The following is a 115,343-nucleotide window of genomic DNA, read 5'->3' on the forward strand; positions in this document are numbered from 1 at the left end:
AGAGCTTCTTTTTTATTTTAGGCTTTTATATTGGCCTTTTAAATTTTTACGAATGTATTGAATGATTTTGCGCAGTTCGTTGGCATGTGGTCTGCCAAATGGACTTGTTTGTCTTTGCTGATAGAGGACTTGGCCTTTTTCATTTAATAAGAAATAGGCAGGTTCTCCGTGCACCCCGTGGTCTTCGTATGGGGCATCTTCCCCGTGATAGAAGACTTCATAGGCTTTCAATGATGTGAGGTTTTGGTCAGACATGATGGGGAAAGAAAGTCCCTCTTTGTCTGCAAATTCTTTCAAGTCTTCAGGGTTATCCGTTGAAATCGTCATTAAGTGAATATCCTTTTCTTGAAAATAGGATTGCTGTTTTTCCAGCTCTTTTAATTCCTCGACACATACTGGGCACCATGATCCTCTAAAGAAAACGAGGAGGTGCCAGCTTTGATGCTCCTCTAAATGTTTGTAAAACTCAATGTGATCGCCCTGCACTGTTGGCAGTGAAAAATCGGGCATTTTATCTCCTAATTTAAATGAACTCATCCTATGCTTCCTCCTTTTTCAATCACCATGCTGTTTGTTTCTTGTATAACCAATATTGGTCGGAATCAAACGTTTCTGTGTGCTGGATTGGGCAGTAGCCATTGATTGAATGAAGGCGCTTGCAGGATTAGGCGGTTTAACAGAAGATATCAAATCCGACACTTTTTTTAAAAAAATGTCGAAAAACGTATTGCCATATGTAATTACTCTATGATATTATAAATCTCGTTGTTGCAAAGGTCTCTGAAACTTGTTAAGATGCGATTTTCCAGCTTTTAAAGCGATTGGTTTGACGCAATACAGCTTCTTCAGATTCACTTTTCACAAACCGAGAGCCATTAGCTCAGTTGGTAGAGCATCTGACTTTTAATCAGAGGGTCGAAGGTTCGAGTCCTTCATGGCTCACCATGTTTTGGCCCGTTGGTCAAGCGGTTAAGACACCGCCCTTTCACGGCGGTAACACGGGTTCGAATCCCGTACGGGTCATTGATTTACTTTAGCGTTAAGCTAATTTTTCCTCACTTGCTTGAAGGAGCACCACGATTGCTTTTTCGGGCAAGTTACTGAGGTCCGGTAGTTCAGTTGGTTAGAATGCCTGCCTGTCACGCAGGAGGTCGCGGGTTCGAGTCCCGTCCGGACCGCCATTTATACATATTCATCTTTTGATGATGGCTCGGTAGCTCAGTTGGTAGAGCAACGGACTGAAAATCCGTGTGTCGGCGGTTCGATTCCGTCCCGAGCCACTTCCAAACGCATCTGCAATCGCAGGTGCGTTTTTATTATGAAAAGAAGGCATAAAAAGGGAGAAGCCGGACCTAGGTAGGGCCCGGCTCCATAAGAAGAAGACGTTACATGTATATAGACGTTTGGTGACTGGAAAAGTTTCAATAAAAAAGGAAAAAGTCATCAAATCTTTTGGGTGAAGTTCTTCTATCCAACGTTTACTAGCAAAGAAAGCCGTTATTATTTTTATCTTTGCCTCGTAAAACGTTATAATAGACAGTGAGCCTTTTTTTCGTAAATGAAAAAGGCGTAATGAGACATGCAAAATGGAATGACATAGATGCTAAAAATGCAGGAGGAAATCACAATGGAAAAAAAGATCCTTGTCGTAGATGATGAAAAGCCGATTGCGGATATATTGGAATTTAACTTAAGAAAAGAGGGCTACGAGGTTCATTGTGCGTATGATGGAAATGAAGCCCTTGAAATGGTAGAAGAAATTAAGCCAGACATTATTTTGCTCGACATTATGCTGCCGAACAAAGATGGCGTTGAAGTATGCCGTGAAGTGAGAAAGAAATATGACATGCCGATTATCATGCTGACAGCAAAAGACTCTGAAATCGATAAAGTCATTGGTCTTGAGCTTGGCGCAGACGATTATGTCACAAAGCCATTCAGTACACGCGAGCTGCTTGCACGTGTAAAAGCAAATTTAAGAAGACAGACGACTGCTCCGCAATCAGAGGAAGAATCTGAATCAAATGATATCGAGATTGGTTCACTTGTGATCTACCCAGATGCGTATGTCGTGTCTAAGCGTGACGAGACGATTGAGTTAACGCATCGTGAGTTCGAATTGCTTCATTACTTAGCGAAACATATTGGACAAGTCATGACACGTGAGCACTTACTACAAACGGTTTGGGGCTACGATTACTTCGGAGATGTCCGTACAGTAGACGTGACAGTCCGCCGTCTTCGTGAAAAAATTGAAGACAACCCTAGCCACCCGAGCTGGATCGTAACAAGACGAGGCGTCGGCTACTATTTAAGAAACCCAGAGCAGGACTAAGATTCTTATGAGTAAAGTAGGTTTTTTTCGCTCGATTCACTTTAAATTGACCTTGATTTATGTGCTGCTGATCATTGTCGCCATGCAGATCATTGGCGTGTACTTTGTGAAGCAGCTAGAGCAGTCCTTAATTAATTCCTATGATAATTCCTTGAATCAGCGAATCTACTCGTTATCGTATTACCTAGAACAAGATTCATCGAAAAGCAAGGCAGAATTAAAAGAGGATGCTCAAAAGATACTAAACGATTTTAACAACAAAGATGAGTCTAATGAAATTTCTGAAGTCAGCTATATTGACGAAAGCAGAGAGGTCATTGCCTCTGTGAATAATGGCAGTCAAGAGATTGCCGGGAAGAAAATCACAGATCAAATCATTAGCCGTATTTTCGCGGTTGGCAAAGACTACGAGAAAAAATTCTATGACCCAGAATCGAATAAACGAGTCCGCATATCAGCGACAGCCGTGAAAAATGAGAACCAAGAAACCGTTGGTGTCATTTATGTGGTCTCATCCATGGAAAGTGTTTTTAACCAAATGCGAACGATCAACACCATTTTGGCGACGGGTACACTCATCGCACTTGGGACGACCGCTCTACTTGGTATATTCATATTCAGAACCATTACACACCCAATTTCGGATATGAGAAAGCAAGCGATCGAGCTCGCCAAAGGGAACTTTTCCAGAAAGGTCCGAAAGTATGGACATGATGAGATTGGTCAGCTAGCGACGACATTTAACCATCTGACGAGAGAGCTGGAGGAAGCGCAGCTGATGACAGAGGGTGAGAGGAAAAAGCTTTCTTCTGTTATCGCCTATATGACCGATGGCGTCATTGCCACGAATCAAAACGGGGCCATTATTCTATTAAACAGCCCGGCACTAGAGCTTTTGAATGTTTCACGTGAAACAGCTCTAGAGATGCCGATCACATCCTTGCTTGGCTTAGAAGAAACTCATACATTTGAAGATTTAGTCGAAAATCAAGACTCCATGCTGCTAGAAATTGAACGCGAAGATCAACTGTCTGTTTTGCGTGTGAATTTCTCAGTGATTCAGAAAGAGCATGGGAAAATTGATGGTTTAATTGCAGTCATTTATGACGTAACCGAGCAGGAAAAAATTGATGCGGAACGTCGTGAATTCGTGGCGAACGTATCGCATGAGCTGCGCACACCGCTTACGACGATGCGAAGCTATCTTGAGGCACTCGCTGAAGGTGCGATTGGTGATAAAGAGCTTGCGCCAAGGTTCCTCAGTGTCACGCAAAATGAAACAGAGCGCATGATTAGACTTGTGAATGACCTGCTCCAGCTGTCTAAGTTCGACAGCAAGGATTATCAATTCAATCGTGAGTGGACGAATTTTATCAGGTTTATCTCGCTCGTCATTGATCGTTTTGAAATGACGAAGGAGCAGCATGTCGATTTCATCCGCAACTTGCCGCAGCGTGAAATATATGTGGAAATTGATCAAGATAAAATCACTCAGGTGCTCGATAATATCATTTCCAATGCTATGAAATACTCGCCAGAGGGTGGACACATTACGTTCACTGTCGATTTGGATGAGGAGCAAGGTCTTGTGTTATTCAGTGTCAAAGATGAAGGAATCGGTATTCCGAAGAAGGATATGGATAAAATCTTTGAACGTTTTTATCGAGTGGATAAGGCAAGAACAAGAAAGCTTGGCGGAACCGGCCTAGGCCTTGCGATTGCAAAAGAAATGGTTCAGGCTCATGGCGGAGATATTTGGGCTGACAGCATTGAAGGAAAAGGAACAACGGTAACCTTTACCCTTCCGTACAATGAAGAACAAGAGGATGATTGGGATGAAGCGTGAGACCTTTAAAACCATTATATTGACAATCCTAATTGCGATCAGTCTTGTGTTTACGTGGAATATTTGGATGTTCCAGCCCGTCATGCAGGATCAGGCGGATGCCGGCACACAGGTCGTGGAAACGAAGAAGATTTCAAGTGACGAGCCTCGGAGTCTCATTGATGTCGTGAAGCCGCGTGAGATGTTCATCCATTCCAATGGAGAGCATTTCAAAGTGGATCAAAAGGAACTCTTCCAAAACTTTTGGAATGATGTGAGCCTGTGGGATGTCAAAGAGATTGCTGATGTGTCGGACCAATATTCCGAGCAGAAATTTAAGAATTTCTTCTATGGACGCGAGGGGCAAGGCAAAACATTGGATCTTGTGTTCAATGATCCGATTCCGATTGATATTTTCCAAGCGCTGTTTAAATGGCCGAATAAATCCATTGAATACAACTCGTTTGACCGGATGATTGTGCCGTTCGCTCAGCCGGATAAGGCCAATAAGAAAGTTTATTTGGTTTCATACAGCAAGGAATCGGTGCTTGAGCTAACGATTGAATCTGCCAACTATCGTAATTTGATGGATAGTATTGCAGCCGCTCAAAACGAGATGCCGCGCTATGATCTATATACTTTCTCTACGAATTCAAAACGAGATTTCCTTCTGCCGCAGAAGCAAAAGCAGCTTGAAGCGAAAATGTTCTTTATCGAAACGATTAAGACAAGCAAATTCAAGGACGCTTTGTTTACAGACCCAAGTCTAGTTGGGGAGGAGTCTAATTTAAACCGGACGGTATATACAGATGGAACGAGTCGTCTTGAAGCAAATCAAAAAGACCACCGCATCCAATACCAGCATCGTAATATCAATTCTAGTACCGTATTCCAAACGGGGGATTTGATCAAGCGAAGCGTGAAGTATTTCAATGATACCGGAAGTTTTACCGATAATTATCAATACTTCGGCATTAACAGCAACCAGCAGCTGTCCTTTAATATGTTTATGGATGGACTGCCGATCGTCAACAGCACAAAACATCCATTTGGTATGACATCACTTGAAGTACAATGGGCGAATGATGACATCTTGAGTTATAAGCGTCCAAACTACATTCTCGGCAACAAAGCGAGTCAGAGTGAACAGGTCAAACTGATGAATGGGACAGAGCTGAAAAACTTGATCATCAAGCAGACGAAGTATGATGATTTAGAGAAAATTGAACAGATTTTCCCTGCCTATCAAGCGACATCCACGGCATCAGATCAGGATCAAGCGATGTTTGTCTGGCTAGAGCCGGTATGGTGTATGAAATATAACGGAAAAACCGTCATTTTAACGAATGATTTGCTGACAGAGGGGAGCGAGAATCATGGAGTGGAATAAGACCAAAACGATCTTTATCCTAGCCTTTCTCGTTCTCGATATCTTTCTAGGTTTTCAATACTTTGAAAAGCGATCGACCGATCATTTTGCGATTATCGAAAAAACAGATACGCTGGAAGAAATGAAGGCAGACGGAATCAAATATGGCAATCTATCAGATGAAGCGAAGATTGGATACCGCATTACAGCTGAGAAAAAGCAATATACGAAAAAGGATGTCGACGGATTAGCTGATCAAAAGACGAAAAGCACATTCCCGAAAACCGAGAAAGATGATCCTGTCACCCTGCTTGAAATGACCTTCAATAAACCAGTTGCATTGCCGAAAAAAGATATGAAAACAGCAGCGACCAATCTTGTGAGCCAGCGTTTACTGGATGGCAAGAATTATAAGCTCTGGAGCATCGATGAAGAAACAGGTGAAATCGTCTTTTTCCAAACGTATAAAGGAAAATACATCTTCCAAGAAGGTCTTGATGACACCGAAACTATTGGGAAGATCACATTGGATGTGAACGATCAAAACGAGGTCGTCTCGTATCGGCAGTCGATGGTGACATCGATTAATGAAGTGAGAAAAGAAACCCTTGTCCCGGCGCTTGAAACGGTGAAGGATCTATATACACAAAATATGCTGAGCCAAAACACGACAGTGAAAAAAGTGGAGCTTGGCTACTACACGCAATACCCAGGTGCAAGCACTCAAGTCATGGTTCCTGTATGGCGAGTAGAGATTGAAGGCGTGGCAACTGGTTCAAAGAAAAAGACAGAGGAAGAATATTTGATCAATGCCATTGATGGCTCAACACTTGATCATATAGAGAAAGAAGACAAATCTTCATTGGAGTGAGAGAACATGAGCTTGCAGTTCAGTGTACTAGCGAGCGGAAGTACGGGGAACGCTTTTTATTTAGAAACAGACGAGCATGCTTTTTTAGTAGATGCGGGCTTAAGCGGCAAACAGATGGTAGAGCTGCTTGGTCAAATCGATCGCAAGCCGGAAGACTTGGACGGAATTTTTGTCACACACGAGCACTCAGATCATATTAAAGGACTCGGTGTGATGGCAAGAAAGTACAAGCTTCCTGTCTATGCAAATGCGAAAACATGGAAGGCGATGGAGTCACATATTGGGAAAGTGGATACGGAGCAGAAATTCCACTTTGATATGGAGACGGTTCAATCATTTGGCGGTCTCGATGTTGAATCATTTGGCGTATCACATGATGCGGCAGAGCCCATGTTTTACGTATTCCATTATGGCGGGCGTAAACTTGCCCTTATGACGGATACAGGCTATGTGAGTGACCGGATGAAAGGGATTATTAAATCAGCCAATACGTTCGTATTTGAGAGCAACCATGATGTCGGCATGCTGCAAATGGGGCGTTACCCATGGAGTATCAAACGCAGAATTTTGAGCGATGTCGGACACGTATCCAATGAAGATGCGGCTCTTGCTATGACAGACGTGATTGGAGACGCCACCTCACGCATTTATTTGGCCCACTTGAGTCAAGACAACAACATGAAGGACTTAGCCCGTATGGCGGTCCAGCAGACGCTTGAAATGAAGGGCTTTGTTGTAGGGGATGGCTTTGATTTATATGATACGGACCCGAAAAAAGCAACCCCGCTTTGCGCCGTATGATTTTTACAATCGTATGATTAAGATAAGAGCTTCTTACCAACACTATATACATCATCTATTCACTGAAAGGAAGGAAACATAGTGGATTATCGCGATGTAGAGTGGAAGCCGAGACGAAGCAGAAAAGGATATTTCCTATCTGGTCTGATCGGTGTATTGGTAGGAGCTTTTTTAATGGGATTCTTTTTCCCCTATGTGTCTGGACAAAACGGCAGCCCCTTTGGCTGGCAGTCAGCTGGAGATCAGCAGGCATCAGATGGCCCTTTAAAGACCGTCAATGTGAACGTGAATGATGCGGTCACAAAAGTGGTATCGAGTATGTCGGATACAGTTGTCGGCGTCATTAACATTCAAAAGTCGAGCTTTTGGGAAGAAGGCGGTGAAGCAGGCAGCGGGTCAGGTGTGATTTATAAAAAAAAGGGTGACACCTTTTATATCGTGACCAACCATCATGTCATCAAAGGCGCAAACCAGCTTGAAGTGAGCCTTCAGGACGGGACAAGGATCGGGGCAAATCTTGTCGGCAGTGATCAGCTGATGGATTTAGCGGTACTTACGGTCAAAAGTGATAAGATCAAGAAAACCGCTGCCTTCGGCAATTCAGACCATGTTAAACCAGGTGAGCCTGTCATCGCCATTGGAAATCCATTGGGCCTTGAATTTGCTGGCTCCGTCACACAAGGTGTGATTTCTGGAACGGAGCGTGCGATCCCTGTTGATTCTAATGGTGATGGACAGACGGATTGGAATGCGGAAGTTTTGCAAACGGATGCCGCCATTAATCCTGGGAACAGCGGCGGAGCCTTGATCAATATGGACGGCAAAGTAATCGGCATCAATTCAATGAAGATTGCTGAGTCAGAGGTGGAAGGGATTGGGCTGTCTATTCCTGCGAATCTGGTGATCCCTGTCATAGAGGATTTAGAGCGCTATGGAGAGGTGAAGCGTCCGTACCTTGGTGTTGGGATGAAATCACTTGCAGATATTGCGAGCTATCATTGGCAGGAAACGTTAAAACTGCCATCAAAGGTCACAACCGGAGTCGTCGTGATGAGTGTCGAGCCTTTATCTCCAGCAGGAAAAGCAGGGTTAAAAGAGCTGGATGTCGTGACGTCGTTTGACGGCAAGGAAGTACAAAATATCGTTGATCTGCGTAAATATCTTTATCAAAAGAAAGTCGGCGACAAGGTAAAGGTGCAATTTTACCGAAGCGGAAAGAAAAAATCAGTCGAGATCAAACTCTCCCAAACCGATCGGTTCGGAGGCTAGCCAGTTCCTATAGGGGACTGGCTTTTTTTACATGCCCGGCATATGATAAAGGAAAGGGGGAGATACGTTTGGTCACATTACAGCCGATGTCACAAACGGATTATGACGTCTTGATAGAGGCATCCATTAAGAGGTACGCAGAAGAAAAGATACTCGCAGGGACATGGGATCAGGAAGAAGCGCAAAAGAACGCAGAGGAACAATTTGATCGGTTGCTTCCTGAGGGCCTTCAGACAGAGGATCATGAGTTGTGGAACATCTTACATGGAGAAGAAGCCATCGGATGGGTATGGCTTTGCTATGATCCAGATCATCCCCAACATGAAGGCTTTATTTATAATTTTATTTTGTTTGAAGCGTATCGAGGAAAAGGCTTGGCAAAACAGGCCATGACTGCATTAGAAGAGCAGGCAAAGTCATTAGGTGTGAAAAAACTATCGCTGCATGTCTTTGCCCATAATCAAATCGCCCGCTCACTTTATGAGAAAACGGGATTTGCTGAGACTGGAATTTACATGAGCAAGCCTTTATAAAAAAAGAGAAGTACCGTGCGGCGAGCGTACGGTACTTTTTTATGTGGACATCATGGCATCTTGCGTCGTGACTCGGTATAGGTCGACTTTGCATTTCACAAACGCACGGATGATGGCTGGGACTTGAGCTTCTGAACGAATCAACAATGAGGTCTCGTCATCTCTGATCACAAGGTCTGTTCCCACACTTTGTAAGTACTGCGTGAGAACAGGCTTCACCTCATCATCAATCCATGCATGCTTGAAGGTGGCACGAATGGTTGAGGACGTGATGGTTTTCTCTTGAGGATGAGTACTTGAGGACACGATTTTTCCTTCAGATATGAAAGCTGTTTTGGTACAAATAGGCTGGGTGAACCTTGGCTCGTCTGCTGTTAAAAAGACAGTTTTTCCTTCAAATTTTAACGATTCAATCACCCGCTGGATATGCAAGATAGAATCTGCATCAATATCCGCAAAAGGCTCATCAAGTAAAATAAAGTCAGGCTGATGAGCGATGGCCTGAGCCATTCCGAGCCGCTTCTTCATCCCAGGTGTAAAGGCACCGACTTTCTCTTGATGATAACGATGTAAGCCAACAAATTCGAGTAATTCTTCATAATAGCTCGTTTTCTGGCGAGTACCCGTAATTTTCGATAAATAGGCAATATGCTCAATAGCAGTCAACCCTTCATATAAATCTGTATATTCAGGCAGAACACCCATATGATGACGTACTTTTTTTAACGACGTCATGTTCATCATGATAAATGTGCCAGAGGTGGGGCGGGAGATCCCTGTAATGATATTAAAAAAGGTCGTCTTACCAGCACCCTTCGGTCCAATGAGGCCGAAGATATCCCCTTGATGGATATCAAGATCAATATGATCTATTGCGACTTTTGTCCGATATTTTTTTGTCAGCCCTTTTGTGTGAAGCACTTAGACATCCCTCCTCTGAAACAATAGTGCCGTTCCAACGAGTAAGACAACAGTCAATGCGGCATTCATCAGCACATAGGTCAGGGGTTCACTCCAGCGCGCATAATAATAAGGCGTCACGTATTGGAACCAGTGAATCAACCGTTCTGAAGAAAGAACAGACATCATGCTCATGATTGGAAATAGAAAGGAAAACAACATGCCAACAAACATCGATTTCTGTGGTGTTGGAAAGAGCATGGACAAAAACAAAGCACAGGAGATGCCGACACTGATAAACGTTAATATTTTTAAGGCATCTGAGAACAGAAAACGATGTGAAATCACCATATTTAAAATATATGTGGTCATAATGCAACTGAGCCAAAACAGCATCAGCCCAAGATATTTCCCGATGACAATGTTTAAACGGGTCGTTTTGCTGACGAGAAAACGAATGGTTTTCAAATGAATTTCGCGGCTCAAAATATCATGAGATAATAAAAAAATAAGGAAGAAACCAAATAACGAAATCACTAGTTCATTCCCAATGGAATAAGGGTCCTTTGCCTGTTCCCACTTCCCTTGATAAGCAGCTATAAATGGAAGACTTGATACAAAAGTAGATAAAATGAAAATAATAACAATTGTTAAGATGGATTTTGTGCTTTTGAAGAGCTGCTTAAATTCATTCATACAGATGGTCCACACACACTGTACCTCCCTTCATCTTTATTATACCGCTAGAAAAGAAAGACACCATATCTCGCTCTTTAACATTTGCTTAAATTTTATAAAAAAGAAGACTCTTCCAGAACAGTTAACTCATTTTTAAAAATGTTCAGAAAAATATCTTGATTTATCAAAAAACATCATGTATGATAGCTTTAATTCAAGATAGTTAAACAGGCAATGACGAGAGAAAGTACAATCATCAATTTTTCCACAGAGAGCTTCGGCAGCTGAAAAGAAGCAAAAATAATGATTCGAAAAATGGTCTCTGAGCCTCGTGCTGAACATATCCATGATATTAGTAGGTGACGACGAGAGTTGGTACTCGTTATCAAAACCACAGTATATGAGCCAAATTGGAGCTTTGTACTTGTAGAGGCTGTTTAGCGCGAGCAAACAGTAAATAAAGGTGGTACCACGAGACAAATACCTCGTCCTTATGATTCATAGATAAGGATGGGGTATTTTTTATTGTCCACTTTTTTTCATACAAATGTTCAAATGTTCCACGTGAAACACCACAACCATTTTTTCAAATGAAAGGGAGATTAACATGAGTGAACATGCATTGGTTTTACAATCAGATTTCGGTATTGATGATGGAGCGGTCAGCGCAATGTACGGCGTAGCCAATACAGTGAGCAGCGGCATCCGCATTTTTGATTTAACTCACAACATTCCCCAATACGACATTTGGGAAGCGTCTTATCGCTTGCTTCAGACGGTCACATATTGGCCGGAAGAAACGGTATTTGTCTCCGTTGTTGATCCAGGCGTTGGATCAGAGCGAAAGAGCCTCGTCGTCAAAACAACAAGCTCACACTATATCATCACACCTGATAATGGGACACTTACGCATGTCGCACAGGATATTGGCATCGTGGAGGCTCGGTATTTAGATGAAACCATCAACCGTCTGCCGAAGTCAGGAAAATCACATACATTCCATGGTAGAGACATTTACGCCTATACAGGCGCGAGAATTGCTTCAGGTGTGATTTCTTTTGAAGAGGTCGGGCCAAAGGCGAATATAGAGGACATTATTCACCTTCCAGTCGTACAAGCTTATGCGGAAGAAGAAGTGATCACAGGGACGATTGATATTTTAGATGTGCGGTTCGGAAACCTATGGACAAACATTCATCATACGTTATTTGAACAGCTTTCAATCAATTATGGGGATGCAATAGAAGTTACCATTGCCAACGGGCCAAAAAATGTGTATAAAAATATCATGACCTATGGACGATCTTTTGCCGATTTAAAGGTAGGCGAACCACTCGTATATGTCAATTCACTCGATCATTTAGGCGTGGCGATCAATCAAGGGTCATTTGCAAAGGCTTATAACATCGGTACAGGCACAGGCTGGCGCCTTTCGATTCGCAAAGCTCCGCGCATTATATACGAATAAGAGGAGGAAACATCATGGCAGGTAAACAACTTTCAACGAAAACTGTCGTTGCCATCGGAATTGGCGCAGCCGTCTTTGTCATTTTAGGACGCTTCGTCTCCATTCCAACTGGAATTCCGAATACACAAATTGAAACATCGTACGCGTTCCTTGCGTTAATGGCCGTGCTATTTGGTCCTATTGCAGGCGCATTGATTGGATTTATTGGTCATCTCATTAAAGATGCCACCACATTTGGACCTTGGTGGAGCTGGATTATCGTTTCGGGTGTTGTTGGTTTATTGATCGGCTTCATTTCGAACCGTTTAAAAGTAGAAGAGGGCGACTTTGGCTGGAAAAAAATCACGCTCTTCAACGCCGTCCAAGCCGGCGCACAAGCATTAGGCTGGTTTGTCATTGCGCCGGTACTCGACATTGTGATCTATGCAGAACCTGCAAATAAAGTGTTTGTTCAAGGAATCGTAGCAGGAATCTCAAACATCATCACAGTCGGTGTACTAGGCACCATCATCATTGCGGCTTATGCGAAAACAAGAAGCAAAAGCGGCAGTCTATCGAAAGAAACATCATGAAGCAAGGTGGAACACATAAATGAAGAAACCGATGATTCAATTCGAACATTTCGGATTCAAGTATCGCAGTCAGGCAGAACCAACATTGAAAGATATCAACCTGACCATCTATGAAGGAGAAAAAGTCCTCATCGCAGGCCCGTCTGGATCGGGAAAAAGCACACTAGCCCATTGTATCAATGGGCTAGTTCCTGCGTCTTATAAAGGTTCTATGGAAGGAAGTCTTCACATCGGCGGGAAAAATGCAGAGAAAGAGAACATTTTCTCTCTTTCACAGCTCGTCGGAACGGTGCTGCAAGATCCTGATGGACAATTTATCGGGCTGACTGTAGGAGAAGATATCGCGTTCACACTTGAAAATGATCAAGTCACACGCGAAGAAATGAAAACACGTGTCGAGAAAGCGGCAAAATTAACAGAGGTAGACGGCAAACTGGTATCATCCGTGCATGAGCTGTCAGGCGGTCAAAAACAACGTGTCGCCATCGCAGGCGTACTTGTCAACGATGTCGACATTTTGCTGTTTGATGAACCACTGGCAAGCCTTGATCCCGCAACAGGCAAAGAAGTGATCGACCTCATTGACCGTCTGCAAAAAGAAACGAAAAAAACGGTCGTGATGGTGGAACATCGATTGGAAGACGTCCTCTTCCGCCATGTCGACCGCATCATCGTTGTCAATGACGGCACGATTGCAGCGGATATGACACCAGATGAATTGCTCGCCTCAAATGTATTAGAAGCGGCGTATTTACGTGAGCCTTTATATGTGAAAGTAATGAAATATGCAGGCATTCCGGTTGAAGCAGGAGATCAGATCGCTAATTTACAGCATCTCACCTTAAATGACGAGGCAAAAGAGAAAATCGAGCAATGGATGGAAGCATCTGAGCCATCAGTCGAGCAGAATGAAGCGCCGGATTTACTAGAAGTGCGTGAGCTGAGCTTTGATTATCCGACAAGACCCAACACACTGAACAACATCTCTTTTACCGTCAAAAAAGGTGAAATGATCAGCATCGCCGGTGCCAATGGCGCAGGCAAGACGACACTATCCAAGTTGCTTTGTGCATTTGAAAAGCCAACAAAAGGGATAATCCTTTTAAATGGCGATGACATCACAGGAGACACCATCAAGCAGCGCTCCGAACGAATCGGTGTCGTCATGCAAAACCCAAATCAAATGATTTCGAAACAAATGATTTTTGATGAAGTCGCACTCGGTCTCGTTTTAAGAGGCGTAAAGGAAGACGACATCAAGGATCGTGTAGAGCGAGTTTTAAAAGTATGCGGGCTGTATCCATTTCGAAATTGGCCAATTTCAGCACTTAGTTTTGGACAGAAAAAACGCGTCACCATCGCATCGATTCTTGTGTTAGAGCCAGAAATCATCATTTTAGATGAGCCAACGGCCGGACAGGATTTTAGACATTACACAGAGATGATGACGTTTTTAGAGCAATTAAATCAGCAGGGCGTCACGATCTTGATGATCACCCATGATATGCATTTGATGCTCGAATACACAACAAGAACCATTGTCATTTCAGATGGAGAAAAAATCGCAGATGATACACCAGCTAAAGTACTGACAGATCAGTTGCTAGTCCAAAAGGCGAGCTTAAAGGAAACGTCGCTCTATGAACTGGCGCTAAAAGCAGACTGGCCGAATCCAAATGAACTCGTGGATCGCTTCATTGAGGTTGACAGAAAGGAACGAATGACATGGCTGTAGACATGCTGTCCTATATCGACCGCCCGTCGCCAATTCACCGGCTGACAGGTGCAACCAAACTCATTTGCTTTATCCTCTGGTCATCCGCAGCGATGCTCACATATGATACAGGCGTATTAGTGTTTATGCTAGTTGCCAGTATCGTGTTCTTTCAACTGTCGAATGTGCGATTTCGTGATATTTCCTTCGTGGTGATCGTCCTGGCGATATTCCTTGTGATCAACAACATCGCCATTTACGTCTTTGCGCCTCAGCAAGGTGTCGCCATCTATGGAGCGAAGCACGAGCTGTTTCACATTGCAGGCTGGTACAATGTCACACTTGAACAGCTTTTCTATCAATTGAACATTACACTGAAATACGTGACTGTGATGCCAGCGGCGCTATTGTTTATTGTCACAACAAATCCAAGTGAATTCGCCTCATCACTCAGCAGAATTGGGGTCAGCTACCGGATTTCCTATGCGGTAGCGATTGCTTTGCGCTATATTCCAGATATTCAGCGTGATTTTCGCACGATTGCCATTTCTCAGCAAGCAAGAGGCATTGATTTATCAAAGAATGAAAAACTGGGAAAACGGATCAAAAATGCGCTGTCGATTGTGATGCCACTGATTTTCTCCAGCCTAGAGCGGATTGAAACGATCAGCAATGCGATGGAACTGCGCGGGTTTGGAAAGCATAAAAAGCGCACATGGTTTACGGCGAAAGACTTTCAAAAAGCAGATTATGCTGCGTTATTGTTTGTTGGTGTGGTGCTGATCGTGTCGCTAGTGATTACATTTGTTAGAGGAACGAGATTTTATAATCCGTTTTGATAGAAGGAAGCCTTCACAGGAGTGGAGGCTTTTTTATTTGGTTTGTGGATAAAAGGTGTGGAAAATGGTAAAAGACTATTAACATGTGAATAAATCGGTTATATTGAACAATGAGCGAAACACTTGTGAATAACCAAACAACATATTGGAGGAATTAGAAACTTATGAACAAATCACTTTATGCTTGTGCAGAACATATAGAAACCGTACTAGACATGTACATAGATGATCACGAAACACCGCCAGAATTCAGAAAAATCGAACATACACACAGCTTATCCACAACCTGTGAATTGTGCGATGAACCTGCAATATATATAGTGGGGAACGAATGATCGGACACAAAATACACAAATTTTATCCACAATTGTTGATAACTTATATGAATAACTTGTTCTTAAGGTGGGGATGACCTGTGAATATATCAATTATCACAGTAGGAAAACTAAAAGAGAAATATTTAAAGCAAGGCATAGCCGAATACACAAAACGATTACAGGCATACGCAAAAATCGAGATCATTGAGCTCGCAGACGAAAAAGCACCCGAGAATCTCAGTGAGCAAGACATGAAAATCATCAAAGACAAAGAAGGCGAACGCATCCTAAGCAAAATCAACCCAGACGCCCACGTCATCGCCCTCGCCATCGAAGGAAAAATGAAAACTTCCGAAGAAGTAGCCGATACAATAGATAAGCTGGCAACATACGGAAAAAGTAAGGTATGTTTTGTCATAGGTGGATCCCTTGGATTAAGCGACGCTGTCATGCAGCGGGCGAATGAGAAACTGTCGTTTTCGAAAATGACGTTCCCGCATCAGTTGATGAGGTTGGTGTTGGTGGAGCAGATTTATCGGGCGTTTCGGATTGTGCGGGGGGAGCCTTATCATAAGTGAATGGGGTTTTTTTAAGAAAAAACTATTATAAACTTTATTATTATTTATATAATAATAAATAGGGAATTAGAAAGGGAGGAGTAATATTTATGAGTAGGATTGATTTGAAAGCTTTAAATATATGCCAAGGTAATTATAACTTTTATATGACTGTAATAAGTTCAGAAAAACTAAAGGACTTTTGTTTTATAACCAGAAGAAGTGAGGATAAGGAAGAAGGATTTCAAAGATTACTTAATAAGGCTAGAGCAAACTTAATCACTAAGTATTATGAAAAAGGAGGGACAATACCCTCTCCATTAATTTTAAGTGCAAAAGGCGATGCCGAATTTTCTTATGATGCTGACAATGGAATAATTTCCTTTTTAGATAAAGAAAAAATATTCCTAGTTATAGATGGGCAACATAGATTTTTTGGAATAAACGGGCTTTCACAAGAAGTAGAAGTTCCGGTGATTATCTTTAATGATTTGGACTTGTCTGAAGAAGTAAATTTGTTTATTGATATTAACACAAATCAAAAAGGGGTTCCTAGTGCATTATTGTTAGATATTAAGAGCTTGGCTCAGAAAGAAACAACAACTGAACAGAAGCAAAGAGAATTATTTGATGCTGTAAATAGCTCAGAACCCCTAGAAGGAAAATTATTAAGTGATGCTTCACGTACAGGATTTATCTCTAGAACTGCTTTTAATGAAGCAACAAAGGATATATTTGAAACTAGTGTTATTAGTGAATCTGATAACAATATTATTTTTAAGACAGTAATAAATTACCTTCAAGCATTTGATAAGATGTATAAAGAAAGCTCTTCTAATGCAGAAATAAATAAGACCATATTCTTTAAAGTAGCATTTAATCTTTTCAGCGAAATTATTGAACAATCATTGAATGAGTATGGCAATGTAAAAAAAGCTTCCATTTATGAGATTATCTCTAATTTAGCGGCCGTAGACTATGACAGTTATTCAGGTACAAATAAACAAACTGAGAATGATTTAACCAAGGTAATGAAAGATGTTTTATTTAAACGTAAAGTAATAAAACTTTCTGCTGAGGATTTATTTTAATGGTCTCTGAAGTATTTAATGACAAATATAAAAAGTTTGTTCAAAAAAAGCTTGGATATTTTTCCGAAATCAATTTTACTCTTGAAGAGGACAAGCTATTTAATACCAAATTAGCACTCAAGGAATTAAAAGACATTTCTTGGGGTAGCCATGAGAAGATATTTATTTTAGATATTGATATATTTTATAAAGCATTATCTTCAGAGATTATAGGTTTCTATAGAAGAGTGAAAAAACAACTACTAAACGTGAAAAAATTAAATGACGAGTTCGATTATACTTGGAATTTTGTTTCTGAATATTACCTATCATTTTTTCTAATAACTACTTTAACTCGATTCAATGGTGAGTTCACAATTTACTTATATGAGGAAGAAGCAGAGGAGATTTCTACGATAGCTACTGTATATGCTGGAGAACCTTTAAAAATAAACCAAGGGCAATACGTTTTAAAAATTATTGATAATGACTATGAAAAAAAGGAAGTTACAGTAAGCCTAAAATCTAAAAGAGATACACATGCGAGCGCATGGGATTTATTTTATAGCTTTTTGAGGAATTATAGAAGTCTTGTAAATAATACAGATACTCATGAGGATAATATATTAGCTGTGTTACAACAATTTTTTTCAGAGAAGAATAATATTTTATCTGTATGCAGAAATGAATTAAACTATAAGTACCAATTTGGTTATGATGAAATAAACCATCATAGAGTTTATGAATCTCCTAATTGGGATAGTGAATTTGATTCTATACAAAAGGAGATTTTAAAGTTACCTAGTAGACCTGACATTGAAGATTGTGTAAAGAGTATAATTATTATAAATTACTTTTTAATAGAATTACTAAAAATAATTTACACTGAATTTACAAAAAAAGTAAATGTATAAGAGTTCATGCGACATAATACAGATTAGAACTGTTTTTAAAAAGGGGAGATTGCCATATAAGGTAATTCTCCTTTTCTAACTAACTAATTTTAATACTAGGATTGACCTTTAATATTGTACTTATTTCATATTTTAATAGTTTGGAAAACCTCATTTAGACTAGATACGCTGAACCGTATCATAAGTAAATGGAATTTTTTGTAAAGAATAGTACTTGTGTAAGCCAAAGCACAAAAATGGTCTATGGTTTTGTAAAATGCTACTTAGATATGCTAAATATAATCTCAGTCTCAAATTTCTTGTTTGAAGAGTCGTATATGTCTACCTACCATCCATCAATTGCACAGATTATTAAAGGAGAAGAGAATAATTAAATCATTTGTTATTACTTTTATCGTATTACCCTCATTATTAGGAGCTGCATTGGCATTCACTGTAGAAATACTTCCTCTCATATGGAGTATCATTACACAAAAGGGGATAAGCTTGGCGTTTAAAGATTTAGCTGTTACATTTGTTTTTGGATATACCATGTATCTGGTGTATTTTTTATATAAAATGATCAATCTTAAATTCATTAAAAGTAAAAAGCATAATTAAATGCATATACATTAATATACCGATGGATTAGATCTAATATTTTTAAAGTTCAGTGGAAACACCTATGTATTATTTCGTGAATTTATCATGTAATGAAACTAAATTCTTCCGATATATGGTGTATAAGGATAGTAGTAATTTATTAGGTTATGTCTTAATATAATACCGTTTCTTGATTCTAAAAAATATGTCTTTATTCTTGATCCTAAAAACCGAATAAGAAAGTTAAGTGTAAGTACTGAAGGGAGAATATATGTGGCTACAACAATAGAAGTTAATAAACAGAGCGTTAAACAGTTATTAGAAACAGGGAAAGTGAACAAGTTTATTATCCCTGAGTATCAACGTCCCTATGCGTGGTCAGCTGAGCAAATCCAGACACTTTTTGATGATTTAGTGGAGTATACGAAAAATGGTAGTGAAAGTACTTATTTTCTGGGAACAATTGTTTCGTTCCAAAATGAGAATAATGAACAAGAGATTATAGATGGTCAACAGCGTATCACTTCTCTATTTCTGTTGCTTCGTGCTCTTTACTCGAAACTGGATTCAATGGCTCAGATGAAAGAAGTGGAAAATTTCAAGAGACAAATTGAATCAGCTTTGTGGGAGCAGCATGAGTTCACTGCAGAAGTTAATTTTAAAAAACCTCTATTTGAATCTAGAGTCATAAGAGATGAGGGGAACAAAACATTTTTTAGCATTCTGGCTAACGGTATGATTGAAGAAGATGCGAAAGATAATTATTCATTGAACTACAGGCTATTTTTAAAATTAATAGAGGGATTTAATTTGAATGAGCCTCTTTTGTTTTATAAATTCATCCTAAATGTGTTAAACAAGGCAATTTTACTCCCTATTACTGCTGATTCCCAAGATACTGCTTTAACAATCTTCTCGACTTTAAACGATAGAGGGCTTGCGCTATCTGATGCAGATATTTTCAAAGCGAAAATATATAATCATTTGGATAGTGAAGGAAAAGCAAAGTTTATTGAAGAATGGCAGCAACTCGAAGAAGATGCTGGCAATGCAAAAGAAAGCATTCAGAAGTTATTCTATTATTATATGTTTTATTTAAGAGCACTAGAGAACGATAGAAACACTACGACACCTGGTATAAGAAAATACTACTCAAGAAACAACTTTGAACAGCTATATAAGAAAGAGTTAATGGATAATTTACATACAGTGGCTAATTTATGGCTTGTTATCAATAATCGTGTTGAAATTGAAGGAGAAGACTGGTCTAAAAATATTGAAGTGAAACAGGCGCTAGACGGATTATCATCATATCCAAACGAATTTTGGAAGTATCCCGTAGTGATTTATTACCTTAAATATAGATGTACAAAAGATTTTGAAGAAAAATTCCTTAAGTTCCTTAGGAAATTACTGGCTGTTTTAGCATCAAGATATATCGTGATACCCACTATAAACGCTGTAAAACGAGGCATCTTGAATTTAAATGCTGAAATTATGAGATCGTCTACTCCAACATTCAATTTTTCTCCTGTAGATCAACAAGAATTTAAAACAAAAGTTAGGACTGCTCATCGCAATACTGTGCGTATGATCTTAAAGATTATTGCTTACCAAAAGCAAAAGGATTTACTTCCTGAAAACTGGGAAATAGAACATATTCTTCCTCGCAAATGGCAATCGAGTTATTTTCCAATTAACACTGATCGGGAAGTAAAAGAATTAGTGGAACATATAGGGAATAAAATCCCCTTTGAGAAAAAGTTGAACATAATTGCTAGTAATGGCTATTTTAAAAAGAAGCAGGAGAGTTACGAGAAAACAAAAGTTCAGATATTATTAGACCTTTCTCATCAGCATACTGATTGGGGAATTGATCAGATTCGAGAGAGAGATTATCGAATTTCTGACGAGTTGTGGAGTATTTTAAATGATTGGGGATTAAATCAGTCCCATACTCTAACTGAAAAGGCATTTGATTAAGGAATTAGTGAGTAAATAAAAAATGCTGTGCTTTTCTGCTTGAGTGAATTTTTTTGATAAACTGCATAAAATAGAATGTTTGTATTGAGATTTGCAATACCCTCATTCAATTCTTAGCTCTAGGGAAAACAAAAATTTATAGGGTTAGTGTCCGCCAAAGTTTTATATTAGAAGGGTATGGAGAGTTATTTATTCCTCCATACCCTATTATTTAGAATTTAGGCATTCATAACGCAGATTAGCATAGATAAATAGAAAAAAGGAGATTTCCATGAGTTTCAAAGCCGACTTTAAACGTGAAATGCGTAATATAGTAAAAGACGTAGAAAAAGAAATAAATAAAACATGGAAAATTGAATATAAAGGGCATTCTATAGAAATTACAAACCAAATAAAAGAAGAGCAACTAATCATTGATGGTGTGACAGTTGATAAAAAACAACGAAAAAGTTTATTGACTCATATGATCCCTTATTCAAAATTGTCAGGGATACTGGAACTTCAAGATGGTACGCAACACAAAGTGTCCGTTAAACTTGGCGGGTATGTACGATTTCGTTGTATCGTGAAAGTAGATCATGAAACGGTTTTAGATGATTCAATGAAGATAGACTTTCTACCATGGGATCATAAAGAGAAAATTTCCCCCTTTATTCAACAACAAATTCAATCACATCATAAAATAGTAGACGACCGTTTACCCGATGAAGATTATTTATTTGACGAAAATGAACCACGATTGGCTCCCGGTTTATCTGATTATTATGTAGATGAACGACCTGCCCCTTTTTATGTGAAGAAATTATTGAAGCTTTTTGAAAAACAACTAAATCATCCTACAAATGAAACAAGAAAGAAAACATATGAAAAAATCATTTCTAACAATATGGCGAGCCGCAGCAGTGAGCTAATTGAACGATTTCAGCAAACACAATGGGATGAATCCCGTGTACAGCAAGAAGCGTTATGGCTTCTTGAACATGCAGCACATCGGGAGGTCGTCAAATTTGCAGTTATGATATTGGGATGTACGAACTGTGAAAAATACAAAGAGCTTTTATTCACAATAGGTATGCATGAAGAATTTACTTCTTATGTCGTGATTGCATTGAAGAATGGCACAATTCAAGGAAACGAACATGTTTGGCGTCTTGCAAAGTCTGTTGATGGATGGGGGAAGATTTCGGCTGTTGAGCAATTGGAAGCATCGACGCCAGAAATAAAACGATGGTTACTAACAAAGGGCTGCGAAAATACAATCATGAATGAATACTTAGCTTATACTTGTGCTCTTAATGGTGATCTGGAAACAGCTTTATCAGAAGATGAAATTTCCAAAGAATTATACGATGGAGCTAGTCTCATCATTCAAGCATTATTAGAAGATGAGGTTTCTATCTACGGAATCGATGAGTATTCAAATGCAAGCTCAGTTCTCTGCCGATTTATTCACCATGCTCATAAGCACTGTCAATCAATTGAGGACTTTTATCCAATATTGAAAATAAATGAGTTTTTAAATGATGAACAAGAGATTTGGGACGACCGATTGAATGCTTCATGGAAACAGGAAGATTATAAGGCTATCCAGGAAGCTGTTCAACCGTTTATCAATGACAGTAGATGGCCAAAGCTTGCAACCGATTCGTTACAACAGGGTTTTAGCTCCCAAGCACTTGAAATCGCTCTCTTTTATCGTTTAGATGTGATTGAGCATCTATTTGCTTTACTTGAGAAAGATCCGGCAAATAGTGAAATATACTTTGCTGTGATGGACACAAGTCAACACCCGCATATTAGAGAGCTTTGCACATTTGCAGAAACACATTTATCGTTATCAAACCTCTCAGATGATGAAGTGGCTTGTCTACAATATATTGTGCAAGATTTATATGAACACGAAGGTGTAGGATTGCCATTGATTCAAGCTGCACTTAGATCAGATGATGGAAATTTACAGTATCATGCTTTAAGTGTATTAAAAGAATGGTCTCCTTCGTATTCTCAGCAAGCGGCCACAAGAGAATTGATTGAACATATTTCCATTAAAACGGATGATAAAGAAGATCGAAAGTTAGCCAAACATTTGTTAAAGAAATAATATTTGATTAAGTAGCGCATAACAATTCAACGGGGATAAAACTTAAAAATATTAGAAAGCAGGCACACCATGCACACAATCAAAAAAATAGGCAAAACCTTCTCCTACATCACACCAGTATCACTCACCGACCGCCCCATCCTAGGCATGGTCGTAGGCAATAACAAAACATTAATGATCGATGCAGGTAATTCAGAAGATCATGCGAACTATTTTATCCAAAAGACCTTAAAACAAGAGAACGCCACGCCGGATATGGTTGTCCTCACTCATTGGCATTGGGATCATATTTTTGGTCTGCCTGCGCTTCCTGATTCGGTTGCAATTGCTTCGGCAAAAACCAGAAAGGAAATGGAGAAGCTTCTTCCGTTTTCTTGGTCAGATGAGGCGATTGATGAGCGGGTGAGGGAAGGAACGGAGATTGAGTTTTGCGCGAAGGCCATCAAAGAAGAATATAAGAATCATCGAGAGATTCAGGTCGTTTTACCGGATGTGATGTTTGATCGTCGGATGGAGATTGATCTTGGCGGGGTCACTTGTGTTGTGCAGCATGTTGGGGGTGATCATGCCGCAGATTCAGTGATCGTGTATGTGAAAGAGGAAAAAATCCTGTTTCTTGCTGATTGCATTTATCCGAAAATGTATGCCGAAAAAGTACATTATACGGTAAAAGAAATCTTGCGTCTTTTAGATGAGTTAGATGCATTTGATGCTGAAACGTATATTCCTTCACACCAAAGACCATGGACAAAAGAGGAGTTTCGTCAGGAAAAAGACAAGCTTCGAACGATTGCGAAATACACTGGTCTTTATGGTGGAGATCAGGAGAGAATCAAGAGTGAATATCAAACACATGTGAACAGAGAGCTAAAAGAAGATGAGTTAGAGACGATCGCTTATTTTGTAAATGGTTATTAAATAATTATGGTGACTAAAACAGAAAAAGTCTCATTTGAGTGATTTTCCTCAAACGAGACTTTTTTATTTCTATGGTAACCCTACAAAGTCTTCTGCATCACGAACTGTGACAGACATCTGTTTTGCATTCATAATAATAACACAATCCCAAGTCGGCTTTATTTGCAGTTCATCATTCTCATCAATACGAATAATCCCTTTAAATTCAACAGTCTGTTCTAGAAAAACCATTTTCTTTTCTGTATCATCTTTGACTGCTGTTAAATGGTCAGGATAGTGAATCGTCCAATCATAAAAAGCGATTTTCTTCATAGTTCCTCCTATTTTCATTCGTACACATCTCCGAATACTTCTTTTGTTTGCCGGATTGTCAGTGATTTATTGGTTGGATCAATTGAAATGACACAATCCCAAGTAGGTTTGATTTGTAGCTCGTTGTTGTCATCCATCCAGATGATGCTATTTAGTTCAATAGATGGCTCTAAAATGACCATTTTCTTTTCATAATGATCGGTAATCGCTGTTAAGTCCGCTTGTAAATGGATGGTCCAGTCAAAAAAAGTGATTTTTTTCATTGTTTCTCCTCTCATCATCGCTTATATTTCCATTATAACTTGCTTGTTTTCTGACACTATTTTATATCAAGTCTTCCATTACTAGAGAGGTAACTTACAGATGGACAAAATAACTAACCCATACGACACGTTCAAAACCAAAATATCGAAATATCCAATTGAACAAAATCATTGGCAAGCCTTCAAAGATGGAACAACGATTAAACAATTAAAAGCGGGTACATGCATAATCAAGGCTGGCGATCCAGTGAAGCATGCCTATTTTTGCATAACAGGTCTCTTCCGTCTCTTCTATTTGTTACCGGATGGAAGGGAGTACAACGTGGCTTTTACGTTGGAAGATGATTTTGCTACTTCTTATGCAAGTATGATCAATGGGCAGCCTTCTCCTTATTCGATTGAAGCGATGGAGGATTCTATTGTGATTGAAATTCCGTATGATCTGCTTCAAATGTTGATGGACAGAAGTCATATGTGGGAGCGGTTTGTTCGGGTGAGTGTTGAAAGGCTGTATACGAGAAAGGAAGAGCGTGAGAGGGAACTGCTATATTTGCCAGCCATTGAGCGATATCAGGCGTTTTTATTGAAATATCCCGGGTTACATCAGCGTATAGCTCAATATCATATTGCCTCATATATCGGTATTTCTCCGGTTTCGCTGAGCAGGCTGCTGCATCCTGCTGAACATTAACCTATGTTAATGCACATTCTCTAGATCTGGCGTACAATCATCACATCATAGAAGAATCGAGGGGCTTGATGATGAAATATATGATGGTTGTTTTATTAGAGTTCTATCCATCTTGGCTTGCTTTACCACGAGAGGAGCGTAGAACCCATGCGGCTTCGCTGCAAGAGTTGATGCAGAAATATGAGGAACATGTGACGGTGCGCTTTTTTGATGCTGAAGCTCTTCCAGGTAAGGATTACACAGATTTTGTGATGTGTGAAACAGATGACCTGAAGTTCTATCATTTTATGTGGGAAGAGATTAGAGATTCTATTCCTTACACAAGTGGTTATGTCAAAATGAAAGAGGTCATCATGGGAATGGAAGATGCTTTTCAAACATATGAAAAAGAATCTCTGAAAATGGATCAGTAATCGAAAACCACCTGCTATCAGGTGGTTTTTTGCACATTCTATCTTTTGGTATAATCAGGGGTAAGGGAAGAACGGATAAATTTTTGAACTGAATCGGAGGTACTTATGAAGCAGCTGTATATGAAGCAAAAGGTATTTAGTCTGAGCGGCAGGTTTACGGTAAAGGACCAACAGGAGAATGATGTATATGTGGTCGAAGGCAGCTTTATGAAGGTGCCAAAGACGTTTACCATTTTGAATACAGAACGAGAAGTCATCGCTGTAATTACGAAGAAAATGTTTAGCTTTTTACCGAAGTTTTTAGTAGAAGTCGGTGGGCAAGAGGTATTGACGATCAAAAAAGAGTTTACGTTCTTCAAAGCAAAATATTCAATTGATGCTGCTGGTATCGAAGTACAAGGGAACTGGTGGGATATGAATTTCCAAGTGTTGCAAAGCGGCGAAGTGATCGGTCAGGTAAAGAAGGAATGGTTTACTTGGGGGGATAGCTACAAGGTGGATATTTTGAAAGAAGAGATGGAGCCTGTGATGATTGCATTGGTTGTTGCGATTGATTGTGTGAAAGCGGATGAAGCGGCGTCTAGGTCTTCGACGACGACGATGAATAATTAATTGGAGGGTTTAAAGTTGGAAAATCTCACCCGCATTTTAAGATTAAGAGATGCAGAGATATGGGAGTATGAATTTCTCGATAATAAAGACATGATCGTCTATTTCTCGATTACAGATTTAAATAGAAAAGCAACGATTCATGATAACCCTCTGGCCACTCAAGAAGAACTGGATGAAAGAGATAATTACATATCAATGGATGTGCACAGCCATCTAGATCTCAAGAAAACGCTAGAAGAAGATATATTTGATGACTTTATCACCAATATCTCAGCTTTAGTAGAGCATATGCATGATTTTCACAATGCGCATGTTTTTATTCATATGCATGTTCATGACAAAATCGATTTAACAGATTTTCAGTTAGAAAAAGATGAAGAGATGCATGGCGATGAAAAAGAACAACTCTATACATTTAAACGTTTATGGATTCAGCAGGCATGTTTTCAATTGGTCGAACAACAATTAAATCGAAAAATCACAGACATGTCTAACAGTAGGTTTTGCCAAGATCTAAAGTGAGGTGAGCAAACAAATGACATTCCCATACAAAGTATTTCAAACAGTCGTCGAATGCGGCAGTTTTACAAAAGCCGGTGAGAAGCTTGGGTTGACGCAGTCGGGTGTGAGTCATAATATGGCGAAGCTTGAGTCAGAACTTGGGATTGTGCTGCTTCATCGGAATCGAAACGGGCTGTCGCTGACAGATGCAGGTGAGCGAGTGATGCCCCATATTCGCCAAATCATTCATCATGCGTCATTGCTTGAGCAGGAGGCGGCGTTGATTCAAGGGATGGAAGTGGGGAGTATCAAGATCGGCACATTCTCTAGTTTTTCTTCAAAAATGCTTCCGCAGCTCATTCATCGTTTTACGAAAAGTTATCCCAATATCCAATTGGAGTTATACGAAGGCGGCTATGAAGAGATTGAAGAGTGGATCGCATCTGGCACAGTTGATCTTGGGTTTTTAACACAGCCATCTAGAGATTTGGAAACTGTTCCACTGTTTCAAGATGAATTGGTAGTGCTCATGCAAGAGAGTCATCGTTTCCATACAAAGAAGGTGATGGAAGTGGCTTCGTTCCAAGATGAACCATTTATTATGCCAAAAGCGGGCTGTGATCAACTCATTAAGAAATTATTAAAAGACAGAGGCGTGAAGCCCCATGTTTTATTTGAGATTGGGGACAACAATACGATCATCTCTATGGTTCAGGAAGGTCTTGGGCTTACGATCATTCCGAAGTTGATTTTGCCGCCTCAGGTGCCTCATGCGAACGTAATTCCACTTGAGACCCGTGTTTATCGCGAAATCAATATGGCGTTTAAATCTTTTAACGCAGCCTCTCCCTCTACTAAAAGATGGATTGAAGCAGTCAAAGATCATTTTAAATAGATTCAGCTTGAACGAGAGTCTCTATTCAAGCTGATCAATTTATAGCGTGATCACCCCACGAATGGTAATAACCGCTGCACCTGCTACTTTAATGACCGGCTTTGCTTCATTCGGAATGACCGTGATACGAAGCAATCCTGGTCTGCCGATTGCATCACCTTGGGCAATGCGCAGATGAGTGGTTTCTTGCTGAGGAATGATCCCTTCCAAATACAGATATCCGGCCAATGCCCCGTTTGCTGCTCCCGTTACAGGATCTTCGGGTATGCCAATGCCAGGTGCAAAATCCCTTGTATAAAGATCAAAGTCCTTTGTGGATTGAAACGTATAAAGATGAGTCGTTGTGATATCCTGCTCTTTATTCATTTTTCCTAAAGCTGCTAAGTTTGGTGCTGCTTGATCAATGTCATTCTGGTGTTTCAGCGGAACCAGGAGATGCCAGTTTCCGGTGTTTGCTAATTTTATAGGATAGGATGGATCAATTCTGTCACTGCTTATACTGAGCATGTCACTAAGCTCTTCTACATCGATGATAAAATCTCGCGTCTTTGGCGTGACCTGTGTCATCTCCACATCCACAACTTTGCCATTCTCTTCGTGCCATACAACGGGAACATGGCCGATCTTTGTTTCTAACACCACCCCTGATTTTTCTTTAGCCATCCCTATCTCCGTCGCTAAAAGCCAAGTCAACCCAACCGTCGCATGCCCGCAGAAATTGACCTCTTCCGTTGGAGTGAAATATTTCACTCGATAATCGGCTTTCTCATCATGTGCCGGCAGCAAGAAAACGGATTCGGGTAAGTTCAACTCCTTGGCGATATTCTGCATCTCATCCTCCGTTAACCATTCCCCATCCAACACCACCCCAGCGGCATTACCTCCAAATTTCTCAGTTGTAAACGCATCGACATGATACACCCTAATATCTTTCATCTGACGAATCCTCCTAACCATGTTGTTATGTTCATCATAAGTGTGTAGGATGCATTCGTAAAATGAATCTTTTTGATGTGATTTATTGGAATTGTTCATGTAATATCAAACAACTAGGCGCTAAGGGCGGGAAAGTCTACGTACCATTACAGGAAAAAGATTGTCAGAGAGTGGTAAGACGGTAAAGACATTTAAGGGAAAAAATAATGATGGATCAAAAGGGAGGTACGAAGGAACCTGCTTTTTTGTAGTATGCTTGAACAAAACAAAAAGAAGGCGAGGGATTCAGCATAGCTTTAGGAGGATATATCAATATTGGATTGGTATTCTATGATGACATTCATTTAATAACCACTTTTCACAAACTGACTGACTATTTAACAAAAAAAGGAATGTCAATAACGAAAGTAAAGTTTAGTCAAGACGCTAATGGCGAAGCATGGATCGAACATGATGTAAAAGAGAATAAAATCAAAAACAATTACTTGGAAGGCTATTATACAGAATTTGAATTGACGGGAACATGCCTAAAATATACGACTATCAACATACAAAAAGAAGCTGGTTTTGTGGGATTCGTTCTATATTTAAAGTGGACAGAGGTTGTTTCACATGATGTCGTTCGTATTCAACAGGAGATCGTACAGTGTCTTGTAGAACTTTATCATACTCTTACGTTCGAGTATGCATTCATTGGACATGAAATGGAAGTCGAGCTTCATCCAGATGATGTTGAAATGAGTCTGCAAAAGCATCATGCTTTTCCAGTTGTTCTTATAGGTAAAGGGGATTATTTAGTCATTTTTTATGGTGATACTCTCATTGACGGGCTAACTACTCAAGAGAGAGGGAAGAAATATTTAAAGGTTAAAAGAGAACAGTAGAAAAGCCTCCTGAATGTATCAGGGGCTTTTTCCTTTCATCACCCATAATAATTATTCGCCTGAATAAAAAATTGGGATTGCATGTAGTTATATGTGATTTTCGAGAAGTCGAAGGGCTGGCCGTTTGTGAGATGAAAGACGGTTTCGACACGAAGAGCAGGATCATTTTGCTTAAGTCCGAGGTGCTTCGCTTCAGTTTCGTTTAGTTTGCCAACTTGCAGGTACATGTCAGAAAAGCCCACTTTAAGACCAAGGCCTTCACTAATGAATTTAAATACAGAATCGGCTGCAATTTCTGTGTTGAGGTAAGGAATAATGGTTTTCCGGTAATAGGACTCTTCTAAACATAAAGTTTGTCCATTGATGTAACGAATGCGTTTAAGGTAGAAAACATCCTCATCTAGTTCAATGTTTAAATTCAGCGCAGCTTCTTCTGGCGGTTTGACGGTATCTAACGTGAGAACTTCTGATGTCAGTTGAAATTCCTCTAAATCTTTTTTAAACCCTTGGTTGGATAATAGGCTAATATAGCCTTTGCGCCTATGCCTTCTCACAAAGATGCCGCTACCCCTCACCTGATAGACAATCCCTTTTCTTTCGAGTAAATCTAATGATTTGATAATTGTACTTTTGCTCACAGCAAATTGATTCATGAGCGTCTCAAGCACAGGGAGTTTGTCTCCTTGCTGCAGCTCATGTGTGACAATATATTTTTCAATATCGCTCGCAATTTGTTGATACTTTAACATAGCCATTCCTCTTTGTTTTCACGATTTATTGTCTTTGTATTATAGCACATCCCGATTTCTCTTTGATATGCAAACTCAAATTATATATGTATTGATAAATTGTACCGGTATAATTATAATGTACGTATACTAGTAGTGATAAAGGGGGGGTTATATGTCAAAAGTGAGGGATTATCAAAAGCTTGCAGAAGACATCTTAGAAGCAGTTGGCGGAGAAGAAAATGTGGTGAGTGCCGCAAGATGCGCCACGAGGCTGCGTTTGGTGCTGAAGCGTTCTAATCCAAAGGCAAAAGAAGCAGTCAACGCCATGCCTGGCGTCATTACAGTGGTGGAAAACGGTGGTCAGTTTCAGGTTGTGATCGGTCAGCATGTAGGTGAGGTATATGAGCATTTTTCCAACCTGGTTCAGCTCCAAACGTCGGATGATGATCAGCCGAATGAAAACAAAGGAACGATACTGAATCGGGTCATTGCGACCATGTCCGCTGTGTTTGCGCCATTTGTGTATATTTTAGCCGCAGCTGGTATTTTGCAAGGTGCACTTATCTTAATAAATTTGATATTTCCAAGCTTCTCGAAAACAGGCACTTATGAAGTGTTTAGCTTTATTTCTTGGGCACCGTTTACGTTCTTGCCCATTTTTATTGCGATAACTGCAGCCAAGCATTTCAAAACGAATATGTATATTGCGGTTGCTTGTACAGCAGCGCTTGTCAGTCCTTCTTGGACAGAGATTGCCGGACGTGTAGCATCAGGGGAAGGTGTGACCTTTTTAGGGATTGCGTTATCTGAAACGGTTTATACATCATCCGTCTTGCCACCGCTTTTCTTAGTATGGATTCTTTCCTATGTAGAAAAATTCTTAAACAAACAAATTCATGAGGTTGTCAAACCGCTATTTGTCCCATTTCTATGTATGGTCGTCATGGTTCCGTTAACCATTCTATTAATCGGTCCTCTTTCGACAGCAGGTGCAAATGGGATTGCAAACGGATACAATGTCTTAGCTGAAAATGTACCAGCTCTGGCAGGGGCCATTATCGGCGGTTTCTGGCAAGTACTCGTGATTTTCGGTGTTCACTGGGGCATCACGCCAATGGTACTTGCGAACTTTGAACAATATGGACGTGACTCCTTTCAGGCATATCAAACCATCGCTGTTATCGCTCAAGTCGGTGCAGTGCTGGGAGTTATTTTAAAAGCAAGAAATCGGGAAACACGGAAAGTTGGGGTTTCAGCTGGAATCACAGGACTCTTCGGTATTACGGAGCCTGCGATTTACGGTGTCACCTTACGTTTTAAAAAGCCGTTTATTTTCGGGTGTATTTCTGGAGCGGTCGGTGCCGTTGTGGCCAGCTTCTTTACGCCTTATTACTTTGCATATGCAGGGCTGCCTGGCCCGCTGACCATTGTGAACGGAATCAGTGCAGATTATCCAACGTCTATCATTGGTATTTTGATTGGTGTGGCCATTGCGCTGATTTTACCAGTTGTGCTTATTCAAATGTTCGGATATGGAGAAGATACAGTAGAACAGTCAGCTGGTGAAACACCTGTTAAAGATCAAGACAGAGAAACGGCAAATACTTCTATGAACAATGAAGAAATGATCACGGCTCCACTTACAGGAAAGGTGCTTTCGTTATCTGAAGTGCCAGATGCCGTATTTAGCTCTGGGGCGATGGGGAAAGGTTTTGCCATTCATCCGACCGATAACAAACTGTTTGCACCGTTTGATGGCAGTGTCGTCATGCTTGCACCAACAAAACATGCGATTGGTCTGCGTTCTGAATTTGGTGTAGAGTTACTTGTTCATGTAGGAATTGATACGGTCTCTCTAGATGGATCGGCATTTACACTCAATATCAAAGAAGGCGACAAGGTGAAAAAGGGTGACTTGTTGATGACATTTGATCAGGAAGCAATTGAAAGCAAAGGATTACAAACAATCACACCTGTTATCATTACCAATACCCAAGCATACGAAGATGTGATTGTAGAGAAACGTTCGACATGTCAGCCAACTGACGTGATGATGACAATTGTGAAATAGGAGGAATAGATAATGACTTTACCAAAAGATTTCTTATGGGGCGGGGCATTAGCCGCTCATCAATTCGAAGGTGGATGGAATGCAGCTGGCAAAGGGCCGAGTGTTGTAGATGTGATGACAGCAGGTGCTCATGGTGTACCAAGACAGATCACGGAAACGATAGAAGAAGGAACTTTTTATCCAAACCATGAAGCCATTGATTTCTACCATCGTTACAAAGAAGATATCGCCATGTTTGCTGAAATGGGATTAAAATGCTTGCGAACATCGATCGGCTGGAGCCGAATTTTCCCTAAAGGGGATGAAGAAGAGCCGAATGAAGCAGGCTTACAATTTTATGATGATGTGTTTGATGAACTGATTAAACATGGAATCGAGCCTGTCATTACGTTGTCTCACTTTGAAATGCCCCTTCATTTGGCAAGAGAATACGGCGGATTCCGAAGCAGAAAAGTCGCTGAATATTTCGCGAAATTTGCGGAAGTATGCTTCAATCGTTACAAGGACAAGGTCACGTACTGGATGACATTTAATGAAATCAATAACAAAATGGACGTCAACAACCCGTTGTTCCTTTGGACAAATTCAGGGGTATCTGTCAAAGAAGGCGAAAATGCCAAAGAAGTCATGTATCAAGCGGGACATCATGAATTGCTTGCAAGTGCATGGGCAGTGGCAAAAGGAAAAGAGATCAATCCGTCCTTTCAAATTGGAGCGATGGTGTCCCACGTGCCAATTTATCCATATTCCTCAAACCCAGAGGATGTCATGCTGGCAGAAGAATATATGAGACAGCGCTATTTCTTCCCAGATGTCCAAGTGCGTGGCTACTATCCAAGCTACGCGTTAAAAGAATTTGAGCGCGAAGGCTATCATATTCCATTTGAAGAAGGCGATGAAGAAAGTTTAAGAAAAGGAAAAGTAGATTACCTTGGCTTTAGCTACTACATGTCAACAACGGTCAAAAGCGATGCAGTATCTGATCATAACGGAGACATTGTCAATGGAGCACTGCCACATGGTGTAGAAAATCCGTATATCAAATCAAGCGACTGGGGCTGGTCCATTGATCCGACAGGCTTAAGATATACATTGAATCGTTTTTACGATCGCTATCAAATCCCGCTATTCATTGTGGAAAATGGCTTTGGTGCCATTGATCAAGTGGAAGAAGACGGCTCTATTCATGACCCAGAGCGAATTCAATATCTCGCTTCTCATATTCAAGCACTGAAAAAAGCGGTTGAATATGACGGTGTGGACCTCATCGGCTACACACCTTGGGGCATCATTGATATCGTGTCATTCACAACCGGTGAAATGAAAAAACGCTACGGCATGATTTATGTTGACCGCGATAACGAAGGTAATGGTTCAATGAAGCGTCTTAAAAAAGATTCGTTTACTTGGTATCAAAACGTCATCACAACGAATGGTGAAGAAGTGTAATAAAGAAATGACTGGACCGGATGAGCGTGGGATTCGCTTGTTCGGGTTTTTTTATTTCCTATGCTTCAATGTAGCCTGAATACAAAGAAAAAAGAGAGTGATCACAATAAAATAATTCATTGGATTGTGAAAGATATTGATGCTAAATGCTAATTGAAGAAGAATCCAAAAACCGAATATCACTGTAACAGCTGGGATGATTTTTTTATACACATTGATTCTCTTTTCGAGAGTAGTTTGTTTTTAGGTGGCATTGTCTCATATCATTGCAGAGATGAAAAGAGAGAAAGATATTAATAGGTTCTATTGCATAATTTGGTATAATTGGTCTATAAAAACGATAAATGGTAGATAAAGAATAGGAGTTGTTGAAATGAATCAAACTCTGCAAATGGGTGCCAATACCGTACTAAACTCTCCAAAGGGGCAATTATCCATCAGTTATGAAGTCTCATCTGCAATTGATATTTCTTTAACGGCGTTTCTCTTAACAGATTCAGATCTAGTTCAAGGAGATAATGGCATTATTTTTTACAATCAGCCGGAGAGTGCTACGGGTGTCGCGACACTTTTACCAGCAGAGATATCAGATCAGTTGAAAAGACATCAATTGAATTTTGATATGAGCAAAGTGCCTGTCGGAATCACAAAGATGGCTATTACACTAACAGAGGATCGAGGAATCGGCTTTTCTCATGTGAAGAATCTGCAAGCAGAAATTCGAACAGGTGATGAGGTCCTATACCTAACACCAGTAAGCTTTACAAATGAGAAGGGTATTGTCGTAGTAGAGCTATACATAAGAAATAGTGAAACGAAAGCACGATCCATCTGGCGTGGCTTCGATTCTGGATTGGAAGGGCTATGCAAGCTTTATGGGGTGGAGGTTGAACCTGATGAACAGGGTGTTTCTACATCTCCTCCAATGGTTTCTGAAAAACAAATTAATGAGCCTGCTCCAATAAACACAGCCGCTAAAGAGAAAGTCGCTGCACCTATTAGCTTAGAGAAAGTTCAAGGTAAAATTAGTTTAGACAAAGGTCATAAACCGATCATCATTGAAAAAACACCAGAGATTACGGCTACAGTATCTTGGGAGTCTGGAACCGATTATGATATTTACGCATTGGTCTATACGAAGTCAGGAAAACAAATAGATGTGGCCATGTTTGGCGCAAAAGGTGTTCCCGCTCTCAAAAGTTACGGTAACGGGGCTGTTGAGCATATGGGAGATGTCGGTAGAGATCGTGAATCAATGAAAACAGAAGTCATTAAACTAAGGTTAAATGATGATATCATTGCGGTGGTACCCGTTGTTTACTCTGCTCAATCAAATGGAACAGGTTCTTTCTATAGATATAGAGTGTCTATGAGTATCGATAATCATCAAGGAACGTCTGTCACGATTCACGCGAAACATGCAAATGACAATGATCGAATTTATTCTTGTGTTCCAGGTATACTTCAAAACACAAATGATGGCGTGATCATCCGTCCACTAGAGCTTTACAGTAAACCAAACTCTGAGCGTAGACCGAAGTTAAAAATGAAATATTCAAATGAGATCGATGTTTTGATGGATAAAGGACCAATCAATGATTATAAGTAACGTGAACATGTGGCTAGACAGAGTATAATGGACTGTCTGGCCTTTTCTATATCCCTACAATTGATAAACTCGTTTATCCAAATGAGAGGGTAAATTGAATAGAGAGTTCATTCCATTTTTTATGTCATTTAGCCTATTTTTCCGTTTTGGAGGTCACGGTAAAATAGACTTTATGATCAATAATGGAGGGAGTGGCTTAATCTGGGCAAGATACTTGATGCAAAAGCACTAACCAGTGCCATGGATACAAGGGCAAAACACTATCAGGAACTCCGTGAACAAATGATAGATTTAAAAAAGGCACTTCAAGGTGTTGCCAACCTCGGTGACGACTTCACTGGAAAGGTAAAATAGACTTTATGATCAATAATGGAGGGAGTGGCTTAATCTGGGCAAGATACTTGATGCAAAAGCACTAACCAGTGCCATGGATACAAGGGCAAAACACTATCAGGAACTCCGCGAACAAATGATAGATTTAAAAAAGGCAYTKCAAGGTGTTGCCAACCTCGGTGACGACTTCACTGGAAAAGGTGCCGATAACATTAAAAGCTTCTACAAAGAACTCGCCGGAAATGTGGACATGTTTATTAGYTTCATTGATAAACAAAAAGCCTTTCATGAAGGTGTTTCTGGGACACTTGATGATACAAATTTTGGCKGCGACACCTTTGTAGAAGAACACTTTTTAGACAACGCTGTACATATGGGAATCAAGAATGCCAAAAGCATCGTGAAGGATCAAAAAAAGGCACTCAAAACGATTTTTCAAGATATTGATGACCTCATTTCTCTGGAGGTATTTGATAGTAAAACCTTTGACGAAAAGATTGCWGATGCGGAAGATGAACGGAAGAAAACGGTTAAAGATTTAATAGAACTTGATCAAAATCTAAAAGATGAATATGCTTTGTCAGAGACTGAGGAGAAGGCTACAATGGCATTGTACGCAGAAATGATCAATGCSACAAATGACGGAAAATCCATTTCGCCTATKAATTTTGACAAGAAAGCGTATCAAAATAGCGAAATCTACAAGGCAAAAAGCGATATTGAGAAGCAAACTTCTGAATATCTAAAAATCAAAAAAGATCAAGAAGAAGCNAATTTTGACAAGAAAGCGTATCAAAATAGCGAAATCTACAAGGCAAAAAGCGATATTGAGAAGCAAACTTCTGAATATCTAAAAATCAAAAAAGATCAAGAAGAAGCCCGCAAGATCGCAAAGGAACAAGAAGCCCTCGCCAACCGTCCGTGGTATGAAAAAGCTCTGGATTACGGTGGGAATATCGTCAATGAACTGACAGGCGTGAACGATGCAAAACGTGCCGCAACAGGTGTCGATCCGATCACAGGTGAAGAACTCACCGCAGGCCAGCGAGTCGCCGCAGGCGGCATGGCAGCAGCAGGCTACATCCCGATTGTCGGCTGGGCAGGACGTATTTTCAAAGGCGGAAAAGCCGTTTATAAAACGACTCAAGCCACGTCCGCCGCAGTCAGAGCAGTCGACATTTACAAGACATCACAGAAGTCTTTTGACGCCCTGAAAACGTCTCAAAAAGGCTTATATGGCCTCACCGCAACAAACGGCTTCAGCGAAGCGATTACGGGTCGAGATATGTTTGGAAATAAGATCTCGAAAGAACAGCAGGAAGCGAGTATGAATGCGGCGCTGGGGATGCTTTTACCGTTTGGTGCAAAAGGGTTTCATGGTAAGATGGGAATCAAGAAAGGTGAGAAAAATCCTTTATCTCCAGGTAATGGATTAGCTACACATGAATCCAGAGGTGGGCACTTAATAGAGAGGCATGTTGGGAAAACAGATGAAGAACTATTAGAAAGGCTGAAAAGTAATCCTAAAATCACGGGTTCTTCTACTTTTAACGATAGAATGACAGCAGAAAGAGTTGCTGATTCAGTTCTGGGTGATCCTAAGAGTGTTGATAAAATACAAAAGTGGTTATCCGACCCCAACAGTAGACCTACATTACCATTAAAATATAAGGGTGATGGAGAGGTAATTGGAAGAAGTGTTTCGAGAAATTCAGAAGTAGTTGAGAATGTTACAAATGCAAAAATTATACTGAAAAAAGATGAGAATGGTGGTTTTATTTTAACAGGATACCCTGTTAAATAGAAAGAAGGATGATAAAATGAATGAGAGTTACAGTTATTTAGAGGAGTTAGAAGATTTTTTAGGTGGGACATTTCATCAGGATATCGATTCACCAGAAGAAGCGTTAGAGGAGTTTATTCATGAAGCTACTAAAGAATGTCTGCTATCTACTATAAAGGATTGTCAGGATTTTTTGAATGGTACTTTAACAATTGAAGAAAAAGAAAGCTTTATCGAAAATAATGCAGAAATCTATTTTCCGGCGATCTCATTAAACCCTATACAGTGGTTTAATAAAATTATAGAGGAAATGAAAGAAGCAGTGAAAATGAAGTGACAAAATGATCCTTGATCGGCCAATGCCTTTCAAGGTTTTTGTGTTTATTGGCCTTCATACCGAGAAAAAGCCGACAAAAAGGGGGATAAAATGGGGACCTTTTTTCCTGTGTGAATCATTGTATGATTAAGACAAGCAAAACGAATATTTTGTCCAGAAGGAAGAACCTGCGGACGCTGATCATTGAGCACTCTAAGTGCCTTGATTGGTGTCGGCTTTTTTTATTGGGAGACGCACCTATCCCTTATCAATGGCGTATCTGGTTACGGAACAAAGGTGTTGAGGAATGTGGCCATACGAGAGAGACATTCTGAGCCTGGATAGCAGCTGGTCTGCGGCGGCCGTATCGAGGACAGTTTTTTATTTTATTTAATGATGGACTGTACTTGGCATCCTCTCGGAGTGTAGTCATCATTTCAAAATCTATTTAAGTGAATAGCGTAAGTTGGTGTTAAGGGGGAATAAATGGAAGGAGTTATTCTCAGCATGCTTTGGAAAGAATGGCACCTGATAGTCCTGAAGTAAAAGCTACTTTAACAAGTAGAGCAATTAAAAAAGCTGAAGAATTAGGGTTTAAACCACAAACAAAAGAATTTAGTGATTTCATCAAAAAATATGTTGATCCAAGAAATATTCCACCTTCAGTTATTGAAGACGCTATAATGAATACGAAAAAGATACCTGGTAATAAAAGTGGAACGTTTGTTCATGAAACACTGGATGTTAAAGTTATTATAAATGAAGCAGGCGATGTTATCACAGTTATACCGAAATAATTAATAAAAGGATGAATAAGAATGTTTATTAAGTATGATGAATATGATCTATTAGAACTTTTTCAAAGTGAGCCGGCGAGTATAACAGGCAATATAGAGGATGGAGAATTAATTTATACTTACAAAGATGACCAAAATTTCAAAGTGATTTTAACTTTAGATGTATATAAGCAAACGAGTAGTCTAAGTATTACTTTTAATGATTCTATAGTATTTACAGGTGATTTTAATAATGTAACAAGTATAAAAAAAGATGAAAAAGCTATGGTAATGAACGTGGACGAAGAAGAGAGGTTAAAAGTTAAATTTTATAAACAAGTTGGAGTGGAGTTGCTTTAAAATAGCCTTATTGTATTAGAAAGAAATATAAAACAATTATGATGTTCTCTCAGATAAATCAGTAGGTGAAGTAGTTGTTACTTCTAAATATAATGTTATTGTTATCATACCTTGACTGGCTATATGCCTTTCAAGGTTTTTGTGTTATTGGCCTTCATAACGAGAAAAAACCGATAAAATGGGGATTTTTTTTCCTAAGTGGATCATCGTATGATAGAGACAAGCAAAACGAACGCATTGAGCACTATTGAGAAGCAAACTTCTGAATATCTAAAAATCAAAAAAGATCAAGAAGAAGCCCGCAAGATCGCAAAGGAACAAGAAGCGCTAGCCAACCGTTATGAATGCGGCGCTGGGGATGCTTTTGCCATTTGGGGCGAAAGGATTTCATGGAAAGATGGGTGTGAAAGATAGTGCTGGTAAAGGTGGATTTAAACATAAGTATTCTGACAATAGCAAAAATCATCTAATACGACCAGAAGGTGTTAGTAAAACAGGTGTAAGTGGTGGTCATAATGAAAAGGAATTTTTCAATTATTTAAATGAAAAAGAAATTCCCTATAAATTGGAGAGAAAGGAACGCCATCCTTCGGTACATGGAATAAATGATGTGTACTATAAAATAGCAAAACAAGAGCGTGGTATGTATACAAAAGAATTTAAAGCCTCTACTCATAAGAAGACTGTTTATGATGATAATGTATTTACTGATGAACAAATTTACAAATATGGCCAAGAGGCAATGGAAAGTGGTACTGAGTATGTAACTAGAGGCGGTCAACATGTAATACAAGGTACATCAAATGGTTTAAAATTCAGGAAGGATGGAAAAATCCAAAAACAGGAGAAATTGAAAGTTTTTATCCAGTATTAGAGTGGAAAAATATAGTAATTAGGAGGATCTTGATGTTAAATAATATGCAGCCAATAGTTCAAGACTTTTTTTCTTTTTTGAAGAATGATTTAGTTGAGGTGTTAGAGTGTTTGTCCCATAGAGAACCTTGGCAAGATCATATGATGGGATACGAACTTCCAGAGCATTCAGAGGACGTTGAATTTAATAATGGAGTAATGATATTTATGGACACAGCATCTTATCATGAAATTGTGATGGATAATCTAGATTTCTATAGTTGCTTGGAAGAAATTTGTATGGAGTATGTTGCTGAAACTCCAGAACAGAAGGCACAAGTTTATTTACTTTTGGACAAGGTAAAGACTACTTTAAATTTGTGAAAATTAAACCTAACTGAGTAAACCTTTAATACGAAGGTTGATTAACTTATATGAGGTATTCAAATGTATTTAAGGAGCAATATTTCGAAGTGTAGAGGAGAGATAAAAATCTTTAAAAACATTTATTTCAATTAATAAAATCAAAATGTGTAATGTTAATTGGATAAAGCTTGGAGGAGACAATAGAGTTTGTCTAATCACATAAGGAATGTATTAAATTATGTATTTTTCATTAGAGCATTTAAAACATCACAAAATAAAAGTTGATTGGAAGACTATATATGTAGGAATTAGGTTAAATTTGTTCTCATACAAAGAAATAAGCAAGTATGCAGTAGAATATTTATCTAATCATACAGAATGTGAAAATTCTTTAATTCTAGAAATAGCTTGGGGAGCTGGCGACCCAGATGAGGATTATAGAAAACTCCAAATGATATTAGTAGAATTATACAATGATTTGGTAGAAGAAGAATCTAGCCAATGGGACATTGAAAAAAGGAAATGGAGATATGGTATAACGTCTCACTTAAAAGAAAAAAATAAGAAGTCACCTGAAGAGTTATTGGATGAATTGTGTGAAGTATACGCTGATTTTGGTTACCCTGAGGATATGGAACCATTTATTCATTATATGCCTCCTTCAGATGGTTATAATCCGTTACTATATTCAAAAGAAGAGAATATAAATAGATTAGTATCTTTTTTTGAAGAGTTTTTACAAAAAGAAAAAGCAGTTGTCTAATTCGGGCAATTTTAATTACTGATTAAAGGTGACTAATGAAAATAAAACTTGAATTCGAACAAAAAGTTACAAACTACTATAAGTGGTTAGATCAAAAAATAAATGAACTTAAACAGTTAAGTGTATATAGTATTAATGGATATCACTTTTTAGATGATGGTGGAATTAAGACTTTTCAAAGTTATTGTCAAAATGAACTAATCGAAATTTTTAACGGTCAATTAACTAATTACCATTTTTATATCTTTCTGAGTAAGAAAGTAACTGATGTACATTCGCGAATAGAGAGATTCCGAAAAGTATGGAAATCGATTGATTCGGAAATAAATACTTCAGGTTTTGAAAAGGGGCCAGAATTACTTTTAGATGAACAAGAAAATCAATTTTATGTCAGTATGGCCAAAGTACCTCAACCTGATTTAGATAAGGCATTGCGAATAATGGATCAGTATCAATCTAGTTTCATGATTGCCAGTAGAAGGGATTCTATGCTCTCAGAACAATCTATAAAAGATTTGTTTTACTCAGGATTGGATCAGAATAGTCATGAAGTAGATTATCAAGCGCTTTTTTTGAAGTATGGTTTGAATAGTGAAATTATCTTTAGATGGGGATCTGTTCTAAATGAGGCCGAATTGGCAATGATTTTAAATCAAGATCATACCCAGAAAATACAGGAGCGAAACAAAGCCATTCATAGTATCTCAAAAAGAGAATAATCCGTAATATTTTAAACAATCCCCACATTTGGGACTTGCCCTCCCGTTTTTGTGAGACTGGGAGCAAAACACCGTATGAAACAGCCAGTTGTCGAAACTCTTTCGGTGACTGGTTGTTTCATTTCCATTGAACTCGAATATTGGTATATGTATTTTATAAAATCGTTGTGTAGTGATTGTCAGATGGTGAAGATGATAGAACCCTTCTGATTTTAAATTGGAGTGGAAGGATTCGATGTGGGCAACTTGTTTATGAAAGCGATGATGCTCCCCATAATGTGTAATATTCTTAATTCCTAGCTTATAATGGAAGGTTAGCTGCAAGTCTGTTGTGAGTTGTTCGCATCTATGAATGAAGATGCATTTTAACAAATTAATTAATTATCTAATAAGGTATTTATCGTAAGGATAAATACAAAATGGAAAGGAGATGTTGAACTGGCTAATATGAATAAAAACCAAAAAATAAAAATCGAAACCTTAAAAAGAAAAAGCAGAAGAAAGCACTTAATAAACGAATTAAGCTATATGACACTTCCAGAACCCCCTTTTTTGGAGGTCGAAGAGAATCAATTTTTTTGTCAGAAGGTATTTACTTTCCTGCAATCGAGAGAACATAAAAGTCAAATACATGGAGACAACTATCTAGAGCATATTGAAAAGTCTACACAAATGTTGAATGAAATGGTCGGGAGGATAAAAGAGACTCCTAAACAAGGGAGATTGCTTTTTTTCCGAGATCATGAAATTGAAGCGCTTTTAGTGGATGTGGATGAAGTGTTTCATCATTTAAATCAACTTCTTGAGCAAACCAAATTTTTAAGTGGATACGGAGATTTCATTTTAATAGCAGAGGATTTTCATTTCGGATTATGCATAGAGCGTACAGAATATTTTTATGAGTTTAGTTTTTGGGGAATGTGAGTTTAGATCAAGCTTCATTTCAAAAAATGACAAGGATTTTTCTCTATCACCATTTCCCTCAAATTTAAGCAATTCACTATCATTACCTTTCACATTCATATAAAATAAGAGCTAGTGAAAATTTGAAGAGATGCTTGATAAATGAAGGGCATGTAAGCTGTATGAAATGATGAGATGTTTCAAGTACGTGAAGGTTGCAAAGCTGTTTCTCTTCACGCATGAATCTTGTAAGCGTAACCATTATTTGTCACTTCATTGCAATGTGTTGAGGGGTGTGTCAGCATGAGGAATCCGTATTTGAGAACGGCTTCTAGTCTTTATATCAATTATTTTTTATTAGGTATGGTCAATATTATTTTGGCTTCAAATATGCCATTTTTGATCAAACAATTAGATACAAATAGTGCAGGGATTAGTTATATGATATCTGCACTCGGTATTGGCAGGGTGCTCACGTATGGTTTATCGGGCGTACTGTCAGATCGTTTTGGACGAAAGCCGGTCATTTTGGTTTCGGGGGTGCTGATGGCGGTGTTCCTCATTGGAATCCCATTGTCTCCGAATTATCAAATCGCGTTTGCGTTTGCGATTTTGGCAGGGGTGGCGAATTCGGCGATGGATGCAGGGACGTATCCGGCTTTAATGGAAGCTTTTCCTCAAAACTCGGGATCTGCAAATGTGATGGTGAAGGCGTTTATTTCGATTGGGGCGACCATTCTGCCGCTCGCTATTTTCTTTTTAGCAGAGCATGATCTGTTTTATGCATTTGCGTTTTTTGTACCTGCTTTTATCTATTTAGTGAATGTGATAATGTTGTGGACATTGCCATTTCCGAATCATCGCAAGGTGGAGCAAGTTCAGGTGACGGAGCATGATGGACTTCCGCGCTTCTCATCAGAGCCTACGTTTTGGAGAGAAGGGGTCGCACTGATTGTGATCAGTTTTACATCAAATGGTCTGTACGCCTTGCCACAAATTTGGCTGCCTACGTACGGTGAGGAAATATTGGGAATGGCTTCTGGCAGTGCTGTGAAGCTGCTTAGTTACTATAGCATGGGCGGTTTGCTGTCTGTCTTATTGCTCGCATTTCTTTTGCGCCGCATTGTTCGTCCGGTCACCGTGCTGCTACTCTATCCGATTATTACATTAGCCTCTATCTGTGTGCTATTGGTCGTGAAGTCTCCAGTCATCGGGACCGTCAATGCATTTGTATTGGGCTTTTCAACAGCTGGTGTCTTTCAGCTGACGTTAACCGTAATGGCTGAGTTCTTCTGGAAAAACAAAGGGACGATGACAGGAATTATCTCAACAGCAGGCGGAGTGTCCGCCATCGTGATTCCGGTCGTCACTGGTTTGATCGAAACCCACTCGACCATTTTGCAAATCTTTATATTTGATGCGGGTGTGGCTGTTGTGGCGATCCTCGGCGCGGTGTATATCCTTTATCGATATCGCCGTGTGATGATACACGAATAAAAAAGACGACTTCCAAAGCGGAGGTCGTCTTTTTTCTGTGTTTCGTTTAGAAACGGTCATTTTCAAATAGAATTTGTTTCACTTGTTCAACTGGCATATCCTCGCCAGTAAAGAGTTTGTACGCAAGGGCACCTTGCCATAGCATCATGCCAAGACCGTTAATCGTTTTGGCACCAGCTTCTTGTGCTTGAGCAAGAAGTTTTGTTTTTTGCGGGTTGTAGACAACATCTGTTACGATTAAGTCTTTGCGTAATACATCAAGGGTATCGTCAATAATGCTGAGCTCATCTAATGGTTTCATGCCAAGGCTTGTCCCGTTTGCTAAGATCGCACTTTCAGCTACTTCACGACGGAAAGCGTCTTTGTCTTCAAGTGGGAAAATGTTTGCTTTGACACCGAATGATTTCATTTCGTTGTTGATGTAATTTACATTTTCCTCTGCTTGAACAAAGTATTGATCATTACGAGCAAAAATACTAATTTCACGAATACCTGATTGTGCAAGCTGAATGGCAATCGGAGTTGCAGCGCCGCCAGATCCAACGAGTGTAACCTTTTGTCCAGCTAATTCAACACCATGTTCAATTAAGTTTCTTACGTAACCAAGACCATCTGTGTTGTAACCAACCAGCTTGCCATCTTTGTTCACAACTGTGTTGCTTGCGCGAGTATGTCTTGCAGAATCATCTAGTTCATCTAAGTAATCAAGTACTTTCATTTTGTTCGGCATGGATACGTTAAACCCAGCTGCACCCATTGCTTTCATCCCGTTTACTGCTGCTTCTAGTTCATCATTTCCTACCTCAAAAGCAAGGTAAGCATAGTTGATTCCTGTTAGTGTATAGCCAAGGTTGTGCATCCGTGGTGACAGGCTGTGCCCGATTGGTGTTGCAAGAAGACCGACTAATTTTGTTTTTCCATCAATATTACGTTCGTGTATGTTTGTCATGATTGACATCTCCTTTAATTATCTAAACAATTTTTTCATGCGTCGTAAAACAAAGACTGCTAACAATACGCTGATGACCGCAATGATCATATCGAAGAATAAAGTCATTTTAATATCGTACGTGCTAACGAGTCCGCTTGTAATCAGCGGAACAAGGATAAACGCTGAACTTGCCGCAATGTTGACATATGATGAAGCCGTTGCTTTGTTTGTAGGGAATAATTTCATCATAATACTCATCGCCAACTGGAAAATGCCGGCTGTAAATAATCCTAAGAAAAAGGTACTAACAATGACAATGCCGTACGTTTCAATTTGAAATAGTGAAAGCATGGCAAGGAATGCCCCGATTGGGTAAATAATAGCGACCATAATTGGTGAAATGAATTTATCTAATACGATTGAAAGCAATAGAACAGATACGAGTGCACCAATACTAAAATAAGAAAGAAGCTGCGTCGCTTGTCCTGAGCCAAGCCCAATCAATTTCAACCCGAGCTGTGGAAGCCAAGTTTGCCATACAACAAATAATGCAGTAGACGTGAATCCCATAAGTACAACAGCTAGACCTTCACCAAACATTTTCGGTTCTTCCTTCATTTGCTCTTGAACGGGAAGATCGTTTTGAGAAGCCGTTTGTTTATGATCTGGGAACGGCATAAAGATCAAGTAAATGCCTACAAGTAAATAAAGAAGTCCTAGACCAAAGAATGCCCAGCCCCAGAAGATGTCATGTGCAATAAGGAATGCCAAGATAAATGGAAGAACAGTCGCACCAATTGATACAGACGCCTTCACTAATACAGAAGCTGAACTTGCTTTTTTAGGAAATGACTCTGTCAAAGCAGGATATGTTCCTGAATCAAGCAATGAGTTTGCAATCCCTGCGGAAATGGCAAAAATGAAAGCCAATGTATAATTGGTCGTTGTTGGAATCCCAATTAAGAATAATAAGTAAAGAAAGTTACCTGTAATAATGACAGGTTTTCGCCCCCAGCTGTCTGCAAGCCGGCCAGAGAAAAAGAGAGCAATTAATTTACCGATCCCGATTGCTGATACAAGCAAGCTGATTTTTGGAATATCTACATGGTAGCGTTCAGATAAGCTTTCCATGTTTGATGCCACAATAATATTGATCATGCCTAGCATGAAGTAGTTTAAATACATGCCAAGTGATGATTTAATGTATGGATTTTTCATGTTCCCACTCCTATATTTGAAACCCTGTTCGGGCCAAATTCTTGTTACCCTTTGTTATTTCCTTAAACGTAAATAATATTAAGTCCATCACAACACCCCTTGTGTGATTGATGAAAAAATAATGAATATTCATCTGTTCTTCAAATAAGTACATCGTTCTACTAAATAATTAAAAATAATAACAGTTATCATAAGTTGATGGACTTCCTCGATTTGATCAGAATCAAAAGATCCATCTTTAACTGTAGTTGATATCATAAATAACGATATGTTCACAAAAGGTATAACGATATACTAAAAGAAGCAACGAGATAAATATACTCCTGTGTATAAAATGTGTCAAGTTTATGACTTTGCGATTTAAAAAAAGAAAAATGTAATAAAGAAATAGTTGACTTGCTCAATAAAAAAAGGAGAATCGCTTTGCAATTCTCCTTTCAGCGTGTAGACAAACCCTCGCATTCTTTGTCAGTCCTGCGCTCCGGTGCTCACGAATGTCAAATTCGCTCTGCTCCGGTGCTCGTCCTTCCTAGACTGCAAAAAAGTTCATTTTAGCCCTTTGTCAACAATCTGAAAGGAGAATCGCTTTGCAATTCTCCTTTTCATGATCATGTCGAGGTTTCTCGAATATGAAGTTGAGGCTTTAATATCAATCGCTGCAGTTCTTCATCCTGCTCGTTCATTTTATGATACAAAAGGTTGGCTGCTTTGACTCCAATGGATCGTGGAAATGATGAGACTGTGGTGAGCGGCGGGTGATACATCTCCGCTTCAGGGATGTTATCGAACCCAACTACATCAATGTCTTCACCAGGCTTGATGTCACGCGCTGCCAATTCTTGAATCACCCCAAACGCCACTAAATCACTGAAGCAAAAAATAGCAGTAGGTGGTTCGGGAAGGTCAATCACTTGGGCAAGGGCTTCTTTCCCGCCTTCACGGGTAGGCACCATATCGATAATAAGAGATTCATCTATCGTTAAGTCTTCATCATCATGGGCTCTTTTGAACCCTTTCATCCGTTCAATCCAAGTTGAGGAGGATTTGATTCCACCTAAGAAGGCGATGCGGCGATGCCTTTTTTGAAGAAGATGACGGACCGCCATCCAAGTGCCTTGTTCATAATCAACACCGACATAATCACAATGGACATCTGCTAATTCACGATTTGCCAATACTTTTGGTGTGCGAATGTTGTTTAATTGTTTGACCGTTCGTGTCGAACTTTTCGATGCTGGATTTAAGATAATTCCACCCACTCGGTGCTCTACCATTGTGGAGATGAGCCGCTCCTGCTTATCCACACTATCAAAGGTTGTCCCAAGTAAAACGGTATAACCAAGTGATTCAAGTGTGGTTTGCACACCGATTAAAAATTCAGAAATAAAGGTGTTTGAAATATCCGTGACGATCACACCTACAATATTTGAACTTTTCGACCGCATGTTGGCAGCGACGCGATCGTACACGTATCCCAAATCCTCCATGGATTGCAGCACTTTTTTCCGGGTGGCTTCAGAGATCCTAGGGTTGTTGCGAACAACGAGTGAGGCCGTTGAAGTCGATACACCGGCATGCCGAGCGACTTCTTGTAATGTCACACGCTGTTTGTTCATTTTTTTCATTTGTCTTCACCAACTTCATTGGATTGCCTAACTATGGTTCATCATCAAGATGGATGTCTCCACCAAACGAGCCGAACATTCTTTGTTTCATTATACCTTAATCAAGGGGTGTTGATGAAGTGATGTCATATCAGCTTCAGATAAGGAGGAAACAACATCTTAAAAGATTACCATTGACAGCTTTCTTTTAGAGGCGTAAAATATAAAATTATTCAGAAATAGCAACATTTAAAGTAAATATCGAAGGCTATGATTGCTGTGGGTCACACTATGGCAGGAGCAGCTTCTGGAGAGACCGCATGTATGTGCGGCGCCGAAGGGTTCACAATCTCAGGCAAAAGGACAGAAGAGTACGAAATATTGTATTTGTGATGCATGGATCATACTGTGTATTGCTTTTCTCTATTTTGCTATTCTTTTATGACCGTGAGATTGGAGCGCATCCAATCTCTTTTTTTATGGACTTTTTGCGAGTTCATTATTTCAGTATAGGATCGTGTCGTAGGAGGGTGTTGAAATTGGCACAACAAGAGTTAAAGCGAGATTTATCAAACCGTCATGTTCAATTAATTGCCATTGGCGGAACGATTGGAACTGGGCTGTTTTTAGGGTCTGGAAAAGCCATTCAATTGGCAGGACCATCGATCATTTTTGCGTACTTAATTGTCGGAATGGCCATCTTTTTTGTCATGAGGGCACTTGGAGAATTGCTCTTATCTAAGGCGGGCTATCAGTCTTTAACGGATATAGCAGAGGATTATCTTGGACCATGGGCTTCCTTTGTGACAGGATGGACATATTGGTTTTGCTGGATTATGACAGCGATGGCGGATGTTATTGCGGTCGGGGTGTATGTGCAGTACTGGTTTGATATTCCGCAGTGGATTCCTGCTATTATTTGTTTATTGATTTTGCTAGGATTTAATTTATTAACGGTGAAGCTTTTTGGAGAAATGGAATTTTGGTTTGCACTTATTAAAGTGATTACGATATTACTGTTGATTGGCGTTGGAATTGTCCTGTTAATCATTGGTTTTCAAACAGATGCAGGACCCGTGACGGTAACGAATCTGTGGTCACACGGAGGATTATTTCCAAATGGTGTGACAGGCTTCTTATTGTCATTTCAGATGGTGATTTTTGCGTATGTGGGCGTGGAACTTGTCGGTGTGTCAGCAGCAGAAACAGCGAATCCGCAAAAAAACATCCCGTCTGCGATTAATAAAATTCCATTAAGAATTCTATTTTTCTATGTAGGTGCGATTTTTGTATTACTATGCATCAACCCATGGACAGAACTCAGTGCATCAGAAAGTCCTTTTGTGAAAACCTTTGGGCTCATTGGGATACCAGTAGCGGCGGGACTCATCAACTTTGTCGTCCTGACATCTGCGGCGTCTGCTTGTAATAGCGGTATGTTCTCAACGAGCCGAATTTTGTATAATCTCAGTCATCAAAAACAAGGACCGGCATCTTTTGGCCGACTAAATAAGCATGCTGTTCCAAGTAATGCCCTGTTTGTGTCGACGATTGTGGTGTCAGTAGGGGCTCTTTTAAGCAAGCTGATTCCTGAACAAGCCTTTGGTATTGTAACAACGATTAGTGCCATTTGTTTCATTTGGGTATGGAGTATTATTTTAATATGTCATTTGAAATATAAGAAAACACGTCCTGAACTGCATAATGCGTCTACCTTTAAAGCGCCATTTACACCTTTTGTGAATATAGCGGTTCTTGTGCTCTTTGCTGCCATTCTTGTCATCATGCTTTTCGCTGATGCTACACGGCCAGCACTGTTATTGACACCCGTATGGTTTGGGTTCTTATTTTTGATTTATGCACGAAAGAAACGCCGTGCTGTTTAATGAAAAAGCCGTAATAGGCTTTTTTTTGAATCCTTTTTTCTTATGAATCGTAATAATCTTAGAAATATTTAGGGGGAGGAGGATAAGATTGGGTATAATATTATTTGGTGTTATTTTTATACTTCTATTAATACCTGTAATAATAACAAGTTTATTTTATATGGAAAGGTATTATAAAATCATTTTGAAGTTTTTCCGTGGTGTAAATTGGAGAGGAATTAAATTTAAAGGTAACTTAAAATGGGTTGATTTAAAAAAATTAATAAAGAGAGCTGTGATAAAATCTCTCTTTATTAACAGTTTGCGGAAACTTACTGTTTGGGGCATCCTTTTTTCGTTTTTCCTTCTTCTATTTGTTCAGCATTTTAAATTTAAAGAGTTATATTTTTATGTTGGATTATTATTTCTGATTCTTGTCGCTGTCCTTTTAGCATATAAAAATGATAAGCAAGAGGTCAATGTTGCACAATACGGTACTAAGCTAAGTATAATGATATTATATCCTCTTGTTCTTTTATTAAAGTTTTTAGAGAATGTGTCTAACGTTAACATGATAGCAATAATAGTTTTTTTTACGGCTTTATATTCTTATTTATTTCTAAAAAGTGTAATGGACATTTTTAAATCTACTTTTATGCATTTAGCAAATTTCATTTTTATTTATGTCTTTTTTAATTTTATCATTGGTGCTGTTTTCGGGTCTTTTTACATTTATAATGATCACTTCGAATATCATTATAGTGGTGAGTATAAGGGTGATGGCACTCTTTTAATCTTATATAAAGGATTAGAACCCTTTTATAATTACCCGATCATCCAAGTTGACGAGGGGAATATTGCATATATTCCAATGTTTGAATTTATTATAGGCAACATCTTTAATATTATTCTTGTTGGTATATTTATTTCATATTTTGTAAATAAGTTATCAACTAAAAATGAAAGAAGTTGATCAACTCATTCATTTCAAATTGAATACTCCGCCAGTTACTCAAAGCACAGTCAATTTTAAAGACTGTGCTTTTGCTTATTTAACGATTTCGAATCTTCAACATATAGTATGCATTAAGAATGATCAGAACAAGTCCAACGACGATGATGGAGAAGAGCTGAGAGTGATTGGCGCCAAGAGAATAGACAATCAAAATAAACATGGCACCGGTCAATAAAATATTCATCATTTGAAAAGTGTGAAAAAGCCCATCGAGCATCACATGCTTTTCGCCTTCATCAGAAATGGCGAGCAGTTTTTTGCCATAATCTTTATCGGTTGGACTAGGTAGGTGACGATTAGGATAGACGAGCTTTAGGACAGAGGTCGACACATAAGAAAGAATGACGGTGATCAAAAATAAGGCAGCATTTGTGAGAATCAGCCAGAGTGGCTGCTCAGTCACGATGGAAATACCAATTGCAATGATCGATAAAATGGTACTCACCGTATTAGCTAACGTTACATCAGTAAAAGTTCGGTACTGTTTTACCTCGAGTTCATCCTCCTCATCACCAGATACCGAAAGAGAGACTCTTTTCTTCATGCGCGAAATGCCTGAAAAACAATAAATGATGAATAGAACTGTCAAGCCAGTGATGACAAGAGTCGCTTCAAATGCAGCTTGCAGAAGTGTCAGCTCAAATTCGGCAGCCAGCAAACAGTAAGCACCGAGAAAACCAAGGAGAGCACCTAAGAGCATTTTGTATACAGTTTTCATGTGAGTTCATCCTCCTCGAATAGAAAAATTTGTTCAATGGGTTCTTGAAAAATACGTGAAAGCCTCATAGCAAGTAAGAGAGACGGCATTAATTCATCTCGTTCCATTAAGCTGATCGTCTGGCGGGAAACCTTTGCCCGTTTCGCAAGCTCCGTTTGGTTTAAACCATCACGCGCCCGCAGCTCTTTTAGCCGATTTTTCATTCTGTCACCTCAACTCTGATCAAAATGTTATCTTGATTGTAAAGTATTATATCCATTTTGACAAGTATAATTGTCAAAATGATAAAAATAATTGTCAGAAAGATCGCCTTTATTCAAAAGAGAATCAATGATACGCTAAAGAAAAGAGAAACAGAAAATAGGTGATGCCCATGTTCATTGATCAATTAAAAAGTGACTTACATCAATCACAGCCATTATTTATCGGAGAAGAGACAGCGTTCAAAGCGGCAGTCCTTGTCCCTTTGGTGCAAGTAGACGGGGAATGGCATGTTTTATTTGAAGTGCGATCACTGACGATGAGAAAACAGCCTGGCGATATTAGCTTCCCAGGAGGCAAACTCGACGGCGGCGAAACCGCACAAGAAGCTGCACTGCGGGAAACATATGAAGAACTAGGGATTCCGCCCGAATCCGTCAAGGTGTTAGGACAGCTCAGTCCTTATATTGCCTCTCCATCCTTTGTGGTATATCCATTTGTCGGAATCATTGATGAACAGCAGGTCAAACATTCCTTTAATCAAGAAGAAGTAGAGGAGACCTTTACTGTGCCTCTATCATGGCTCAGCCAATACGAACCGTACTTACACCATGTATCAGTGCAGCCAACACCAGGAGAGGACTTTCCTTATGAAAAAATCATGAATGGTGAAAAATACAGCTGGGGGAGTCGTTCGATTGAGGAGTGGTTTTATGATTACGATCGTTACACCATTTGGGGATTAACTGCCCGTATATTAAAACATTTTGTGATGGTTGCAAAAAGAAATTCCTAGAGAACTAGCTCTAGGAATTTGTTGTGGAAAGGCGTTCTTTTGCGGTTTCTTTTCCTTTCCCTTTTCCAATTAGGATGGGTGCTTTAGCTTTGCTCAATCCATATGAAGGCATGTTCACGTAGATAGATTCATATGAGCCGGCTTGAATTTGATACGTTTCATGATAAATTCCGACCGCGTCATTATTTCGTGCTCTTTGGTTAAATCCTTTCCAAGCAGCCAAATGCTTCTCCATCTTGGCATAGGCAAGGAGGTCCTCTGTTGATTTCCAATATTGGATCATGGTGGTGGTGCGTAAACCGAAGTAATTTTCTGTCCCGAGAAAACCAAGTTCTTCTTGATGTGTATAAAGTTCTTTGATCATCCCCGGCATCGCCTTAAATACTGGCAGCCATTGATGGACAGCCCAGCGTTTATTGATTCTCATTCCGATAATGAACACAACAATCGGCTCAGAATTGTCTGTTGTATACCTGCCTGCACGTATATTTTTTTTCATTTGTTCACCCTTCTTTCCTCATTGATTCACAGGTCTCCACGCACCAATCAATTCCAGCCTGCGCCACTTTCTTTCCGTAATCTAACGTATACAGCCAATACTTCGCATCAGCTTCATCTGGATACAGCTCTTGAATGTTTTGTTCAATCGCAACATATGTCTCATAACGGATACGGAGCTGCCTCTCATAATCTTGTAAAAGCACCAATTTTTTCTCAAACGAAAGATATTGACCAAAGAATAACTTTAATAACACTTCATTTCGTTCTGATGGTACTTGATCGAGCGGCTGCGCCAGCCATTGCCTCAACGTGTCCAGCCCTTTTTCAGTCAGATGATACTCCCGCTTGTCTGAGCGCCCAGTTGTAGAAGCGGGTGAAACCTTCGCAAGCCCTTCCTCGACTATTAACTTTAAAGCTGGATAAATTTGTCCATAACTAATTTTCCAAAAGTGATGCAAGCTCCTATCAATTAATTGCTTCACTTCATACCCAGACTTACAATCTGTCGTTAAAATCCCCAAAATCGCATACGTCGTATCATTGTATTTTTTCATTGATCAACACACCTATCTAAAAGATATATCATTTAGATATATAATAAACGATGTTTAACTGCAGATACAAGAGGTATGAGAAAAAAATAAATGCTAGAAAGGAGGTGAAGAGATCACTGATTTGTTAATCAATGAGATGAATCCTTCATATAGAGTGAACGATCATAGTTTGGAGGGGACATATGAGTAAATCGAAAATCTGGATCATGACTATTCTGGCGGTACTACTGATTGGTGGAGGCGGCTGGATAGCCTATCAAGCAATCGCAAAAAAGAGTGGTTTGAATCATCCCTACGCCTTTGCATATAAGACTCATGATCGTGTGAACTGGTTCAAGGTAACGGAAAGAAACGGAAAAGTAACAGGTCATCTGAATGAAACCATTTTAGAGGAAAATCCGAAAAGGCATTATGATCCCAATCTATTTATCAACAAATATCAATTAACTGGGAAATCAATTGAAAACGGTTACGAATTTTATGTAAAGCAAGGGAAAGAAACGGTCACATATGAAGTTCACCTTGCCGAAAAAGATCTTTTTGTGAAAAAACAAGGTGAAAAGCACAGCATCACATACAAAGCAGTTGATCAAAAAAACCTACGTGCTGTTCAACAGGACATTCATACTCGATATGAGAAACTGATGGATGACACGGAAAATAGATTTCATGATTATGTACGAAACTTCATTAAGAAAGTAACAGGCGCTTATGGTTATCTGTATACGGCAGAGGATGGTTCGTACCAACTATTTCTAAAAGTAAAACGAATGTATATGCAGTCTGAATGGGCAGGTTCTTTTCTAATGAGAAAGGCCCCAGGAGATGGTGGTGAACCTTATAAAGAAACGAAACATACAGCCGGTGGAGTTTCTGATGGGATGATGTTTGATTTGAGTACTTATCCTGCAATTGAAAAGGGTTTTATTTTAGGTGAAACTGACCGAGACGCAACATACATTAAATTTCCTTTTAAAATGGCAGGCGGGACAATAGAATTTAAAGCGGTCACGAAAGAGGAATATCAAGAACAAACAGAAGCATTCAAAAAGAAGGCGAAAGAATGGCAAAAGTAGATCGTGTTGGAACAGATGAATGTTGTGAATGGGATTTCAGGGCGATCAGAATAAATAGGGATCATGAAGGTTTTTCAAAACATATTTGAGTGGAGGTACGTATGAGTAAACTGAAAATGTGGGTCGTGTCTATCCTGGCAGTACTCATCTTAGGTGGAGGCGGCTGGACAGCATATCAAGCAATCGCACAAAAGAATTCATTAAATCATGCCTATGCATTTGCGTATAAAACGAAGGATAGAATGAGCTGGTTTGAGATATCTGAGAATAAAGGCAAAGTAACGGGGCATTTGAATGAAAAGTATATAGAAGAAGTGAGGTGGGATCCGCAAATCTATAAAAAACAATTTGTCGTATCTGGCAGTTCAAAAGAAAATGGGTATGAATTCAAAGTCACACAAGGTAAAGAAACGATCGTATACGAAGTTCACTTTTCAGGAAAAGACCTTTCAGTAAAAAAACAAGGTGAAAAGAAAGGCATGATATATAAGGCAATCAATCAAAAAAAGCTAGATAAATATCATAAAGAGATTCAAAAACGATATGATTATCTATTCGATACCGCTGAAGATAGGTTTTATGATAGTATGAGAAACTTCAAGGAGAAAGTGGCGAAAGTATATGGTTTTCTCTATACGGCAAAGGACAAACAACTATTTTTACAGGTGAAAACCATGCATATTGAGCTTGGATGGTCCGGCTTCCTTCTAATCACAACTGTTCCCGGAGAAGAGTGTAAGCCTTATAAAGAAATGAGATTAGAAGTCATGGGTGATACGGATGGAAGAAATTTTGTAATGGGCCATGAGCCTTCAATTGAAGATGGGATCATTAAAGGTTCCACTGATCGAGATGTAAAATCAATCAAACTTCCATTTAAAATGACAGGCGGTACTGTAGAGTTAAAAGCGGTTACGAAACAGGAATACCAAAAACAAGCGAAAGCATTCAAAAAGCAGGCGGAAGAAAGAAAAAAATAGATGATATGAAACCAGATGAGTGAACTTATCTGGTTTTTTATTAATAAAGAGTTCTTATTGATGATAAAAAATATTGGTGTATAAAAAAAGTGAGAAAGGTTGCTTCAACTAAATTAAAGAAAATTAATTTAGGTATATAGACCTTAATAATTTTTAGAAAAATAAATGTTGACGCTTTCATATAATCAATATATACTAAAAACAAATCCAATATAAATAAATTAGACATGTGACTGGTCATGCAGGCAGGATCTAAAAACGATGAATTTCTTTAATTTGTCGTTTTAGATCCTTTTTTTGTTGCCAAAATATAGGTCTCATGTATGAGAAAAGGAGGAAAAGAAATGGATTACACACAAGTCGCCAAAGATGTTTTGCAGCATGTAGGTGGTAAAGAAAACATTGCGCACCTTGAGCATTGCTCAACAAGACTTCGCTTCACACTAATTGATCAGAAAAAAGCAGATGTACCAGCATTAGAAAAAACACCAGGTGTCATAGCTGTCAGAATGTCAGGACAATGCCAAGTGGTCATTGGGAATGACGTGATTGAAGTGTATCAACAGGTAACAAATTTAATGGGCGGCAGCTCGTCTGGGCAAAGCATGCCATCCAATCAGCCAAAAGAAAAAAGAAAAGCAGGCACAGTTCTATTAGATTTCATTGTGGGTGTCTTCCAGCCGCTTGTTCCGGCTATCGCAGGCGGAGGGATTTTAAAATCATTTCTTCTCCTTTTCTCTTTATTAGGCTGGGTGGATGCAAAAGGCCAAACCTATCAAATACTGAACATGGTGGGTGACGCACCATTATACTTCCTGCCATTACTAGTCGCTGTCACAACGGCAAATAAACTAAAGGTAAACCCACTGGTCGCATTATCAGCAGTCGGTGCACTCCTTCTTCCGAACATGACAGCCATGCTTACTGAAGGTGCGCAATTAATGTCATTCGACGTAAAAAATATAGCTTATGCGTATCAAGTGTTTCCAGCAATCCTTTCTGTATTGCTTTACGCTCAAATGGAAAAATTCTTCACACGATTTTCACCAAAACCAATTCGGATTTTCTTTGTCCCAATGATGTCATTAGTCATTACTGTACCCGTTACGTTACTGTTATTAGGACCACTTGGTTTTACAGCAGGACAAGGGTTTTCATCCGTTATTCTTGCGATGTTTAATACAGTAGGCTGGGTAGCTGTCGCAATTTTAGCAGCGGTACTCCCGTTTATGGTTGCATCAGGCATGCACAAAGCAATGGTCCCTTATGCAGTGACAACGATGGGGAACCTCGGGAAAGAAGCACTTTATTTACCAGCATCACTTGCGCATAATATTGCGGAAAGTGGAGCGTGTTTCGCAGTGGCACTACGCACGAAAGACAAGGTACTCAGATCAACAGCCATTTCGGCAGGAATTTCAGCATTTTTTGGCATCACAGAGCCTGCTTTGTATGGTGTGACACTTCAAAATAAACGCGTACTTGGAAGTGTCATGATTGGTTCATTTGTTGGTGGGATATTCATTGGATTAGTTGGTATACAAGCATTTGTACTTGTTGGCCCTGGATTAGCCAGTATGTCGATGTTTATATCAGATGAGCTTCCACGAAATCTAATGTTTGCTGTCATTGGAGCTGTCATTTCCTTCGTTGTTGCTTTTATCGCTGCTTTTGTATTAGGTAAGGATAAAAAAGTAGAAGAAAAGTCAAATGATCAAGAAGCATTTGCTGAACAAATTGGAGCAGGGGAAACTTTCAAAAGCCCTGTGATTGGTCAAATGATCTCTCTAGCTGAAGTAAAAGATGATATTTTCTCTTCAAAGGTCATGGGAGACGGAATTGCCATTGTTCCTTCAGAAGGAGCGTTATATGCACCAGTAGATGGTGAGGTCACCTTGCTGTTCGAAACAAACCATGCACTTGGTATGAAAACGGACAAAGGGGTGGAAGTATTATTCCACATTGGCATTGATACTGTACAGTTGGAAGGACAGTATTTTTATCCAAAAGTGCAGGCAGGAGATCGTGTACAAGCAGGGGATTTACTCATTGAATTTGATGTAGAAAAAATCATGGAAGCAGGATACGATCCAGTTACGCTTGCTGTCATCACGAATACAGATCAATATGATATTAAGGTACAGCCATTACAAGAGGTCAATCGCCAAGATACATTGATGGTTATCACCCAATTAGGAGGCTAAACATATGACGACAATAAAAGGTTTTCCAAAAGGATTTTTATGGGGCGGCGCCATTGCCGCCAACCAAGCAGAAGGCGCTTGGAATGTAGATGGAAAGGGCCCGTCTGTTGCTGATATTGCGATGTACCGGTCTAATTTGAGTGTAGAAGATTATGAAGGGCATCTAGCTGTTACTTCTGAAAATATAGATCGAGCGATGAAAGACCCAGATGATAAAAAGTACCCAAAACGCAGAGGTGTTGATTTCTATCATCACTATAAAGAGGATTTGGCTCTATTTGCAGAAATGGGTTTTAAAACTCTTCGCATCTCTATTGCATGGAGCCGTATCTTCCCAACTGGAGAAGAGAACGAACCAAATGAAAAAGGACTCCAATTTTACGATCGTTTATTTGCAGAAATGAAAAAACACAACATAGAACCGATTGTGACGTTGTCACACTATGAAATGCCGTTAGCACTGAGCGTGAAATATAATGGCTGGGTTGAAAGAAAAGTCGTTGATCTCTTTGTTAAGTTTGCCAATGTATGTTTTGAACGCTATAAACATGATGTGAAATATTGGCTGACCTTTAATGAAATAGATAGTATTCACCGCCACTCTTTTATTACAGCAGGAATTATTCCTGATCGCTGCCCAGAAGGGAAAGAGGAAGAGACGGTTTATCAAGCACTCCATCATCAATTCATTGCCTCTGCACTCGTAACAGCAGATTGTCATCGCATCATACCAGGCAGTCAAGTAGGGTGTATGCTGACAAAATTAACAACGTATCCGCACACTTGTCATCCGAATGATGTGGAGCGGGCATTGAAACAAAACTTAGAAAACTATTTCTATGCAGATGTTCAGGTATTTGGTGAATACCCGCCGCTTATCAAGCGCATGCTTGAGAGAAAAAACATTCATATCCAAATGGAATCAGATGATCTTTCTATTTTAAAAGAAAATACAGTAGATTTTATCTCGTTCAGCTACTATATGTCTTTAACTGAATCAGCTGATGAAGGATTAGAAAAAACGGATGGAAATACCATCCGTGGAGTTAAAAATCCTTACCTTCCATCTACTGATTGGGGATGGCAAATTGATCCGGTTGGTCTGAAAATTTCTTTAATAGAATTATATGATCGTTATCAAAAACCACTGATCATTGTAGAAAACGGCATGGGTGCAAAAGATGTTGTTGAAAGTCATGGATCAATTCACGATGATTATCGTATTAACTATTTCAAAGAGCATTTCCGCCAAATGAGAGAAGCGGTGGAAGAAGGCGTTGACCTCTTCGGATATACGAGCTGGGGCTCAATTGATATTATTAGTGCAGGTACATCACAGATGTCAAAACGATACGGGTTTATTCATGTAGATCAAGATGACGATGGAAACGGTACATTAAAACGTTCTCGTAAAGACTCATTTTATTGGTACAAAAAGGTCATTGAAACAAATGGTGAATCGCTTGATTGAAAAACCACAATCATGAAAACAGGTGATGACGATGTTTAAAATCAAAAAAGTTTTAAACTCGAGTGTGGTTCTGGCTGAAGATCAGAACCAACAGGAGATGGTTCTATTCGGCCGGGGGATTGGTTATGGACAAAAACCAGGTCAAATGATTGAAGAAAAGAAGGCAGATCAAGTGTTTATGTCTGTCGATAACATGAGAGCGAAGGAGTTTCTCCAACTATTAGATTCAATGCCACAAGAGTTTATCGATTTAACTCAGCATATTGTTCAATATGCTGAAAAACGCTTAAACTCGAGTCTGAATTCTGGTGTCTATTTTACCTTGATGGACCACTTGAATTTTGCAGTAGAACGGCACAAGAAGAATATTAATATTACAAATCGAGTATACTGGGAAATCAAAAACTACTATACCGAAGAATTTGAAGTAGGTAATTATGCGCTTGAGTTAGTCAACAATACATTGGGCATACAATTACCAAAGGAAGAAGCGGCCAATATCGCCTTCCATTTAATTAATGCGTTAGGTGAAGAGTCCGATTCCAAAGATGGCATGAAGTATGCCAAGATGATCGGAAGTATTGTGAATCTCGTCCGCTATACGTTGAATATGAAAATGGATCAAGAGAATATTCATTACAGCCGATTTATTACACATGTGAAATTCTTTGTTGAAAGATTTTACGCAAATAAATTATTATCAGATCAAGAAAATGAGTTGTTTGAACAAATTGCACACTTGTATCCTCAAGCGATGGATGTGGCTTTCAAAATCAAAGATTATATTAAACAGGTGCACAGTATTGTTATTCCAAATGACGAACTTACGTATCTGGCGGTACATATTCACCGCCTCATTTCTTATCAAGAACTAAAATAAATGTGGACCACTTGCCTTGTAATGAGGCAAGTGGTTATTTGTATTGTACGGTTTATGTTCCAATAGGTCGTTCTGTTGGGTTAAGATTTGTATCATTTAACGAATTGTAAGACACCGTTTGTCCGAAAACAACGATGGCTAAAGCGAAAATGAGTAAACTCACTTTTTTCATCATAATTCCTCCAATTAAGTGTAGTGTGTTCCAATTGATAGGCATCCTTCAAAAAGAGATATGCTTGGTGAATTGAACCCAGCTCTTCAAAGTGTTTGGCAGCTAGTGCACTTAATTCACGGGCACCTTCAACATCCTTTAATTCTTTCAGAATACTGATGTCATCGAAACAGGTTTGAGCTTTTTTGGATATGTCTTCAGTGAAATATAGGTGATAGAGAAAATTCATTTTTGCTGTATAGATGGGGTTTCTGTCTATTTCTTGTTTTTGTTTGACTAATTCAAAATAATAGAGAGCTTGCGACTTTTCATCAATGGAGAGCAGCTCTTTTAGTAACATAAACATGGAGTGTTCGAAATAACAAGATGAAAGGTAGTCATCATCACTAAGAGCCTTTTCTAGGGCATCAATACATTTTTTTGATTCTCCAGCTTCGGCATATAGAATACTGATATTGTGATAAAGCTGTGATGCTAGAAAATGATCGTTTAATTGATTTGAGATGTGTAATGCTTTTGTGTAGTAATTCTCAGCTCTTTTGAAATCGCCAATATCCATGAAGTTGGTGGCTGCGATCACAAAAGCTGCTGCCAGTCTTCTTTCATAGCCATCATGACCTTTGAAAATATCGATGGCATTCTGAATATAATGAAGTGAAATCAGGCTTTGGCGAAGCATCATATATAGGTTTGCGACCTTCGTATGGAATTCTGCTACTTCTATTTCATCAGGAATGTTTTGCAGTTTTTTCTCAGCAATTTTAAACAGTCCGATGGCTGATGCATAGTCTCTGTTATATGAAGCGTAAAGGGCTTTATATAGGTAAAAATAGTATTCAATTAAGTCGTTTGTTTTAGAAGGGTATTCTAGCACTGTCGGTTCATTCAGTTTTTTACCCCTTCGTTCATATAACATGAGCTTAAACTTGCCTTCTAGCAATGAATAGTAGGTCAAGACCTCCTGATTCTCTTCCATCTCTTGAAGTAATTCCTTTAATTCTGTGTAGATTGTCTTTGCATTGTGTACATCATGCTTACGAATGGCAATTCGCCAATCATTTAAACGGTTCCCCACCTGTTCAGCTGAAATGATTTTCATGGAAATTTCACCTCTTTAACATCCTATCGCCTGTTTCAATAAAAAACGATATCACAATTTTTGGTAAAATATAATCGTTTCTGGGAGGTGATTGACAGGAGGTAATAAAAAGGACCTTATGTCATGAGATGTACGTTATTGTAATGATGATTGATTGTTTATTCAAATGAGTAAAATCTTTTTTTGGAAGTCTAAAAACGTGATAGATACTATTAGTTTTAAGTTTATGGTCGAAAATACCATCCGAATATATGAAATAAAGCTATTTTAGCTATGAGAGAAGAACAATGAAAGGTCGATCTAGAAGGGAAAATCAGTTATGATGTTGCTAGATGATTTTGGGAAAGAAACTGGAAGTTGCTGAGAAAGGTGAATATCCGAGACAAGTGTTGACCTTTCAGAAAGGATGTTGAAATGAAAAAAAGATTTCAAATGTTAAACTGGCAAATGACAATTGTGATGACGACGCTTTTACTTGTTTTAGTCACTCTTTATATCTCAAAGAGATACTTTTATAGCAAAGAAATTGAGTTGCTGACAGAATCTTGTCAACAAGAAGATGGCAAAATCATACTAGAAACAAATAGTTTGACTATGGATTACTCCTTTGAGTGTAAGAAAAAATAAAACAGGCAGAAAGCTGCCTGTTTGACACCAATTAAAACCCTAAGTTTTGTAACCACTTGTTTAACAAGGCCTCTCGTTTCTCAGCGGTGAAGCGGTCGTATTTTCCTAAATTTAAATGAGCTGAAATTTCACCGTCATTCATAAACAAAATTCTTTCAGAGCAAAGGGCCACTTTTGGATCATGGGTGACGAGAAGCAGAGTTGTTCCTTCAGAATTGATTTGTGAAAAAATATCCATGACTTCCTTTGTGGTTCTTGAATTAAGAGCACCTGTGGGCTCATCTGCAAAAAGAATGTTTGGTTCATTCATAAGAGCTCGACAGATAGAGGCTCTTTGGAGCTGTCCTCCTGATACTTCTGATAAATATCTATCAGCTAAATGATCAATATCAAGTTTCTCCATTAGATATTTTGCTCGTTCATTGACTTCTTTTCTCGGCATTTTCTTCGCTAAGTAAGCTGCAGCAATGATGTTATCAAATAGATTGAGGTTTTTTAGTAAGTGGCTGTGTTGAAAGACGAATCCCATCTCTGATAAGCGCAAAGCTGTTAACTGTTTGTCTGTCATTTCTGATAGCAGTTGACCTTTATATTTGATTTCCCCTCTGGAGGATGTCTCTATACCGCTAAGTTGATAAAGCAAAGAGGTTTTTCCACATCCTGAAGGTCCCATAATGGTGACAAATTCTCCACGTTTAATTGATAAGTGAATATTTCTAAGAATGGTCTGTTTTTGTCCTTTTAATGAATCAATTTGTAAAGACAATTGTTTCGCTTCAATTAATTGTTCCATGTGAAACATCTCCTTATGAAAGTGTATGACGGCTGATTTTACTAGAAAAAAAGGACTTCAATAACCACGAGATGACAGTTAAATTCACCATAAACAGCAGGAGAGGATACACGATCCAAACCCATTTCGGGGCTAACCACTGAAGGCTGGATGCTCCTAATGATGCTCCGCCTGCACTCATTAACGCCGGACCAATAGTATGAACAGCGATTGCTCCAATGAAGGCACCAATAGAGAGAACGACGATAAAACTTGTTAAGTATTGATAGGTTAAATCTTTTTGAGAAAAACCAATCGTCCTTAACAAGTGAGTACGATTTAAATCTTTCGCCCTTAACATGTGTAGAAACATCATTAACATGAGGCTGGCTGTTCCAAAAGCTGCGATGGTTGAAAATAATGCAATCACTTTTACTAGAGATGCGGTGCTTCCTATTGTTTGATGCACATATTCTTTCATATCTGTCACTTTTGCAGGAGACATATTTGTTTCAAGTGCTGCTTTTTTTCCTGCCATATCTATTCCTTGTTTTAATTGTATTTGAATGGTTTTCCAAAGAGATGATTGAGGAAAAGGCTGAGATAATGCTTTAGCAGTTTTCCCTCCGTTGGTGACGTCTTGATAAATGCCGGTAACCATTTTTTGAACTTGCTGCCCATTTGTGGCGAGAGTGACTTTTTCGCCTATCTTTTTCTGAAGTGAGTCAGCACTCAACACCGATAAAGCAATCTCTTCCTCCTTCAACGGTTCCCTTCCTTGTAAATAGGTGAGAGGGAATGCTGATAGATCACCTGTTTCTAAATAGAGCGTTTCTAATGTATTCTCCATTGTTTTGGCTTGTAGAGAAGTTGTTTCATAGACGGTAGATGTTTGAATGTCTTGGTCTTCGCTAATCATAGACTCTATTTTATTTGTACTTTTCTCTAAATGATTTCCCTGCCGAATATCAATTCGAAGGTCACTTTTTCCAGAGCCAAGATATGTGATGAAATCTGGTGATTGTAATGTGTACCATAACTGAATCGGCATCAACATTAAAAATGTACAAAGCGCGATAATACAAGTAATTGTTGAATACATCTTTATTCGCGAGAACAGATCTTTCAAACCAAACCAAAAATTGACTGGGAGGAATCTGTTTTTCTGGAGGTGCATAGGAATTTGTTTTTTATGGCTTGGTGAGCTTATGCCGCCTTGAATGGCTTGAGCGGCTGATATTTGTCCAAATCTCCTTAGGACAGCATAGCTGAATGAGATGACGATCATTGCCGTCAAAATTGACACCAAAAGCGGGATCACCTGATGAATAAAAGAGAGGCGATTCCCCATATATTGCTGAATATTGGCTGTAAACAAATCACCAAACATGAGCGTCATTAAATATCCTGCTATACACCCTATACAGGCAAGCACAGCATATTTCCCAACGTATAATTGTTTGATTTTTGATAAAGGGATTCCAAGTACTTTTAAGATTCCAATTTCACGTTCATCCTCTTCTATAGCGGCGGTCATAGCGAGACGAAGAGAGAGGAGAGAAATGCTAATGAGTAGAAAGCAGACAAGAAGGAGAATGGCGATCACCATACCATCTGTTAGGGCATTCAGCATGCGAAGCAGGGGTAATGTGACAGCAGGCCCCTGTTGTGGCAGCTCAGATGATTGATAGAGTGATTGAAAAGCATCTGCTTGACCAGCATCATGCAATAAAAATTCAATTAAGTACTCCTTTTTTTGAAACACTTGATTCAGTGCCGCCCAGTCCGCATCATGCAGAAGAAATCTCTTTGAACTGACAAGACTTGGATTCATTTGGGCATCTCGTAAGAACGTTTTGATTTGAAAAGAGAATTGATGAGAGCCTTTTGTAATGAGTAACCTTTCGCCAATCTTTAAATGGTATTTTTGTTGAAAATAAATAGGGACTGCTACTTCTCCTTTATTGACAGTGAGCTTTTCATTTCGTTCGTTTAAAAGGAAATCAAAATAGCGATTTTGCTTTACAAATAAATGATCCATCACACCCGCTTGAGCAGGCTCCTGCCCGAACTTGATGCTGACGTGTTCGATCGGAATCATTGGAACAATTTGATGTGCCTTTACCATCGACTGTTTACTTGAAAATATATCGACCGCTTTTTCATCTAAGCTCCCATCGTGCATTTGGACAAAGTCTGGTGCTTTGGCTGATTGGAGTAAATCAGAAATGGAACCATTCAACTGGACTGTCATTTGCGCAGCGCTTGTTGCTAAAAATGATGTCATCATGATGCAAAGGGTTAAGCCGATTGAAATGAGACGGTGGCGGGTTAGGTCTTTCTTGATAAACGTCAATCTCATGAGGCTGATTCTCCTTCATGTCGAAGCATATTTTTTGTAAGGAAGGCAAGTGCAAACATCAAGGCACTGACGATTAACACGGTCACATACATGCTGGCGGAAAAAGTGTTGAACAAGAACCCGTACATCATTTGACCGAGCGGTGCAGCACATTGAGAGACCATTGTCAGATTGGCCATGACTTTTCCTAATTGAGCATTGGGTGTTTTCTTTTGCACATGTGAGATGACAACGATCGAAATCATGGTGAGCAGCATGGCAATTGGGAGACACCCTGCTAAAAAGAGAAAATAAGCTGGAAATGTACCAAATTGAAGAGCCATCTTGGATGTTGAAAAAGCAACAGGCAGCAAAATGACTGCGATGACGAGCAGCCAGCGATACAAAGTAGGAATGCGCCAATGTTTCGCTACAAGCCCAACTAGTAGCGCGCCTGCGATGACGGCAAACTCAATGATGCCCATTCCTATTCCATACATGATGTCACTGCTTTTCATTGTGACCCTTAAAATAATGGGACCTCCAACGATAAAAAATGGTGTGAGGATGAAATTTAGCAGCGCTGCAAGCAGCATGGCTCTTTTTAAAAATGGCTGGCTTCCGATATAGGAAAATCCTTGTTTCATATCTTTCAAGAGTACTTTGGTCATCGGTTCTGCGAGTGGGCTAGGTGAGAAAGAGATATTTAACCGTAAAAGCATACATGCTGATAGAAAAAATACAATGCTACTAGCACCTATGATGACCTGGCTCCCAATGAGTCCGTATAAAACGCCGCCAATGATAGGAGCGACAACACCTGAAAGGGCCTGCACGCCATTCACGATGCCATTTGCTTGTTCTAATTTTTCTTCTTTCACTAGCTGAGGAATACTCGACATCACAGCAGGAGCATAAAATGTACTCATGACACCAAGGAGAATCATGACGGCTCCAATCATATAAAGCGAATCATGACCTGAAAATAACCAGAAATAAAAAGCCAGAATCATAATGCCAGTAAGAACATCAAATAAAATCATCAAATTTCTTCTGTTAAACCGGTCAGCAATTGCTCCTGCTAATGGCGAAAGGAGGAGCGGGATATTGGATAAAGCAAAAAGCAGGGCATATAAATCAACACGATGTGTCATATCCAAGACGTGTAAAGATAGAACAAAACGAATCAAGGAAGACCCGAAAACGGAAATAATTTGCCCGAGAACGAGGTAGATAAAGTGGGTGGAACCATTTTTGGCTGATGACGACATGAAAATCACTCTCCTTTTAGACCGACCGTCAGTCTATAATGTGTGCAGGATTGGTATTGAAGTGACCAATCACTAATTATTGTCTTCCGGTTCTCCAGTTAAACGTTGGAGAAGGAAGGAGAAACTTCCCTTTTCTGCATGTAAAGAGGCTTCAAGGATTGCGATAAATGCTAGCGCCCGTTGTATGCTTTCCGCTGTGGTCCATTGGAAAAGTCCCTCATCAAAGATAACCTGTGCAGAAGCGAGAAGAAATTCGACCGTCTCTTGCGGATAATCCGTTTGAAATATCCCTTCTTCTACCCCTTGCTGAATGACTTCTGCTAAAACGGGTGATAGCTCTGTAATGGCTTTGATCAAGCTTTTTTGATGCATCTCTGCATTAGCAGGCTGATGAAATTGTTCGATCATGCCTTCTTTATGGCTGCCCTGTTTAGGAGATTGTGCCATGATGATGCGAAATAATTTATCGACCACTGAGATATCTGGATCAGCGGCAATACGCTTTGCCTCGATGATATCTGCTTTTATGATCCGGTCAATGATTGCATCCATCACTTCTTCTTTGGAAGTAAAGTAATAATAGAATGTGCCTTTTGCAATGCCAACGGCTTTGAGGATGTCAATAATTGTGGTTTGCTGATAGCCTTTGGTTGAAAAAAGCTTCTCTGCTGCATTTAAGATGTCATTTTTGCGTTCCTCAGGATGTTTAACGGTTCTCATAAAGCCATCCTTTCTTTTGACTAGACTGTCGGTCGGTCCCTTGATTTGATTAAACACTTTTTGGCGTATCTTTGTCAACGGCTGTTTTTTTAAGCTTTGCATTTATTGTGCAATGACACTATGATACATTGAATGAAAACCCCTTCAGGAGAGATGCTGAATGCAATTTTTAACCAGTGAATTGGCGCAAGAGATGGTTGAACGTACGATGCATATTTTACATCAAAACATCAATGTCATGAATGCGGATGGTGTCATTATTGGGTCTGGTGAACGAAAAAGGATTGGACAAAAACATGATGGAGCACGTCTAGTGCTGTCAAGCGGAGATAGTGTGGAGATTGATCATGAGACATCCCACCGCTTAAAAGGCGTGAGGCCTGGAATCAATCTGCCTATTTGCTTTCGGGAACAAGTTGTTGGTGTCATTGGGATTACGGGTGAGCCAGAGGACATTCGTCATCATGCCGAGCTGGTGAAAATGGCAGCTGAGCTCGTATTAGAGCAGTCTTTTCTACTTGAACGCTTCCAGTGGCGGCAGCGAATAGAGAGTGAAATTGTGAATCAGCTCATCTCCGAGTCTGACATGGGTGATCATCAGCTGAAGCACCGTGCTGACTGGCTTGGAATGGATTTAGACAAGCGGCGAATGGCTATTGTTTTTCAGCCGATTCCATCGTCTGAGGACACTGTACACAAAATGATGCATGCCATTCAATACGATAAGAATGCGGATGATTTACTAGGCATGACCTTCCGTCATGAATTGATCCTATTAAGACAGCCGATATGTGACCATCAATTCAAGCATGTGATCGAACAGCTACAACAAACAATGGCAGGTGCAGTTGATGGACAAGTGCTCGTGGGTGTAGGAACTGTCGCTGAGGATATGAGTCAATTACCGTTGTCCTTTCAGCATGCGAGAGAAGCCCTGCGGTTAGGAAAGGTGCTCCATCCAGAGGAAAGCATATATGTTTTTGAATCTTATCAGCTTGAAAGCTTGTTTATAAAAGCGAGAGCCGCCAAAGAGGGCAAACGGTGGAGTGATTTTTATCATCCGCTGATACAAGAAACGGAACTCGTTCAAACGTTAAAGGTTTACATTGAAGAGGGCGGGGATTTACAAAGAATCGTTGATCGTCTATTTATTCACCGTAATACACTGCGATATCGTTTAGATAAAATCCAGGCATTGACCGGAAAAGATCCTCGTCATGTGAAACAGTTGATGGAGCTGTACATAGCACAATTGGACAATCAACTGTCTTAATTGTGCATTTGCACAACTGGATGAAGAAATAAATAAAAGAAGTTCATCTAGATTCACAACTCGATCCCGATGGGTAAACGCTTACAATTAAGAAAAGACAATCAGGAGGGATGGAGTATGGGTGGAGATGTGACAGTGAGTACATTGGGCGCATTGACTGCGCTTGTGATCGCTATTGTTCTCATTCTAAAAAAAGTATCACCTGCTTATGGCATGCTGGCAGGCGCATTTATTGGCGGTTTGGTTGGCGGTGTAGATGTTGTGCAGACCGTGAACGTCATGATGGAAGGCGCAAAGGACATGATTCCGGCTGTTCTTCGAATCATGGCGGCAGGTGTACTGGCAGGGGTTTTAATTGAGTCGGGTGCTGCGTTATCTATTGCGGAGGCCATCGTGAAAAAGCTTGGAGAGGCGAGGGCACTTTTAGCACTCGCACTTGCAACAATGATTTTAACAACGGTGGGTGTTTTTGTAGATGTAGCAGTCATTACAGTAGCACCAATCGCACTTGCCATTGCCAAGCGTGCAAAACTTTCTAAAACGGGGATTTTACTTGCGATGATTGGAGGAGGGAAGGCGGGGAATATCATGTCACCGAATCCGAATGCCATTGCAGCCTCTGATGCCTTTGGTGTACCGCTTACTTCCCTGATGGCGGCAGGTGTCATACCGGCTATTTTCGGGATAGCCGTCACATATGTATTAGCCAAAAAGCTTGCGAATAAAGGGACACCTGTTTTGGAAGAGGGAACAGACCAAGGCGAGGTTCAAGTACCTGGTTTTCTACAAGCGCTTGTAGGCCCGCTTGTGACCATTCTCTTGTTAGCCTTAAGACCGTTGTTTCAAATAAATATTGATCCGATGATTGCCTTACCAATAGGAGGAATTGTAGGCGCTCTTTTCATGAAAAAAGGGAAGTTTCTCAATGATTATGCGATGTCAGGGCTGCATAAAATGTCAGGTGTAGCGATCATGTTACTAGGTACAGGCACATTAGCTGGAATTGTATCGAATTCTTCCATGAAAGAGGTATTTATTCAGGTGCTTGACGCTTCGGGATTACCTCCTTACTTGCTTGCACCAACGTCTGGAATTTTTATGTCGGCAGCCACAGCTTCGACAACTGCAGGGACGGCAGTTGCAAGTGGTGTATTTAGCGGAACTCTTATTGGTCTTGGTGTATCTGCCCTTTCAGGCGCAGCTATGATTCACGCTGGCGCAACTGTGCTAGACCATATGCCACACGGAAGCTTTTTCCATGCAACGGCTGGAAGTGTTCAAATGGATATAAAAGAACGGTTGAAATTAATGCCCTTTGAATCGTTAATTGGTTTGACATTAACCGTTGTATCGACCATTATCTTTGGTATTTTCCAGCTGTTCGGCTGAGGACTTAATGAGAAACGAGGGGTTTTTGGATGAAAATTGTGATCGCACCAGATTCATTTAAAGAAAGTTTATCTGCTTATGAGACAGCATGTGCCATTGAACGAGGATTTCGCTCTATTTTGCCAGATGCAGAATATATGAAAATCCCAATGGCAGATGGAGGAGAAGGCACAGTTCAATCGTTAGTGGATGCGACAGGCGGAACCATTGTCAAGCAAGTGGTCACAGGCCCGCTTGGCAAACCTGTGGATGCCTTTTTTGGTATGTTGGGAGATGGTCAGACAGCTGTCATAGAGATGGCAGCAGCATCAGGATTACATCTTGTCCCGCCAGAAAAACGGAACCCCTTATTCACGACGTCTAGAGGGACAGGAGAATTAATGCTTGCAGCGCTGGATAAAGGAGCGAAGCATTTAATCATTGGGCTTGGTGGAAGCGCAACAAATGATGGTGGCGTTGGCATGATGCAAGGTTTAGGGGCTTTTTTTCTCGATAAAGCAGGCCAAGACCTCACGCCGGGCGGTGGATCACTGAATCAATTAGCTTCTATTGATCTATCTCGACTGGATCCAAGATTGCAATCTGTCCGTCTGGAAGTGGCGTGTGATGTGGATAATCCTTTAACGGGTGAAAGAGGAGCGTCTGCTGTGTTCGGTCCTCAAAAGGGAGCAGATACAGAAATGGTTCAACTGTTGGACAAGAATTTATCTCATTTAGCACAAGTGGCTAAGCAGCATCTTCATGTCTCCTTTGGTGATGCGGCAGGTGCAGGAGCGGCAGGAGGACTTGGTGCGAGTTTATTAGGCTTTTTACAGGCTGATCTGCAAAAGGGAATTGATATTGTACTGAAAGCCGTACATTTTGCTGACGTACTCAAGGACGCTGACCTAGTCATTACAGGGGAAGGGCGGATTGATCAGCAGACCATTTACGGCAAAACGCCAATCGGTGTAGCTAAAGCTGCGAAACAATATGGACTCCCTGTGATTGGTATCGCTGGGTCCCTCTCAAAAGACAGTGCAGTCGTACATGATCATGGCATTGATGCACTTTTTAGTATTGTCCCTGGCGTCACGACTCTGGCTGAAGCCATGCATGATGCTAGTGTGCATGTAGAGAGAACAGCAAGGAATATTGCGGCTGTCATGACATTTGGAAGAGATAAGTAAATGATGAAAAATGTTTCCTTTTCTATCACATTCCTCTCTATAGAAATGTGGTAAAATGGTTCTAAATGAAAAAGAAAGTTGGAGGAAACACAAATGTCTAATCTACCGAATTGTCCATCGTGCAGTTCAACTTATACATACGAGGATGGCAGCATGCTTATTTGTCCAGAATGTGCGCATGAATGGTCGCTAGAACAAGAACAAGCGGAAGAGGAACAGCTTGTTGTCAAAGATGCGAATGGAAATCTATTAAGTGATGGTGACACGGTCACTGTGATTAAAGATTTAAAAGTCAAAGGCTCTTCTTCGGTTTTAAAAATAGGAACGAAGGTCAAAGGGATTCGTTTAGTCGAAGGCGATCATAATATTGATTGTAAAATTCCTAGCTTTGGCGCGATGAAGTTAAAATCGGAGTTTGTGAAGAAAGTATAATATATGAAAAGAGGCTGTCGATCATCAGCCTCTTTTTTATTTCGATATTTATAGGTGAAAGGTATAATCTTAAACATCATTTCATACATATGTACCTATTGAAAATCATTCTTTTTTTAAAAAATCAAGCCTCTTTTCTTATAAAAATTCACGCTTTTCTTAACTCTACCTTAAAAAAGGCAGATGATTCTCTAAATTTTGCCTAATCCCCTTCACAACTTTTGGGCATTGCTGTACCATATGGAAGTGTTCTTCTATTTTTGACGGATCATGGTGTTTATCAGGAAATAGATGATAGATGATACTTAGACAAAGAAGGAGAGGTAACGTGACGAACGTTTTAGAACTGCAAAATGTATCTAGGCATATTCGCGGGAAAAAGATTGTTCAAGACTTGAGTTTCTCTGTCCAAGCGGGCGAAGTCTTTGGCTTCTTAGGGCCGAATGGCGCAGGAAAAACGACAACCATTCGCATGATGGTCGGTCTTTCTCCCATTACATCCGGTGACATTCTGATTAATGGTCATAGTATTCAAACCTCATATCAGCATGCCATCCAAGATGTCGGTGCAATTATTGAAAATCCAGAAATGTATAATCATTTAACGGCAAGACAAAACCTTGTTCATTTTGCCAGAATGAATGGAAAAGTGGATGAAGGTCGAATTGATGAACTGCTAGAACTAGTTAGTTTGCAGCATGTGAAACATAAGCGTGTCCGTACGTTTTCATTAGGAATGAAGCAGCGTTTGGGGATTGCTCAGGCATTGATACATAAACCGAAACTGCTAATCTTAGATGAGCCGACCAATGGACTAGATCCAGAGGGAATTCGTATGATACGAGATTACTTGAGAAGGCTGGCAAAGGAAGAAGGGCTTGCTGTCATTGTTTCAAGTCACCTCATGTCAGAAATGGAATTGATGTGTGATCGTTTCGCCATTATCCAAAAAGGAAAGCTGATTGCGATTGAGGATCAGCGTGCGGAGACGAAGCAGGATGATTTGGTCAATTATCGAATGAAAGTAGCATCAAGTGAGCTTGAAGAAGCTCAAAAGCTCATTGAAGCATTTGAGGAAGGCATCACAGTTAGAGAAGAGGAGCAGTACTTATTCTTCTCCATCCTAGAAGAGAAAATGCCACAATTGATTCGTCATTTGAGCGAGGCTTCTATTCATTTGTACGAAATCAAAATAGAAAAACAAACCTTAGAAGATAAGTTCTTAAGCTTAACAGGTAAAAAGGAGGCAGACGTATGATTCGCCTCATTCAAAACGAGTGGATGAAAATCAGTTATCGTGTGGGTACTTGGATTATGGTGGGGCTTCTTGTTTTAGGTATGATTGCGACGTTGATTTTTGCTGTTAAGACAAATGACGGAGATCAAGCATCCGGTGATTGGAAAACTGAGTTGCAAGAAATCAATAAAGCAAAGAAGCAAGAATTGAAAGAGGATAATATAAGCTTTTATAAGAGATCCCTTGAAACCGAAATAGCGATCAATGAGTATCGAATCAAACATGATTTACCTCCAGCCGATCAATTCGGTAAAAATGCATGGACTTATGTGGAAACAAATGCTAATTTGCTTCAGCTGGTCGGTGTATTTGTGATTATTATTGCAGCCACAATTGTCTCGGCTGAATATAAGCATGGTACAATTAAATTATTATTGATTCGTCCACCATCAAGGTTGAAGGTTCTTTTGTCTAAATACTTTACCGTTCAACTATATTCACTTTTCTTGATCGCTGTCCTATTTATCTTATCCTTTATCTTAGGTGCGATATTCTTTGGACTAAACAATGATTATGTGTATTTGGCTTATCAAAATGGTGAAGTCATTGAACGGTCTCAGTTTGCAAATATGGTCTCTTATTATTTGGCGCATTGTGCTATGTTTGTTGTATTAGGGACACTTTCTTTTGCCATCTCAACGGTGTTTAGAAGTGAGGCCATTTCCATAGCGATTAGTGTATTAGCCTATGTTGTGGGAGCATCCATCACAAGCATTTTGATGTTCTTCTTTGATTGGGCGAAATATTTATTGTTTGCCAACGATCCTGCACAGTATTTCGCAGAAACACCTACTTTTATCGAAGACATGTCCCTAGGTTTCTCACTAACGGTCCTAGTCATTTATTGGGCTATCTTCTTGGCGGTTGCTTTAATCGTCTTCCAAAAGCGAGAAGTAAAAACAGGTTAATTTAACTTTTTAGGAGGTTTCTATCAATGATTAAGCGTAAAGGTGAAAAAATTATGGGGATTATCAGTATTGTCCTCAATGTGATTGGTGTTGGTTTTGGGGCATTGATGCTCTCTGTGGACCCAGCATTTTATGAAGAAATGAATGAAATTTTACAAGAGGAAGGCAGCGCCTTGCCAGTTGAAACACTTGAGGCATCGGTTCATGCCTTTGGCGTTCAGTTTATGGTTGTTTCCGCAATTGCGGCTGTCTTAGCCCTTGTTGGTGTGATTGTTTTGAAAACAGACCGCCGTGCCGTGCTTTCTGGTATTCTTTTCTTGGTTTCCGCTGTGACTCTTTTAATTGGAACTGTTGGTCTTGCTTTCGTTCCGATGATCTTGTTGCTAATCGTTGGATTGATGTCACTAATTAGAAAACCGAAAACAGACATTCACACGAGTGAATATCCTTCATAATTCAAAGAAAAAGACATGCGCTGGTTTGCGCATGTCTTTCTTTTTATATGATGCCAATCAGTTTGGCGATGATGAGTAAAACGATACTGAACCCCCACATCCAAAAGAAAGAGTAGCGGATATGTTTCCCCATATCGACCCCTGCAAGACCGATGGCAAGCCATACAGCAGGTGCAAGGGGGCTGACAAAGGTGCCGATGATATTTCCAATCATCATGGCGTATGCTGCAGATGTCCCTGACACACCAACCTCTGATGTAATCGATTCGACAATCGGCAAGAGTGCATAATAATAGGCATCCGTACTTGTCAGCATATCAAGAGGAACCCCAAATATCCCCACAATGATATGTAAAAATGGCAGTAAGAAAGCTGGCAAAATGTGAATACTGTCCACTGCAATTGCCTTCAGCATGCCTGTTCCTTCAAGAATTCCTAAAAAAGAACCTGCGGAGAAAATAACAGCTGCCATCATTAGTGCACTTGGAGCATGCGCCTTAATTCTCTCCATTTGTACATTTACATTTGGAAAGTTAATCAGAAGTGCTAGTGAAAGACCAATCATAAACATATAACTAGCAGGAATCACGTTCAGCACGAGAAGGACAACAACAGCTAAAAATAGAATGAGGTTGACCCAGATTAAGTGATAACGCTTTAAAGACGCATCGCCTGTTTCGCTGATCGATTGAATAGCACGATCCCAATCGGCGCCTTCTAATTGGACAGCAGCTATTTCATTTGCCGCGATTTTCACCCGAATTCGTTTTTCTTCTCTTTTTCCTAAAATGAATGCCATTCCTAATACGAGCACGACCCCGATCAGCTGAATGGGAATAAGCGGTACCCACAGTTCAGATGGGTCCATATTTAGGACACTAGCTGCCCGTCCTGTGGGGCCAGCCCATGGAATCATATTGGTTAATCCAGCACTCGTTCCGATTAACAATAGCAATAAATAAGGACTCATATGTAATTTTTTATAGAGCGGAAGCAGTGCAGGTACAGTTAATAAAAAGGTTGTAGCGCCTGCTCCGTCTAAGTGTGCGATGACCCCAATCAAGGCAGTTCCCATCGCAACTGTGACAACATTCCCTTTTGTCAGCTTGATTAACGCTTTAATTACAGGTTCAAAGAACCCTGTATCTTGTAAAATGCCAAAAAATAAAATGGCGAAGATAAACATGGTCGCCACTGGCAAAACTTTGATAATCCCTTGTTCAAAGAAAGTTTGAATGTCATTGATACCAAATCCTGCGATGAGCGCCCCTATTAAAGGCACCATGACCATGGCGACAATTGGACTTGCTTTCCCCCAAATCAGCAAAACAACAATCGTTAAAATAATCAACAATCCAACAAACGTTAACATAAGCCCCTCCCCCTACAATAAACCGTTTACATTTGTTTGTTTTTTACCAATGCAATCCCACATTTGCATTGAAAAAAAGAGTATCAAAAATATGAGTATTAGGCAACCGCTTTCATACCTATACAATGGTAAAAAAGGATGGCGGGGCCAATCATGGTGCGGTGTTCAATATGTCAAAAAATTTAGATAAAAAATAATACTTCTATTGATAATCTACTGCCAGGAGAAATTATATAGGTATTTAGATTCAACAAAAAGTAAAAAGCGCCCTTTGGATGGACGCTTCTTTCACACTATTTTTTCAAAATAACGTATTCGTAAGGATTCAGTTGTAACAGTTGAGATGTATGCTGTCCAGTCAGCATATTTTCATAGCTTTCCGATGAATCTAGTGAAATGTTCTGTTGCTGTTCTGTAAAATTCATCATAAACACAAAGTCCTGCGATCCATCTGTTCGTTTCTGGACACTGACGCCCTCTGGAATCGAAGAGGATAGGATCGGTTGTATGCCTATTCCTGTGATAAGGTCTTCGTAAAAATCATCATAAAACGCCTGCTCATTTTCAGAAGCCATATAGTATGCTTTCCCTTTGCCAAATGGACGGACAGTAAGGGCGGGCTGTCCTTCATAGCAGCCATTCTCAAAATGCCCTAACACAGAGGCTGTTTCAGGATGAATGGACTCGCAATATTGCCCGACATGATAAGTGCGTCCATTTCCTGTGGTCATTAAAACGTGTTCATCTGGCATCAATGTGTTGATTTCCTCTGCCCAAACACCAAGTACATGGCGGAGAGGACCGGGGAAACCACCAAGGAAACAGAGGTCGTTTTCATCGACCATGCCGCTCCAGTATGTTGCCACAAAAATGCCGCCCTCTTTGACAAATGCTTCGATCTTTTCTGCCACGCCTGGTTTGATCATGTAGAGCATTGGTCCAACAAGCACTCGATAGGATGAGAAATCCTTTTCCATCCCGACAATATCAACAGGGATGCCCTTTTTCCAGAAGCTTCGATAATGAGTTTGGCAAGCCTCTACATAGCGTTTGTTGGTATTATTTAAGCCTTGCGCATCATCAATTGCCCAATGGTTTTCCCAATCATATATGATGGCGACTTCTGGTTGAACGGATGTACCCGCAATCGGCTGAAGCTGCTCCAGCTGTTTTCCTAAATCAGCGACTTCTTGAAACACACGCGTGTGTTCATGTCCTGAATGATCCACAACAGCGCCGTGGAATTTTTCAGAGGCGCCTCGACCTTGTCTCCACTGGAAATAAAGGACGGAGTCGGACCCGTGGGCAATCGCCTGCATGGCAGAGAGGTGTGCCATTCCTTTATGCTTCACCTTATTCACTTCATGCCAGTTCACGAGGCTTGGTGTGCTTTCCATCACAAGAAACGGCTGACCGCCCTTTAATGAACGATACAAATCGTGAACGAAGGCGACGTTTGACGCTAATTCTGCAGTGGTTTCTCTGCCGCTATGCCATGCTGGATAGCTATCCCATGAGATCACGTCGACTTCTTTTGCAAATTGATGATAATCCAGTCCAAGGAATGGACGCATATGAGGATAGTCGCCCATAAAATTGGTGGTTACTGGCACATGAGGTGTTAATTCTCGTAGCGGTTCAATTTCATTTTGATAAAAATTGATCGTTTGCGCTGTGACAAAACGCTTCCAGTCTAGGTTCATGCCGTGAATCATGTGCTCCCCATGCGGTGCAGGTGACTCGATTTGTGACCAATCGGTAAAGGTGTGGCTCCAAAATCCCGTCCACCATGCTTGATTCAAAGCTTCAAGGTCATGGTTGTATTTGTCTTTCAAATAGTCTCTAAATGCTTCTTGGCAAAGATCACAATGACATTCACCGCCGTATTCATTTGAAATGTGCCACATGATCAGCGCTGGATGGTCCTTGTAGCGTTCAGCAAGCAAACGATTGAGTGTATTCGTTTTTTCTCGATAAACCGGTGAGGTGAAGCAATGATTATGGCGAAGTCCGTGTAAGTTGCGCTGGCGGTTTGCTTCAACGCGTAAGACTTCTGGATATGTTTGCGAGAGCCAAGCAGGTCTTGCTCCGCTTGGCGTGGCGAGAATGGCGTGAGCTCCCTGCGCTGCCAAGCGGTCCATGATATCATCCAGCCAGGCAAAATCATATTCCCCTTCTTTTGGCTCGAGCTTGCTCCAAGCGAAAATATTGATAGAGAATGTTTGACAGTGTGCAAGCTTCATTAATCGAAAATCTTCGTCAATGATCTCCGGCATATGGAGCCATTGATCAGGATTATAGTCGCCACCATGCAAAAAGCCTTTCACATTTGGGTGAACGAGTGGGTAACGCTTTCCCATTTTGTCACGTCCTATCTGTTTAATTACGGTGTCATTTGTTTAAATACATCAAGAGAAGGCAGGGCTTTTCCGTTGAAATCAAACATGGCCTGATTTTCCCAAGCATTCCCGACTGTCCCGGTTGTTTGAATATAAGCGAGCCCGTATTGACTAGACCACGGAGCACCTTTTGCTGGAATCCAAAGCGGCTCCCAATAAAAGAACCCTTTCCCGCGATTGTTTTTCACTTGTGAAATTTTTTCTGATAGATCTCGTATAAAAGATGCCTGCCCTTGTGGTGATGCTGGATAACCGGCCGTATTGACTGAATCTTGGTTAAATGAGTTATCGAGGTTGTCACCATTTGCTGTTGTAAAGCCGTAGGCGGTTTCTACCACGATGACATCTTTGTTATAGCGGGCGCTAATATCATTCATATTGGTAGTAAGACCGCTAAATCCCCCGTCCCAATACGGGTAGTAAGATAAACCGATCGTATCGAAGGAAACGCCTCGTTTGGTGATTTCATCAAACCACCAGCGAGATGCACCATTGTCCCCCCCATGTGCAAGATGAAGCATGACTTTGATGTTTGAATCGACAGAGCGGACAGCATTTGTTCCCGCTTTTAGCAAAGCAGCGAGCCGGTCAAATTCACCGCCGCCTTCACCCCAGCTCTTTCCGTTCGGCCAAAGCATACCTGAATTCAATTCATTCCCGACCTGTACCATATTTGGCAGGGCATTTTGTGCTTTCATCGCTTTAAGTACATCGCTTGTGTAAGTGCCAACCGCTTTCTCTAAATCGCTTTGCGAGAGATTGGTCCAAGCTTTCGGTTTGAACTGTTTACCGGGATCGGTCCAGAAATCACTGTAGTGAAAATCAAGCAGCACTTTCATATTTTGTGCTTTTGCACGTTTCGATAGAGCAATGGCGGTATTTAAATCGTTTGTCCCCCCGTTATAGGCCCGGCCTTGGTTGTCGTATGGATGGTTCCAGAGTCTGATGCGCACATAGTTGACACCTTTCTCTTTTAATAGCTTGAGCGGATCAACCTGCTGCCAGTTTTGGTTGTAGTATTTGCCGCCGCTTCGCTCCACTTCTGCGAGCATGGAGATATCGGCTCCTTTGATGAAATCACCTTGCAATCCATTGATCGGTTTCACCGAAATCGTATCAGCCTTTGCTTCAGGCAGAATACCTAATCCCATCAGAAAGAAAACGACAACAGTGACAAGCAACCATTTCTTCATCAAATCTCCCCTTATCCTTTTGTCCCGCCTTGTGTGAGGCCGGATACAAATTGTTTTTGTAAAACAAGAAACAATAAAGCAACTGGAATCGCAATGAGTAAAGCCCCGGCTGCAAAGGTCGTGTAGCTGGCACCCATTTTGTCTGATACAAGATTGTATAGACCGATTGGGAGCGTATACATTTCGGGTGAGCGGACAATGACACTGGAGATGATGAAATCACCCAGCGGTCCTGTAAATGAGTTGATGGCAACAACGGCTAAAATCGGCTTGGCAAGCGGCATAATAATTTGGATGAAAATCCGGAAATGCCCTGCGCCATCCATTCTGGCTGATTCATCGAGATCCTTTGGAATCGCATCAAGATAGCCTTTCATTAAATACGTATTCATCGGAATTTGTCCGCCTGCATAAATCAAAATCAATGCAAGGTGGCTGTTAATGAGTCCAAGCATTTGAGCCAATACAAATATGGCAATCAGTGCTGAAAATTGAGGAATCATTTGCAGCAGCAAAAAGAGCATCAGTCCATTCTTGCGTCCTTTGAATCGGAACCTAGAAAAGGCATAACCTGTAAAGCTAACAAGGATCAACGTTAAGAGCATAGTCGCAATACTGATTTTCATTGAGTTCCAATACCATTTTGCATAAAGTGCCCCCTGACCGAAGAAGAGTTCTGTAAAGTGGCTGAACGTTGGATTCTTCGGAAACATGCTTGTGCTCATCAGGCTGTTCCCAGGATTAAAGGAAGCGCCGATCGTCCAAAGGAGTGGATATAGAATACAAACGGAGGCAATGAAAAGGATGAAATAAGTAATACTCAGGCGAATGAGCTTATTTTGTTTTGATCCCATATCACATCATGTCCTCCTCTTTAAATGAATTCGTTCTCTTAAATTGCCAAAGTGCAATGGCAATGACGAAGATTGACAGTAAGATCGTAACAGCGGCAGCGAGTGCATATTGAGAAGACTGCATCGTCAGTTTGTAAATCCAAGACACCAAGATGTCTGTGCCCCCAGCAGTTGAGCCAGCCACAGGCGGTCCTCCGCCATTAAATAAGTAGATGATATTAAAGTTGTTAAAGTTAAATGTATATTGCGTGATTAATATAGGTGCAATTGAATAGAGGACAAGCGGTAATGTGATGGAACGGAATTTCTGAAAGAAATTTGCCCCATCAATGGTTGCAGCCTCGTATAAATCTTCAGGAATGGCCTGCAAAACGCCAGTTGTCATAATGAACACAAAAGGAAAACCAAGCCAAGTCTGCATCGCAATAAGAGCGATTTTGCTCCAAAATGGATCTGTCAGCCATGGTTTTGGATCAATTCCAATCGATGCAAAAAGGGTATTGTTGATCGCACCAAACGTGTCGTTAAACAATCCAGCAAACACCAAAATGGTCACAAATCCTGGAACAGCCCACGGCAGAATCAAAATCGTTCTGAAAAACCGTTTTCCTTTTAAATCTTTTTGATTGAGCAGAACCGCTAGGAAAATGCCGACAGCACATTGAAGGGTCGATGCAGCCAACGTCCATACGACCGTCCAGCCTAGTACATCAATGAATGTGTCTCTCCAAATATCGATTGAAAAGATATTTTGAAAGTTTTTGATGCCTACCCAATCAATGAGATTGGCAGGAGGCGAGTGGTATAAATCATAGTTTGTAAAGGCCAGCGCAAAGCTGAACATAATAGGAAAGACAACAGAGAATAGAAGTAAAAAGAAAGCAGGAGTGCTCATTAAGTAAGGAAAGCCTTGGTCGATGAGCTGATGGTATTGAGCACGGATGGAATGAAGCGGAACCCCTTGATCACGTTTCTTTCCGTTCATAAATGCATCACGTATCATGAGTACATAAAAACCGATGCCAAATCCAGCTGTTAAAAGTGCAATAATTCCTTTTGCTAAAAGGAAAACAGAGTTGTCACGAGGCAGCATCGTACCAAGTGTGAACAGCCCCCAGAAGCCAATATTGAATAAATCATAAAACACAAGTAGAAAAGAAACGCCAAACAGGAAAAAGAGTGTCCCTTTGCCATACTGTTTGTTGTATATTTGCCCCATCCCGGGTATAAGAGAGAACATTAGCGCCCGTCTCCGGTGTGTCTTTGATTCCACTATGTGTGTGCGGTCTAGTTCAAGGTTACCCGTCACGTTTAACACCTACTTCATATGAAATTAGATCAAGTGCAGGCAGCATGACAGATGAACAGCTACCTGCGCTTGGTGTTTATTTGGAGTGATTCGCTTTAATTTGCGAGTCGATTTGTTTAACCGCATCATCAAATGCTTTTTTCACATCGGTACGGCCAGTCGCAATCAGCCCTAATGCGCTGTCAATTGGCTTCCACACCTCTGCCATCTCTGGATTGTTCGGTGTCAGTGTGGCATATTTCGTTTGCTTTGAAACAGCATCCGCATTAGCGTTTTCAGTAATGACTGGGTCTTTCATCAGTTTTTTCACTGGTGGAATTTCCTCTGTTACTTCAAAGCGCTTTTTCGAATTTTTTTCGTTCGTGATAAACTCAACAAATTTCTCGGCAAGTTCTTTATTTTTAGAATAAGAGGAGACGTTGTAGCTCTTTACACCTAAGAACGAGCTCATATGTTTTCCGTTAGGGAGTGTTGGTAGCTCGGACACGCCATAGTCGATACCCGCTTCTTTATAAGGACCAAATGACCATGGACCAGAAATCACAGCCGCTGCCTTTTTCTCAGTGAATAAGGAATTGAGGACATTGATTCCTTGCTCACCAATGATGCCTTTCGGGAAAAGTCCTTCGCTAAAGAATGTCTGAATGTATTTTCCGCCTTCGATGGCACCATCGTTATTAAGACCAATATCATTGACGTCATAAGAACCATCGTTTTTCTGTTTGAAAATATAGCCACCTGAACCGCCTAATACACTTTCTGCGTAGTAAATTTCATCCCACTTCGCAACAAAACCGTATTTCCCGTCCTTTGTCAGCTTTTTCGAAAGGTCATACCAGCCATCGAGTGTCGTTGGTGCCTTTTTGACAAGGTCTTTGTTGTAGAAAAGCACAGTGGTTTCAACGGATTTTGGCAGGCCATACAGCTTACCATCTATCGTTTGTGATTGAATCGATTCGTCTGTGAAGGAATTGATCACTTTTTCATCTGGTTTGATTTCTTGTAACAATCCCTCTGTGACAGCTGATCCAATTTGGTCGTGAGGCATGGTGATGACATCTGGACCAGTGCCGGCTGCGCCATCAAGACGAAGCGCTTCAATTTGGTCGGCATATGCTTTTTCGACCACTTTGACTTTCACGTCGTTTTGTTTTTCAAATTCTTTGACGGCGTCTTGAATCCCATCAGACTTTTTGACATCCTCCCACACTAGCAAGGTCTTTGTACCTGTAGATGCCGGCTGTGTACCGCTTGAATTGTCATCTCCTGGTCCGCATGCTGACAGCAGCAGCACAGCAGTACCAACGACTGCCGATAATGTCGCCCATTTTCCCTTTTTCATTCGTAATCCCCTCTCGTTCTTTTTTCACAGATGATAAGAAAACGCTTTCTTAATGTGAGAATATCAACTTGAGTAAAAAAAGTAAACACATTTTATTAAATTTATTAAGTAAAATTTTTTACTGAAATAAAGAGAAAAGAAGCCCACCATATACGGCAGGCCTTCCAGCTGTTTATATCGTGCTTTTCCGAAAGACAGGTTCTGAGGCAATCAGCACGGTTTTTGGTAATGTTCTGCCATCAACAAGTCTTTCTAAAAGTAAATCGACAGCTGTTTCGCAAAGTAAAGAGGTATGGATGTGATAAGTTGTGAGCGGTGGTGACACATATTGAGAGACGTGAATATCGTTGATACTAAAGACACTCACTCGATTTGGTAAAGAAAAACCGCGTTCATTTAATGCTTGTAAACAGCCTATCGCAAGAGGATCACTTGCGACACAAAAAGCGGTTGGCAGGTGATCGCCGAGCTCGTCGATCGCCTTCATCATCAATGAATAGCCTTCATCTACAGAGAAGTGGTGACCGATATAGACCAATTGTTCATTTAGTTTGTTGTGTGCTGTCATGTACTGGCGGAAGGTCGTTTCACGAATATCTGGAATCCGTCTATTTGTATTGAGATCAAGATCTGTCCCGCCAATAAATCCGATGGATGTGTGCTGTTTTTCGATAAAAGAATCGATAATCTTTTCTACAATTCGTTTCAGGTTTGGTTTCACAGAATCAAAGCGGTCTTCATCTGGTGATGTATCAATAAAGACGATATGTTTTGTGATCGCATATAATTGATCAAGCTCAGTTTTTTTAAATCGACCGATGGCGATGATGCCTTCTGTAGAAGGATCAATCGATTGAAGACCATCAGATGGGTTGTAAGCGGTAACATTTAAGCTTCTGGTATTGGTGAGTTCCTCAATGCCTAGACGAATGGATTTGAAATAAATATCTTCAAGCTCTTCTTTTTCGGTCATCCAATAGAGAAAGGCAATTTTTTTTAGTGAATGTTTGAATGTCTTTTTTTGATAGGACAAAGCTTCTGCTGCCGCGTATACTCTCTCACGTGTTTGATCCGTAACCGATAGGTTGGGATCTTGGTTCAGTACGCGAGACACGGTGGCGATGGATAATCCGGCTTTTTCCGCAATGTCCTTTATTTTAGCTGCCAAGTCAGCACCTCCTATAGAAAATATCTCCTTTCAGTATAGAGTCTTTAAAAAAATTAGTAAATATTTTTATTAAATTGATTGGTTTAGGCTGTTCTTTACGAGTTGGAAAGGAATTAGTAAGATATATGTATTGAAGATGTAGGATTAAGATTTCTGATAGGAGAGGGACAGATGTATTATGATGCACTGAAGACATTTGTGACAGTGGTAGAAGAGAAAAACTTTACAAAAGCAGCTCAGAAGCTACGGATTTCTCAACCGAGTGTCAGTCTTCACATTAAGAACTTGGAGCAGGAATTTCAGACGGTTCTGCTCAATCGTTCGCCAAAGCAATTAACGGTGACGCCAACTGGGGATATGCTGTACCATCGATCAAAACAAATCATTCGTTTATATGAACAGGCGAAGCAGGATATTTATGAGCATCATCATCTGGCACGAGGGAAGCTCACGATTGGAGCGAGTTTTACCATTGGGGAGTATGTGCTGCCGCAAATTTTGGCACAATTTCATCAGCTCTATCCGCATGTTGATATTGAAGTAGTCATTGATAATACAGAGGCGATCGCTAGACATGTTCGGTTGTTCCATGTCGACATCGGACTGATTGAAGGACAAACCAATGACAAAGAACTCTCTGTAGAAACGTTCCTAGAGGATGAACTGTATATCGTTGCCCCATTAGACCATCCGTTTGCAAAGAAAAAGGATGTCACCATTGATCAATTGCAAAATGAAACATGGATCACAAGAGAAGAAGGATCTGGGACAGGAGAATACTTACAGCACGTCCTGAAATCAAATGGGCTGAAAGCGCGGACCTTTGTGACGTTTAGCAGCAATCAAGCGATAAAAGAAGCTGTCATTCATGGAATGGGGCTATCTGTTTTATCTAAATATGTCCTCCAGCGGGGCAGCATTGGCGGGGAATTGGCTGTCATTTCTGTGAGGGGAATGGACTTTAAACGGACATTTTCCTATGTCGAATCCCCGATGACAGGTGGGAATAAAAATAAGGAATTGCTTGTTGAGTTGTTGAGAAAAGAGAAAAAAGACGCTTCTCCGCAGTAGGAGAAACGTCTTTTTTTTATAATCCTTTGATGTTGATTTCATCGACTGGTAGGAAAATCTCACCTGTATCTGTATACTTCATGGTGACTTGATCCCCTTCTTTTAAATAAATAATAAGAGGCTCTTTTTCAGATGACATGGTGTAGTTTTTCCCATCGTCTAGTAAGAAGGTGACGGTTGTATAATCACCGGTCTTTTCCTTATACACCCTCTTCACTTTGCCTGTCGACTCTTTCTTTTCTTGCTTTGATGAACTATTGACGGTACCGCCGCCTTTTTGAAGAGCTGTTTTATAGGCTCTTAGTGCTTCGTTTGGTGTAGAAGCGTATGCGGCGATTTCAGGATTGGCTGCCGAAACAATAAAGTAGTTTTGCAGGAATCCGTTTGAATCGAGAACAGGTGTAAGCCAGCTGGCTTCCCCGTAGAAATTATAAAGAATCGGCATGCGGCCCTTCCATTTCTTCTCGATAAATCGTTTCTCAATAATTTGCAAAGCTCCCTGTGAATCCATGTAGGATTCTTCAAGATTACCCGTATAATACGTGGCTTTTCCTGTTCGGGCATTTGTTAGTGCATACCCGAGCATGGAATCAACGCCCTCTTTTGGACTGGTGAAATCTGTGAAGTAATACATATCCCCTTTTGAATCAAACACCGGACTTACATTGGCTTCAGTCCCCTCATCAGAAGGCAGCTTCACATCTGATTTTCCAAAGAGGCTGTTCCAGAAACCATGTACATAGTTGCCGAAGTAACTATTCTGCAGACTGACAGCCTCTGGTGACACAGCGCCATCAATAAAGGCTGGTACTTTGTCTAAGGAATATTTCTTCGTTTCACCCGTTTTGGCATCCACAACAACTACACCTGAAGCTTTAAACCCGTTTCGTGCAGAGATGAAATCTCCAAATGTTTGGATGTAATAAGGCTTGCCATCATCATTGATCTCGAGCTGCGTGTCTCCATAGAAAATCAAATCTGGGTACTGAAGACGGATATGCCGCTCAATTTCCTTATTGAAATAGGAAGAAGGCGTATAGACCATCTCGGTTTTCACAAACTTTGGATTGGCAGATGAGTCGGTCGCACTTAGTGTAAAGTAACCCGGTGTGCTACCAGAACGAATCCATTTAAAGAAATCGGAGAACTCGACGGGTGCGATATACACATACTCACCATTGACCTTCTGAATTTGCAAGCTGCCAAGCTCGTAGTAACTCGTGTTTGGCACCTGTCCGAACGATTTCTTCATCTTATTGCGAGCAAATTGCGGTGGTACACTCGCAGGTGTTTCTGTCTCATCGAACGCTTTGATTTCGACTTTTTGCTCCATTTTAGACACGTCGAATTTCTCATTTGCATTAAATAGAAAAGCGGTTGCCATATAAACACCGAGCAGCAATAAAATGAGAAATAATACGCCTTTGATCTTCCGCTCCAATCCCACTGATAAAAAGGCACCTGCTGCTGTCACAACAAGTCCAATGAGCCACAGTGATGATGGGTTGCGGTCTAAATTGGTGATGTAGTAGAAGCCGAAAATCCCGATGATAAACAGCAGTGCCAGTCCCGCAATCCACATAAGCGGCACCTGTTGTTCAGTCCCTTTCTTTCTAACGATTAACCTGAGTGGTGTGAGCAAAAGGGTCAGGACAAGACCGATCACAACCGAAAATAACAACATATATCCCACAAACAGATCTCCTTTCAAATCAATCACTCTTTTAGTATATACGAGTGAGACGGGGAAAAGATTCACCGGATGGAAGGTTCATTTAAATGCCGATCGAATCAATGGCTGATTGAACATCTTCTTTCAGCTCAAAAAATGTGAGTCTTTTTTCAATTTTTTCGATTAAGGCGTCAATGGCTTCACCTGACATATGGGTTTGGATGTTCCTTTGATGTTTGTACACGTTAATCAGAAGGTCATCAATCAGATCTACTATTTTTTTGGCTTCTTGACGATCCTCTGCAAATTCATTTTGAAGTTGATGCCGGATGGCTCTAATCAGCGCTGTTTTCTGTTCTTCTTTGATCTTTGCCTTCAAAGCAGCAAGCTCTGCTGGTGTCATATCTTCCGTGTTAAAATTTGCTTGAGAGAAGATGGAGCTAGATGTATGCGTATCTGTCACTCTCTGCAAAAAACGATCTGCGTCTGTTGGTTGTTTCTTTGAAAATTCCATTTGTCGTACTCCTTAAGAAATACCCATATTCTTGGCAAGGGTTGTATCTGCATCGTGGTATTGTTTTCCTAGCTGGCTCATATCATCTGATATTGAATCCATCCACCGTTTCATATCCATCGCATGATCAATCGCTGCATCATATTTTTTGACCGAATAGAACTCATTTTCAAGACCCTCTGTTTTTAAGTGGCGAATCACAGCATCCACATCTGAAGCCGTCAGCTGGTCATACGAACCAAAACCGACAATTTGTTTGTATCTTGAACGAACGCGTTCCACCGATTGCTCTACTTTGTCATCGAGTTTCTCAATTTTACGAATGATTTGCTGCATATGGTGCTCGGCATATGTGGAGAATTTACGCCCTGTGTTCATGAGAACATGCGACTTGATTAAAATCGCTACCACACTTTGCGGATGGACATTTGATTGGCTCAATTGATGTAACATGGCGGCAGTGAGAGAAGGGTTTTTTCTCAACATATCATCAATGGTTTGAACGGAGCCATCTGACGAAAAGGAATACCGGTCTAAGCCATGGCTGCCGGCGAGGGCTTCAAGAAATAAATTCGCATCAAGTGAAGGATTCACACTCATTGCCCGATTGAGGAGATTTTTCATAAATTGGACGGCCTTTGAGGAGTCCTCAGTGTAATCGACGCCTTCAGGTAAAGCGGCATCATACATCACTTTCACACGACCGATTTCTGTCGTATGACGATTTAAGAGAGAAAGCCCGTCATTGAGATTGATATATTCTGTTAATCTACTACGGTAATCATCTTTTAATGCTTTGGCTTGCAGACCATCCGATAGATTTGGGTAAATATTCGGATTCTCAAAGGTGACCCCGCCTTGAATAAAATCATTTTTGACAAGAACATAAGAAGCATTTGACCCGCCAAGTGAATGCCCTGTCACATACATCTTCGCATTCGGCATTTTCTTATGGATCTCTTTCGCATACCGGTCCGCCTGCACCATTTGATTCTCTGCACCGTGTTCAAAGGGGATATTTTTAATCAAATACTTCGTATCTGAAATCAACCAATCTTGTACAATCTCATTTGTATAGGTCGTTGTCCCTGTCGTCACCTTCGTCGTGACTTCCTTTGACGTCTCTGACTGGCTAAAAGGAGGCAGCTTTGTCAAAATGGTAGAAAGAAGATCATCTGACTCTTTTTTTCCATGTTTTTTAATGGTATCTTTATATTGGCCTGCCCCAATCGGTTCTGAGCCACGGTAGGCGATGACGGCGTTTTTGATTTTGGTGAGGTCTTTTCCGCCATCGGAGCGCTCGAAATCTTCTTCTGATACAAGGGTTAGTGAGTTAAGCCCTTTTTTTGTTTCTTGGTGGTCAACAACATACATTATTTTACCATTTTTCAAGTGTATATCTTTAGAATTTTCATAGTTGAAGATATCATAAGAGGCTGATGATATTTCATTATATTCTTTATCGCTAAGTTGATTAATTGCATATTTTTTGGCCAACATTTACACTCCTGTAATAATTATCATGTATATTATAAGATATTGTATGGTAAATATCTATAAAAAAAGGTATAAAAACCTATCGGTTGAATATTTAAAAGGTGGGATATTTTTTGTGAAAAAGACATTTAAGGTTGTACTGATTGTTTTGATTACTATCGTTTTTATTCTAGTATTATCACTTGTTTTTCAAAAAGATAAAGAAAAAAAATTGAATGAATCAGAAGGTGAAACAATCGTGAAAGAGAAGAACGATTTAGAACAAGCAAAAGAATTCGCAGAAGAAATGAAACCGAAAGTAGAAGAACGTTTACATAAAATAGATATTCACAACTTTATTAAAACCATTACGTTCGATAAGGGAGTAAATGTTAATCCAATGGGTTATATAATAATTAGAGGGTATATTAATGGTAACCCAGAAAAGTATGACTTCTCTGCATCATTAGAATACCGATCTAAGGAAGTAGGTACCATGACTTTTTCTCCTGAATTATCTTATCGATTTAAAGACTGGGATAAATTCAAAGATGAACCTGAACTAAAGGAAAACTATCTTAAAAGACTCTCCGAAAAAGAACGTGAACAGTATCTTAAAGATATTGGAGAAAAATAATAAAGCAGGTAATCACCTACCTGTTTTTTATTTTGTCAATTTCATTAGTCGATGGATTAAAAATCCATTAAGGAGTTTTGCTTTTTATGAGAAATACAATGAAGTTTTCTATTATAATTGTGGCCGTCATCATTTCAGTAACTGTTTTTATTGTAGAGTACATTAATAAGAGTCTGTCAGATGAAGTAGTGGAAGAGAAAAGTGATCAGGAAAAAGCAGAAGATTTTGCAAAGAAGATGAAACCTAAGGTTGAAGAGCATTTACATAAAAGAGACATTCATCACTTTATTAAAACCATAACGTTTGAAAAAGATGTGACCATCAATCCTATGGGGGATATTATAATCGATGGCTATATAAATAATGAACCGGAGAAGTTCGGATTTTCAGCTTCTTTACAATATAGTGCTAAAAAAATAGGTTCAATGAGTTATGATCCTGAGTTGTCATATCGTTTTAAAGATTGGGACAAATTTAAAGATGAACCAGAATTAAAGGAAAACTATCTTAAACGACTCTCTGAAAAAGAACGAGAGCAATATCTAAAGGACATTGGAGAAAAAGAGTGAAGCAGGTGTCTACCCACCTGTTTTATTTTTTTATTATCATTAATTGAGAAGTTTTGATTGTAAGGAGTGTTGCGTTGTATGAAAAATACTTTAAAACTTGTATCTGTTTTGGTCGTTATCATCATTGTCTCAGTGACTTCGTTAATCACTCAGCACAATAAGCAAAGTAAAACAAATGATGTGGTAAAAGAAAAGAGCGATCAAGAAAAAGCAGAAGAGCTCGCAGAAAAAATGAAGCCTAAAATAGAAGAATGTTTACGCAAAGAAGACATCCATCACTTTATTAAGACCATAACGTTTAAGAAGAGGGTAACTATTGATCCAATGGGCTACATCGTAATTAGAGGATATATAAATGATGAACCGGAAAAGTACGGTTTCTCAGCTTCTTTACAATATAGAGCTAAAAAAATCGGTTCAATGAGTTATGACCCTGAATTATCAGACCGCTTTATAGATTGGGAAGAATATAAAGATGAGCCGGAAGTGAAAGAAAATTACCTTAAAAGTTTTACTAAGGAGGAACGTGAACAGTATCTGAGAGACATTGGAGAAAAAGAGTGAAAAATATCCGTTAGCCGTATGTTCTTTAAAAAACGATGACCAAAGTAATATGCTATCATTCCCCTAACAACACTTACAAACAAGGGAGAGCTTTCAAACATGGCAAATAAAAAGAAATTGATCTTGGATGTAGACACTGGAATTGATGATGCGATTGGTATTTTGCTTGCAGTGAAAAGTAAGCGGTTTGATATGTTGGGGATCACAACGGTGTGCGGGAATGTGTCTGTTGAAGCGGCGACGTTGAATACGTTTAAAGTGCTTGAGCTGGTTGAGGCAGAGGAAATCCCTGTCATCAAAGGTGCAGTAACGCCTCTTTTGAGAGCCCCTCATTATGAACATCGGGTGCATGGGGAGGATGGAATTGGCGGCGCTTTAAAGGACGCCCGGCCTAAGAAGACCGCAGATGAAGGTTTTGCGTCTGATTTTATCATTGACCAAGTGCTGAAGTATTCGAAGCAGGTTACGCTCGTGTTGACAGGGCCGTTAACGAATTTAGCCCTTGCGGTAAAAAAATGCCCTGAGCTGATTCATCATGTGAAAGAAGTCATTTTTATGGGGGGTGTCGTGCAGGGACAGGGAAATGTCACACCGGTTGCGGAATTTAATACATATGCAGATCCAGAAGCGACGAAATTGGTGCTGGAGGCTGGTTTCCCTTCACTGACTCAAGTAGGGCTGGATGTCACGAGACAGGTCTTGTTAACGGATGAGAGAATTGATGCCATTCAAAATGAAACGTTAGCCAGTTATATCAGAGAGAGCACAAGCATTTACCGCCAGCGCTATTTTGAGCGGAATGGGGTGTGGGCATGTGCCATGCATGATCCGCTTGCTGTAAGTCTTGCAATTGATAAACAACTTGTGAATACACAGGCTTTTCATGTAGAAGTGGAGACGAAAAGTGAGTTCTGCGATGGTCAAATGATATGTGATTTTCAGCACCAATGGGGAAAAGATCGCAATCTTCAAGTGTGTATGGATGTAGATGCTGAAGGGTTTTTTGATTTAATGATCAAAGTCTTGAATTCTTAAAAAAGAAGTCTGTGCAAACAGGCTTCTTTTTTATAAGATGGGAACATGAGGAAATGTATGCGCTCACATGAATGAGGAAGGAGTGAAGTCAATTGGCTTCTGTCAGTTTAAGTAGTATGGATAAGATAAGGGCAGCAAGCAGAGGATTGCCGCCAAAACTGAAAGCAATTGCTGAGCACATTACAAGTGAGCCCCGCGACATCATCCATTTGTCGATTGTCGAGCTTGCCAAAAAGACAGCGAGCTCAGAGGCAACGATTTTTCGTCTTTGTAAAAGGCTTGGATTTGAGGGGTATCAAGATTTGAAGATTGCTATTGCCCAGGAAATAGACCAAACGAAGCCTGATTATGTAGATGAAGAGATGAGTCTTGACGATGATACTGCCGTTTTTATGCAAAAGGTATTTCAGGCGAACATCACTGCATTAAAGGATAGTTTTCAATTGTTGAATCCAGAAGATGTAGAAAAAGCCGTACAATTAATCCATGAAGCAGAGCGCTTAGAGTTTTATGGCAGCGGTGGGTCTGGCCTCATCGCCACAGATGCTTTTCACAAATTTATGAGAACAGGCATCAACTGTATTGTTCATACAGATTCTCACTTTCAAGCGATGTCGGCAGGTCTGCTTGATCAAAAGAGCACAGTGCTTGGTATATCTCATTCTGGTCGAAATAAGGATTTGCTGGATGCGATGAAAACAGCCAAGGAAAAAGGAGCGAAAACCATAGGCATTACAAGCTATCAGCGTTCTCCATTGAGTCAGCTTGCAGATGTCACGCTGTATACATCAACGCAAGAAACGGCTTTCCGAACGGAAGCGATGTCTGCTAGGCTTGCCCAGCTTACTGTGATTGATGTGCTATATTTTGCGCTTGCACATTTAAGGCAGCAGGAAACATTAACAAACTTAAAGCAAATGAGAGAAACCATTTCTCAAAAAAGAGTGTAATGGTTTCAAAAATAAATTTTTCTATTAGTGAAAAATGCTGTTGTGGTAACGATTCTAAGGTTTTAAATGAAAATTATTTTCTTTTTGATCGTTGAATGTCGAAAAAAATATTCCTATAATGGGATTTATCAGGTACACCAGCACCACGACACTTTATTTCAAATCAATGATTGGGCGTGATACAGATGAAGGGAAACCAGGCGGTAATTGGTTTGGATATTGGAACAACAAGTACAAAGGCGGTTCTATTTGGACCACAGGGGAAAGTCATATCAAAACATTCTGTTCCTTATGACCTCATTCACCCCCAGCCAGCATGGGTTGAGCAGAACCCTGAACATATTTTAGATGCTGTGATTGCGAGTGTAAGAGGCGCCTTGACGAAAGCAGCATTTGATGCAAAAAATCTCATAGGTGTGGGAATTAGTACGGCGATGCATTCCTTAATCGTCATGGATGAGAATGGAAAAGCATTAACAAACAGTATCATTTGGGCTGATAACAGAAGTGCAGAACAAGCGAAACGAATCATAACGGACTTAGATGGCTTTCAAATTTATAAAAGAACCGGAACACCGATCCATCCAATGTCACCGCTTTCAAAAATACGATGGATCAAGGAAGTGACACCTGACGTCTTCAATCAGGCAGCAAAATTCATTTCCATCAAAGAGTATGTTCTTTATCATTTCTTCGGTCAGTATGTGGTCGATTATTCAATCGCATCAGCAACAGGACTGTTCCGATTGGAAACGCTTCAATGGGACGAGAAGGCACTACGTATTGCAGGAATTCAGGTGAATCAGCTGTCTGAACTTGTTCCAACGACGCATCAGCTGCGTGGGCTTCAGCCAGAAATTGCGCTGCGAATGGGCATTGAAGAAGATACACCATTTGTTGTGGGTGCAAATGACGGTGTCCTAGCGAATCTTGGTGTTGGTGCAATTGGCAAAGGTGAGGTAGCAGTCACGATTGGGACAAGTGGTGCAGTACGTACAGTCGTAGATCATCCAATTACAGATGAGCAATCAAGAACATTTTGCTATGCATTGACAGACAAGCATTGGGTGGTCGGAGGACCGACCAATAACGGCGGAATTATGCTGAGATGGCTCAAGGATGAATTTGGGTCTTCCGAGGTGGAGGTAGCAAAGCGTCTAGGTGTAGACCCTTACGATCTGATGATTGATATTGCAGAGAAGGTTCCAGCTGGCTCAGAAGGACTGCTGTTTCTTCCATTTTTAACAGGCGAGCGTGCACCTTATTGGAATCCAAACGCAAGAGGCACGTTCTTCGGGATCGGTCTTCAGCATAAGCGCGAGCACTTTATTAGAGCCGTGTTAGAAGGCGTCATTATGAGTGTTTTCTCGATCGGTGTGGCACTAAGAGATTTAACAGGTCCAGCGAAGGATGTCAGGGCTTCTGGTGGATTTGCGAGATCCCCGTTATGGCGGCAGATTTTGGCGGATACGATGGGCAGAGAAGTGCTTGTTCCAGAAAGCTATGAGGCTTCCGCACTTGGGGCGGCTGTCCTTGCACTTCATAGTTTAGGTCATATGGAAGAGATAGAAGAGGTGCAGGAATGGATTCGTATTTCTGCCCGCCATGAACCAAATATGGAGAACAACGAAACATACATAGAGCTATTTTATTTATATGAGCGTCTCTATGACAAACTGAAGGATGAATTTGATGTCATTAGTGCGTTGCAATTAAAACAAAATCGTTAAACATCGGGGAAAAGGTGGGAGAACATGCTTTTATTCATTGTGATTGCGGCGATTGTCCTTTTACTCATTCTCATTACAGTCGCTAAGTTGAATCCGTTTGTGAGTTTGATCATTACCTCTATGCTAGTAGGCTTTGCTACAGGAATGGATTTACAGGAAATCATTCAATCGATTAAAACGGGATTAGGGAACACGTTATCATTACTGGCGATTGTGCTAGCGCTTGGGACCATGCTTGGGAAAATGATGGCTGAGTCAGGGGGCGCTGAGCGGATCGCTCAAACACTCATCAGTCGTTTTGGGACGAAGAATGTGCATTGGGCGATGATGTTTGTAGCCTTTATCGTGGGGATACCTGTCTTTTTCCAGGTCGGATTTGTTCTTCTCATTCCTTTACTCTTTACCATTGCGATTGAAACGGGCATTTCGCTTGTGACGATTGGGATTTCATTAATCGCAGGCTTGTCTGTTGTGCATGGGTTAGTCCCGCCTCATCCAGCTGCAATGGCAGCAGTAGGCATCTATCATGCCAACGTGGGGAAAACGATTTTCTTTTCAATCATCGTCGGTTTGCCAACAGCTATTATTGCTGGACCGTTGTATGGTAAGTGGATTGGAAAGCGAATACATAAACCAGTTCCAGAGCTGCTCAGAAAGCAATTCACGGAACGACATGCTGATCGGAAGCTTCCTGGTTTTGCGAATACGATGTTTACCATTTTGGTGCCGGTCATTCTTATGTTGCTTGCCACGTTGGCGGACATTATTTTGCCAGAGGATAGTATGTGGTATCAGATGTTTAAGTACATTGGAGATCCCATAACAGCTTTATTGATTGCGACAGTGTATTCTTTCTTTAGTCTTGGCTTTATACAAGGGATGAGCCGTGACCGAGTGCTGTCATTTAGTAACGATTGTTTGGGACCGATCGCTTCCATTCTGCTTGTGATTGGTGCAGGCGGAGCGTTCAATAATGTACTGATCGATTCAGGTGTTGGGGATTATATTGCTGATTTAGCCAAACACTCCCCAATCTCACCGATTTTACTTAGCTGGCTGATTGCTGCGGTTATTCGTGTGGCAACAGGATCTGCTACAGTATCCATGATGACAGCGGCCGGAATTGTAGCCCCAATCGCTGCATCCATGCCGGATGTGAGCAGAGAGCTGCTTGTTTTAGCAACAGGAGCGGGTTCACTGATTTTGTCTCATGTCAATGACTCTGGTTTTTGGCTGATCAAAGAGTATTTTGGTATGACCATCAAAGAGACGTTCTTGACATGGACGGCTATGGAGACCATCATTTCCGTTAGCGCCATTGCATTTATTATGATCATTAATATGTTTATATAACGGTACAACAGCTCAATTCTTCGGAATTGGGCTGTTTTAGCTTGTTGTTATGCCGCTTTTGACAATTTAGGATAAAATAATGATATTGAGCTATGGGAGGCGGACACGATCGAACCTTTAAAACATGTATATAATAAACCATTTATTCTACATTTAGCAGAAAAACTTGCGCAAGCGTCAACTGTATTTGATGCTGATCACTTTCAGCAGCTTGTGTTTCAAGAGGATTGGGAGCAGCTCGAGTTAAAAGGACGAATGAGAAGAGTAACTGAATCGATGCACGCCTGTCTGCCTGAGGATTATGAGAAGGCAATCGATGTACTGCGTCAGACAGCACCGCATTTTACAGGGCTCAGTGCGCTTGTATTTCCAGACTACGTCGAGACATATGGTGTTGACCATTGGGATATCTCGATCAAAGCACTTGAATTCTTTACACCGTTTTCCACTGCTGAATTTGCCGTTCGACCTTTTCTCATTCGAGATCAAGAGAAAATGCTGGCGCAGATGCTTGTGTGGTCACAGGATCAAAATGAACATATTCGCCGTCTCGCTAGTGAAGGATGCAGGCCTCGTTTGCCGTGGGGATTATCCGTCCCTGCGCTGAAAAAGGACCCTTCTGTCACGCTGCCCATTTTAGAAAATTTGAAGTCAGATTCGGCCAAGTATGTGCAAAAAAGTGTAGCGAATCATTTAAATGATATTTCTGCAATTCAGCCAGACCTCATGAAGCAAATGGTCAAAAGCTGGTATGGAACCAATGAACATACAAACTGGATTGTCAAACATGCATCCCGTACGTTATTGAAAAAAGGCGATCCAGATATCATGGCTTTATTTGGCTATGGAGATGATCCGTCTATCCAAGTAATTGATTTGAAGGTGACGCAAGACCCCGTTCGTATTGGAGAGAAGCTGACCTTTCATTTTATTCTTCAGGCAGATAAGCCATTAAAGCTGCGCGTAGAGTATGCCGTTGATTACGTGAAAGCTCGTGGTACACGCAATCAAAAGGTATTTAAAATCACAGAATTTGAAACAGGATCGGCGCTGTATAGAGAATTTGTCCGGTCACAGTCGTTTCAAAATATGACAACGAGAAAGCACTATGAGGGCATTCATACATTAACCATCATCATCAACGGCATCCCTAAAGCGTCTGTCGATTTCGAAGTCACAGCAGCTGCTCATGAAAAAACCCGCCACTGAGGCGGGTTTCAGCGTGTAGACAAACCCTCGCATTCGGTGTCAGTCCTGCGCGCTGGTGCTCACGAATGTCAAATTCGCTCCGCGCCAGTACTCGTCCTTCCTAGACTGCAAAGGTTTTCTATCACGCTGAAAAGAAGACAAAGGGCTAATTTTTCATTAAGAATGAAGCAATGATGGCGGCTGCTAAGAAACCGATACTGATAATCGAGCTAGGTAAGTTCTCTGGTCTGAATAGGAACAGAACAAAACTGACACTGAGTACAAGACCAGCAAATAAAGTGAAATACGGAAATAACCAAACTTTGAAATACGGTTCCTGCGGATATCTTGGACGCAGTTTCAAATGAGCCAGACAGATGCTGATCCAAATAAGAGAAACCGCAAAACCAGGGATAGCCAGCATATAGCTGAAAATTTGATCTGGGTACAAGTAAGCAAAGAATGTTCCGATTAAAAGAAACAGAACGGTCACCCATAAACTTAAAATAGGTACACCTCTTTTGTTGACCTGTGCCAGCTTTTTTGGACCGCCGTCTGATTTAGATAGAGAATGAATCATTCTCGTCGTACCGTAAATACCAGAGTTGGCGGCAGATAGAACAGCTGTAATTAAGACGAAATTAATGAAGTGAGAGGCACCCTGCATGCCAGCTGCTGAAAAGACTTGGACAAAAGGACTGTTATTCGGATCGATTTGATTCCAAGGAATGAGTCCGCAAATAATCAAAATCGGCAGTGTGTAAAACAAGATGATGCGCCACATCATACTTTTGACAACACCAGGTAACACCTTTTCTGCATCCTTTGTTTCTGTAATGGTCAGCCCGATCAATTCAGAGCCTCCATACGAGAAGATCACCACTAATAATGAGGCAAAGACAGCACCCCATCCGTTCGGGACAAAGTTTTGGTAATTGGTGAGAACAGGCGTGCTTTGTTCGCTCGGAATGATTCCAAATAATAATGCAGCACCGAGAATAATAAACACAATAATAACGAAAATCTTCATTCCAGCGAACCAAAACTCAATTTCACCAAAGTATTTTACATTATTTAAATTAATTCCGATGACTAAGAGCGAGCAAAGTAAACATAAAGACCATAAAGGTACGTTTGGCATCCAATATTGAAGTAAACTCCCCGCTGCAATGATTTCAATGACACATACAGTGAGCCACATAAAACAGTAAACCCATCCGACAACAAATGAAAAACGTTGACCAAGCGCAATCTGTATGAGGTCGCGAAGGTTATTCCCCGGGTAGACGATGGCCATTTCAGCTAAAGCCGCCATGACAATGAGAAGAAGCAATCCAGCAAATACATAGGAAAAGATAACTCCAGGACCTGCTAAGCCGATTGTATCGGCACTTCCTTTAAAGATTCCTGTACCAATGACCCCGCCCATCGCAATCATGCGAATATGACGCGGCGATAAAAGCTTTTTTAATTCGTGTTGTTCCTGATTCGCGCTCATGACGTTCTCCTTTTTTAAAATGCTTATGTTCCATTTTCTTTTTTCGAGCGGTCAGTGTCAATATAAAAAAAGAGATTTTTCAGACAAAATAGGCGGTTGATTCTATCAAATGAGCCGTTTTCTTCCATAAATCTTTTCCATGACCCATCCCCAAAATCTAAAACTTCGTGAAAAAATGAACATTTGCCTTCATTCTGACATAAACAATTTTCAGTTTTTGTCGATATATCTTTTGTATTACTAAAGTCCTAATAAAGAATTGTTTATAACTGTAAAATATTTCAAAAAAGTATGGAAGAATGAAAGGAGTTATTGAAGATGTTTATGAGAAAAGCAAGTGATTCATCGTCGGGAGCCCTTCTAAGTGAAAGCAGTCAATTAGTTGAACGAATTGAGAAGGGAGATTTTTCAGCCAGAATTGATACTGCTGCATTCTCTTTTAGTCAAACAATAGAAGCAGTGGCTCAAATAAATGAAGCGTTGCAAAAGATGCAAGAAGCGCAAGAAGATATTCATATGCGTATGAATTTAGTGACAAAAGCCATTCAAGTGGGTCTATGGGATATGACGGTTGTAGCAGGAGATCCTGTGAATCCAAAAAACGAATTCACATGGACGGATGATTTCCGCAGAATGCTAGGTTTCCAAAATGAAAACGATTTTCCGAATGTCTTAGACAGCTGGGCATCTCGAATTCATCCAGATGAGCAGGAATACACCTTGAATGCATTCTCTACGCATTTATTGGATCATTCTGGCCGTACACCGTATGATATCGAGTATCGTCTGAAGTTGAAAAATGGCGATTATCGCTGGTTCAAAGCAACTGGAACGACGATTCGAGATCGAAATGGTGTACCTCTTCGTGTGGCAGGGGCTCTTTTTGATATTCATGATCAGAAATTGAAAGAAGAAGAGCTGCAAGCATTCGTGACAAGATATGACTTGATCAACCGTGCGCTTGTGGAAGCGCCTTGGGATATGGTTGTAGAGGCTGGCGATCCTGTCAATCCAAACAATGAATTCTGGTGGTCTCCACAGTTTAGAAAAACGCTTGGTTTTACAGATGAAAAGGATTTCCCGAACGTGTTGAGCAGCTGGAGTGATCGTTTGCATCCTGAAGATAAAGAATCGGCTCTCCAAGCTTTTGCGGATCACTTAAATGACCATTCTGGCCGCACACCATTTGACATTGATTATAGATTGCAGAGTAAAAATGGCGAGTATCGCTGGTATCATGCGGGCGGTGAAACCATTCGTGATGAGAAGGGTGTCCCTTTACGTGTCGCAGGAACGATTCGTGATATTACGTTAGAAAAAAATAAAGAAAAAACAGCGAATGAAATGGCTTCTCAAGTAGAGCAGCTTTCAAGTTCTATTAGTGAAATGGTATCTGGCATCAGTTCTGTGACAAACCAAGCACAAGAGCTTGCTGTCGCTCAAGAGCAGTCAACGTCTGCTGCTAATCTGGCGAAAAACAGTGCAGATGAGACGAAGAACATTTCAGACTTAATCAAAGAAGTGGCAAACCAAACGAATCTGCTTGGTTTGAATGCCGCGATTGAAGCAGCAAGAGCAGGCGAGCAGGGACGCGGTTTCTCAGTCGTTGCCGATGAAGTGCGTAAGCTAGCGCTTCATAGTGCCAATGCGACAGAAAATATCGAATCTAGTTTAACTGAAATGAAAACACAAATCGATCAAATTCTTGAAAATATCTCCAATATGACAGCTCTTACGCAAACACAGGCTGCTTTAACAGAGCAAGTGAACGCTTCAGTTGATGAAGTGAATCATATGTCTCAGCGTCTGGTGGCATATTCAAAGAGTATCTAATGTCAAAAAACCGCCTTTTCATCAGAAGGCGGTTTTTTTATTTAAGCATGATCCGCTGGGAAAACAATACCGGCGTCTTTCCTAGCGGCTTCAAGAACCTTCATGACAGAAAGACTGTCATCAAGCCATTCATAACACTTTTCGACATTTCCTGTTTCAATGATATGCTGAAATGCTTCCGCTTCATAAAACAGGCGGTTTGAATTGGTTTGTGCATTGAGTGAAGTGACTTGGTCTCCTATATGCAGCAACACTTCCTCACAGCCATTCGCACCATTTTTCACATGCAGGAACCCTTTTTCCCCTTGAATCAAAGCGAAATTCATACTGCTTGTATCTTTGCTGCCAACACTTGTGGCGATGAAATCATTGTAAGTAAAAGTTAAAACACCAGATGTGTCGATGCCGTTTGGATGGCGGTTGGCCTGGTAACGAATGTCTTTCGGTGAACCAAATAGATTCATAATGAAATGAACATTGTAAATGTTAATATCCATGAGGGCACCGCCAGAAAACTCTGGGTTAAAGACATTCGGCGTTTCCCCGGCGAGCAGCTGATTATATTTACTTGAATATTGACTATAGTTGCATTGAACGAGTTTGATTCTGCCTAATTGATGAAGGTGTTTTTTGATTAAATGATAGTTGGGCATATGAACGGTCGTAATGGCTTCAAATAGGAAGAGCTGCTTTTCCTTTGCGAGAGCGATTAAGGCTTCTAGCTCTTTCACATTAGAGGTAAAAGGCTTTTCGCAAATCACATGTTTTCCGTGTTTCAATGCAGCCGTGGCATGCTCGCTATGTAAACGATTGGGTGATGCGATATATACCGCTTCTATGTGGGGATCTTCTAACATAGCGGTTAAATCCGTATAAGTCGTTTGCACCCCAAATTGATCTGCGAGTTTCTTTGCCGTAGCTTCCTTCCTTGAATAGACAGCGTGGCAAGAAGCACCTTCAAGCTGTTCAATTGCCTGGAGGAAACCTTCCACAATCACACCTGTTCCAATGGTTGCTATTCTCATTCTATTCATAACCCCTTCCATACGATTGATGTCACGTCAAGCTGTCTCTAGTATACCTGATGTTTTCATACAACGTGTACTTAACAGCTAGGCGCAGAGGGGTGCCAGTAAAAAATACCGGCACATCTTTGGCAGCCTCTACAATTAACTAATGTTAGCTAATGTTTGTTTCGTTAACAGTTGAATGGCCGCCTTCCTCTTTTTTAACTCTTGAATGGATTTTTGAATATCTTCTACTTTTTGTTCGAGCAGCTGTTCCGCTTCTGTTTTCGACTGTTTCTCGAATAGTGACGTGATAATTTCTCGAATTTCTTTGAGTGAAAAATCTAGCTTTCTTGCTTCAGTGATAAAGGATAGCATGAGTACATATTTTTTATCATATAAACGATAGCCGTTATGTGCTCTCTTAGGCTCGGGGAGCACACCCTCATTTTCATAAAAACGAATGGTTTCAATATGTACACCAGACATTTTTGACAATTTGCCTCTCGTAAATGTAATCATTCCCTGCACCTCCTTTCTTTGCTATCCATCATACAATTAGATTTGCTAGTTTCAAAATATTCTCCGATGAACATTTGTTCCTTTTCATACTGTTAAAATGACAGGTCTGTCCTATTCACAGCGGATTTCATAGAATAGGTTATAATAGATGAGGATGAAGTGATTTTTTGTTACAGATATGAACAAGTAGACAGTGTGAGAAAAAAACGATAGGCTAAAATAGGTACATAGTATGATGAACAGCATGTGATCATGTAGATGATCACTCAAAATAGTGACAGCATGTTTTGCTGAGAAAAGGGGAGCAGTGAATGTATAAATTAGTCGCAATTGATATGGATGGTACGTTATTAAATGATCAGCATATGGTGCCGGATGAGGTGTTCGCTGCGATTCAACAGGCGAAGGCAGAAGGCGTTAAAATTGTTTTATGTACAGGCCGGCCGATTGGCGGGGTGCACCGCTATTTAAAAGAGCTGCAGCTTGATCAAGAGGGGGATTATGTCATCGCCTATAATGGAGCGCTTGTACAAAACAGCCATACAAATGAAGTCGTATCAGAATTAACTTTATCCTATGATGATTTGACTTCTTTATATGAACTGAGCCGTCAGCTGGATACACCTATGCATTATTTCGATTCGGCTCATCTATACACACCAAATCGGGATATTAGTGAATACACGGTACTTGAATCGTATTTAACGAAATTGCCGCTTAAGTATTTACCTGTCGAAGAGGCAGACCCATCCATGAGACTTCCGAAGATGATGTATATTGATCAGCCGGAACGTTTGGAAAAGACGATACAAGCCATTCCATCTGAAGTGAAGGATCAGTACATGATGGTAAAAAGCACAGATTTCTTCCTAGAAATTCTTCATCCTGATGTGAGCAAAGGGAATGCCGTGAAGCTTCTAGCGCATGAACTTGGGATTTCTCGTGAAGAAGTGATGGCGATTGGTGACAATGGGAACGACGTGTCGATGCTAGAATTTGCGGGCTGTGGCGTTGCGATGGGAAATGCCATTGAAGATGTCAAAGCAGTTGCGGATGTTGTGACAAAATCCAATAACGAAGCAGGAGTCGCACATGTCCTGCATGAGCGAGTCATCGGAAAATAAAGAAAGAGCGGTCTACCAATGAGGTAGCCGCTTTTTTATATGTGTGAGAAAAAGTAAACAAGCATACGTCTGCTGTTCAAATTTGTTTTTTCGAGCATCGCCTTTACATGATCATGCACCGTATGAGGCGAGATAAATAACGTACTGGCAATTTCTTTTGTGGATTGTCCTTTTATTAAACAGTCAAGGACGTTCATTTCTCTTTCTGTCAGCCGATATGTTTTCGCTATATAAGGAAGGATTTCACTTGTTTGAGCTCGCTTAATATGAATCATGACAGCCTCTTCCTCCCCGGCTGCCTGTGCTAAACGAAATGCTTGAAGAGAGAGAAAACGCCCTGTCGGCATTCTGGTGATGCTGACCGCTGTTTGGTCACCGCCGCCATATAAAAGCTTAGCACCTAATGCTCTAAACGGACGGGGCATGATGGCACCGTCATGAATTTGCTCAAAGGTTTGGAAGGTGTGGAGCCAATGAAGTCCAGTTTCATTTCCATAAAGAAGATGGTAATCGTGTGAAAGAATGAGGAAGCCTTGGTGTTCCGCCGTTTCATCTTCTTCCGTTTCTCTTCTTTTAAAAAGTTCATCTCTCAGCTTGGCTGCGAGTGCTGGTGTTTGGCGACTAACCGCTTGTATATCTTGTTCATGAAAAGGTTCTTTCTCCTTTTTTCGATAAAGGCTGGCAATTCCCCAGCATTCACCTTGAATCACAAGGGCTGCCCGCAATTCATCTGCCCATCCGTTAGGTAACAAAATGTGCTGGTATCGACCACTATTGAGGTATTCTCCGCTTTGGACGAGACTGGCAGCGTGGACAGGACCTTTCGCAAGATCTTCATGCTGGTGCACATCTTTTTTTAAATATTCATTTTGAAACAGCTCGTTATGTATGGCTTCAATCGGTTCATCTGTAAAAGAACCCGTCGAGAGGAGAGTAGCTGGATCAATGGTTGTGATACAGGCAGCATCAAAATCACAGATAGCAGCAAGTTCATCTCGAATGCTTTTTCTCAGCTGCTGAAAATGAGCGGCTGGATTGTTCATTTGATCTCCTCCTCAATATCCCTACTTTTAGGGATCGTTTTTTCTCATCTATCTTCTTACAATGAAGATAACATACCGTTAGTGTAAAGGAAACGAAGCAAAGAGGAAACTGGAGGAGAAGACATATGAGTGTAAATCAACATTGGCATGATCCTGTTGCTGAATCCTATGCAGCGACAATTGCACATAAAGTACCGGGCTATCATCTTTTGCATGAGCTGACAGTGGATAGAGTAGAAATCGAATTAATGGGAGCGGCTTCTCGCATGTTAACAGTCGGAGCAGGTGGGGGCGAAGAGATCATCAACATGCTTCAAAGAAATAAAGACTGGCATATCACAGGGGTTGATCCATCTCCAACCATGCTTGAGATGGCCAAGCGCAGAGTGGCACAGCTTCATATGCAAGATCGCGTCACATGGTATGAGATGGCCTTAGACAAAGTGCCGATTGAAAAGTTGTATGATGCAGCAGTAAGTTTGCTAGTCATTCATTTTGTAAAAGATCAGCTGACCTTTTTACAGGAGATCGCCCGCCGGCTTCAACCAGGTGCTCCTCTCATGTTGGCGTTTATTCAAGGAGACCCGGAAACGCCGACATTTCAGCAGGAACTTCATATGCTTTCTCTATTCATGAAGCGTCAAGGCTTGGGAAAGGAAGTGTTTACGTCCTTCCGAGAAAGGCTGGGTGTCACAACATATCCCGTGTCTGAAGAAAAGATGACAGCACAATTAACCGAAGCAGGATTTCAAGACATCAGACCTTATTTTCAAGCGGGCATGATCAAAGGGATTGTTTGTAAAAGAGGCAATAGAAAGGCGGTTGGAAAATGAGGTCAAAAGTGATGGTGATAGGCGGTTATGGACATGTGGGGCAGCAAATATGTCTTCAATTAAGTGACGTGTATCCTGGGCAAGTCTTTGCGGCTGGCCGAAGTTATGAGAAGGCTGAACAATTTGCACGCCAAACGAATGGGCGTGTACGTCCATTTCAGATAGACGTCAGACAACCAATGGATACGGACTGGATGGCTGAAACGAGACTCGTGATCATGTGTCTGGATCAAGATGACACGTCATTTGCTGAAACATGCTTACGATCAGGAATTGATTATCTCGATATTTCGGCAAAAGGAGCCTATATTGAGAAGCTAGCAAAGGTCCATCAACAGCAATTGAACGCAACGGCTGTGCTGAGCGTAGGCCTTGCACCTGGTCTCACCAATTTGCTTGCAGCGAAGGCGGCATCTATTCTGACCTCTGTGGAGCAAATTGATATTAGTATCATGCTTGGGCTAGGTGACCAGCATGGAAAAGCAGCTATTGAATGGACGCTTGATCATGTGCATACGGATTATGAGCTGACGAAGAATCATCAGCGAAAGAAAGTCAAAAGTTTTACTGGAGGGAAACGCATTGATTTTGGCAAAACGCTTGGAAAGCGGCAAGCCTATCAGTTCCCTTTCTCTGACCAGCAAACATTGCCTTCGACGCTCCATGTGCCTTCTGTGACAACAAGGCTCTGTTTTGATTCTGGCGTAGCGACACGTGCATTTGCTCTCACAAGGAAACTCGGAATGACGTCCCTTCTCACGATGCCGAAAATCAAGGAACGAGCCATCTCACTGATTCAATCTGCTCAAATGGGTACAGATCAATATGCAGTGAAAGTGGAAGCGGTAGGAATGAAGGGTAACGAAATTCATCAAGCAGCGCTTGGAATAAAAGGTCGCGATGAGTCTCAAGCAACGGCTCAAGTCGCCAGTGCTGTGGCACTGCATGTATTGAGCAAGCAGTTTCAGGCAGGTGTTTTTCATATCGAAGAATTATTTTCATTAGCGTATGAGAATGGTGATTTTGCGTTGGTGGATCAAAAAACGAAGGAAAAGCACGCACTAGCATTGAGAGCCAGCCTTTTAACGGCATAAAAGAAAATGACAAAAGATACGCATCAGCTCAAAAGTACAGGTCAGTCATGTGGGCGCTTTATTCATGATCCATTTCAAAACAAGGTGTCTATGATCCGAAAACAACCGCTTGCTCTCCATGTAAATGGTCGAGAGGTGGAAGAGATTTAAATCAAGGATTGTAGTCGGAACTGATATAATGGTTACATTGGGCAAATAAATCTCAAGTGGGTGTTTACAAGTGTTAGATACAGAAAAAGATGTAGTGAAAAATTATATAGATTCACCCCAAAAATTGAAAAATTTATATAAACGAGTATTGTTTGTTGTCAGTCTATCGCAAATATTTGGAGGGGCTGGAATAGCTGCAGGAATTACGGTAGGTGCCATTTTAGCACAACAAATGCTTGGAACTGAAGCCTATGCAGGAGTCCCAATCGCTTTATTTACTTTGGGGTCAGCTGGGTCAGCTTTCATTGTAGGAAAGCTTTCACAACGTTATGGACGACGCATCGGTTTATCGACAGGTTTTGTTGTTGGAGGGCTCGGAGCAATTGGCGTTGTGCTGGCAGCTATGATGAATAGTGTCATTTTATTATTTGCATCGCTCTTCATTTACGGAGCAGGAACATCCACGAACTTACAAGCGCGTTATGCTGGGACGGACTTAGCAAATTCTAAACAGCGTGCAACTGCAATTAGTACAACAATGGTCATGACAACATTTGGAGCAGTAGCAGGTCCGAATTTAGTTGAAGTGATGGGTAAATTTGCAGTATCCATTGGTGTTCCAGCACTTGCCGGTCCTTTTATTTTATCAGCAGTAGCATTTATTGTAGCTGGTCTTGTTCTTTTTATTTTGCTGCGTCCTGATCCGTTAGACATTGCCCGAAGAATAGCAACTTACAAAGCAGAACATGGGCATGGAAATAAACCAGATGCTGCTGATAAAAAAACAGATAAAAAAGGGCTTACAGTAGGTGCCACAGTGATGATCTTAACTCAAATTGTCATGGTGGCACTCATGACAATGACACCGGTGCATATGCAGCATCATGGTCATGGATTAGCCGAAGTGGGCATTGTGATTGGTTTTCATATAGGAGCCATGTATCTTCCTTCACCTATCACGGGTGTACTTGTAGATAAACTAGGACGAACAGCTATGAGCATAGCGTCGGGCATCACATTGTTACTTGCTGGTTTATTAGCAGCATTCGCACCAAGTGATTCAATGATTCTATTAATCATTGCTTTGTCTTTACTTGGATTGGGATGGAACTTTGGTTTAATTAGTGGTACTGCTCAAATAGTGGATTCTACAGAACCATCAAACCGGGCAAAAACCCAAGGAACACTCGATGTTTTTGTTGCGTTAGCAGGTGCTTCTGGCGGTGCCCTTTCAGGAATGGTCATGGCGAATACGAGTTATGCTACATTATCTTTAAGCGGAGGAATTTTATCGTTAATTCTCATCCCTGTCATCGTTTGGTCTTTTAAAAGTAAAACATAATGCAGCTCCGTGCTCATCCATCACAAAAAAAGACATGCCTCCAATCATAGGAAAGCATGTCTTTTTTGAATCTCTCTTCACAGGATGCTAGTCTTCTTATGATGCCGAGGACACATCACCTTTTTTCTTGATACTGGCTTTAATGAGCTCAGTCAATGTGTCAGAGCCTTTTGTGGAAAGGTGAACACCATCTGGCTGAAAATAGGATGGCTGTCCGGTAGCCGCTGAATGCCAATCGACTAAGCTCACATTGTGGTGTTGATTGGCCACACGCTCAATGACTGCATTCACATCATTTTCCCAAGCTCTTGGAACGCGAGTGTTCACAAGAAAAATATGTGCCTTCGAGAAATGTTGAATGAATGAGGTCAAAGTCCCCTCTGTAAAATAACCATTTGTGCCAAGCTCAATAATAACAGCGGCATCAGCCTTGTTAAAAGAAGCATATTGAGGGGCGATGCGGATGGCTTCGTTCATTTGCCTTCCGATCCTTGCGTCAATGGTGATGGGTTCATAGGCCTTTTCTAAATTTGAAGCAATGTCTAACATGACGGAATCACCAATGGCAAGAACTTGGTGAAATTGTTTAGGATCCGCTGCTTTTTTCTCATGTTTGTCTTTCTTTTTCTTCACTTTTGATTCTGTCTGATCGCCTGCCTTTTGGGGCGCTGTCTTAATTTGTGTGACTTCTTGCGCATGCGGGGATGTATGAGACGAGCTAGACATGCCAATGGTAAATAAAATCAAAAGGACTGCGGCAATCCCAAGAAACACTTTATTGGACATAGACCATTGCTTGATTCCTGTTTTCCAAATCGACCAAGAGGCAAAATAGTGTCTAAACCCGAGTTTACGAATCGGCTGTTCGATCAAACGATAGGAAGCCTCTGATATGAGTAGAATTGCGATGAGCTGCAATGTGACACGTCCCATGGAAGGCTGTCCAATCTCAATGACCGGTGTGGTCAGCACGATAATTGGATAATGCCATAAGTAGATGCCATAAGACCGCTTTCCGAGCCAAACGAGTGGTTGAAAAGACAGCCATTTCCCAATAAGACTGGCAGGATGGCAGACACACGCAATTAAGATCGCTGCATTCAAACAGAATAAAAGCATACCGCCTTGGTAGAGGAAGCCGTCAAATTCGTCGACTGCATAAACACATAAGAGGAAAATGACCATCGAACCGAATCCGGCTATTTGTAACATACGTCTGCCGATAGGAAGTAATTTTCTGCTGGAAAGTCTGTGCATGGGCCAGACAAATGCAAGACTGCACCCGATGAGGAGTGCAAACGCACGTGTGTCTGTTCCATAATAGATCCTGCTCGGGTCAGTATCCGGTGAATAGAGAATGGCCATCCATAAAGCAGATACAAGTGCCAAACCAAAGGTGATCATAGGAAGATGGGATCTATTTTTCACCCATTTCAGTCCAGCAATCAACAGTACCGGCCAAATGAGATAAAATTGCTCTTCAATCGCCAAAGACCATAAATTTTTTAGTGGAGATACAGCATTGAAGCTGTCAAAGTAAGAGAGCTGATGAAAAATGTACCACCAGTTACTCACATAAAAAAAGGACGATAAGGCATCGCCACGAATGGACATTAATGCATTTGAACCAGCAATGGCGCACCAGCTGACGATTAAAAAAATCATGACGTAGGCAGCTGGAAGCAGCCTTCTGATGCGGCCCATCCAAAAAGGCAGAAGCTCTTGATAGCCCAAATCCTGCTTATGCAGCAAGATGGTTGTAATCAAGTAACCAGAAATCACAAAAAACAAATCAACGCCAAGAAACCCGCCGCTTGCGGGTTCAATATGTAAGTGATAAGCAATGACCGCCAAAACGGCAACAGCTCTCAGCCCATCTAATCCTAATATGTAACGTAAACGGTTTTCCTTGCTGTTCATGAAAAAGAATCCCCCATCAATGTCAAACGCGTCTTTTTTGTTGTCACTCCAAAAGAACAACGATTCTTTTATTTTATATAAGATTAGACGAATCAGCATTACATTTTGTTGGCGAATTTCTGTCTTTTTTAAAATTTTTTTATATGAAGAAACATTCTAAGGCTTGAGGGATTCTTATTTTTATACTCAAACCGAAAATCCCTGTCATAATAAAAAAAGAAGGAAAGGGGATGTGTTGAATGAAAACGATTGAAAATGATCTGTTATTGGTTCAAATCAATGAGAGAGGTGCCGAGGTGAGAGAGGTGCTTCATAAAGAAAGTGGACGTCAATATATGTGGTCTGGTGACCCTGCTTATTGGGGCAGGGTGTCGCCCGTCTTATTTCCGATTGTAGGACGGTTGAAGGATGATCAATACAAGATAGACGATCAAACGTATCAACTCTCGCAGCATGGATTTTTGCGTGATGTTGATTTTGAACTATTTGAAGAAGCAAAAGATCAGGTGATTTTTCAATATCAATCAAATGGCCGTCACACGTCACAATATCCGTATGAATTTACAGCGCGCATCAGTTATGCACTGTCGGAAAATGGACTAACGATTTCCTGGGAAATTGTTCATGAAGGAGATGGCACGATGTATTTCTCGATTGGCGGGCATCCGGCATTTCATGTCCCGCTTGTTGAAGGCGAGCAGACAGCTGATTATTCACTCACATTGATACCTTCCACCGAACATGATCCAATTCAATATGAACTTCATGATTCACTTGTGAGAGAGAAGGAGAAAGGTGTTGAGTTTGAGCCGATTCAACTTCGCCCAGAACTTTTTCAGAACGATGCAATGATCTTTAGTCATATTGATCAAGTATCATTGACTTCTCAAGCAGGTCACGGCGTTGAGGTCGATCTCAGTGGTTTTCCGTTTGTTGGTATTTGGTCTCCATATGATCAAGAAAAGGGAACAATGGCTCCTTTTGTTTGTATTGAGCCTTGGTATGGGATCGCTGATATGGAAGGGACGAACGGGCAGTATAAGGAGAAATTCGGCATTCAAACCTTAGAGAAGCAAGAGACCTTTCACGCAGCTTACACCATTTTCTTTAAATGAACATTTGTGCATAGTGAAGTGAACAATTTGTTATGATAGAGGAAAAAAGGAGGCGTACGAATGGATCGGGAGAAACAGCAATTAAGTATTGAAGCAGCAAGGCTCTATTACTTATCTGATTACAGTCAGCAAGAAATCGCCAAGCAGCTTGACCTGTCGAGGCCAACGGTGTCTCGTCTGCTTCAGTATGCGAAGGAAAAAGGGTACGTCCAAATTACAGTGATGGACCCATTTGAGGATTTAAATGAGCTGTCCTTATTGCTGAAAGAAAAATATGATCTGCTCGAGGCTCATGTGGTATTTTCGCCAAAGGACGATTATCCAACGATTACGGATTACTTGAGCCGGTTTGGTGCAGATTATCTTCAGAATACGGTGAAAGACGGCGATATCGTTGGAGTGAGCTGGGGCACCACGATGTATCAAATTGCTCAAAAGATGCAACCTAAACAGGTAAAAGGGGTAGAAGTTGTTCAGTTGAAAGGTGGAATCAGCCATTCACATGTGAATACATATTCTGCGGAAACGATTCAGCTGTTTGCATCAGCTTTTCAAACGGCACCACGCTATTTGCCACTGCCTGTTGTGTTCGATAGTGCCGCCGTTAAAGAGATGGTTGAACAGGACAGACATATTCAGCGCATTATTGAAATGGGCAAACAGGCAAATATCGCTGTGTTTACTGTTGGGACGGTAAGAGATGAGGCGCTTTTGTTTAGGCTTGGTTATTTCCGTGAAGAAGAAAAGGCGCTGCTCAAGACATCCAGTGTCGGAGATATCTGTTCGCGTTTTTATGATCAAGAAGGACGCATTTGCAGTGAAGCGATTAACAATCGCACAATCGGTGTGGAGCTGGATGATTTGAGAACAAAAGAGCGCTCCATTCTTGTGGCTGGTGGACATCGAAAGGTTGCCTCTATCCATGGGGCGCTGAGAGGAAAATATGCGAACGTATTGGTGATCGATCAGCACACAGCAAGAGCTCTTTTAAATGTCACAAAATAGATGAACAAAATTTCATAACTATATTTACAATTGTTCAATAGTCATTTAAGATGAAAGTATCATATTTAAAAGGAAGTGTGAATCATGACAATAGCAAAGCTCATTGATCATACAGCACTAAAACCAGATACATCTAAAGCTGCGATCATGCAGTTACTAGAAGAAGCAAAGACATATCAATTTGCTTCCGTTTGTGTGAACCCAACTTGGGTATCTCTTGCGGCGAAAGAACTAGAAGGAACAGGCGTTGATGTATGTACAGTCATCGGTTTCCCGTTAGGTGCAAACACAACAGCAGTGAAAGCATTTGAAACAAAGGATGCCATTGAAAACGGTGCAACTGAAGTGGACATGGTCATCAATATTGCGGCATTGAAAGATGGCGAATATGATGCAGTTGAACAAGATATTCGTGCCGTTGTAGACGGAGCAAAAGGCAAAGCCTTAGTGAAAGTCATCATTGAAACTTGTTTACTCACAGATGAAGAGAAAGTACGAGCTTGTGAACTTTCTGTAAAAGCTGGCGCTGATTTCGTCAAAACATCAACTGGATTTAGTACAGGCGGTGCAACAGCTGAGGACATCGCATTAATGCGTAAAACAGTTGGACCTGACATTGGTGTCAAAGCATCAGGCGGCGTGAGAACAAAAGAAGACGTAGAAGCGATGACAGCTGCAGGCGCAACCCGTATTGGTGCCAGTGCAGGCGTTTCCATTATTAAAGGGGATCAATCAGCTCCTTCTAAAGACTATTAATTCATACGATCCTATGGTAGGATAACAATCATGACTCATTAGATGATGAAAAAGTCATATGCGGAAGGATCTCATTTCTGGGATTTTCTTCCGCAATTTGTTTGCGAAATAGGGTTTGTTCCATACAAGCACATTAATGTAAACGAATTCATTCAAGGAGGAAAAACATGAAATACGTCATTGGTATTATCGGTTTGCTGGTGATTCTCGCCATTGCATGGCTGGCAAGTAACGGGAAAAAGCGAGTGAAATTCCGTCCAGTCATTGTCATGATTGTACTGCAATTTATTTTAGGTTATATTCTGCTCAATACAGGTGTTGGGAACTTCCTAGTCGGGGGCTTTGCAAAAGGATTCCAAATGCTTCTAGGCTATGCTGGTGAAGGGATCAACTTCGTATTTGGCGGTTTAATGAATGATAATGCGTCAACTTTCTTTATCAATGTCTTGCTACCAATCGTCTTCATTTCTGCCTTGATTGGTATCCTGCAGCATTGGCGTATCCTTCCGCTGATCGTACGCGGAATTGGGTATTTGCTTAGTAAAGTCAATGGAATGGGGAAACTAGAATCTTACAACGCCGTAGCGTCAGCGATTTTAGGTCAATCCGAAGTGTTCATTTCCATTAAGAAACAGCTTGGATTATTACCTCAACAGCGTCTTTATACATTGTGTGCATCTGCGATGTCGACTGTATCAATGTCCATTGTCGGTGCGTATATGCAAATGATTAAACCGGAGTACGTTGTTACAGCACTTGTGCTGAACCTATTTGGTGGATTTATTATTGCGTCTATCATCAATCCATATGAAGTGTCTAAAGACGAAGACATGCTTGAAGTCGTAGAAGAAGAAAGACAATCTTTCTTCGAAATGCTCGGCGAATACATTATGGATGGTTTCAAAGTAGCCATTGTTGTGGCTGCGATGTTGATTGGATTCGTTGCATTAATTGCGATGATTAATGGTATTTTCACAGCTGCCATCGGTGTTTCTTTCCAAGATGTACTTGGATATGTGTTTGCACCATTTGCTTTCCTTGTTGGTGTACCTTGGAGTGAAGCGGTACAAGCAGGAAGTATTATGGCGACCAAAATGGTATCTAACGAATTTGTAGCGATGCTTGCTCTATCTGGCGACGGTCTTCATTTCACTGCTCGTACAGAAGCGATCATTTCTGTATTCCTTGTGTCATTTGCGAACTTCTCGTCTATCGGTATCATTGCTGGAGCAGTGAAAGGCTTAAATGAAAAACAAGGAAACGTTGTCGCACGCTTTGGATTAAAGCTGTTATTCGGTGCAACACTCGTCAGCTTCTTAACAGCAGGCGTTGTCGGTTTGATTTACTAAACTAAAAAAGGAATGGTGAAAACAATGAGAATGGTAGATATCATTGCGAAAAAACGTGACGGAAAAGAATTATCTTCAGAGGAAATTTCTTTCTTTGTCAAAGGTTATACGGACGGAACAATTCCTGACTACCAAGCAAGTGCCTTGGCGATGGCGATTTTCTTCCAAGATATGACGGATCAAGAACGTGCAGATTTAACACTCGCTATGGCAAATTCAGGGGACACAATTGACCTGTCTGCTATCGACGGCATTAAAGTAGACAAGCATTCAACAGGCGGTGTAGGCGATACAACAACGCTTGTACTCGCTCCTCTTGTTGCAGCACTTGATGTACCTGTTGCAAAAATGTCTGGGCGTGGTCTTGGACATACGGGTGGAACAGTCGACAAGCTGGAGGCAGTCAAAGGCTTCCACGTTGAAATTACAAAAGACGAGTTCATCGAGCTGGTGAACCGTCATAAAGTAGCGGTCATTGGACAATCAGGCAACCTGACACCTGCTGATAAAAAACTGTATGCCCTTCGTGATGTAACAGGAACTGTTAACTCAATCCCGCTTATTGCAAGCTCGATTATGAGTAAGAAAATCGCTGCTGGCGCAGATGCAATCGTATTAGATGTGAAAACAGGTGCAGGTGCTTTCATGAAAACACCTGAAGACTCTGAGAAGCTTGCAAAAGCAATGGTTCGTATCGGAAATAATGTTGGCAGACAAACGATGGCTGTCATCTCAGACATGTCTCAGCCGCTAGGATTAGCGATTGGAAATTCCCTTGAAGTGAAAGAGGCGATTGACACGCTTAAAGGCGAAGGCCCTGAAGACTTAAACGAGCTTGTGCTCACATTAGGAAGTCAAATGGTCGTTCTTGCGAAAAAAGCAGAGACACTTGATGAAGCAAGAGAAAAGCTAATTGAAGTCATGAAAAACGGCAAAGCACTTGAGAAATTCAAGGAATTTTTAGAAAACCAAGGTGGAGACGGCTCGATTGTAGATCAACCGGAAAAACTGCCACAAGCACCTTATCAAATCGAAGTGCCGGCAAAAGAATCAGGTATGATCGCTGAAATCGTCGCAGACGAAATCGGTGTTGCAGCGATGATTCTTGGAGCAGGACGTGCAACAAAAGAAGACGATATCGACCTATCTGTTGGCATCATGCTCAACAAAAAAGTAGGCGATCGTGTAGAAAAAGGCGAATCTCTCGTGACGCTGCATGCAAATCGTGAGGATGTAGCGAATGTCATGGAGAAAATTTATGACAACATCCGCATCGCTGACCATGCTGATGCTCCGACTTTGATTCATACAGTGATTACAGAATAAAGAGAAGAAGACAAAAGTGATGAATCGCTTTTGTCTTTTTTATGTAAATTTTAGGTAGCGCTTCTTCTAGATATGATAAGTTAGATGAGTGGGAGGGGATAAACCATGAGAATGCTCAAACTCATTCTCTTTATTTTTGTAGTCTTGATGATCATTGGATTTATCAGCTACTATGTGGGACCAACATCGACACCAAGTTCTTAAGGCGAGCAAAAGCTCGTCTTTTTTAATTGAAATAAAAAATTTCACTTTATGAAACAAACCTCTTGCAATCATGAAACAATGGGTGTATATTAGTTGACGAGTCAATGATTGATATATCAACTAATTGATCTGAATAGAAAAGAGGGGATGGCATTGACTGCATTTTGCTCTGAAGAAGCAGAGGTATTATATCGTTTGCAGTGCGTGAACCGTATGATGGGTGTGAAGTTCGAAGCATGCACGGGCATCAGCCAATCAAGACTGGAGTTGCTATCACTGTTATTCCAAGCCGACGAAATCAGCCAATCCGATTTGCAGAAAAAAGTAAATATTGATAGTGCGGCTGTGACGCGTCACTTAAAACAGTTAGAAACAAAAGGAATGGTCACGCGCAGAAGAAAGCCGGAAGATAATCGCGTCACGCTTGTTCGTCTGACAGATGAAGGCAGAACAAGAATCGAAGCTTCTAAAAAAGAAAAAGAACGATTTATCTCAGAAATGCTTGAAAACGTAAGTGATGAAGAACGAAAGCTTCTCACTGATGTGCTCATCCGTATACAACAAAACATCGAGAAGATTCAAACAACCTAAAGGAGTGTTACACATGGCTACAACATTAAAAACAAACGATTTTATGGATATTATGAAAGGGCGCCGCTCCATTCGTAACTATGATCCAGCAGTGAAAATTAGCAAAGAAGAAATGACGGAGATTTTAGAAGAGGCAACAACAGCACCATCATCAGTGAATGCACAGCCTTGGCGCTTCATGGTCATTGACAGCCCAGAAGGAAAAGAAAAGCTTGCACCACTCGCAAAATTCAACCAAACACAAGTAGCTACATCATCAGCCGTCATCGCTGTGTTTGCAGATATGAAAAACAATGAATACTTAGAAGAAATTTATTCAAAAGCAGTAGAAAATGGCTACATGCCGCAGGAAGTAAAAGAAAGACAAATTGCTGCATTAACTGCACATTTTGAAGCTCTTCCAGAGCAAGTGAATCGTGAAACGATCTTAATTGACGGTGGACTTGTGTCAATGCAGCTGATGCTTGCTGCTCGTGCGCATGGCTATGATACAAACCCAATTGGCGGATATGACAAAGAAGTCATCGCTGAAACATTCGGCTGGGATAAAGAGCGCTATGTACCAGTTATGCTTCTATCCATTGGGAAAGCGGCTGATGAAGGTTATGCTTCTTACCGTTTACCGATCGATCGCATCACAGAGTG

110 protein-coding genes, 4 tRNA genes, 1 pseudogene, 1 riboswitch and 1 other annotated feature (1 of these 117 only partly in view) are annotated in these 115,343 nt (G+C 40.5%); of the genes and pseudogenes, 81 read left to right on the top strand and 34 right to left on the bottom strand.

Going from position 1 to position 115,343, the window contains the following annotated elements; translation table 11 throughout:
- Window positions 1-12: 12 nt before the first annotated feature.
- Complete coding sequence (locus tag ASG46_RS07075; protein WP_008347497.1) at window positions 13-537, bottom strand: peroxiredoxin family protein; 525 nt, start codon at window positions 535-537, stop codon at window positions 13-15.
- A 332-nt stretch (window positions 538-869) separates the two neighbouring features.
- Between ASG46_RS07075 and ASG46_RS07080 the strand changes: the two genes are divergently transcribed.
- From ASG46_RS07080 to ASG46_RS07130, 11 genes are all read left to right on the top strand, one after another.
- Window positions 870-945 (top strand) — tRNA-Lys (locus ASG46_RS07080).
- Window positions 946-951: 6 nt separating this feature from the next.
- Window positions 952-1,023, top strand: a tRNA-Glu gene (locus ASG46_RS07085).
- Window positions 1,024-1,104: 81 nt separating this feature from the next.
- Window positions 1,105-1,181, top strand: a tRNA-Asp gene (locus ASG46_RS07090).
- Between the two features lie 26 nt (window positions 1,182-1,207).
- Window positions 1,208-1,280, top strand: a tRNA-Phe gene (locus tag ASG46_RS07095).
- Window positions 1,281-1,627: 347 nt separating this feature from the next.
- Window positions 1,628-2,335 (top strand): response regulator YycF, encoded by a 708-nt coding sequence (yycF, locus tag ASG46_RS07100; RefSeq protein WP_056703863.1) that lies wholly within the window; start codon window positions 1,628-1,630, stop codon window positions 2,333-2,335.
- 7 nt (window positions 2,336-2,342) lie between these two features.
- Window positions 2,343-4,181 carry a cell wall metabolism sensor histidine kinase WalK gene (gene walK, locus ASG46_RS07105; RefSeq protein ID WP_007497390.1) on the top strand — a complete coding sequence of 613 codons (1,839 nt, stop codon included), beginning with the start codon at window positions 2,343-2,345 and terminating at the stop codon, window positions 4,179-4,181.
- Window positions 4,171-5,550, top strand: coding sequence for a two-component system activity regulator YycH (gene yycH, locus ASG46_RS07110; protein ID WP_008347488.1), 1,380 nt, complete (start codon window positions 4,171-4,173; stop codon window positions 5,548-5,550). Before walK ends, yycH begins: the two co-directional genes overlap by 11 nt.
- On the top strand, window positions 5,537-6,400 hold the full coding sequence (locus ASG46_RS07115) for a two-component system regulatory protein YycI (RefSeq protein WP_024718467.1): 864 nt from the start codon (window positions 5,537-5,539) through the stop codon (window positions 6,398-6,400). The genes yycH and ASG46_RS07115 overlap by 14 nt, the downstream gene beginning before the upstream one ends.
- Before the next feature lie 6 nt (window positions 6,401-6,406).
- On the top strand, window positions 6,407-7,201 hold the full coding sequence (locus ASG46_RS07120) for an MBL fold metallo-hydrolase (protein ID WP_007497388.1): 795 nt from the start codon (window positions 6,407-6,409) through the stop codon (window positions 7,199-7,201).
- Window positions 7,202-7,282: 81 nt separating this feature from the next.
- On the top strand, window positions 7,283-8,470 hold the full coding sequence (locus ASG46_RS07125) for a S1C family serine protease (protein ID WP_056703865.1): 1,188 nt from the start codon (window positions 7,283-7,285) through the stop codon (window positions 8,468-8,470).
- Window positions 8,471-8,538: 68 nt separating this feature from the next.
- Window positions 8,539-9,003: a GNAT family N-acetyltransferase gene (locus tag ASG46_RS07130; RefSeq protein WP_056703867.1), complete on the top strand. Its 465-nt coding sequence runs from the start codon at window positions 8,539-8,541 to the stop codon at window positions 9,001-9,003.
- Between the two features lie 39 nt (window positions 9,004-9,042).
- Here the strand turns inward: ASG46_RS07130 and ASG46_RS07135 are convergent, their stop codons facing one another.
- Window positions 9,043-9,924: an ABC transporter ATP-binding protein gene (locus tag ASG46_RS07135; protein WP_056703870.1), complete on the bottom strand. Its 882-nt coding sequence runs from the start codon at window positions 9,922-9,924 to the stop codon at window positions 9,043-9,045.
- A complete protein-coding gene (locus ASG46_RS07140; RefSeq protein ID WP_008347476.1) occupies window positions 9,925-10,614 on the bottom strand; it encodes an ABC transporter permease in 690 nt (229 codons plus the stop codon).
- Between the two features lie 192 nt (window positions 10,615-10,806).
- Window positions 10,807-11,077 (top strand) — a binding site (T-box leader).
- Between the two features lie 111 nt (window positions 11,078-11,188).
- Here ASG46_RS07140 and ASG46_RS07145 point away from each other — a divergent pair.
- From ASG46_RS07145 to ASG46_RS07190, 11 genes are all read left to right on the top strand, one after another.
- Window positions 11,189-12,049: an SAM hydrolase/SAM-dependent halogenase family protein gene (locus tag ASG46_RS07145; RefSeq protein ID WP_007497378.1), complete on the top strand. Its 861-nt coding sequence runs from the start codon at window positions 11,189-11,191 to the stop codon at window positions 12,047-12,049.
- Between the two features lie 14 nt (window positions 12,050-12,063).
- The gene (locus tag ASG46_RS07150) at window positions 12,064-12,621 is read left to right on the top strand and encodes an ECF-type riboflavin transporter substrate-binding protein (RefSeq protein ID WP_025208316.1); all 558 of its coding nucleotides are present in this window, start codon (window positions 12,064-12,066) and stop codon (window positions 12,619-12,621) included.
- A gap of 19 nt (window positions 12,622-12,640) precedes the next feature.
- On the top strand, window positions 12,641-14,356 hold the full coding sequence (locus ASG46_RS07155) for an ABC transporter ATP-binding protein (RefSeq protein ID WP_056703874.1): 1,716 nt from the start codon (window positions 12,641-12,643) through the stop codon (window positions 14,354-14,356).
- Complete coding sequence (locus ASG46_RS07160) at window positions 14,347-15,174, top strand: energy-coupling factor transporter transmembrane component T family protein (RefSeq protein ID WP_035390091.1); 828 nt, start codon at window positions 14,347-14,349, stop codon at window positions 15,172-15,174. The genes ASG46_RS07155 and ASG46_RS07160 overlap by 10 nt, the downstream gene beginning before the upstream one ends.
- 164 nt (window positions 15,175-15,338) lie before the next feature.
- Window positions 15,339-15,509 carry a CxxH/CxxC protein gene (locus tag ASG46_RS20470; protein ID WP_008360116.1) on the top strand — a complete coding sequence of 57 codons (171 nt, stop codon included), beginning with the start codon at window positions 15,339-15,341 and terminating at the stop codon, window positions 15,507-15,509.
- Window positions 15,510-15,589: 80 nt separating this feature from the next.
- Entirely contained in the window at window positions 15,590-16,069 is a 480-nt protein-coding gene (rlmH, locus tag ASG46_RS07165) for a 23S rRNA (pseudouridine(1915)-N(3))-methyltransferase RlmH (protein ID WP_050826799.1), read from the top strand.
- 89 nt (window positions 16,070-16,158) lie between these two features.
- Window positions 16,159-17,139: a DGQHR domain-containing protein gene (locus ASG46_RS07170; protein WP_052746861.1), complete on the top strand. Its 981-nt coding sequence runs from the start codon at window positions 16,159-16,161 to the stop codon at window positions 17,137-17,139.
- Complete coding sequence (locus ASG46_RS07175) at window positions 17,139-18,032, top strand: hypothetical protein (protein ID WP_046527573.1); 894 nt, start codon at window positions 17,139-17,141, stop codon at window positions 18,030-18,032. Before ASG46_RS07170 ends, ASG46_RS07175 begins: the two co-directional genes overlap by 1 nt.
- 855 nt (window positions 18,033-18,887) lie before the next feature.
- Entirely contained in the window at window positions 18,888-20,597 is a 1,710-nt protein-coding gene (locus ASG46_RS07180) for a DUF262 domain-containing protein (protein WP_056703878.1), read from the top strand.
- A 271-nt stretch (window positions 20,598-20,868) separates the two neighbouring features.
- Window positions 20,869-22,698, top strand: a complete 1,830-nt coding sequence (locus ASG46_RS07185; RefSeq protein ID WP_056703879.1) for a hypothetical protein — start codon at window positions 20,869-20,871, stop codon at window positions 22,696-22,698.
- Window positions 22,699-22,767: 69 nt separating this feature from the next.
- Window positions 22,768-23,616 (top strand): MBL fold metallo-hydrolase, encoded by an 849-nt coding sequence (locus tag ASG46_RS07190; RefSeq protein ID WP_056703883.1) that lies wholly within the window; start codon window positions 22,768-22,770, stop codon window positions 23,614-23,616.
- 69 nt (window positions 23,617-23,685) lie between these two features.
- Here ASG46_RS07190 and ASG46_RS07195 read toward each other — a convergent pair whose 3' ends face one another.
- Both ASG46_RS07195 and ASG46_RS07200 read right to left on the bottom strand, forming a co-directional pair.
- On the bottom strand, window positions 23,686-23,928 hold the full coding sequence (locus ASG46_RS07195; RefSeq protein ID WP_056703886.1) for a hypothetical protein: 243 nt from the start codon (window positions 23,926-23,928) through the stop codon (window positions 23,686-23,688).
- A gap of 14 nt (window positions 23,929-23,942) precedes the next feature.
- Window positions 23,943-24,191: a hypothetical protein gene (locus ASG46_RS07200; RefSeq protein ID WP_024718483.1), complete on the bottom strand. Its 249-nt coding sequence runs from the start codon at window positions 24,189-24,191 to the stop codon at window positions 23,943-23,945.
- 100 nt (window positions 24,192-24,291) lie between these two features.
- Here ASG46_RS07200 and ASG46_RS07205 point away from each other — a divergent pair, with 100 nt between their 5' ends.
- The 5 genes from ASG46_RS07205 (at window position 24,292) to ASG46_RS07225 (ending at window position 27,303) form a co-directional block, all read left to right on the top strand.
- Window positions 24,292-24,882 (top strand): Crp/Fnr family transcriptional regulator, encoded by a 591-nt coding sequence (locus ASG46_RS07205; protein ID WP_056703889.1) that lies wholly within the window; start codon window positions 24,292-24,294, stop codon window positions 24,880-24,882.
- Between the two features lie 71 nt (window positions 24,883-24,953).
- Entirely contained in the window at window positions 24,954-25,295 is a 342-nt protein-coding gene (locus ASG46_RS07210) for a darcynin family protein (RefSeq protein WP_039165381.1), read from the top strand.
- 105 nt (window positions 25,296-25,400) lie between these two features.
- Entirely contained in the window at window positions 25,401-25,907 is a 507-nt protein-coding gene (locus ASG46_RS07215; protein ID WP_039164840.1) for an LURP-one-related/scramblase family protein, read from the top strand.
- 15 nt (window positions 25,908-25,922) lie between these two features.
- Window positions 25,923-26,429 (top strand): hypothetical protein, encoded by a 507-nt coding sequence (locus ASG46_RS07220; RefSeq protein WP_056703893.1) that lies wholly within the window; start codon window positions 25,923-25,925, stop codon window positions 26,427-26,429.
- Window positions 26,430-26,442: 13 nt separating this feature from the next.
- Window positions 26,443-27,303, top strand: a complete 861-nt coding sequence (locus ASG46_RS07225) for a LysR family transcriptional regulator (RefSeq protein ID WP_056703896.1) — start codon at window positions 26,443-26,445, stop codon at window positions 27,301-27,303.
- A 39-nt stretch (window positions 27,304-27,342) separates the two neighbouring features.
- Here ASG46_RS07225 and ASG46_RS07230 read toward each other — a convergent pair whose 3' ends face one another.
- A complete protein-coding gene (locus ASG46_RS07230) occupies window positions 27,343-28,239 on the bottom strand; it encodes a PhzF family phenazine biosynthesis protein (RefSeq protein WP_056703899.1) in 897 nt (298 codons plus the stop codon).
- A gap of 320 nt (window positions 28,240-28,559) precedes the next feature.
- On the opposite strand from ASG46_RS07230, the gene ASG46_RS07235 reads away from it, so the two are divergent.
- A complete protein-coding gene (locus tag ASG46_RS07235; RefSeq protein ID WP_056703902.1) occupies window positions 28,560-29,123 on the top strand; it encodes an Imm64 family immunity protein in 564 nt (187 codons plus the stop codon).
- Between the two features lie 38 nt (window positions 29,124-29,161).
- Here ASG46_RS07235 and ASG46_RS07240 read toward each other — a convergent pair whose 3' ends face one another.
- Window positions 29,162-29,872, bottom strand: coding sequence for a GntR family transcriptional regulator (locus ASG46_RS07240; RefSeq protein ID WP_017368418.1), 711 nt, complete (start codon window positions 29,870-29,872; stop codon window positions 29,162-29,164).
- 154 nt (window positions 29,873-30,026) lie between these two features.
- Between ASG46_RS07240 and ASG46_RS07245 the strand changes: the two genes are divergently transcribed.
- From ASG46_RS07245 to ASG46_RS07310, 16 genes and pseudogenes are all read left to right on the top strand, one after another.
- A complete protein-coding gene (locus ASG46_RS07245; RefSeq protein WP_056703907.1) occupies window positions 30,027-31,925 on the top strand; it encodes a beta-glucoside-specific PTS transporter subunit IIABC in 1,899 nt (632 codons plus the stop codon).
- 9 nt (window positions 31,926-31,934) lie between these two features.
- Window positions 31,935-33,374 carry a 6-phospho-beta-glucosidase BglA gene (gene bglA / locus ASG46_RS07250; protein ID WP_156376652.1) on the top strand — a complete coding sequence of 480 codons (1,440 nt, stop codon included), beginning with the start codon at window positions 31,935-31,937 and terminating at the stop codon, window positions 33,372-33,374.
- A gap of 373 nt (window positions 33,375-33,747) precedes the next feature.
- Window positions 33,748-34,983, top strand: a complete 1,236-nt coding sequence (locus tag ASG46_RS07255) for a TerD family protein (protein WP_056703913.1) — start codon at window positions 33,748-33,750, stop codon at window positions 34,981-34,983.
- A gap of 210 nt (window positions 34,984-35,193) precedes the next feature.
- A complete protein-coding gene (locus ASG46_RS20475) occupies window positions 35,194-35,337 on the top strand; it encodes a T7SS effector LXG polymorphic toxin (RefSeq protein ID WP_268750437.1) in 144 nt (47 codons plus the stop codon).
- A 34-nt stretch (window positions 35,338-35,371) separates the two neighbouring features.
- The coding region (locus ASG46_RS21295) for an LXG domain-containing protein (protein ID WP_268750438.1) at window positions 35,372-36,087 on the top strand (716 nt) is incomplete at its 3' end.
- 1 nt (window position 36,088) lies between these two features.
- Window positions 36,089-37,120 (top strand): annotated as a pseudogene (locus ASG46_RS21300) (RNase A-like domain-containing protein); the annotation flags it as partial.
- A gap of 16 nt (window positions 37,121-37,136) precedes the next feature.
- Window positions 37,137-37,436, top strand: coding sequence for a contact-dependent growth inhibition system immunity protein (locus ASG46_RS07265; protein ID WP_056703922.1), 300 nt, complete (start codon window positions 37,137-37,139; stop codon window positions 37,434-37,436).
- A gap of 500 nt (window positions 37,437-37,936) precedes the next feature.
- On the top strand, window positions 37,937-38,212 hold the full coding sequence (locus ASG46_RS07270; RefSeq protein ID WP_056704270.1) for a hypothetical protein: 276 nt from the start codon (window positions 37,937-37,939) through the stop codon (window positions 38,210-38,212).
- Between the two features lie 21 nt (window positions 38,213-38,233).
- Window positions 38,234-38,551, top strand: coding sequence for a hypothetical protein (locus ASG46_RS07275; protein WP_056703925.1), 318 nt, complete (start codon window positions 38,234-38,236; stop codon window positions 38,549-38,551).
- Between the two features lie 210 nt (window positions 38,552-38,761).
- Window positions 38,762-38,965 (top strand): hypothetical protein, encoded by a 204-nt coding sequence (locus tag ASG46_RS07280; protein WP_056703930.1) that lies wholly within the window; start codon window positions 38,762-38,764, stop codon window positions 38,963-38,965.
- Window positions 38,949-39,425: a CdiA family toxin C-terminal domain-containing protein gene (locus ASG46_RS07285; protein ID WP_056703933.1), complete on the top strand. Its 477-nt coding sequence runs from the start codon at window positions 38,949-38,951 to the stop codon at window positions 39,423-39,425. The genes ASG46_RS07280 and ASG46_RS07285 overlap by 17 nt, the downstream gene beginning before the upstream one ends.
- A gap of 32 nt (window positions 39,426-39,457) precedes the next feature.
- A complete protein-coding gene (locus ASG46_RS07290; protein WP_045033619.1) occupies window positions 39,458-39,787 on the top strand; it encodes a hypothetical protein in 330 nt (109 codons plus the stop codon).
- A gap of 220 nt (window positions 39,788-40,007) precedes the next feature.
- The gene (locus tag ASG46_RS07295) at window positions 40,008-40,532 is read left to right on the top strand and encodes a DUF2247 family protein (protein WP_056703935.1); all 525 of its coding nucleotides are present in this window, start codon (window positions 40,008-40,010) and stop codon (window positions 40,530-40,532) included.
- A gap of 35 nt (window positions 40,533-40,567) precedes the next feature.
- Window positions 40,568-41,251 carry a hypothetical protein gene (locus ASG46_RS07300; protein ID WP_056703937.1) on the top strand — a complete coding sequence of 228 codons (684 nt, stop codon included), beginning with the start codon at window positions 40,568-40,570 and terminating at the stop codon, window positions 41,249-41,251.
- Between the two features lie 447 nt (window positions 41,252-41,698).
- Complete coding sequence (locus ASG46_RS07305; RefSeq protein ID WP_056703940.1) at window positions 41,699-42,175, top strand: YxiF family protein; 477 nt, start codon at window positions 41,699-41,701, stop codon at window positions 42,173-42,175.
- 282 nt (window positions 42,176-42,457) lie between these two features.
- Complete coding sequence (locus ASG46_RS07310) at window positions 42,458-43,651, top strand: MFS transporter (protein WP_056703943.1); 1,194 nt, start codon at window positions 42,458-42,460, stop codon at window positions 43,649-43,651.
- Window positions 43,652-43,697: 46 nt separating this feature from the next.
- Here ASG46_RS07310 and ASG46_RS07315 read toward each other — a convergent pair whose 3' ends face one another.
- The 3 genes from ASG46_RS07315 to ASG46_RS07325 form a co-directional block, all read right to left on the bottom strand.
- Complete coding sequence (locus ASG46_RS07315; protein ID WP_017368407.1) at window positions 43,698-44,600, bottom strand: shikimate 5-dehydrogenase; 903 nt, start codon at window positions 44,598-44,600, stop codon at window positions 43,698-43,700.
- Window positions 44,601-44,618: 18 nt separating this feature from the next.
- Window positions 44,619-45,800: an MFS transporter gene (locus ASG46_RS07320; protein WP_017359938.1), complete on the bottom strand. Its 1,182-nt coding sequence runs from the start codon at window positions 45,798-45,800 to the stop codon at window positions 44,619-44,621.
- 608 nt (window positions 45,801-46,408) lie between these two features.
- Window positions 46,409-47,425, bottom strand: a complete 1,017-nt coding sequence (locus ASG46_RS07325; RefSeq protein ID WP_025208289.1) for a LacI family DNA-binding transcriptional regulator — start codon at window positions 47,423-47,425, stop codon at window positions 46,409-46,411.
- 276 nt (window positions 47,426-47,701) lie between these two features.
- A riboswitch (glycine riboswitch) is annotated at window positions 47,702-47,781 on the top strand.
- Window positions 47,782-47,943: 162 nt separating this feature from the next.
- Between ASG46_RS07325 and ASG46_RS07330 the strand changes: the two genes are divergently transcribed.
- Both ASG46_RS07330 and ASG46_RS07335 read left to right on the top strand, forming a co-directional pair.
- On the top strand, window positions 47,944-49,290 hold the full coding sequence (locus ASG46_RS07330) for an amino acid permease (protein WP_025208288.1): 1,347 nt from the start codon (window positions 47,944-47,946) through the stop codon (window positions 49,288-49,290).
- Window positions 49,291-49,378: 88 nt separating this feature from the next.
- Window positions 49,379-50,242: a hypothetical protein gene (locus ASG46_RS07335; protein WP_056703946.1), complete on the top strand. Its 864-nt coding sequence runs from the start codon at window positions 49,379-49,381 to the stop codon at window positions 50,240-50,242.
- 79 nt (window positions 50,243-50,321) lie between these two features.
- On the opposite strand, the gene ASG46_RS07340 is transcribed toward ASG46_RS07335, so the two are convergent.
- Both ASG46_RS07340 and ASG46_RS07345 read right to left on the bottom strand, forming a co-directional pair.
- Window positions 50,322-51,002: a DUF3169 family protein gene (locus tag ASG46_RS07340; RefSeq protein ID WP_025208286.1), complete on the bottom strand. Its 681-nt coding sequence runs from the start codon at window positions 51,000-51,002 to the stop codon at window positions 50,322-50,324.
- A complete protein-coding gene (locus ASG46_RS07345; RefSeq protein ID WP_025208285.1) occupies window positions 50,999-51,205 on the bottom strand; it encodes a helix-turn-helix transcriptional regulator in 207 nt (68 codons plus the stop codon). Before ASG46_RS07345 ends, ASG46_RS07340 begins: the two co-directional genes overlap by 4 nt.
- Before the next feature lie 170 nt (window positions 51,206-51,375).
- Between ASG46_RS07345 and ASG46_RS07350 the strand changes: the two genes are divergently transcribed.
- Window positions 51,376-51,999 (top strand): NUDIX hydrolase, encoded by a 624-nt coding sequence (locus tag ASG46_RS07350; RefSeq protein ID WP_008347394.1) that lies wholly within the window; start codon window positions 51,376-51,378, stop codon window positions 51,997-51,999.
- Window positions 52,000-52,009: 10 nt separating this feature from the next.
- Here the strand turns inward: ASG46_RS07350 and ASG46_RS07355 are convergent, their stop codons facing one another.
- The gene (locus tag ASG46_RS07355) at window positions 52,010-52,498 is read right to left on the bottom strand and encodes a DUF4188 domain-containing protein (RefSeq protein ID WP_046344840.1); all 489 of its coding nucleotides are present in this window, start codon (window positions 52,496-52,498) and stop codon (window positions 52,010-52,012) included.
- Between the two features lie 4 nt (window positions 52,499-52,502).
- Complete coding sequence (locus ASG46_RS07360) at window positions 52,503-53,054, bottom strand: PadR family transcriptional regulator (protein ID WP_056703951.1); 552 nt, start codon at window positions 53,052-53,054, stop codon at window positions 52,503-52,505.
- Between the two features lie 182 nt (window positions 53,055-53,236).
- On the opposite strand from ASG46_RS07360, the gene ASG46_RS07365 reads away from it, so the two are divergent.
- The 5 genes from ASG46_RS07365 (at window position 53,237) to ASG46_RS07385 (ending at window position 59,665) form a co-directional block, all read left to right on the top strand.
- Window positions 53,237-54,130: a hypothetical protein gene (locus ASG46_RS07365; protein WP_056703954.1), complete on the top strand. Its 894-nt coding sequence runs from the start codon at window positions 53,237-53,239 to the stop codon at window positions 54,128-54,130.
- A gap of 101 nt (window positions 54,131-54,231) precedes the next feature.
- The gene (locus tag ASG46_RS07370; RefSeq protein ID WP_056703957.1) at window positions 54,232-55,110 is read left to right on the top strand and encodes a hypothetical protein; all 879 of its coding nucleotides are present in this window, start codon (window positions 54,232-54,234) and stop codon (window positions 55,108-55,110) included.
- Window positions 55,111-55,454: 344 nt separating this feature from the next.
- A complete protein-coding gene (locus ASG46_RS07375) occupies window positions 55,455-57,314 on the top strand; it encodes a beta-glucoside-specific PTS transporter subunit IIABC (RefSeq protein ID WP_056703959.1) in 1,860 nt (619 codons plus the stop codon).
- Between the two features lie 4 nt (window positions 57,315-57,318).
- On the top strand, window positions 57,319-58,785 hold the full coding sequence (locus ASG46_RS07380) for a glycoside hydrolase family 1 protein (RefSeq protein WP_056703962.1): 1,467 nt from the start codon (window positions 57,319-57,321) through the stop codon (window positions 58,783-58,785).
- 31 nt (window positions 58,786-58,816) lie between these two features.
- Entirely contained in the window at window positions 58,817-59,665 is an 849-nt protein-coding gene (locus tag ASG46_RS07385; protein WP_008347382.1) for a PRD domain-containing protein, read from the top strand.
- Between the two features lie 92 nt (window positions 59,666-59,757).
- On the opposite strand, the gene ASG46_RS07390 is transcribed toward ASG46_RS07385, so the two are convergent.
- Window positions 59,758-60,936 (bottom strand): response regulator aspartate phosphatase, encoded by a 1,179-nt coding sequence (locus tag ASG46_RS07390; protein ID WP_056703965.1) that lies wholly within the window; start codon window positions 60,934-60,936, stop codon window positions 59,758-59,760.
- A 414-nt stretch (window positions 60,937-61,350) separates the two neighbouring features.
- On the opposite strand from ASG46_RS07390, the gene ASG46_RS07395 reads away from it, so the two are divergent.
- Window positions 61,351-61,563 (top strand): hypothetical protein, encoded by a 213-nt coding sequence (locus ASG46_RS07395; protein WP_017359929.1) that lies wholly within the window; start codon window positions 61,351-61,353, stop codon window positions 61,561-61,563.
- 31 nt (window positions 61,564-61,594) lie between these two features.
- Here the strand turns inward: ASG46_RS07395 and ASG46_RS07400 are convergent, their stop codons facing one another.
- The 4 genes from ASG46_RS07400 to ASG46_RS07415 all read right to left on the bottom strand — a co-directional run bounded on the left by ASG46_RS07400 (window position 61,595) and on the right by ASG46_RS07415 (window position 66,667).
- Complete coding sequence (locus ASG46_RS07400) at window positions 61,595-62,356, bottom strand: ABC transporter ATP-binding protein (RefSeq protein ID WP_008347378.1); 762 nt, start codon at window positions 62,354-62,356, stop codon at window positions 61,595-61,597.
- 13 nt (window positions 62,357-62,369) lie between these two features.
- A complete protein-coding gene (locus tag ASG46_RS07405; protein ID WP_056703967.1) occupies window positions 62,370-64,697 on the bottom strand; it encodes an FtsX-like permease family protein in 2,328 nt (775 codons plus the stop codon).
- The gene (locus ASG46_RS07410; RefSeq protein ID WP_035390039.1) at window positions 64,694-65,947 is read right to left on the bottom strand and encodes an MFS transporter; all 1,254 of its coding nucleotides are present in this window, start codon (window positions 65,945-65,947) and stop codon (window positions 64,694-64,696) included. The genes ASG46_RS07405 and ASG46_RS07410 overlap by 4 nt, the downstream gene beginning before the upstream one ends.
- 72 nt (window positions 65,948-66,019) lie before the next feature.
- Complete coding sequence (locus tag ASG46_RS07415) at window positions 66,020-66,667, bottom strand: TetR/AcrR family transcriptional regulator (protein ID WP_056703970.1); 648 nt, start codon at window positions 66,665-66,667, stop codon at window positions 66,020-66,022.
- Window positions 66,668-66,827: 160 nt separating this feature from the next.
- On the opposite strand from ASG46_RS07415, the gene ASG46_RS07420 reads away from it, so the two are divergent.
- From ASG46_RS07420 to ASG46_RS07450, 7 genes are all read left to right on the top strand, one after another.
- The gene (locus ASG46_RS07420; RefSeq protein ID WP_056703973.1) at window positions 66,828-67,940 is read left to right on the top strand and encodes a CdaR family transcriptional regulator; all 1,113 of its coding nucleotides are present in this window, start codon (window positions 66,828-66,830) and stop codon (window positions 67,938-67,940) included.
- 117 nt (window positions 67,941-68,057) lie between these two features.
- Window positions 68,058-69,329 (top strand): GntP family permease, encoded by a 1,272-nt coding sequence (locus ASG46_RS07425; RefSeq protein ID WP_056703976.1) that lies wholly within the window; start codon window positions 68,058-68,060, stop codon window positions 69,327-69,329.
- A gap of 29 nt (window positions 69,330-69,358) precedes the next feature.
- The gene (locus ASG46_RS07430) at window positions 69,359-70,498 is read left to right on the top strand and encodes a glycerate kinase (RefSeq protein WP_056703980.1); all 1,140 of its coding nucleotides are present in this window, start codon (window positions 69,359-69,361) and stop codon (window positions 70,496-70,498) included.
- Between the two features lie 93 nt (window positions 70,499-70,591).
- Window positions 70,592-70,930 (top strand): zinc ribbon domain-containing protein YjdM, encoded by a 339-nt coding sequence (locus ASG46_RS07435; protein WP_024720449.1) that lies wholly within the window; start codon window positions 70,592-70,594, stop codon window positions 70,928-70,930.
- 328 nt (window positions 70,931-71,258) lie between these two features.
- Complete coding sequence (locus ASG46_RS07440; RefSeq protein ID WP_008347360.1) at window positions 71,259-72,188, top strand: ABC transporter ATP-binding protein; 930 nt, start codon at window positions 71,259-71,261, stop codon at window positions 72,186-72,188.
- Entirely contained in the window at window positions 72,185-73,135 is a 951-nt protein-coding gene (locus ASG46_RS07445) for an ABC transporter permease subunit (RefSeq protein ID WP_035390029.1), read from the top strand. The genes ASG46_RS07440 and ASG46_RS07445 overlap by 4 nt, the downstream gene beginning before the upstream one ends.
- Before the next feature lie 26 nt (window positions 73,136-73,161).
- Window positions 73,162-73,590 (top strand): DUF4064 domain-containing protein, encoded by a 429-nt coding sequence (locus ASG46_RS07450; protein ID WP_007497283.1) that lies wholly within the window; start codon window positions 73,162-73,164, stop codon window positions 73,588-73,590.
- A 43-nt stretch (window positions 73,591-73,633) separates the two neighbouring features.
- Here the strand turns inward: ASG46_RS07450 and ASG46_RS07455 are convergent, their stop codons facing one another.
- The 7 genes from ASG46_RS07455 to ASG46_RS07485 form a co-directional block, all read right to left on the bottom strand.
- Window positions 73,634-74,962, bottom strand: coding sequence for a CitMHS family transporter (locus ASG46_RS07455; RefSeq protein ID WP_052320571.1), 1,329 nt, complete (start codon window positions 74,960-74,962; stop codon window positions 73,634-73,636).
- Between the two features lie 293 nt (window positions 74,963-75,255).
- Window positions 75,256-77,322 (bottom strand): beta-galactosidase, encoded by a 2,067-nt coding sequence (locus tag ASG46_RS07460; protein WP_056703985.1) that lies wholly within the window; start codon window positions 77,320-77,322, stop codon window positions 75,256-75,258.
- Between the two features lie 23 nt (window positions 77,323-77,345).
- A complete protein-coding gene (locus ASG46_RS07465) occupies window positions 77,346-78,554 on the bottom strand; it encodes a glycoside hydrolase family 53 protein (protein ID WP_056703988.1) in 1,209 nt (402 codons plus the stop codon).
- A gap of 11 nt (window positions 78,555-78,565) precedes the next feature.
- Window positions 78,566-79,408, bottom strand: coding sequence for a sugar ABC transporter permease (locus ASG46_RS07470; RefSeq protein WP_007497274.1), 843 nt, complete (start codon window positions 79,406-79,408; stop codon window positions 78,566-78,568).
- A 1-nt stretch (window position 79,409) separates the two neighbouring features.
- Complete coding sequence (locus ASG46_RS07475; RefSeq protein WP_024720443.1) at window positions 79,410-80,648, bottom strand: carbohydrate ABC transporter permease; 1,239 nt, start codon at window positions 80,646-80,648, stop codon at window positions 79,410-79,412.
- A 145-nt stretch (window positions 80,649-80,793) separates the two neighbouring features.
- The gene (locus ASG46_RS07480; RefSeq protein WP_056703990.1) at window positions 80,794-82,059 is read right to left on the bottom strand and encodes an extracellular solute-binding protein; all 1,266 of its coding nucleotides are present in this window, start codon (window positions 82,057-82,059) and stop codon (window positions 80,794-80,796) included.
- Window positions 82,060-82,231: 172 nt separating this feature from the next.
- Window positions 82,232-83,227, bottom strand: a complete 996-nt coding sequence (locus tag ASG46_RS07485) for a LacI family DNA-binding transcriptional regulator (RefSeq protein WP_056703993.1) — start codon at window positions 83,225-83,227, stop codon at window positions 82,232-82,234.
- 171 nt (window positions 83,228-83,398) lie between these two features.
- On the opposite strand from ASG46_RS07485, the gene ASG46_RS07490 reads away from it, so the two are divergent.
- Window positions 83,399-84,298: a LysR family transcriptional regulator gene (locus ASG46_RS07490; RefSeq protein WP_025208260.1), complete on the top strand. Its 900-nt coding sequence runs from the start codon at window positions 83,399-83,401 to the stop codon at window positions 84,296-84,298.
- Window positions 84,299-84,314: 16 nt separating this feature from the next.
- Here ASG46_RS07490 and ASG46_RS07495 read toward each other — a convergent pair whose 3' ends face one another.
- The 3 genes from ASG46_RS07495 to ASG46_RS07505 form a co-directional block, all read right to left on the bottom strand.
- A complete protein-coding gene (locus tag ASG46_RS07495; protein WP_056703996.1) occupies window positions 84,315-85,991 on the bottom strand; it encodes a hypothetical protein in 1,677 nt (558 codons plus the stop codon).
- 82 nt (window positions 85,992-86,073) lie between these two features.
- On the bottom strand, window positions 86,074-86,484 hold the full coding sequence (locus tag ASG46_RS07500) for a hypothetical protein (protein ID WP_024720438.1): 411 nt from the start codon (window positions 86,482-86,484) through the stop codon (window positions 86,074-86,076).
- A 12-nt stretch (window positions 86,485-86,496) separates the two neighbouring features.
- On the bottom strand, window positions 86,497-87,981 hold the full coding sequence (locus ASG46_RS07505) for a lipase family protein (protein ID WP_056704001.1): 1,485 nt from the start codon (window positions 87,979-87,981) through the stop codon (window positions 86,497-86,499).
- A 115-nt stretch (window positions 87,982-88,096) separates the two neighbouring features.
- Here ASG46_RS07505 and ASG46_RS07510 point away from each other — a divergent pair, with 115 nt between their 5' ends.
- The 8 genes from ASG46_RS07510 to ASG46_RS07545 all read left to right on the top strand — a co-directional run bounded on the left by ASG46_RS07510 (window position 88,097) and on the right by ASG46_RS07545 (window position 96,007).
- A complete protein-coding gene (locus tag ASG46_RS07510; protein ID WP_041092634.1) occupies window positions 88,097-88,597 on the top strand; it encodes a DUF1433 domain-containing protein in 501 nt (166 codons plus the stop codon).
- Between the two features lie 86 nt (window positions 88,598-88,683).
- Window positions 88,684-89,166, top strand: coding sequence for a DUF1433 domain-containing protein (locus tag ASG46_RS07515; protein ID WP_056704003.1), 483 nt, complete (start codon window positions 88,684-88,686; stop codon window positions 89,164-89,166).
- Between the two features lie 78 nt (window positions 89,167-89,244).
- On the top strand, window positions 89,245-89,730 hold the full coding sequence (locus ASG46_RS07520; RefSeq protein WP_008347333.1) for a hypothetical protein: 486 nt from the start codon (window positions 89,245-89,247) through the stop codon (window positions 89,728-89,730).
- Between the two features lie 99 nt (window positions 89,731-89,829).
- Window positions 89,830-90,765, top strand: coding sequence for a nucleoside hydrolase (locus ASG46_RS07525; protein WP_025208254.1), 936 nt, complete (start codon window positions 89,830-89,832; stop codon window positions 90,763-90,765).
- A gap of 116 nt (window positions 90,766-90,881) precedes the next feature.
- On the top strand, window positions 90,882-91,715 hold the full coding sequence (locus ASG46_RS07530) for a MurR/RpiR family transcriptional regulator (RefSeq protein WP_034646848.1): 834 nt from the start codon (window positions 90,882-90,884) through the stop codon (window positions 91,713-91,715).
- Window positions 91,716-91,900: 185 nt separating this feature from the next.
- A complete protein-coding gene (gntK, locus tag ASG46_RS07535; RefSeq protein ID WP_056704005.1) occupies window positions 91,901-93,445 on the top strand; it encodes a gluconokinase in 1,545 nt (514 codons plus the stop codon).
- Between the two features lie 24 nt (window positions 93,446-93,469).
- Complete coding sequence (locus ASG46_RS07540) at window positions 93,470-94,798, top strand: GntP family permease (RefSeq protein ID WP_008347326.1); 1,329 nt, start codon at window positions 93,470-93,472, stop codon at window positions 94,796-94,798.
- Window positions 94,799-94,906: 108 nt separating this feature from the next.
- Complete coding sequence (locus ASG46_RS07545) at window positions 94,907-96,007, top strand: DNA alkylation repair protein (protein ID WP_056704009.1); 1,101 nt, start codon at window positions 94,907-94,909, stop codon at window positions 96,005-96,007.
- Between the two features lie 145 nt (window positions 96,008-96,152).
- Here the strand turns inward: ASG46_RS07545 and ASG46_RS07550 are convergent, their stop codons facing one another.
- Entirely contained in the window at window positions 96,153-97,484 is a 1,332-nt protein-coding gene (locus ASG46_RS07550) for an amino acid permease (protein WP_056704012.1), read from the bottom strand.
- Window positions 97,485-97,802: 318 nt separating this feature from the next.
- On the opposite strand from ASG46_RS07550, the gene ASG46_RS07555 reads away from it, so the two are divergent.
- Entirely contained in the window at window positions 97,803-99,317 is a 1,515-nt protein-coding gene (locus tag ASG46_RS07555; protein ID WP_056704015.1) for a methyl-accepting chemotaxis protein, read from the top strand.
- A gap of 41 nt (window positions 99,318-99,358) precedes the next feature.
- Here the strand turns inward: ASG46_RS07555 and ASG46_RS07560 are convergent, their stop codons facing one another.
- Window positions 99,359-100,342: a Gfo/Idh/MocA family protein gene (locus ASG46_RS07560; RefSeq protein WP_008345742.1), complete on the bottom strand. Its 984-nt coding sequence runs from the start codon at window positions 100,340-100,342 to the stop codon at window positions 99,359-99,361.
- Between the two features lie 144 nt (window positions 100,343-100,486).
- The gene (locus ASG46_RS07565) at window positions 100,487-100,846 is read right to left on the bottom strand and encodes a MerR family transcriptional regulator (protein WP_007498034.1); all 360 of its coding nucleotides are present in this window, start codon (window positions 100,844-100,846) and stop codon (window positions 100,487-100,489) included.
- Window positions 100,847-101,157: 311 nt separating this feature from the next.
- On the opposite strand from ASG46_RS07565, the gene yidA reads away from it, so the two are divergent.
- A complete protein-coding gene (gene yidA, locus ASG46_RS07570; protein WP_024719208.1) occupies window positions 101,158-101,970 on the top strand; it encodes a sugar-phosphatase in 813 nt (270 codons plus the stop codon).
- 35 nt (window positions 101,971-102,005) lie between these two features.
- Here yidA and ASG46_RS07575 read toward each other — a convergent pair whose 3' ends face one another.
- Entirely contained in the window at window positions 102,006-103,013 is a 1,008-nt protein-coding gene (locus ASG46_RS07575) for a helix-turn-helix transcriptional regulator (protein WP_024719209.1), read from the bottom strand.
- A 125-nt stretch (window positions 103,014-103,138) separates the two neighbouring features.
- On the opposite strand from ASG46_RS07575, the gene ASG46_RS07580 reads away from it, so the two are divergent.
- The 3 genes from ASG46_RS07580 (at window position 103,139) to ASG46_RS07590 (ending at window position 106,432) form a co-directional block, all read left to right on the top strand.
- Window positions 103,139-103,846: a class I SAM-dependent methyltransferase gene (locus tag ASG46_RS07580; protein ID WP_056704018.1), complete on the top strand. Its 708-nt coding sequence runs from the start codon at window positions 103,139-103,141 to the stop codon at window positions 103,844-103,846.
- Window positions 103,843-104,940, top strand: coding sequence for a saccharopine dehydrogenase family protein (locus ASG46_RS07585; RefSeq protein WP_056704021.1), 1,098 nt, complete (start codon window positions 103,843-103,845; stop codon window positions 104,938-104,940). The genes ASG46_RS07580 and ASG46_RS07585 overlap by 4 nt, the downstream gene beginning before the upstream one ends.
- A gap of 220 nt (window positions 104,941-105,160) precedes the next feature.
- Window positions 105,161-106,432, top strand: coding sequence for an MFS transporter (locus tag ASG46_RS07590; RefSeq protein WP_047947042.1), 1,272 nt, complete (start codon window positions 105,161-105,163; stop codon window positions 106,430-106,432).
- 96 nt (window positions 106,433-106,528) lie between these two features.
- On the opposite strand, the gene ASG46_RS07595 is transcribed toward ASG46_RS07590, so the two are convergent.
- A complete protein-coding gene (locus tag ASG46_RS07595) occupies window positions 106,529-108,352 on the bottom strand; it encodes an acyltransferase family protein (protein ID WP_056704024.1) in 1,824 nt (607 codons plus the stop codon).
- Between the two features lie 239 nt (window positions 108,353-108,591).
- On the opposite strand from ASG46_RS07595, the gene ASG46_RS07600 reads away from it, so the two are divergent.
- From ASG46_RS07600 to ASG46_RS07630, 7 genes are all read left to right on the top strand, one after another.
- The gene (locus tag ASG46_RS07600; RefSeq protein ID WP_056704026.1) at window positions 108,592-109,467 is read left to right on the top strand and encodes an aldose 1-epimerase family protein; all 876 of its coding nucleotides are present in this window, start codon (window positions 108,592-108,594) and stop codon (window positions 109,465-109,467) included.
- A gap of 60 nt (window positions 109,468-109,527) precedes the next feature.
- A complete protein-coding gene (locus ASG46_RS07605; RefSeq protein ID WP_039164987.1) occupies window positions 109,528-110,472 on the top strand; it encodes a sugar-binding transcriptional regulator in 945 nt (314 codons plus the stop codon).
- Between the two features lie 84 nt (window positions 110,473-110,556).
- Window positions 110,557-111,228 carry a deoxyribose-phosphate aldolase gene (deoC, locus tag ASG46_RS07610; RefSeq protein WP_056704031.1) on the top strand — a complete coding sequence of 224 codons (672 nt, stop codon included), beginning with the start codon at window positions 110,557-110,559 and terminating at the stop codon, window positions 111,226-111,228.
- Between the two features lie 167 nt (window positions 111,229-111,395).
- Window positions 111,396-112,577 carry a NupC/NupG family nucleoside CNT transporter gene (locus ASG46_RS07615; protein ID WP_017358632.1) on the top strand — a complete coding sequence of 394 codons (1,182 nt, stop codon included), beginning with the start codon at window positions 111,396-111,398 and terminating at the stop codon, window positions 112,575-112,577.
- Between the two features lie 24 nt (window positions 112,578-112,601).
- On the top strand, window positions 112,602-113,903 hold the full coding sequence (locus tag ASG46_RS07620; RefSeq protein WP_056704033.1) for a pyrimidine-nucleoside phosphorylase: 1,302 nt from the start codon (window positions 112,602-112,604) through the stop codon (window positions 113,901-113,903).
- A 351-nt stretch (window positions 113,904-114,254) separates the two neighbouring features.
- Complete coding sequence (locus ASG46_RS07625; protein WP_045033720.1) at window positions 114,255-114,698, top strand: MarR family winged helix-turn-helix transcriptional regulator; 444 nt, start codon at window positions 114,255-114,257, stop codon at window positions 114,696-114,698.
- Window positions 114,699-114,711: 13 nt separating this feature from the next.
- Window positions 114,712-115,343, top strand: the 5' portion of a protein-coding gene (locus ASG46_RS07630) for a nitroreductase family protein (protein WP_017368360.1). The gene runs 7 nt beyond the window's last position; 632 of the gene's 639 nt are visible here — the first part of the coding sequence; it begins with the start codon at window positions 114,712-114,714; its stop codon lies off the right edge, out of view.

This window comes from Bacillus sp. Leaf49 (assembly GCF_001426125.1).
GTDB lineage: Bacteria > Bacillota > Bacilli > Bacillales > Bacillaceae > Bacillus > Bacillus altitudinis.

Bases quoted from the DNA above. Each gene is read 5' to 3' on its own strand.
- ASG46_RS07480 (WP_056703990.1), bottom strand. From the start codon at position 82,059: ATGAAAAAGGGAAAATGGGCGACATTATCGGCAGTCGTTGGTACTGCT.
- ASG46_RS07295 (WP_056703935.1), top strand. From the start codon at position 40,008: ATGTATTTTTCATTAGAGCATTTAAAACATCACAAAATAAAAGTTGAT.
- ASG46_RS07195 (WP_056703886.1), bottom strand. From the start codon at position 23,928: ATGAAGAAAATCGCTTTTTATGATTGGACGATTCACTATCCTGACCAT.
- ASG46_RS07395 (WP_017359929.1), top strand. From the start codon at position 61,351: ATGAAAAAAAGATTTCAAATGTTAAACTGGCAAATGACAATTGTGATG.
- ASG46_RS07190 (WP_056703883.1), top strand. From the start codon at position 22,768: ATGCACACAATCAAAAAAATAGGCAAAACCTTCTCCTACATCACACCA.
- ASG46_RS07315 (WP_017368407.1), bottom strand. From the start codon at position 44,600: ATGACAAACATACACGAACGTAATATTGATGGAAAAACAAAATTAGTC.
- ASG46_RS07240 (WP_017368418.1), bottom strand. From the start codon at position 29,872: ATGTTAAAGTATCAACAAATTGCGAGCGATATTGAAAAATATATTGTC.
- ASG46_RS07620 (WP_056704033.1), top strand. From the start codon at position 112,602: ATGAGAATGGTAGATATCATTGCGAAAAAACGTGACGGAAAAGAATTA.
- ASG46_RS07185 (WP_056703879.1), top strand. From the start codon at position 20,869: ATGAGTTTCAAAGCCGACTTTAAACGTGAAATGCGTAATATAGTAAAA.
- ASG46_RS07385 (WP_008347382.1), top strand. From the start codon at position 58,817: ATGTTTAAAATCAAAAAAGTTTTAAACTCGAGTGTGGTTCTGGCTGAA.
- ASG46_RS07615 (WP_017358632.1), top strand. From the start codon at position 111,396: ATGAAATACGTCATTGGTATTATCGGTTTGCTGGTGATTCTCGCCATT.
- ASG46_RS07410 (WP_035390039.1), bottom strand. From the start codon at position 65,947: ATGTCGTCATCAGCCAAAAATGGTTCCACCCACTTTATCTACCTCGTT.
- ASG46_RS07160 (WP_035390091.1), top strand. From the start codon at position 14,347: ATGGCTGTAGACATGCTGTCCTATATCGACCGCCCGTCGCCAATTCAC.
- ASG46_RS07230 (WP_056703899.1), bottom strand. From the start codon at position 28,239: ATGAAAGATATTAGGGTGTATCATGTCGATGCGTTTACAACTGAGAAA.
- ASG46_RS07285 (WP_056703933.1), top strand. From the start codon at position 38,949: ATGGGTGTGAAAGATAGTGCTGGTAAAGGTGGATTTAAACATAAGTAT.
- ASG46_RS07585 (WP_056704021.1), top strand. From the start codon at position 103,843: ATGAGGTCAAAAGTGATGGTGATAGGCGGTTATGGACATGTGGGGCAG.
- ASG46_RS07540 (WP_008347326.1), top strand. From the start codon at position 93,470: ATGCTTTTATTCATTGTGATTGCGGCGATTGTCCTTTTACTCATTCTC.
- ASG46_RS07390 (WP_056703965.1), bottom strand. From the start codon at position 60,936: ATGAAAATCATTTCAGCTGAACAGGTGGGGAACCGTTTAAATGATTGG.
- ASG46_RS07445 (WP_035390029.1), top strand. From the start codon at position 72,185: ATGATTCGCCTCATTCAAAACGAGTGGATGAAAATCAGTTATCGTGTG.
- ASG46_RS07115 (WP_024718467.1), top strand. From the start codon at position 5,537: ATGGAGTGGAATAAGACCAAAACGATCTTTATCCTAGCCTTTCTCGTT.
- ASG46_RS07460 (WP_056703985.1), bottom strand. From the start codon at position 77,322: ATGGGAAAGCGTTACCCACTCGTTCACCCAAATGTGAAAGGCTTTTTG.
- ASG46_RS07200 (WP_024718483.1), bottom strand. From the start codon at position 24,191: ATGAAAAAAATCACTTTTTTTGACTGGACCATCCATTTACAAGCGGAC.
- ASG46_RS07155 (WP_056703874.1), top strand. From the start codon at position 12,641: ATGAAGAAACCGATGATTCAATTCGAACATTTCGGATTCAAGTATCGC.
- ASG46_RS07255 (WP_056703913.1), top strand. From the start codon at position 33,748: ATGAATCAAACTCTGCAAATGGGTGCCAATACCGTACTAAACTCTCCA.
- ASG46_RS07305 (WP_056703940.1), top strand. From the start codon at position 41,699: ATGAATAAAAACCAAAAAATAAAAATCGAAACCTTAAAAAGAAAAAGC.
- ASG46_RS07215 (WP_039164840.1), top strand. From the start codon at position 25,401: ATGAAGCAGCTGTATATGAAGCAAAAGGTATTTAGTCTGAGCGGCAGG.
- ASG46_RS07490 (WP_025208260.1), top strand. From the start codon at position 83,399: ATGTATTATGATGCACTGAAGACATTTGTGACAGTGGTAGAAGAGAAA.
- ASG46_RS07300 (WP_056703937.1), top strand. From the start codon at position 40,568: ATGAAAATAAAACTTGAATTCGAACAAAAAGTTACAAACTACTATAAG.
- ASG46_RS07435 (WP_024720449.1), top strand. From the start codon at position 70,592: ATGTCTAATCTACCGAATTGTCCATCGTGCAGTTCAACTTATACATAC.
- ASG46_RS07145 (WP_007497378.1), top strand. From the start codon at position 11,189: ATGAGTGAACATGCATTGGTTTTACAATCAGATTTCGGTATTGATGAT.
- ASG46_RS07325 (WP_025208289.1), bottom strand. From the start codon at position 47,425: ATGAAAAAAATGAACAAACAGCGTGTGACATTACAAGAAGTCGCTCGG.
- ASG46_RS07170 (WP_052746861.1), top strand. From the start codon at position 16,159: ATGAGTAGGATTGATTTGAAAGCTTTAAATATATGCCAAGGTAATTAT.
- ASG46_RS07555 (WP_056704015.1), top strand. From the start codon at position 97,803: ATGTTTATGAGAAAAGCAAGTGATTCATCGTCGGGAGCCCTTCTAAGT.
- walK (WP_007497390.1), top strand. From the start codon at position 2,343: ATGAGTAAAGTAGGTTTTTTTCGCTCGATTCACTTTAAATTGACCTTG.
- ASG46_RS07520 (WP_008347333.1), top strand. From the start codon at position 89,245: ATGAAAAATACTTTAAAACTTGTATCTGTTTTGGTCGTTATCATCATT.
- ASG46_RS07470 (WP_007497274.1), bottom strand. From the start codon at position 79,408: ATGGGATCAAAACAAAATAAGCTCATTCGCCTGAGTATTACTTATTTC.
- yidA (WP_024719208.1), top strand. From the start codon at position 101,158: ATGTATAAATTAGTCGCAATTGATATGGATGGTACGTTATTAAATGAT.
- ASG46_RS07515 (WP_056704003.1), top strand. From the start codon at position 88,684: ATGAGAAATACAATGAAGTTTTCTATTATAATTGTGGCCGTCATCATT.
- ASG46_RS07600 (WP_056704026.1), top strand. From the start codon at position 108,592: ATGAAAACGATTGAAAATGATCTGTTATTGGTTCAAATCAATGAGAGA.
- ASG46_RS07310 (WP_056703943.1), top strand. From the start codon at position 42,458: ATGAGGAATCCGTATTTGAGAACGGCTTCTAGTCTTTATATCAATTAT.
- ASG46_RS07430 (WP_056703980.1), top strand. From the start codon at position 69,359: ATGAAAATTGTGATCGCACCAGATTCATTTAAAGAAAGTTTATCTGCT.
- ASG46_RS07205 (WP_056703889.1), top strand. From the start codon at position 24,292: ATGGACAAAATAACTAACCCATACGACACGTTCAAAACCAAAATATCG.
- ASG46_RS07595 (WP_056704024.1), bottom strand. From the start codon at position 108,352: ATGAACAGCAAGGAAAACCGTTTACGTTACATATTAGGATTAGATGGG.
- ASG46_RS07370 (WP_056703957.1), top strand. From the start codon at position 54,232: ATGAGTAAACTGAAAATGTGGGTCGTGTCTATCCTGGCAGTACTCATC.
- ASG46_RS07565 (WP_007498034.1), bottom strand. From the start codon at position 100,846: ATGATTACATTTACGAGAGGCAAATTGTCAAAAATGTCTGGTGTACAT.
- ASG46_RS07415 (WP_056703970.1), bottom strand. From the start codon at position 66,667: ATGAGAACCGTTAAACATCCTGAGGAACGCAAAAATGACATCTTAAAT.
- ASG46_RS07500 (WP_024720438.1), bottom strand. From the start codon at position 86,484: ATGGAATTTTCAAAGAAACAACCAACAGACGCAGATCGTTTTTTGCAG.
- ASG46_RS07475 (WP_024720443.1), bottom strand. From the start codon at position 80,648: ATGTTCTCTCTTATACCCGGGATGGGGCAAATATACAACAAACAGTAT.
- ASG46_RS07560 (WP_008345742.1), bottom strand. From the start codon at position 100,342: ATGAGAATAGCAACCATTGGAACAGGTGTGATTGTGGAAGGTTTCCTC.
- ASG46_RS07290 (WP_045033619.1), top strand. From the start codon at position 39,458: ATGTTAAATAATATGCAGCCAATAGTTCAAGACTTTTTTTCTTTTTTG.
- ASG46_RS07550 (WP_056704012.1), bottom strand. From the start codon at position 97,484: ATGAGCGCGAATCAGGAACAACACGAATTAAAAAAGCTTTTATCGCCG.
- yycF (WP_056703863.1), top strand. From the start codon at position 1,628: ATGGAAAAAAAGATCCTTGTCGTAGATGATGAAAAGCCGATTGCGGAT.
- ASG46_RS07120 (WP_007497388.1), top strand. From the start codon at position 6,407: ATGAGCTTGCAGTTCAGTGTACTAGCGAGCGGAAGTACGGGGAACGCT.
- ASG46_RS07150 (WP_025208316.1), top strand. From the start codon at position 12,064: ATGGCAGGTAAACAACTTTCAACGAAAACTGTCGTTGCCATCGGAATT.
- ASG46_RS07075 (WP_008347497.1), bottom strand. From the start codon at position 537: ATGAGTTCATTTAAATTAGGAGATAAAATGCCCGATTTTTCACTGCCA.
- ASG46_RS07365 (WP_056703954.1), top strand. From the start codon at position 53,237: ATGAGTAAATCGAAAATCTGGATCATGACTATTCTGGCGGTACTACTG.
- ASG46_RS07245 (WP_056703907.1), top strand. From the start codon at position 30,027: ATGTCAAAAGTGAGGGATTATCAAAAGCTTGCAGAAGACATCTTAGAA.
- ASG46_RS07425 (WP_056703976.1), top strand. From the start codon at position 68,058: ATGGGTGGAGATGTGACAGTGAGTACATTGGGCGCATTGACTGCGCTT.
- ASG46_RS07175 (WP_046527573.1), top strand. From the start codon at position 17,139: ATGGTCTCTGAAGTATTTAATGACAAATATAAAAAGTTTGTTCAAAAA.
- ASG46_RS07450 (WP_007497283.1), top strand. From the start codon at position 73,162: ATGATTAAGCGTAAAGGTGAAAAAATTATGGGGATTATCAGTATTGTC.
- ASG46_RS07320 (WP_017359938.1), bottom strand. From the start codon at position 45,800: ATGAAAAATCCATACATTAAATCATCACTTGGCATGTATTTAAACTAC.
- ASG46_RS07210 (WP_039165381.1), top strand. From the start codon at position 24,954: ATGAAATATATGATGGTTGTTTTATTAGAGTTCTATCCATCTTGGCTT.
- ASG46_RS07345 (WP_025208285.1), bottom strand. From the start codon at position 51,205: ATGAAAAATCGGCTAAAAGAGCTGCGGGCGCGTGATGGTTTAAACCAA.
- ASG46_RS07575 (WP_024719209.1), bottom strand. From the start codon at position 103,013: ATGAACAATCCAGCCGCTCATTTTCAGCAGCTGAGAAAAAGCATTCGA.
- ASG46_RS07420 (WP_056703973.1), top strand. From the start codon at position 66,828: ATGCAATTTTTAACCAGTGAATTGGCGCAAGAGATGGTTGAACGTACG.
- deoC (WP_056704031.1), top strand. From the start codon at position 110,557: ATGACAATAGCAAAGCTCATTGATCATACAGCACTAAAACCAGATACA.
- ASG46_RS07280 (WP_056703930.1), top strand. From the start codon at position 38,762: ATGATAGAGACAAGCAAAACGAACGCATTGAGCACTATTGAGAAGCAA.
- yycH (WP_008347488.1), top strand. From the start codon at position 4,171: ATGAAGCGTGAGACCTTTAAAACCATTATATTGACAATCCTAATTGCG.
- ASG46_RS07625 (WP_045033720.1), top strand. From the start codon at position 114,255: ATGGCATTGACTGCATTTTGCTCTGAAGAAGCAGAGGTATTATATCGT.
- ASG46_RS07380 (WP_056703962.1), top strand. From the start codon at position 57,319: ATGACGACAATAAAAGGTTTTCCAAAAGGATTTTTATGGGGCGGCGCC.
- ASG46_RS07270 (WP_056704270.1), top strand. From the start codon at position 37,937: ATGGCACCTGATAGTCCTGAAGTAAAAGCTACTTTAACAAGTAGAGCA.
- ASG46_RS07350 (WP_008347394.1), top strand. From the start codon at position 51,376: ATGTTCATTGATCAATTAAAAAGTGACTTACATCAATCACAGCCATTA.
- ASG46_RS20470 (WP_008360116.1), top strand. From the start codon at position 15,339: ATGAACAAATCACTTTATGCTTGTGCAGAACATATAGAAACCGTACTA.
- ASG46_RS07465 (WP_056703988.1), bottom strand. From the start codon at position 78,554: ATGAAGAAATGGTTGCTTGTCACTGTTGTCGTTTTCTTTCTGATGGGA.
- ASG46_RS07525 (WP_025208254.1), top strand. From the start codon at position 89,830: ATGGCAAATAAAAAGAAATTGATCTTGGATGTAGACACTGGAATTGAT.
- ASG46_RS07455 (WP_052320571.1), bottom strand. From the start codon at position 74,962: ATGTTAACGTTTGTTGGATTGTTGATTATTTTAACGATTGTTGTTTTG.
- ASG46_RS07530 (WP_034646848.1), top strand. From the start codon at position 90,882: ATGGATAAGATAAGGGCAGCAAGCAGAGGATTGCCGCCAAAACTGAAA.
- ASG46_RS07360 (WP_056703951.1), bottom strand. From the start codon at position 53,054: ATGAAAAAATACAATGATACGACGTATGCGATTTTGGGGATTTTAACG.
- ASG46_RS07580 (WP_056704018.1), top strand. From the start codon at position 103,139: ATGAGTGTAAATCAACATTGGCATGATCCTGTTGCTGAATCCTATGCA.
- ASG46_RS07340 (WP_025208286.1), bottom strand. From the start codon at position 51,002: ATGAAAACTGTATACAAAATGCTCTTAGGTGCTCTCCTTGGTTTTCTC.
- ASG46_RS07275 (WP_056703925.1), top strand. From the start codon at position 38,234: ATGTTTATTAAGTATGATGAATATGATCTATTAGAACTTTTTCAAAGT.
- gntK (WP_056704005.1), top strand. From the start codon at position 91,901: ATGAAGGGAAACCAGGCGGTAATTGGTTTGGATATTGGAACAACAAGT.
- ASG46_RS07355 (WP_046344840.1), bottom strand. From the start codon at position 52,498: ATGAAAAAAAATATACGTGCAGGCAGGTATACAACAGACAATTCTGAG.
- ASG46_RS07405 (WP_056703967.1), bottom strand. From the start codon at position 64,697: ATGAGATTGACGTTTATCAAGAAAGACCTAACCCGCCACCGTCTCATT.
- ASG46_RS07375 (WP_056703959.1), top strand. From the start codon at position 55,455: ATGGATTACACACAAGTCGCCAAAGATGTTTTGCAGCATGTAGGTGGT.
- ASG46_RS07400 (WP_008347378.1), bottom strand. From the start codon at position 62,356: ATGGAACAATTAATTGAAGCGAAACAATTGTCTTTACAAATTGATTCA.
- ASG46_RS07605 (WP_039164987.1), top strand. From the start codon at position 109,528: ATGGATCGGGAGAAACAGCAATTAAGTATTGAAGCAGCAAGGCTCTAT.
- ASG46_RS07265 (WP_056703922.1), top strand. From the start codon at position 37,137: ATGAATGAGAGTTACAGTTATTTAGAGGAGTTAGAAGATTTTTTAGGT.
- ASG46_RS07225 (WP_056703896.1), top strand. From the start codon at position 26,443: ATGACATTCCCATACAAAGTATTTCAAACAGTCGTCGAATGCGGCAGT.